This window comes from Klebsiella sp. GW_Kp181 (genome assembly GCF_040062315.1).
Classification (GTDB): domain Bacteria; phylum Pseudomonadota; class Gammaproteobacteria; order Enterobacterales; family Enterobacteriaceae; genus Klebsiella; species Klebsiella oxytoca.
Genome location: NZ_JBEAFR010000086.1, coordinates 1 through 114,551, shown reverse-complemented (window position 1 = coordinate 114,551; position 114,551 = coordinate 1). Strand labels below are relative to the sequence as shown.

At 54.5% G+C, this 114,551-nt stretch carries 105 protein-coding genes and 4 pseudogenes (1 of these 109 running past the window's edge); 62 read left to right on the top strand and 47 right to left on the bottom strand.

Annotated elements, in window-relative coordinates; translation table 11 throughout:
• The 3 genes in view from tssG to tssE are tightly spaced (each overlapping or abutting the next) and all read left to right on the top strand, a layout consistent with a single transcriptional unit that may run on beyond the window.
• Positions 1-873 carry the 3' portion of a type VI secretion system baseplate subunit TssG gene (tssG, locus tag ABLV11_RS26415; RefSeq protein WP_126489009.1) on the top strand. The gene continues 213 nt to the left of window position 1, outside the view, so 873 of the gene's 1,086 nt are visible here — the last part of the coding sequence; the start codon falls outside the window, past its left edge; its stop codon occupies positions 871-873.
• Positions 851-1,390 carry a type VI secretion system lipoprotein TssJ gene (tssJ, locus tag ABLV11_RS26410; RefSeq protein ID WP_023329601.1) on the top strand — a complete coding sequence of 180 codons (540 nt, stop codon included), beginning with the start codon at positions 851-853 and terminating at the stop codon, positions 1,388-1,390. The genes tssG and tssJ overlap by 23 nt, the downstream gene beginning before the upstream one ends.
• Complete coding sequence (gene tssE, locus ABLV11_RS26405; protein ID WP_126489010.1) at positions 1,390-1,881, top strand: type VI secretion system baseplate subunit TssE; 492 nt, start codon at positions 1,390-1,392, stop codon at positions 1,879-1,881. The genes tssJ and tssE overlap by 1 nt, the downstream gene beginning before the upstream one ends.
• 148 nt (positions 1,882-2,029) lie before the next feature.
• On the opposite strand, the gene ABLV11_RS26400 is transcribed toward tssE, so the two are convergent.
• Entirely contained in the window at positions 2,030-3,709 is a 1,680-nt protein-coding gene (locus ABLV11_RS26400; protein WP_126489011.1) for a glycoside hydrolase family 43 protein, read from the bottom strand.
• A gap of 55 nt (positions 3,710-3,764) precedes the next feature.
• Positions 3,765-5,204, bottom strand: a complete 1,440-nt coding sequence (locus ABLV11_RS26395) for an MFS transporter (protein WP_162098345.1) — start codon at positions 5,202-5,204, stop codon at positions 3,765-3,767.
• Between the two features lie 1,039 nt (positions 5,205-6,243).
• On the opposite strand from ABLV11_RS26395, the pseudogene ABLV11_RS26390 reads away from it, so the two are divergent.
• Positions 6,244-6,608 (top strand): annotated as a pseudogene (locus ABLV11_RS26390) (carbohydrate porin); the annotation flags it as partial.
• Positions 6,609-6,672: 64 nt separating this feature from the next.
• On the opposite strand, the gene ABLV11_RS26385 reads toward ABLV11_RS26390, so the two are convergent.
• The 11 genes from ABLV11_RS26385 to ABLV11_RS26335 form a co-directional block, all read right to left on the bottom strand.
• The gene (locus ABLV11_RS26385) at positions 6,673-7,632 is read right to left on the bottom strand and encodes a DUF523 and DUF1722 domain-containing protein (RefSeq protein ID WP_024274071.1); all 960 of its coding nucleotides are present in this window, start codon (positions 7,630-7,632) and stop codon (positions 6,673-6,675) included.
• A 14-nt stretch (positions 7,633-7,646) separates the two neighbouring features.
• Positions 7,647-8,180 carry a DUF3833 domain-containing protein gene (locus ABLV11_RS26380; RefSeq protein ID WP_024274072.1) on the bottom strand — a complete coding sequence of 178 codons (534 nt, stop codon included), beginning with the start codon at positions 8,178-8,180 and terminating at the stop codon, positions 7,647-7,649.
• Positions 8,177-9,400, bottom strand: a complete 1,224-nt coding sequence (locus ABLV11_RS26375; RefSeq protein WP_049127900.1) for a cyclopropane-fatty-acyl-phospholipid synthase family protein — start codon at positions 9,398-9,400, stop codon at positions 8,177-8,179. Before ABLV11_RS26375 ends, ABLV11_RS26380 begins: the two co-directional genes overlap by 4 nt.
• Positions 9,397-10,119, bottom strand: coding sequence for a DUF1365 domain-containing protein (locus ABLV11_RS26370; protein WP_004101529.1), 723 nt, complete (start codon positions 10,117-10,119; stop codon positions 9,397-9,399). Before ABLV11_RS26370 ends, ABLV11_RS26375 begins: the two co-directional genes overlap by 4 nt.
• A gap of 1 nt (position 10,120) precedes the next feature.
• Positions 10,121-11,380: an FAD-dependent oxidoreductase gene (locus ABLV11_RS26365; protein ID WP_126489012.1), complete on the bottom strand. Its 1,260-nt coding sequence runs from the start codon at positions 11,378-11,380 to the stop codon at positions 10,121-10,123.
• A complete protein-coding gene (locus tag ABLV11_RS26360; RefSeq protein WP_126489013.1) occupies positions 11,377-12,096 on the bottom strand; it encodes an SDR family NAD(P)-dependent oxidoreductase in 720 nt (239 codons plus the stop codon). The genes ABLV11_RS26365 and ABLV11_RS26360 overlap by 4 nt, the downstream gene beginning before the upstream one ends.
• Positions 12,093-12,527, bottom strand: coding sequence for a nuclear transport factor 2 family protein (locus ABLV11_RS26355; RefSeq protein WP_126489014.1), 435 nt, complete (start codon positions 12,525-12,527; stop codon positions 12,093-12,095). The genes ABLV11_RS26360 and ABLV11_RS26355 overlap by 4 nt, the downstream gene beginning before the upstream one ends.
• Before the next feature lie 267 nt (positions 12,528-12,794).
• Positions 12,795-13,523, bottom strand: a complete 729-nt coding sequence (locus ABLV11_RS26350; protein WP_004101537.1) for a MerR family transcriptional regulator — start codon at positions 13,521-13,523, stop codon at positions 12,795-12,797.
• 100 nt (positions 13,524-13,623) lie between these two features.
• A complete protein-coding gene (locus ABLV11_RS26345) occupies positions 13,624-13,968 on the bottom strand; it encodes a DUF1294 domain-containing protein (RefSeq protein WP_004112538.1) in 345 nt (114 codons plus the stop codon).
• Positions 13,969-14,066: 98 nt separating this feature from the next.
• On the bottom strand, positions 14,067-15,254 hold the full coding sequence (locus ABLV11_RS26340; RefSeq protein WP_023320840.1) for an MFS transporter: 1,188 nt from the start codon (positions 15,252-15,254) through the stop codon (positions 14,067-14,069).
• Between the two features lie 141 nt (positions 15,255-15,395).
• Positions 15,396-16,532 carry an alpha/beta hydrolase gene (locus ABLV11_RS26335; protein ID WP_126489015.1) on the bottom strand — a complete coding sequence of 379 codons (1,137 nt, stop codon included), beginning with the start codon at positions 16,530-16,532 and terminating at the stop codon, positions 15,396-15,398.
• A 171-nt stretch (positions 16,533-16,703) separates the two neighbouring features.
• Between ABLV11_RS26335 and ABLV11_RS26330 the strand changes: the two genes are divergently transcribed.
• Both ABLV11_RS26330 and ABLV11_RS26325 read left to right on the top strand, forming a co-directional pair.
• On the top strand, positions 16,704-17,588 hold the full coding sequence (locus tag ABLV11_RS26330; protein ID WP_004101545.1) for a LysR family transcriptional regulator: 885 nt from the start codon (positions 16,704-16,706) through the stop codon (positions 17,586-17,588).
• A 203-nt stretch (positions 17,589-17,791) separates the two neighbouring features.
• Positions 17,792-18,334, top strand: a complete 543-nt coding sequence (locus ABLV11_RS26325) for a GNAT family N-acetyltransferase (protein WP_004101547.1) — start codon at positions 17,792-17,794, stop codon at positions 18,332-18,334.
• A 131-nt stretch (positions 18,335-18,465) separates the two neighbouring features.
• Here the strand turns inward: ABLV11_RS26325 and ABLV11_RS26320 are convergent, their stop codons facing one another.
• The gene (locus tag ABLV11_RS26320; protein WP_024274075.1) at positions 18,466-19,350 is read right to left on the bottom strand and encodes a LysR family transcriptional regulator; all 885 of its coding nucleotides are present in this window, start codon (positions 19,348-19,350) and stop codon (positions 18,466-18,468) included.
• A 156-nt stretch (positions 19,351-19,506) separates the two neighbouring features.
• Between ABLV11_RS26320 and ABLV11_RS26315 the strand changes: the two genes are divergently transcribed.
• The gene (locus tag ABLV11_RS26315) at positions 19,507-20,487 is read left to right on the top strand and encodes a nitronate monooxygenase (protein ID WP_023320841.1); all 981 of its coding nucleotides are present in this window, start codon (positions 19,507-19,509) and stop codon (positions 20,485-20,487) included.
• Between the two features lie 57 nt (positions 20,488-20,544).
• Here ABLV11_RS26315 and ABLV11_RS26310 read toward each other — a convergent pair.
• Together ABLV11_RS26310 and ABLV11_RS26305 are read right to left on the bottom strand one after the other, a co-directional pair.
• Positions 20,545-20,667, bottom strand: a pseudogene (locus ABLV11_RS26310) (oxidoreductase); the annotation flags it as partial.
• Positions 20,657-21,589 (bottom strand): annotated as a pseudogene (locus tag ABLV11_RS26305) (aromatic alcohol reductase). The pseudogenes ABLV11_RS26305 and ABLV11_RS26310, both read right to left, overlap by 11 nt.
• 137 nt (positions 21,590-21,726) lie before the next feature.
• Between ABLV11_RS26305 and ABLV11_RS26300 the strand changes: the two are divergent.
• From ABLV11_RS26300 to ABLV11_RS26290, 3 genes are all read left to right on the top strand, one after another.
• Complete coding sequence (locus tag ABLV11_RS26300) at positions 21,727-22,632, top strand: LysR family transcriptional regulator (protein WP_126489017.1); 906 nt, start codon at positions 21,727-21,729, stop codon at positions 22,630-22,632.
• Positions 22,633-23,299: 667 nt separating this feature from the next.
• The gene (locus ABLV11_RS26295; protein WP_004101558.1) at positions 23,300-23,488 is read left to right on the top strand and encodes a hypothetical protein; all 189 of its coding nucleotides are present in this window, start codon (positions 23,300-23,302) and stop codon (positions 23,486-23,488) included.
• A 259-nt stretch (positions 23,489-23,747) separates the two neighbouring features.
• Positions 23,748-24,311: a DUF1440 domain-containing protein gene (locus ABLV11_RS26290; RefSeq protein WP_126489018.1), complete on the top strand. Its 564-nt coding sequence runs from the start codon at positions 23,748-23,750 to the stop codon at positions 24,309-24,311.
• Positions 24,312-24,365: 54 nt separating this feature from the next.
• On the opposite strand, the gene ABLV11_RS26285 is transcribed toward ABLV11_RS26290, so the two are convergent.
• Positions 24,366-24,680, bottom strand: a complete 315-nt coding sequence (locus ABLV11_RS26285) for a PTS cellobiose transporter subunit IIB (protein ID WP_004101562.1) — start codon at positions 24,678-24,680, stop codon at positions 24,366-24,368.
• A 523-nt stretch (positions 24,681-25,203) separates the two neighbouring features.
• Entirely contained in the window at positions 25,204-25,398 is a 195-nt protein-coding gene (locus ABLV11_RS26280) for a hypothetical protein (RefSeq protein WP_004101565.1), read from the bottom strand.
• Positions 25,399-25,682: 284 nt separating this feature from the next.
• Between ABLV11_RS26280 and umuD the strand changes: the two genes are divergently transcribed.
• Together umuD and umuC are read left to right on the top strand one after the other, a co-directional pair.
• Positions 25,683-26,105, top strand: a complete 423-nt coding sequence (gene umuD / locus ABLV11_RS26275; RefSeq protein WP_016807760.1) for a translesion error-prone DNA polymerase V autoproteolytic subunit — start codon at positions 25,683-25,685, stop codon at positions 26,103-26,105.
• Positions 26,105-27,370, top strand: coding sequence for a translesion error-prone DNA polymerase V subunit UmuC (gene umuC / locus ABLV11_RS26270; RefSeq protein WP_004112576.1), 1,266 nt, complete (start codon positions 26,105-26,107; stop codon positions 27,368-27,370). The genes umuD and umuC overlap by 1 nt, the downstream gene beginning before the upstream one ends.
• A gap of 163 nt (positions 27,371-27,533) precedes the next feature.
• On the opposite strand, the gene ABLV11_RS26265 is transcribed toward umuC, so the two are convergent.
• From ABLV11_RS26265 to ABLV11_RS26250, 4 genes are all read right to left on the bottom strand, one after another.
• Positions 27,534-28,601 carry an oxidoreductase gene (locus ABLV11_RS26265; RefSeq protein WP_049127566.1) on the bottom strand — a complete coding sequence of 356 codons (1,068 nt, stop codon included), beginning with the start codon at positions 28,599-28,601 and terminating at the stop codon, positions 27,534-27,536.
• A 13-nt stretch (positions 28,602-28,614) separates the two neighbouring features.
• Positions 28,615-29,361, bottom strand: coding sequence for a DeoR/GlpR family DNA-binding transcription regulator (locus tag ABLV11_RS26260; protein ID WP_064344601.1), 747 nt, complete (start codon positions 29,359-29,361; stop codon positions 28,615-28,617).
• A 169-nt stretch (positions 29,362-29,530) separates the two neighbouring features.
• Positions 29,531-30,163 carry a winged helix-turn-helix transcriptional regulator gene (locus ABLV11_RS26255; protein ID WP_126489020.1) on the bottom strand — a complete coding sequence of 211 codons (633 nt, stop codon included), beginning with the start codon at positions 30,161-30,163 and terminating at the stop codon, positions 29,531-29,533.
• An 83-nt stretch (positions 30,164-30,246) separates the two neighbouring features.
• Positions 30,247-30,876: a winged helix-turn-helix transcriptional regulator gene (locus ABLV11_RS26250; protein ID WP_126489712.1), complete on the bottom strand. Its 630-nt coding sequence runs from the start codon at positions 30,874-30,876 to the stop codon at positions 30,247-30,249.
• A 417-nt stretch (positions 30,877-31,293) separates the two neighbouring features.
• Between ABLV11_RS26250 and ABLV11_RS26245 the strand changes: the two genes are divergently transcribed.
• From ABLV11_RS26245 to dbpA, 9 genes and pseudogenes are all read left to right on the top strand, one after another.
• Positions 31,294-31,824, top strand: coding sequence for a fimbrial protein (locus ABLV11_RS26245; RefSeq protein WP_024274079.1), 531 nt, complete (start codon positions 31,294-31,296; stop codon positions 31,822-31,824).
• 55 nt (positions 31,825-31,879) lie between these two features.
• Positions 31,880-32,551, top strand: coding sequence for a molecular chaperone (locus tag ABLV11_RS26240; protein WP_049095232.1), 672 nt, complete (start codon positions 31,880-31,882; stop codon positions 32,549-32,551).
• 63 nt (positions 32,552-32,614) lie between these two features.
• On the top strand, positions 32,615-35,146 hold the full coding sequence (locus ABLV11_RS26235; protein WP_126489021.1) for a fimbria/pilus outer membrane usher protein: 2,532 nt from the start codon (positions 32,615-32,617) through the stop codon (positions 35,144-35,146).
• Between the two features lie 30 nt (positions 35,147-35,176).
• Positions 35,177-36,109 carry a fimbrial protein gene (locus tag ABLV11_RS26230; RefSeq protein WP_004101587.1) on the top strand — a complete coding sequence of 311 codons (933 nt, stop codon included), beginning with the start codon at positions 35,177-35,179 and terminating at the stop codon, positions 36,107-36,109.
• 8 nt (positions 36,110-36,117) lie between these two features.
• Entirely contained in the window at positions 36,118-36,636 is a 519-nt protein-coding gene (locus ABLV11_RS26225) for a fimbrial protein (protein WP_348856020.1), read from the top strand.
• A gap of 268 nt (positions 36,637-36,904) precedes the next feature.
• Positions 36,905-37,375: a helix-turn-helix transcriptional regulator gene (locus tag ABLV11_RS26220; RefSeq protein WP_224250508.1), complete on the top strand. Its 471-nt coding sequence runs from the start codon at positions 36,905-36,907 to the stop codon at positions 37,373-37,375.
• Between the two features lie 341 nt (positions 37,376-37,716).
• Positions 37,717-38,700, top strand: coding sequence for a zinc transporter ZntB (gene zntB / locus ABLV11_RS26215; protein ID WP_004101596.1), 984 nt, complete (start codon positions 37,717-37,719; stop codon positions 38,698-38,700).
• Positions 38,701-38,977: 277 nt separating this feature from the next.
• Positions 38,978-39,142 (top strand): annotated as a pseudogene (locus ABLV11_RS26210) (hypothetical protein); the annotation flags it as partial.
• Positions 39,143-39,182: 40 nt separating this feature from the next.
• The gene (dbpA, locus tag ABLV11_RS26205) at positions 39,183-40,556 is read left to right on the top strand and encodes an ATP-dependent RNA helicase DbpA (protein WP_023320856.1); all 1,374 of its coding nucleotides are present in this window, start codon (positions 39,183-39,185) and stop codon (positions 40,554-40,556) included.
• A gap of 44 nt (positions 40,557-40,600) precedes the next feature.
• Here dbpA and ttcA read toward each other — a convergent pair whose 3' ends face one another.
• Positions 40,601-41,536, bottom strand: coding sequence for a tRNA 2-thiocytidine(32) synthetase TtcA (gene ttcA, locus ABLV11_RS26200; RefSeq protein WP_004101599.1), 936 nt, complete (start codon positions 41,534-41,536; stop codon positions 40,601-40,603).
• A 951-nt stretch (positions 41,537-42,487) separates the two neighbouring features.
• Here ttcA and ABLV11_RS26195 point away from each other — a divergent pair.
• Positions 42,488-43,426: an omptin family outer membrane protease gene (locus ABLV11_RS26195; protein WP_023320857.1), complete on the top strand. Its 939-nt coding sequence runs from the start codon at positions 42,488-42,490 to the stop codon at positions 43,424-43,426.
• 206 nt (positions 43,427-43,632) lie between these two features.
• On the opposite strand, the gene ABLV11_RS26190 is transcribed toward ABLV11_RS26195, so the two are convergent.
• The 5 genes from ABLV11_RS26190 to nifJ all read right to left on the bottom strand — a co-directional run bounded on the left by ABLV11_RS26190 (position 43,633) and on the right by nifJ (position 49,976).
• The gene (locus tag ABLV11_RS26190; protein ID WP_126489047.1) at positions 43,633-43,923 is read right to left on the bottom strand and encodes a Bor family protein; all 291 of its coding nucleotides are present in this window, start codon (positions 43,921-43,923) and stop codon (positions 43,633-43,635) included.
• 185 nt (positions 43,924-44,108) lie between these two features.
• Complete coding sequence (gene uspF, locus ABLV11_RS26185) at positions 44,109-44,543, bottom strand: universal stress protein UspF (RefSeq protein ID WP_004101601.1); 435 nt, start codon at positions 44,541-44,543, stop codon at positions 44,109-44,111.
• Positions 44,544-44,625: 82 nt separating this feature from the next.
• On the bottom strand, positions 44,626-44,838 hold the full coding sequence (locus ABLV11_RS26180) for a KTSC domain-containing protein (RefSeq protein WP_004112591.1): 213 nt from the start codon (positions 44,836-44,838) through the stop codon (positions 44,626-44,628).
• Between the two features lie 149 nt (positions 44,839-44,987).
• Positions 44,988-46,094, bottom strand: coding sequence for a porin OmpC (ompC, locus tag ABLV11_RS26175; RefSeq protein ID WP_004101605.1), 1,107 nt, complete (start codon positions 46,092-46,094; stop codon positions 44,988-44,990).
• 354 nt (positions 46,095-46,448) lie between these two features.
• Entirely contained in the window at positions 46,449-49,976 is a 3,528-nt protein-coding gene (gene nifJ / locus ABLV11_RS26170) for a pyruvate:ferredoxin (flavodoxin) oxidoreductase (protein WP_126489048.1), read from the bottom strand.
• Positions 49,977-50,453: 477 nt separating this feature from the next.
• Between nifJ and ABLV11_RS26165 the strand changes: the two genes are divergently transcribed.
• From ABLV11_RS26165 to ABLV11_RS26135, 7 genes are all read left to right on the top strand, one after another.
• Complete coding sequence (locus ABLV11_RS26165; protein ID WP_004101609.1) at positions 50,454-51,155, top strand: S24 family peptidase; 702 nt, start codon at positions 50,454-50,456, stop codon at positions 51,153-51,155.
• 461 nt (positions 51,156-51,616) lie between these two features.
• The gene (locus ABLV11_RS26160; protein ID WP_070557690.1) at positions 51,617-51,979 is read left to right on the top strand and encodes an antitermination protein; all 363 of its coding nucleotides are present in this window, start codon (positions 51,617-51,619) and stop codon (positions 51,977-51,979) included.
• Between the two features lie 76 nt (positions 51,980-52,055).
• Positions 52,056-52,448 (top strand): phage holin family protein, encoded by a 393-nt coding sequence (locus ABLV11_RS26155; protein WP_126489049.1) that lies wholly within the window; start codon positions 52,056-52,058, stop codon positions 52,446-52,448.
• Entirely contained in the window at positions 52,438-52,710 is a 273-nt protein-coding gene (locus tag ABLV11_RS26150) for a phage holin family protein (protein WP_004101614.1), read from the top strand. Before ABLV11_RS26155 ends, ABLV11_RS26150 begins: the two co-directional genes overlap by 11 nt.
• Before the next feature lie 7 nt (positions 52,711-52,717).
• The gene (locus ABLV11_RS26145; RefSeq protein WP_126489050.1) at positions 52,718-53,260 is read left to right on the top strand and encodes a glycosyl hydrolase 108 family protein; all 543 of its coding nucleotides are present in this window, start codon (positions 52,718-52,720) and stop codon (positions 53,258-53,260) included.
• A 229-nt stretch (positions 53,261-53,489) separates the two neighbouring features.
• Entirely contained in the window at positions 53,490-53,855 is a 366-nt protein-coding gene (locus ABLV11_RS26140; RefSeq protein WP_017146002.1) for a hypothetical protein, read from the top strand.
• Positions 53,856-54,182: 327 nt separating this feature from the next.
• Positions 54,183-54,455, top strand: coding sequence for a DUF333 domain-containing protein (locus ABLV11_RS26135; RefSeq protein WP_004101621.1), 273 nt, complete (start codon positions 54,183-54,185; stop codon positions 54,453-54,455).
• Here ABLV11_RS26135 and hslJ read toward each other — a convergent pair.
• The 3 genes from hslJ to ABLV11_RS26120 all read right to left on the bottom strand — a co-directional run bounded on the left by hslJ (position 54,452) and on the right by ABLV11_RS26120 (position 56,654).
• On the bottom strand, positions 54,452-54,892 hold the full coding sequence (gene hslJ, locus ABLV11_RS26130) for a heat shock protein HslJ (protein ID WP_032744901.1): 441 nt from the start codon (positions 54,890-54,892) through the stop codon (positions 54,452-54,454). The genes ABLV11_RS26135 and hslJ overlap by 4 nt on opposite strands.
• Positions 54,893-55,017: 125 nt before the next feature.
• Complete coding sequence (locus tag ABLV11_RS26125; RefSeq protein ID WP_004112629.1) at positions 55,018-56,007, bottom strand: 2-hydroxyacid dehydrogenase; 990 nt, start codon at positions 56,005-56,007, stop codon at positions 55,018-55,020.
• 146 nt (positions 56,008-56,153) lie between these two features.
• Entirely contained in the window at positions 56,154-56,654 is a 501-nt protein-coding gene (locus ABLV11_RS26120; protein ID WP_004101627.1) for a DedA family protein, read from the bottom strand.
• 195 nt (positions 56,655-56,849) lie between these two features.
• Here ABLV11_RS26120 and ABLV11_RS26115 point away from each other — a divergent pair, with 195 nt between their 5' ends.
• From ABLV11_RS26115 to ABLV11_RS26105, 3 genes are read left to right on the top strand one after another with little or no spacing between them, the layout of a single operon-like run.
• Entirely contained in the window at positions 56,850-59,489 is a 2,640-nt protein-coding gene (locus ABLV11_RS26115) for a YdbH family protein (RefSeq protein WP_126489051.1), read from the top strand.
• Positions 59,489-59,674 carry a YnbE family lipoprotein gene (locus tag ABLV11_RS26110; protein ID WP_049128897.1) on the top strand — a complete coding sequence of 62 codons (186 nt, stop codon included), beginning with the start codon at positions 59,489-59,491 and terminating at the stop codon, positions 59,672-59,674. Before ABLV11_RS26115 ends, ABLV11_RS26110 begins: the two co-directional genes overlap by 1 nt.
• Before the next feature lie 7 nt (positions 59,675-59,681).
• On the top strand, positions 59,682-60,005 hold the full coding sequence (locus ABLV11_RS26105) for a YdbL family protein (protein ID WP_004112635.1): 324 nt from the start codon (positions 59,682-59,684) through the stop codon (positions 60,003-60,005).
• Here the strand turns inward: ABLV11_RS26105 and feaR are convergent, their stop codons facing one another.
• Complete coding sequence (gene feaR / locus ABLV11_RS26100; protein ID WP_017146000.1) at positions 60,006-60,914, bottom strand: transcriptional regulator FeaR; 909 nt, start codon at positions 60,912-60,914, stop codon at positions 60,006-60,008. It abuts the gene before it with no gap.
• A 235-nt stretch (positions 60,915-61,149) separates the two neighbouring features.
• Here feaR and ABLV11_RS26095 point away from each other — a divergent pair, with 235 nt between their 5' ends.
• A complete protein-coding gene (locus ABLV11_RS26095) occupies positions 61,150-62,649 on the top strand; it encodes an aldehyde dehydrogenase family protein (RefSeq protein WP_126489052.1) in 1,500 nt (499 codons plus the stop codon).
• A 304-nt stretch (positions 62,650-62,953) separates the two neighbouring features.
• On the opposite strand, the gene ABLV11_RS26090 is transcribed toward ABLV11_RS26095, so the two are convergent.
• On the bottom strand, positions 62,954-63,298 hold the full coding sequence (locus ABLV11_RS26090; RefSeq protein WP_004112641.1) for a helix-turn-helix domain-containing protein: 345 nt from the start codon (positions 63,296-63,298) through the stop codon (positions 62,954-62,956).
• 335 nt (positions 63,299-63,633) lie between these two features.
• Between ABLV11_RS26090 and ABLV11_RS26085 the strand changes: the two genes are divergently transcribed.
• Positions 63,634-64,809 (top strand): efflux RND transporter periplasmic adaptor subunit, encoded by a 1,176-nt coding sequence (locus ABLV11_RS26085; protein WP_126489053.1) that lies wholly within the window; start codon positions 63,634-63,636, stop codon positions 64,807-64,809.
• A gap of 23 nt (positions 64,810-64,832) precedes the next feature.
• The gene (gene oqxB, locus ABLV11_RS26080; protein ID WP_126489054.1) at positions 64,833-67,985 is read left to right on the top strand and encodes a multidrug efflux RND transporter permease subunit OqxB; all 3,153 of its coding nucleotides are present in this window, start codon (positions 64,833-64,835) and stop codon (positions 67,983-67,985) included.
• Positions 67,986-68,055: 70 nt separating this feature from the next.
• Here the strand turns inward: oqxB and ABLV11_RS26075 are convergent, their stop codons facing one another.
• Positions 68,056-68,535: an Rrf2 family transcriptional regulator gene (locus tag ABLV11_RS26075; protein WP_023329623.1), complete on the bottom strand. Its 480-nt coding sequence runs from the start codon at positions 68,533-68,535 to the stop codon at positions 68,056-68,058.
• A 797-nt stretch (positions 68,536-69,332) separates the two neighbouring features.
• Here ABLV11_RS26075 and ABLV11_RS26070 point away from each other — a divergent pair.
• On the top strand, positions 69,333-70,316 hold the full coding sequence (locus tag ABLV11_RS26070; RefSeq protein WP_070557537.1) for a hypothetical protein: 984 nt from the start codon (positions 69,333-69,335) through the stop codon (positions 70,314-70,316).
• A gap of 282 nt (positions 70,317-70,598) precedes the next feature.
• Here the strand turns inward: ABLV11_RS26070 and gap are convergent, their stop codons facing one another.
• Together gap and ABLV11_RS26060 are read right to left on the bottom strand one after the other, a co-directional pair.
• Positions 70,599-71,609 carry a type I glyceraldehyde-3-phosphate dehydrogenase gene (gene gap, locus ABLV11_RS26065; RefSeq protein WP_126489055.1) on the bottom strand — a complete coding sequence of 337 codons (1,011 nt, stop codon included), beginning with the start codon at positions 71,607-71,609 and terminating at the stop codon, positions 70,599-70,601.
• A gap of 78 nt (positions 71,610-71,687) precedes the next feature.
• Positions 71,688-72,668 carry a helix-turn-helix domain-containing protein gene (locus tag ABLV11_RS26060; protein ID WP_126489056.1) on the bottom strand — a complete coding sequence of 327 codons (981 nt, stop codon included), beginning with the start codon at positions 72,666-72,668 and terminating at the stop codon, positions 71,688-71,690.
• A gap of 478 nt (positions 72,669-73,146) precedes the next feature.
• Here ABLV11_RS26060 and ABLV11_RS26055 point away from each other — a divergent pair, with 478 nt between their 5' ends.
• Positions 73,147-73,857 carry an alpha/beta hydrolase gene (locus ABLV11_RS26055; RefSeq protein WP_105890326.1) on the top strand — a complete coding sequence of 237 codons (711 nt, stop codon included), beginning with the start codon at positions 73,147-73,149 and terminating at the stop codon, positions 73,855-73,857.
• 131 nt (positions 73,858-73,988) lie between these two features.
• On the opposite strand, the gene ABLV11_RS26050 is transcribed toward ABLV11_RS26055, so the two are convergent.
• Positions 73,989-74,609 (bottom strand): histidine phosphatase family protein, encoded by a 621-nt coding sequence (locus ABLV11_RS26050; protein ID WP_126489719.1) that lies wholly within the window; start codon positions 74,607-74,609, stop codon positions 73,989-73,991.
• A gap of 397 nt (positions 74,610-75,006) precedes the next feature.
• Between ABLV11_RS26050 and ABLV11_RS26045 the strand changes: the two genes are divergently transcribed.
• From ABLV11_RS26045 to ABLV11_RS26010, 8 genes are all read left to right on the top strand, one after another.
• Positions 75,007-75,753 (top strand): GntR family transcriptional regulator, encoded by a 747-nt coding sequence (locus ABLV11_RS26045; RefSeq protein WP_004101657.1) that lies wholly within the window; start codon positions 75,007-75,009, stop codon positions 75,751-75,753.
• Positions 75,754-75,766: 13 nt separating this feature from the next.
• On the top strand, positions 75,767-76,240 hold the full coding sequence (locus tag ABLV11_RS26040; RefSeq protein ID WP_004101659.1) for a PTS sugar transporter subunit IIA: 474 nt from the start codon (positions 75,767-75,769) through the stop codon (positions 76,238-76,240).
• On the top strand, positions 76,237-76,524 hold the full coding sequence (locus tag ABLV11_RS26035; protein WP_004101661.1) for a PTS sugar transporter subunit IIB: 288 nt from the start codon (positions 76,237-76,239) through the stop codon (positions 76,522-76,524). Before ABLV11_RS26040 ends, ABLV11_RS26035 begins: the two co-directional genes overlap by 4 nt.
• A 77-nt stretch (positions 76,525-76,601) precedes the next feature.
• Positions 76,602-77,960, top strand: coding sequence for a PTS galactitol transporter subunit IIC (locus ABLV11_RS26030; RefSeq protein ID WP_004101663.1), 1,359 nt, complete (start codon positions 76,602-76,604; stop codon positions 77,958-77,960).
• Positions 77,953-79,461 (top strand): FGGY-family carbohydrate kinase, encoded by a 1,509-nt coding sequence (locus ABLV11_RS26025; RefSeq protein WP_049593184.1) that lies wholly within the window; start codon positions 77,953-77,955, stop codon positions 79,459-79,461. The genes ABLV11_RS26030 and ABLV11_RS26025 overlap by 8 nt, the downstream gene beginning before the upstream one ends.
• 37 nt (positions 79,462-79,498) lie before the next feature.
• Positions 79,499-80,359, top strand: coding sequence for a class II aldolase (locus ABLV11_RS26020; RefSeq protein WP_049593183.1), 861 nt, complete (start codon positions 79,499-79,501; stop codon positions 80,357-80,359).
• A gap of 9 nt (positions 80,360-80,368) precedes the next feature.
• On the top strand, positions 80,369-80,638 hold the full coding sequence (locus ABLV11_RS26015; protein WP_126489057.1) for an HPr family phosphocarrier protein: 270 nt from the start codon (positions 80,369-80,371) through the stop codon (positions 80,636-80,638).
• A 294-nt stretch (positions 80,639-80,932) separates the two neighbouring features.
• Complete coding sequence (locus ABLV11_RS26010; RefSeq protein WP_004112669.1) at positions 80,933-81,358, top strand: VOC family protein; 426 nt, start codon at positions 80,933-80,935, stop codon at positions 81,356-81,358.
• 283 nt (positions 81,359-81,641) lie between these two features.
• Here the strand turns inward: ABLV11_RS26010 and tynA are convergent, their stop codons facing one another.
• Together tynA and paaZ are read right to left on the bottom strand one after the other, a co-directional pair.
• On the bottom strand, positions 81,642-83,900 hold the full coding sequence (gene tynA / locus ABLV11_RS26005; RefSeq protein WP_126489058.1) for a primary-amine oxidase: 2,259 nt from the start codon (positions 83,898-83,900) through the stop codon (positions 81,642-81,644).
• A gap of 190 nt (positions 83,901-84,090) precedes the next feature.
• On the bottom strand, positions 84,091-86,136 hold the full coding sequence (gene paaZ / locus ABLV11_RS26000; RefSeq protein WP_126489059.1) for a phenylacetic acid degradation bifunctional protein PaaZ: 2,046 nt from the start codon (positions 86,134-86,136) through the stop codon (positions 84,091-84,093).
• A 287-nt stretch (positions 86,137-86,423) separates the two neighbouring features.
• Between paaZ and paaA the strand changes: the two genes are divergently transcribed.
• From paaA to ABLV11_RS25930, 14 genes are all read left to right on the top strand, one after another.
• Positions 86,424-87,353: a 1,2-phenylacetyl-CoA epoxidase subunit PaaA gene (gene paaA / locus ABLV11_RS25995; RefSeq protein ID WP_064373523.1), complete on the top strand. Its 930-nt coding sequence runs from the start codon at positions 86,424-86,426 to the stop codon at positions 87,351-87,353.
• A gap of 11 nt (positions 87,354-87,364) precedes the next feature.
• Complete coding sequence (gene paaB, locus ABLV11_RS25990) at positions 87,365-87,652, top strand: 1,2-phenylacetyl-CoA epoxidase subunit PaaB (RefSeq protein ID WP_004101679.1); 288 nt, start codon at positions 87,365-87,367, stop codon at positions 87,650-87,652.
• A 7-nt stretch (positions 87,653-87,659) separates the two neighbouring features.
• The gene (gene paaC, locus ABLV11_RS25985) at positions 87,660-88,415 is read left to right on the top strand and encodes a 1,2-phenylacetyl-CoA epoxidase subunit PaaC (protein WP_053064837.1); all 756 of its coding nucleotides are present in this window, start codon (positions 87,660-87,662) and stop codon (positions 88,413-88,415) included.
• A 12-nt stretch (positions 88,416-88,427) separates the two neighbouring features.
• The gene (gene paaD, locus ABLV11_RS25980; protein ID WP_126489060.1) at positions 88,428-88,925 is read left to right on the top strand and encodes a 1,2-phenylacetyl-CoA epoxidase subunit PaaD; all 498 of its coding nucleotides are present in this window, start codon (positions 88,428-88,430) and stop codon (positions 88,923-88,925) included.
• Between the two features lie 7 nt (positions 88,926-88,932).
• Positions 88,933-90,003 (top strand): 1,2-phenylacetyl-CoA epoxidase subunit PaaE, encoded by a 1,071-nt coding sequence (paaE, locus tag ABLV11_RS25975; RefSeq protein ID WP_224250507.1) that lies wholly within the window; start codon positions 88,933-88,935, stop codon positions 90,001-90,003.
• The gene (paaF, locus tag ABLV11_RS25970; protein ID WP_004101684.1) at positions 90,000-90,767 is read left to right on the top strand and encodes a 2,3-dehydroadipyl-CoA hydratase PaaF; all 768 of its coding nucleotides are present in this window, start codon (positions 90,000-90,002) and stop codon (positions 90,765-90,767) included. The genes paaE and paaF overlap by 4 nt, the downstream gene beginning before the upstream one ends.
• Before the next feature lie 2 nt (positions 90,768-90,769).
• Complete coding sequence (gene paaG, locus ABLV11_RS25965; protein ID WP_024274096.1) at positions 90,770-91,558, top strand: 2-(1,2-epoxy-1,2-dihydrophenyl)acetyl-CoA isomerase PaaG; 789 nt, start codon at positions 90,770-90,772, stop codon at positions 91,556-91,558.
• A gap of 3 nt (positions 91,559-91,561) precedes the next feature.
• The gene (locus tag ABLV11_RS25960; RefSeq protein ID WP_126489062.1) at positions 91,562-92,983 is read left to right on the top strand and encodes a 3-hydroxyacyl-CoA dehydrogenase; all 1,422 of its coding nucleotides are present in this window, start codon (positions 91,562-91,564) and stop codon (positions 92,981-92,983) included.
• The gene (gene paaI / locus ABLV11_RS25955; RefSeq protein WP_004101689.1) at positions 92,973-93,395 is read left to right on the top strand and encodes a hydroxyphenylacetyl-CoA thioesterase PaaI; all 423 of its coding nucleotides are present in this window, start codon (positions 92,973-92,975) and stop codon (positions 93,393-93,395) included. Before ABLV11_RS25960 ends, paaI begins: the two co-directional genes overlap by 11 nt.
• The gene (pcaF, locus tag ABLV11_RS25950) at positions 93,395-94,600 is read left to right on the top strand and encodes a 3-oxoadipyl-CoA thiolase (protein WP_126489063.1); all 1,206 of its coding nucleotides are present in this window, start codon (positions 93,395-93,397) and stop codon (positions 94,598-94,600) included. The genes paaI and pcaF overlap by 1 nt, the downstream gene beginning before the upstream one ends.
• A gap of 28 nt (positions 94,601-94,628) precedes the next feature.
• On the top strand, positions 94,629-95,945 hold the full coding sequence (paaK, locus tag ABLV11_RS25945) for a phenylacetate--CoA ligase PaaK (RefSeq protein WP_126489064.1): 1,317 nt from the start codon (positions 94,629-94,631) through the stop codon (positions 95,943-95,945).
• Positions 95,946-96,351: 406 nt separating this feature from the next.
• Positions 96,352-97,278 (top strand): phenylacetic acid degradation operon negative regulatory protein PaaX, encoded by a 927-nt coding sequence (gene paaX, locus ABLV11_RS25940; RefSeq protein ID WP_024274100.1) that lies wholly within the window; start codon positions 96,352-96,354, stop codon positions 97,276-97,278.
• Between the two features lie 9 nt (positions 97,279-97,287).
• Positions 97,288-97,884: a phenylacetic acid degradation protein PaaY gene (paaY, locus tag ABLV11_RS25935; RefSeq protein ID WP_016807877.1), complete on the top strand. Its 597-nt coding sequence runs from the start codon at positions 97,288-97,290 to the stop codon at positions 97,882-97,884.
• A 9-nt stretch (positions 97,885-97,893) separates the two neighbouring features.
• Positions 97,894-98,301: a GFA family protein gene (locus tag ABLV11_RS25930; protein WP_126489065.1), complete on the top strand. Its 408-nt coding sequence runs from the start codon at positions 97,894-97,896 to the stop codon at positions 98,299-98,301.
• Positions 98,302-98,338: 37 nt separating this feature from the next.
• Here ABLV11_RS25930 and azoR read toward each other — a convergent pair whose 3' ends face one another.
• Complete coding sequence (gene azoR / locus ABLV11_RS25925; RefSeq protein ID WP_004101701.1) at positions 98,339-98,944, bottom strand: FMN-dependent NADH-azoreductase; 606 nt, start codon at positions 98,942-98,944, stop codon at positions 98,339-98,341.
• A 204-nt stretch (positions 98,945-99,148) separates the two neighbouring features.
• On the opposite strand from azoR, the gene hrpA reads away from it, so the two are divergent.
• Complete coding sequence (gene hrpA, locus ABLV11_RS25920) at positions 99,149-103,051, top strand: ATP-dependent RNA helicase HrpA (protein WP_126489066.1); 3,903 nt, start codon at positions 99,149-99,151, stop codon at positions 103,049-103,051.
• Positions 103,052-103,099: 48 nt separating this feature from the next.
• Here hrpA and ABLV11_RS25915 read toward each other — a convergent pair whose 3' ends face one another.
• The 7 genes from ABLV11_RS25915 to ABLV11_RS25885 all read right to left on the bottom strand — a co-directional run bounded on the left by ABLV11_RS25915 (position 103,100) and on the right by ABLV11_RS25885 (position 111,487).
• The gene (locus ABLV11_RS25915; RefSeq protein ID WP_126489067.1) at positions 103,100-103,759 is read right to left on the bottom strand and encodes an O-methyltransferase; all 660 of its coding nucleotides are present in this window, start codon (positions 103,757-103,759) and stop codon (positions 103,100-103,102) included.
• Positions 103,760-103,774: 15 nt separating this feature from the next.
• Complete coding sequence (locus ABLV11_RS25910; protein ID WP_348856006.1) at positions 103,775-105,154, bottom strand: efflux transporter outer membrane subunit; 1,380 nt, start codon at positions 105,152-105,154, stop codon at positions 103,775-103,777.
• Positions 105,151-106,236 (bottom strand): HlyD family secretion protein, encoded by a 1,086-nt coding sequence (locus ABLV11_RS25905; RefSeq protein WP_004101709.1) that lies wholly within the window; start codon positions 106,234-106,236, stop codon positions 105,151-105,153. The genes ABLV11_RS25910 and ABLV11_RS25905 overlap by 4 nt, the downstream gene beginning before the upstream one ends.
• A gap of 21 nt (positions 106,237-106,257) precedes the next feature.
• Complete coding sequence (locus ABLV11_RS25900; RefSeq protein ID WP_004112699.1) at positions 106,258-107,910, bottom strand: MFS transporter; 1,653 nt, start codon at positions 107,908-107,910, stop codon at positions 106,258-106,260.
• Positions 107,910-108,341 carry a MarR family transcriptional regulator gene (locus tag ABLV11_RS25895; protein ID WP_004101713.1) on the bottom strand — a complete coding sequence of 144 codons (432 nt, stop codon included), beginning with the start codon at positions 108,339-108,341 and terminating at the stop codon, positions 107,910-107,912. The genes ABLV11_RS25900 and ABLV11_RS25895 overlap by 1 nt, the downstream gene beginning before the upstream one ends.
• A gap of 177 nt (positions 108,342-108,518) precedes the next feature.
• A complete protein-coding gene (locus ABLV11_RS25890; RefSeq protein WP_064351524.1) occupies positions 108,519-109,793 on the bottom strand; it encodes a Glu/Leu/Phe/Val dehydrogenase in 1,275 nt (424 codons plus the stop codon).
• A gap of 368 nt (positions 109,794-110,161) precedes the next feature.
• Positions 110,162-111,487, bottom strand: a complete 1,326-nt coding sequence (locus ABLV11_RS25885; RefSeq protein ID WP_126489069.1) for an MFS transporter — start codon at positions 111,485-111,487, stop codon at positions 110,162-110,164.
• A 383-nt stretch (positions 111,488-111,870) separates the two neighbouring features.
• Here ABLV11_RS25885 and ABLV11_RS25880 point away from each other — a divergent pair, with 383 nt between their 5' ends.
• Positions 111,871-112,662, top strand: a complete 792-nt coding sequence (locus ABLV11_RS25880) for a YdcF family protein (RefSeq protein WP_126489070.1) — start codon at positions 111,871-111,873, stop codon at positions 112,660-112,662.
• Between the two features lie 266 nt (positions 112,663-112,928).
• The gene (aldA, locus tag ABLV11_RS25875) at positions 112,929-114,368 is read left to right on the top strand and encodes an aldehyde dehydrogenase (RefSeq protein WP_004101721.1); all 1,440 of its coding nucleotides are present in this window, start codon (positions 112,929-112,931) and stop codon (positions 114,366-114,368) included.
• The last annotated feature ends 183 nt before the right edge of the window (positions 114,369-114,551 follow it).

Below are 114,551 nucleotides of genomic sequence, written 5' to 3'. Positions count from 1 at the left end.
GAATATGATGAGTATCATCCTGATGCGCCGCCGACGGTGCGTACGACGTTTATGGGGCTCTACGGCGTCGACTCACCCCTGCCCACCGCATGGCTCGATGATATCGCCCGACAGCGGGAAGGGCACGAAGCGCAGGAGGCCTTTCTCGATATCTTTAACCAACGCATTCTGACGCAGTTCTATCGCATCTGGCGAAAATATTCGTACCCGGCGACGTTTGAAGCGGGCGGCAGGGACAGCACCTCGCAGAGTCTACTGGGACTTATCGGTCTGGGTATACCGGGTACCGCAAAGCATATCGCCACTCCGACGTCGCGTTTTCTGGCGCTGCTCGGCATCATGCGCCTGCCTGCGCGTACCGAAGAGGGCGTGCAGGCGCTGGTACGGCTGCTGGCTCCCCGCACGCAGGCCCGCGTCACGCCGCACTCTCCGCGCCCGTTTTCCATCAGCCATCCTCTGGGGTTTTACGACAATGACGATTTTCTGCTTGATGGCTATAACGTGCTGGGCGATGAAACGACAGAGGTCAGCAGCCAGCTGTTGATTGCGCTGTATACGGATGATATTGCCGAGACGCAGGGATGGTTACCGGAAGGGCAGCTATATCAGGACTTTGTGGTCCTGCTGCGGGTCTATCTCGGGTGGCGCTATAAGGCGCGGATACAGCTGACCGTTCCTGCTCAGCTACTGGCTGCGCCGGTGCTGGGCGACTCCCCTTTTATGCTCGGCATGACGGGGGTACTGGGTGTGGAGGGGGAAACGATCCCGCCCGATATCCCCGCCGCTTTTACTATTGAGCCAGGCAACTATAACGGAATGCCGTCTGCAACTTTACAACAAGGAAACCAACGTGTTGCGTATCACTTCGATTAAGCGATCTACCTTACTACTTATACCGTTAATGCTGACGGGTTGTGGCCTGACGCAGAAAATTAGCGACGGCACCTCATCGGTAGTGAAATCGGTCTTTTATAAACCGGTAAAAACCCTGCATCTGGACGTGACTGGCCGGGCAGAGCTGAACACCGATGAGCGGGAAAATGCCTCATTCTCCCAGCCGGTGATGGTATGGGTGTACCAGCTCCGGGACCGTAAGGCGTTTGATCAATTGCTCTATCAGCAGCTGGCTTCGGAAGGCGATAATGCAGCCGGAAACGAACTGCTTGCCAGCCATAGCCTGGTGGTGAAACCCGGCGCAGACGCCAGCCTCGACATGCCGATGGATGAAAGAACGCAGTTTATCGCGGTGGTGGGACTGTTTCGGGCGCCGGATATGGTGAGGAATGACTGGAAGCTGGTACTGAGACGCGACGACCTCGATCCGGACAAACCACGCGTTATTGAAGCCAGCCAACATCGTCTGACGCTGCAACCGAAGAAGGATGACTGATGATGGGGGGAACTTCTCTGTATGAAATGCTCTACGGCAATTTTGCCGGAGGGACTGCACTGGACCAGGTGAGCGAAGAAACCCAGGTGATTCTGTCGGTTCTGGATAATATGCAGCGCATTGTTAACTGTCGCGCCGGGACGCTGGCGCATCTTCCGGATTACGGCCTGCCGGATATGACTAAAATTCTGCAGGGTATGCCAGGGACGGCCCATGAACTGATGAGCATCTTGTCGACCGTGTTGCTTAAATATGAGCCCAGGCTAAAGAAAGTGAAGGTGGTTCTGCTGGCGCAGGCGATGGCGGGCGAGCTGCGCTATGGGCTTGATGCTGAGCTGAGGGGTATTGGCCTGGTACGTTATGGTACCGTATTTATGCCCGAGGGAAGGGTGCTTATTCGTCATCTGAAGCAGCAGCATTACCTGGAGGCCTGTTCCGCAATCCAGGCTTTGCAGGCTGGTATCATCAGTTCGTCCAACGCTGAAGCTTGATGAGAACCGGCGGCGGCCCGTGCCCGCCGGGGAATGATGCGCTTTAAAGATGAAAACGCGCCATCGACGCTCTTCTTGCGAGCTGGCGCGGTCCGCCGCGCCAGCTCCGCTTACAGAGACGTTTGGCTACCCCTAACCAGCGGGCCGTTTAATAACTACGTAACTCACTGGCTTCCCAGCTATAAACCTCATTACCAACTAACGAATCGCCAAGTTCCTGATAATCAAAATGATAAAACTCAGCGCTGGCGCCATAGCCGGAGTAGTCGACTGCCGCAAGGCCAACAAACGCTCCGGTAAAGAAACCGCCATAGCTCTGCAAGACATAGTCATCTGAAAGGATAGCGGCATCTAACCTGACCGGGATTTCAGTGAACGCGACGCCATCAAAGCTATATTCATAGCTATACGTTTCCTTCCTGACTTTGCTGCGCAACCAGACATATTCGACATGCTCTGGCACCTTAATGGCATTATCTTTCAGATAGGAAGTATATTTTCCGCGATTATTTTCCCCTATTTCAATGACCCTTCCATTAATTTCATTCCAGGTAACAAACACAAAGCTCCAGTGGCGATCGTTATAGTAATTCGTTAATCCTGCCATTTGCTGGTAGTTGAACGGATCAAATTTTACTTTTACCTGGGCATCAAAATAAAAGGCTTGCCAGCGGCGGGCAATCAGCGACAGATCGTGCGTATTGGCTAAAGAGCCCTGGCCGATTAAGGTGAGTTTTCCGTGTCCGGTAGTACCCATTTTCTCGCTAAAGGGCACCCGCAGCGTATTCCAGTTGGGATCGAGCGTCGGCGTGGTAAAGTCGTCGTGCTGGCTACGATCCTCTGCACTTTCGGTATAAATGGCGTCTTTCGGCCCCTCGACGAACGTTTTACCGCCGTGACCGCCCGCAATACGCGGCCAGCCATCTTCATCCCAGTACACTTTTTGGATCGACGTTTCTCTGCCGAGGGTTGACCAGCCGCGAGGATCGTAGACCGACTCGCCAGGGCGATTCCACGGACGAGCGCAGAGCGAGGCATAGTACCATTCGCCTCCTGGGGTAGAAACTAAGGCGCCATGCCCTTGCTTTTGGATATAGCTGTCTGGCGTATCAACATTCGTTAAGAAGACGTCTCCCGGTTCGGTGGTAAAACTGTTGGCTTCCAGCGTTTTTGAGCGGGCAACCACTTCCTGGTGGGTAAATACGGTCCCTCCCTGAGCGGCAAAAAGATAATAATATCCTTTGAGTTTATAGAGATGCGGCCCTTCAACGAGGCCAACGGCAGTCCCACGATAAATGGTACGCGCGGTTCCTGGCATTAATTTCAGGGTTTTGGTATCCAGTTCGGTTAACGTAATGCCGTCAAAAGGGTGGTGATATTCGCGATGATCCCAGGTTTGCTGCACGATATATTTTCGGCCATCATCATCGTGGAAAAGAGAGGCATCAAAACCCACGCCGTTAAGCTTGACAGGATCGCTCCAGGGGCCGCGAATATCGGTCGCGGTGGTCAGATAGTTAGTCATGTCTTTAAAGGCGCCTTCGGTGACTTTGACATCGGTATACACTAACCAGAATTGACCGTCGGCCCAGGAGAGCGCCGGCGCCCAAATACCGCCGGATGAGGGGTTGCCTTTCATATCCAGCAGGGTGGTCGTTGACAAAGGCGCAGGGAGAAGATTCCAGTGCTCAAGGTCTTTTGACTCATGTAAACGAACGCCAGGAAACCACTCAAATGTAGAATTGGCGATATAGTAAGTGTCCTCGACACGGATAATACTGGGGTCGGCATTAAATCCACGTAAAATAGGGTTTTGAATAAGAGACATATCATTACACCTTTTTTATTTAAAAGTTCCAACTGCGTCAGATTTATATTTTTAACTACACGCGTATCTCATCAAGCTGACGATTGATATCGGTCACGTTTTTGTCCGAGATGGGATAAACCTGGATAATGATCATTGAAATAATCGCCAAAGCAATCGGGATCCAAACTGCGGTCATTATAATCCCCTCGATTGCGCTGGCACTTTGCCGGGCGCCGGTTTCATTGAAGCCATAAACGGCCAGCAACCACAGAGGAATCGCGCCGCCGATAGTAAAGCCAATCTTAAAAAAGAGCCCCATAATAGCGTTAATGATGGCAGCGTTTCGTTTGCCCGACTTTAGTTCGCCATATGCAATCACTTCCGGCACCAGCGCCCACATGAAGCCGGTCGCTGACGTTAAGCCCCACTGTTTAATAAATGTCGCGATGTAAGCAAGCCACAGCGCATCGTGCATACCCTCGCGCGACCAAATATAGGTTAATAATTCACCGACAATGAACATGGCCAGAAAAAGATGGAAGAACCCTTTTTTGCCAAAAATTTTCTTGAGTCGCGGCCAGAAAATGGGGAAAGCAATGCCCGGAATAGAGGCGACCAGGCCAACTGCGCCCATCCATTCTGAATGGCCAACAACGTACTGATTGAAAAAGCCATTTACCGTGTTCATAAAAAACATGAACGTAAAGGCCAGCATAAAGAACAGTCCGAGAATAACCAGCGGGCGATTATGTTTGAGTTCAAGAAAAAGATCGGTGGTTTTGACGTTAGCCGTCTGTTCCGCTGTCGCCACCACACGTTCTTTGGTGAATTTATAGCAGATGAAAAGCGCCACCGCGCCAATCAACATATAAATTGAGTAAACGCCAAACCAGGCATAGTTCGCAGAAGGATCGGTATAGTTACCCAGATTGAGTTCAATACCAAAAAAACCGGTGTCCTTCAGGCTGCGATCTTTAGGCGAAGCCATTTGTACAAACATCGGGAACAGAGTATAGACAAGCAGGTTGGCGCTGTTGGCCAGCATCATTCGCGTACTGGTGAGCTTATCAATCGATTCCGGGTCGCGCGTCAGTGAAGCGTTAAGTGAACCATAAGGAATATTCACGAGCGAATAGACTAAATCCAGCGCCAGATAGATGATAAATGCAAAAGGGACTGAACCGCGGACGCCGGGGATCGGGGCAAAAAGTAAAGCGGAAAGGATCACCAGCGGCACGCCGGCTCTGAGCAGCCAGGGACGGTATTTCCCGGCGTTCGATGTTCTCTTATCAACGAAAGTTCCCACCATCGGATCCCAAAAGACATTGATGATGCGGACAAAAAGAAATATAAACCCTGCCGTTGCTGTACTGATGGTATTGACTGTCAGCATGTGCAGTGCAAGAAAACCGCCAATTGTGCCAAAAACCAGGTTTTGAGCAAAGTCGCCCATCCCATAACCAATACGTTCCCCGCGAGTTAATTTATGATATTCGTCATGGCGACTTTGCATTATGTTTTTACCCATGCTGAGCAGACTCCGGCTTGTTGTGTAGATGTGTAACACTTTCTGACATAAATGATCTCGAAGAATCTATTACGTTTTTAAATTAATTTATTATGTTTTTTTACTTTTGTGATCATCAAAGCAAAGGCAACTCCAGAGTATGTTGAGTCGCTACACAAAAATGCTATTCCGCCTGCGTTGGGATTTTCTAAAGCCACCATTTTATCCCTTACAACTTGCATTCCTGAATAAAATGTACGCCAGATATCTCCCCGAGTGTTAAATATATAAAGCTGTTATTTGCGAGATGGCTCACATTTGGGGCTTTTCTTGATCGCTGAGTGAAATAACGTAATTCAATGACCGGGCAGGAGAATAGAGGATGTGTCACAATTATTAATTTACTTTTCCCTTGATTTTGGCGTTTAGCATGCAACGGTATTTTGCGAAGGGCACGGTCAGCGTTTTTACCACCAGCGCGGCGCTGTCGCAGTCGAGTCGTTACGGTGTTCCGGGCGGTAGCGCAGGTTAATATGTCCATCTCTGCCGGCGGGTGGTTGGCCGATCCGCAAGCCTTGTGGACGCTTGCGCTGCAATAAAGGCATGCAGTCGAAAAGGAGAGGGCCGGGACAATAACGTTATTACCCATACTGTTTTGCATATATGAAGCCGATGAAGACTTGCCGGGTATATGCCACAATAATCGTAAGGATATATCTGCAGGGTTTTCCTGATACCCTATGAAAAATAGCTGGGGGCTGTTGGAATAAGGATATACGTTCCGTCGCAAATGCCAGAGCCGTTACTGAGTTCACTGCTGGTCCGCGAATTATCCTTAGGGTGGATTTATGCGGATTAGCGTTAATGATGACTCGTTTATTAGGGAGGTGCGACAACCCGAATAGTGAAAAAACCTCACTGGCCGGACAAAATAAAAATTAAATTGTTCTCATGATAGCGACATATTCTGCCTGCCCGGAATGGGATTGTTATTATCTGAATAAGATTAACCTGTCTTGAGATAAACATGACAATGATAAAAAACTTCCATCAACGATGGCGGTTATCGCCGCTGGCCTTCCGCGACTATGACAACGGCAAGGACACTAGCGACAACCGTAAAACGATGGTGCCATCGTGCGGCCAGTGTACTTCTGGAACGATGTGCATTCGGCCTGGCTGGAAGCAAGCTATCAGCGCGTCGAGTACGATCGGGGCGGCGATAACCAAGGCTGGAAGCTGTCGCTGTCGCAAAACATCGCCATTGGCACGGGGGCGGAGAGCCACCCGATGCTGCGATTCTACGTTCCCGGCGGCCGGGTGGACAATAAGCACATCGCCAAAGTGAACGACAGCAGCGTCGAACGGCTGCATTCGTTAAACGTCGGCGGGATGTTTGAGGCGTGGTTCCAGGTCTGTCGGCATCTACGCGAACAGGCTGGCCTGCGCCGGCCTGTTCGCGGGTTCTGTAGACTTAATTCACCGTCAGGCGCAGGGCCAGATCCTGCGGATAGGGATCAAAGTAGTTCTGCGTCTGCAGGTAACGATCCGGGTATTCCGCCAGATAGTGCTTAAGCAGCGTTAGCGGTGCGAGGATCGGCAGCAGTCCGGAGCGATAGTTAAGGATCACGTCGCGTAACTCGCCGCGCTGGCGGCTGTTCAGCTGGTTACGGAAGTAGCCCTGAATATGCATCAGTACGTTGGTGTGATTTTTACGCGAGGCGGGCTTTTTCAGGATCGCCATCAATTTGTCGCGGTACGCCACAAAGAAAGCCTCCAGATCCTCCCATTCATGCAGCGAGGCAACGAACGGGCCAATTTCCCGGTAACCCGCCTGATGGTGAGCCAGCAGCTGAAGCTTATAGCGGCTATGGAAATCCAGCAGCCCACGGCGCGTCAGGCCACTTTTGTGCAAGCAGTTGAGCTCGTGCAGGGCAAAAACTCTTTCGACAAAATTCTCACGCAGCGCCGGATCGTGCAGGCGGCCGTCCTCTTCTACCGGTAGCCAGGGATATTTCTCCAGCAGCGCGGCGGTAAATAACCCTGTGCCTTCTTTACGTCCGCGATTGCCCTTATCATCATACAGCCGCACGCGCTCCATACCGCAGCTAGGTGATTTGGCGCAGACGATAAATCCCGACAGTTCGCCCAGCGTCGTAAGGTGGGCGCTGGCAAAATCGGCCATTTTCTCCGTTACGTCGTCGTGCGGAGCATGGGTGAAGCGCATGCGGATATCCCCTTCGCGAGTTTGGACCAGCCGCAGCGCAGGCCGGGGAACGGGCAGGCCGATCGCCATCTCCGGACAGACGGGCTTAAACGCGACCCATTGCGCCAGCTCATCCATCACGAATCCCATTCGCTTATGCCCGCCGTCGAATCGCACGGCCGCACCGGTCAAACATCCGCTGATCCCAATCAAAGGTTGTGTGCTCATGGCATAATCCTCTTTTATTGTGCTGTCCGGGTGAAGAAAAGGGTGACGGTGGCGACGGTAACGCCAAATTTCTTCATCTCCGTTTTGTTGAACAGATGCACGCCGTCCTGCAGGAACATCCAGTCGTCGAAATCGAGTCGCCAGCGGCTACCCTCGGCTTTTACGTTCATGCTGTAGCGCCAGTGAAAAGCGTTGCCCGATGCCTGGCCAAGCGCCACGCCGGTAATATCGCCAGCGGTGCCTTGATAACGGTTGTCGCCGGTGCGGCGAATGCGCCATACCCGCTGCTGCTTTTCGCCATCATCGTAGACAAAGCGTTCATGTAGCGTCAGCGTGTCGCCAACAACCTCACCGTCAATCTCAACATGAAAGCGGCGTAGCTGCTTGCCATGGCGATCCTGCACCATCCCCCATGCTTCGGTTTTACCCTGAAAATAGTGGAAGATATCCAGCGCCGGCTGCTGCTGTCGATAATCGGTCACTTCGGCGCTGCAGCCCGCCAGCGCCAGCATCAGCAGCGCGAGGCCAAGGGTCAAAATGCGTTTCATGATGTTCGCTCCGCGGTGAGCTGCACGACGCTGATGGTGCGGGCGTTAAATCCGGCCTCACAGTAGCCGAAGTAATAAAGCCACATGCGGCGGAAACGTTCATCAAAGCCGAGCTTCTCGATATCCTGCCAGGCGTGGAGAAAACGCTGCCGCCAGTGGGCCAGGGTACGGGCGTAGTCCGGGCCCATATCGAACAGATCGCGCATCACAAAATCGGTATGGCGCGTCATCAGTTCGTTCATCACTGTAATGCTGGGCAAAAATCCGCCCGGAAAGATATAGCGCTGAATAAAATCCACGCTTTTGCTGTAGCCGCGATAGCGCTGGTCCTGGATGGTGATTGCCTGGATCGCCATCCTGCCGCCCGGACGCAAGCGCGCCTGACAGGTGCGGAAAAAAGCCGGCAGATAGCGTTGGCCCACGGCCTCAATCATCTCCACCGACAGCAGCTTGTCGTACTGGCCGGTAAGATCGCGATAATCGCAGAGCAGCACGTCGACGCGATCCTGAAGCCCGGCGCGGGCAATCCGCGCTTTGGCCCACTGAAACTGTTCCTGCGACAGGGTGGTGGTGGTGACCCGACAGCCGTAATGGCGAGCGGCGAATTCGGCCATTGCTCCCCAGCCGGTACCGATCTCCAGCAAATGATCGCCGGGCGTAAGCGCCAGACGCTCGCACAGGCGCGCCATTTTGGCCCGCTGGGCCTGGGTGAGATCCTGACCGTCATCGGTAAACAGCGCGCTGGAGTAGAGGAGCTCGTCGTCAAGAAAGCGGGTGTAAAAGTCGTTGCCCAGATCGTAATGGGCGGCGATATTCTCCTTCGCCTGCGCGCGCGAGTTGCGGCGCGTCCAGTGGCGCAGTCGTTCTACGGGCTTGCCCAGTAGCCGGAAGCCGCGCTCCAGCCGTCCCAGCACCTGGCCGTTGCGCGCCAGGATCTGCAGCAACTGCGTCAACTGCTGGCTCTCCCATTCTCCGTCCATCCAGGCCTCCGCCGCGGCAAGGCTGCCGCCAGTGAGTAAGCGCCAGTAGACGCCCGCGGAGAGGACCTGCGCGTCGGCGCGTAACGTCGCGGCGGGGTCGCCAAAGTGAAAGGTCTGCGCCCCTTCGCGAACGGTGAGCGAGCCTTCACGAATGCCGCTCAACAGACGAAAGAGCAACCAGCGCGCGATACGCACGTTGCGCGGGATATCGGGCTCAAGCGCAAAAACGGGATCGGTCATGAGCGTTCACTCCTGCTGACAGGATGATTGTACAGCGGCACGCGCTTGAGCCACAGCCGTAGCGCCTGCCAGTAAATCGCGAGAACGGTTTTCAGCGTCATCAGCGGAATGCGCAGCAGCAGCCCTCGCAGGTTGGCCCGGGTTAAGGGTTCACGGCTCAGGGCCAGCGTGGCATCGAAGACTTTTGCCGTCTGATGGTTCTCAATATGCATATGCAGCGTTTTACCGGGCCGGTTGAATCGCCAGTGATAGACCATGTCCATCGGGTTAAACGGCGAGACGTGAAATGCCTTATCCAGCGGACGCGTCCGTTGGCCGTCCACGGCGTAGTAATGCCGTTCATTCCACGGCGTGTTGCGCACTTCTGCCAGTACCCAGCGCAGGGCGCCTGCGCCGTCATAGCAGTAGTAAAAGTTGACCGGGTTAAAATGAAAGCCCAGATAGCGCAGCTGGGTCAGCAGCATAACGCGGCCATCCGGACGCGCGCCGGTCAGGCTTTCCAGCCGATTCAGAACCTGCGCTTTCAGCGGCGTACCCAGCGGGTAATCCGCATCGTAAAAAGAGGCGGCAGCAAAACTATTGCGGCGGATACCCACTTCACTGAGCAGGTCCAGTTCATCCAGATCGAGCCAGGCCATGAAGATGCGATAGCGAAAATGGTGTGCTTTCGGCTGGAGACGGCGGTGGCGTAATACCCCTTCATACAGGCAGCTGTTCATTTCAGCGATTCTCCGTCGCGGCGATGCCGTTGACCACATCGAGGGCGCTGCGCACGCCATCTTCATGGAAGCCGTTATACCAGTACGCGCCGCAGAACCAGCTCCGCTGGCGGCCGTTGATCTCCTCGCGCCGCAGCTGAGCCGACCCGCTTTGTGGATTAAACAACGGATGTTCATAGACCATACGTTTCCAGACGAAGCGCGGGTCCACCGGCGTCGGCGGATTGAGGGTGACGCAGAACAGTGGGGCGTCGGCAGGCAGGCCCTGAAGAATATTCATGTTGTAGGTGACGCAGGCGCTGGCCTGATCCTGCTCGCTCAGGCGATAGTTCCAGCTGGCCCAGGCGCGCTTACGCACCGGCAGCCAGCGGGGATCGCTGTGCAGAACCACCTCGTTGCGCTGCCAGCCGATATCGCCCAGAATCTCGCGTTCGGCGACGGTGGGTTCCGCCAGCATGGCCAGCGCATCGGCCGAATGGCAGGCGAAGATCGCCTGATCGAAATGCTCCTCTCCCGTTGCCAGTTGCAACGTCACGCCATCCTGACCGCGGATAACGTTTTGCACCGGCGTATTGAGGCGGAGGCTCAGGCGATCGCCAGACCGGACAAGCAGGGCGCGGACGTATTCGCGCGAGCCGCCGGGCACCACGTACCACTGCGGACGCTGGCGGATATCCAGCAGGCCGTGATTATCAAAGAAGCGTAAGAACAGCGCCAGCGGGAAGCGACGCATCTCCTGTAGCGACGAAGACCAGATAGCGGCCCCCATCGGCAGAATGTAGTGGCGCGCAAAAAAAGGGCTAAAGCGGTGGCGCTCGAGGAAGGTCTGTAGCGTGGCGGCCGGGTCGAACGCGCCTCCCAGAGCCTGCTTCGCCAGCCGATTAAAACGGACGATTTCTCTCAGCAGCCCCCAGAAGGCCGGCTTAAGCAGATTGCGTCGCTGGGCGAAAAGCGAACTCAGGCTATGACCGTTATACTCCAGGCTACTCTGCGGGTTATGGACCGAAAAGCTCATCTGCGTTTTTTGGCCGCGGATCCCCAGCTCGCTCAGCAGGCCGATAAAGTGCGGATAGGTGCGATCGTTATACACAATGAATCCGGTATCGATGGCCCACGTACCCTGCGGCGTGGCGATATCCACCGTGGCGGTGTGCCCTCCCGGCGTGGATGCAGCTTCGAACAGGGTTACCTGGTGTTGCGCGGCAAGACGCCATGCGCAGGTCAGCCCGGCAATCCCGCTACCAATAATCGCGATTTTCATGACCGTACCATCCTGCGTAACAGCTTGCGTTGAAGACTTTCAGGAAGCCCGGCCAGCAGGCGCAGAAGCAGACAAAAGCCAGTCGGGAAGGCGATACGATCGTGACCTTTCGCCAGGCCGCGGCGAATGGCTTTCACCGCCTGCTCCACGCTCACCTGTCCAGGCATTGAAAAATCGTTCTGACGCGTTAGTGGGGTATCAACAAACCCTGGCGAAACGACCGTGACGGCGATCCCTCGTGGCTCCCAGTCCAGGCGCAGACTGTTGGCAAACCAGGTCAGCGCCGCTTTCGATGCGCCATAGGCCTCGGCCCGTGGAAAGGGCAGCCAGTGCGCCATCGAGCTCACCAGCACCACGCGATTCCCGGCTGACAGCTGCGACTGAAGCGCTGCCAGGCAGTTCACCGGCCCGAGAAAATTGGTGGTGATGACTCTTTCAACCAGCCTTGCATCAACCATGCCGCGATCGAGGTATTCGCAGGTCCCGGCGCAGAGAATGACCCAATCGGCGCGGCAGTTAGCGAGCGTCTGGCGACAGGCATCCCTGTCCGTCATATCGAATGAGAGAATGCGGATGTTGGGGCTGTGCTGCTGTAGCGCCGCCAGACGAGACGGATCGCGGCCGCAGGCAATGACAAGATGACCATCCGCAGCAAAGGATCTGGCGAGCCCGGCGCCAATGCCGGAGCTGGCGCCGGTGATCAGAACAGTCATCATTTCCGCACCCTCCGCTTGACGCCGCGCACCGCCGATCCCAGCAGGGGAAGATGTTCATACAGCATCTCTCCGGCGTCGTAGTAGTCACGCTGATGAATAATGCGTTCGTCCTCAATGGTGACCGTTGAACATCCCGCAAGCTCTAGCGCCGCTCCGCCGGCAAGTCGCGGATGCGACCAGTGCATGGTCCAGGCGACGGCAAAGCGTTGACCGGCGCAGAGCGGGGCATCGAGGGTGAAATGGCAGTGATCCACGTTAGCCAGCAGGTGTGAAAGGTAATCCTGGATTGCGGCCAGTCCCTGATGTTGGCCAAAAGGATCGATCAGCACGGCATGGGCATGGTACAGCTCGGCCAGCGCTGAGGGCGGCTGGGTATCCAGCGTGGCATAGTACGCGCTAAAACGACTGATGGCGGACGACGAGGGACGCATAGGTCACTTCCTGAGTAAACAATGTAGCATAGTTAAAACTTACACAATTAATAATATTTGTCCAAGTTTTGGTGAAAATATTTTTTATTGTTGTTATTTATCATGTGGTTATTATTGAAACTTTGATGCGTGGTTCTGGAGGCGTTAGCGAGAAAAGAGGCGTCTGCGAGCGGGTGCGAAAAAGTTGCACGAAAAAGCAAAGGGGGATTTTTGTTGGGGCGATACTGAGGGACCTGTTCGCTGCGCCACGGGGTGTGGCGCATGCCATTACAGCGCGACAATCTCCAGCGAGACAACCTGCTGCTGCCAGCGTTCAATCTGCCTCTGCCGGGCAGGCGAGAGTTTACCGGTCGTCACCAGCAGCCATTTGCGTTCTGGCAGGATCTCCGGTGCAAGGGTTGCGGGAGGGGTGGGAAGGACGTCGATGCGGTGACCCTTGCCGGTGCGCTTGAGCGCTTCAAGCCAGATTTCGCAGGCGTCCGTCAGGTGCCAGCCGGTGATCAGATAGTTATCGCCGGGCGCTTTTTTGTCCCCTTCGAGGCAAAAGGAGGTATAGGCGATAATGATGCCATCGAGGATTTCGCGCAGCGTCATGATTGCCGGGACATTGGCGGAAACCTGGCTACGCAGCGGGCGCAGCACTTCGGTGACCAGCTCGGGGCGGGGATATTCACGACCGGCGTCGTAAATCAGCTGGCGCAGTGATTCGATTTTTCCCTCTTTCAGTCGCTGCAGCATGCTTTCCTGCAAGGTGAGCCAGTTATTTGTCCGTCGCGCGCCGGGACGGGCCAGCAGGGGCTTGACCTGGCTGACCGGCACCCCTTTTTTGACCCAGTCGAGAATTTTGAGCGCCTGCTGAATATCGTCATCGCTGTACAGACGATGGCCGCCATCGGTACGCTGTGGCTTAAGGAGGCCGTAGCGACGCTGCCAGGCGCGAAGCGTGGTCGCGTTAATGCCGCAAAGCTGCGCAAATTCACCGATGGAGTAGGTCATAAGGTACACCTGATAATCAACAATACTCTCAATAATATACTACGAATAGCGGCGGGTTGAATGGCTTGCCCCGTTTACCCGCCGCCAGCGTTGCCATCGCTCAGTGAGCGGAAAAAGCATACAACCCATAAATCGCCGCCATCCCTGCGATGCTGACCATCGTACTGATGACGAACCAGGTCCTGAACGGCTGCTTCTGCGTTTTATGGCGGAACAGCCTTTGGCCCGCTATGGCTCCAGCCCAGCCGCCCAACAGGCCAAATGACAGTAAAGTGGCCTCGGGCACTCTACGCCAGGCCCTGCGCGCCGCCATTTTATCCACGCCATAAATCACCAGCGTCAGTACGTTAATCAGCAGCAGCCAGACAGCAAAGGGCCAGGAGGTAAAAAAGCTACCGATCGCTGCGAAGATCAGTAGCAGCCAGCAACACCGGTTGAGATGCATAATATGAGCCGCGGTTATTTTTCAGCGTGAATGCAAGCCGCATTATACGCATTACCCGCGACGAGAAAACTCCGCTGCTCGTATCGGATTCCGTGAGCTTATTTCGCCGGTTGACGGCTGGTGAGCAAAGTCATACCGACCGCGGCAAGCAGCAAAATGCCGCTTAAGCCAAACGCGCTTTGCCACCCCAGGCGGTCGAATGCCCAACCTCCAGCAGTTGAACCCAGCGCGATCGACAGCTGAATGACGGCGACCATCAGGCCGCCACCCGCCTCGGCATCATTGGGCAGGGTCCGCGCTATCCAGGTCCACCAGCCGGTTGGCGCCGCCGTCGCCAGCATTCCCCATAAGCTTAACAGTACGGCAACGGGCCAGACGTGGTGGCCGACCAGAAGCAGCGTTGCGGCAATCGCCGCCATCAGCAACGGGAGGGTGATTAAGGTCTGATAAAACCGGGCGTTGAGGAGCGTCGAAACGCACAGAGTGCCGATAAAACCCGCGACGCCGATAGCGAGCAGAATCAGTGACAGACCTGAGGCGCTGATATGGGTTACCGTTTCCAAAAATGGCCGCACGTAGGTAAATAAGGCAAACTGGCCCATAAAGAAAAGTCCGCAGGCCAGCAGGCCGATGGCGACGATGGGGCGGCTGAACAGACGAAGCAAAGCACCGCGTGGCCGACTCGCTGTGGCGCTTTCCATCGCTGGCAGGCTGACGCACTGCCAGATGAATGCAGCTATCGCCAGCGGCACGAGGCAGAAAAAAGCGCCGCGCCAGCCGACGGTGGCTCCCAGGTAGCTGCCAAGCGGCGCCGCTACGACGGTTGCCAGCGCGTTACCGCCGTTGAAAATCGCCAGCGCACGGGGAACCTGGTGCGCCGGCACCAGTCTGATAGCGGTGGCCGCCGACATGGACCAGAAGCCACCGATAACGACGCCAATCAGGGCTCTTCCCGCCATATAAACCGCATAGTTGTGGGCGAGGGCAACAATCATTCCCGACGCCGCCATCAGCACCGTCAGCCCCAGCAGGAGATATTTACGATTCAGACTGCCGGCAAGGTCAGAGATGGTCAGGCTGGTCAGCACCGCCAGGGCGCCGGAAATCGCAATGCCCTGGCCTGCCAGCCCCTCGGTGATATTTAACTCTCTGGCAATCGGCGTCAGCAGGCTGACCGGCAGAAATTCGGAAGCGATAAGGACAAAAACGCACAGCGTCATGGCAAAGACGCCGCCCCAGTGGGCGGGGGGTTGAGGGTGTGGTGTATTACGACTCAATATGGACATGATGGACATCTCTGGATATTTTTTCGGCCAGATTCAGGCCCTGCCGCAAAGGACGCCTGGCATGGAATAGCGGCAAAAAAGGCGGTGAAAAGTCATGGGCGCGAGGGTCAGCCGCCCGCAAAGACGGGCGGCTCGGGGGCGTTATCTCAGGCTGGTTTTGAAGAACTGTTCAAATCTGGCAAACGGGATTTTACCGGCCGCATTATCATACAGATCGACATGGTTCGCGCCGGGGACAATGACCAGCTCTTTCTCTTTACTGCCGATAGCCTTGAAAGCGTCTTCGGCAAAATAGCGTGAGTGGGCATTTTCACCGGTTACGATCAGCGTCGGGATGGTGACTTCATTGGCATAGCTCAGCAGCGGCATATTCATAAACGACAGCGGCATGGTCGCGTTCCACGCGCCGGTTGAGTTGACGGAGCGGGCGTGGAAACCGCGCGGCATGCGGTAATAATCAAAGAACTCTTTCAATACCGGGTTCGGGTTGGCTGGCAGGGTTTCCGGCAGGATACGATCGCCCGCGCTGGCGTTGCCTTTCTCATCGACATAAATGTCATGTCCGCCCGGTGCGAAGGTACCGTTTTCCGCATCTTTCCAGCGCTGCGCGTTCAGATATTGCAGTACGGCGCGGCGATCGGCGGTGGTATAACGATCTTTACCGTCGCCAACGCCATGGCCCATCGCGCGGCTCATATCGTACATAACGCTGGTGGCCACCGCTTTGACGCGGGTATCCATCGCGGCATCGTTCAGCGCCATGCCGCCCCAGCCGCAGATGCCGAGCAGGCCGATTCGGTTGCGATCCACTTCGTTTTGCAATCCTAAAAAATCCACCGCCGCGCTGAAATCCTCAGTATTGATATCCGGCGAGGCGACGTTACGCGGATGACCGCCGCTTTCCCCCGTGTACGAAGGATCGAAGGCGAGGGTGACAAAGCCCTGTTCTGCCAGGGTCTGGGCATACAGCCCGCTGGACTGCTCTTTCACCGCGCCGAAGGGGCCGCTTACGGCAATCGCCGCCAGCTTGCGCTCGCCGCGATCTTTAGGGATGTAGAGATCGCCGACCTGGGTGATCCCGTAGCGGTTCTGGAAGGTCACCTTGCGGTGATCGACTTTCGCGCTTTTCGTAAAGGTTTTGTCCCAGGTTTCGATCAGCGAAACGGGCGCGTTCGGATTGGTTGTATCGGCATAGCTCATGGTTGTTACTCCACTTAATGATGCGCATAGCAGCATGGCTGGCATGACGGCCGTCAGTTTTCTGGTGAACGCTTTCATCAATATTTCCCCTAAAACAGGTTCCTGATACAGGTTTCATACGGACAACGCTGCTGTGCTTTGTTGCAGTGCGCTGATTATAGTTAGCAGTCAGAGTGCTGATTAGCGGGGGGAAAGTGCTAAGATTCATATCAAATTGTGATAAATAGCGAAACGGTAGCGGGGAGAATGATGGCGAGGCGGGAAAACTATAACGATCTTTACCTGTTCATGCTGGTGGTGCGGGAAGGGAGCTTTACCGCCGCCGCGCAGCGGCTTGGGCTGGCGCAATCCGGCGTCAGCCGCGCCGTACGCGAACTTGAAGAAAGGCTCGGCGTACAGCTTCTGGTGCGCACGACCCGTAAACTTTCACTTACCCAGGCCGGCGAGCAGCTCTATCGAACGGTAGAAGCGGGCTTTGATGCATTGGATTCGGGGCTTTCCACTCTGGCGTATTATCGCAACACGCCTTCCGGCACCGTCCGCATTAACGCCAGCCAGCACGCGATTGATAAAGTCCTTCTGCCGAAGCTGGCGGTGTTCAAGCAGCGCTATCCTGATATCCGGCTGGAACTTATTAGCGAAAGTCGGTTTGTCGATATTATTGCAGAGCGGTTTGATGCCGGGGTGCGTCTTGGGCCGGAGGTCGGCGGCGGCATGGTCGCAGTGCGCATTTCGCCCGATATGGAGATGGCCGTTGTCGGCACGCCCGAGCATTTTCGCCGCTACGGTTTCCCGCAAACGCCAGCTGATCTGGTCGTCCATCCCTGTATCGCTTACCAGTTTGGCGACGGTAGCCTTTACGCCTGGGAGCTGAATGAGCAGGGTAAAAAAATTACCCACCGGCCTCAGGGGCAGTGGGCTTTTGCCGACAGCTATATGGAAGCGAAAGCCGCCCGTCTGGGACTGGGCCTGGCCTATGTTCCGCAGGAGCTGGTCGCCGACGACCTGGAGCGGGGCGCGCTTATCAGAGTCCTGCAGCGTTACAGCCAGCGGCTGGAAGGCTCTTTTCTCTATTATCCTCATCGCAACGTCTCCCCCGCGCTGCGGGCGGTGATAGATACATTGCGAACTTGAGCAGGTACGAGGATGCCTGATACGGGAGACGGGCACGAGGAGAGGAGCGGTGCCCGTGGCGGTCAGTGACCGGCGCAGCGCCGAATGCGAAGTTATTAGAGAAATAAGGGTATGTGGTTTTGATGTTAAATGTTATGGTTGTATTTGTTAATTTTTGCGCCAGTTCCTATAATCATCGCCCAACATGTTAGTAGGGCTAAGCGATGAAGTTATTATCTACGGAGCGCACCGATATCTGTTTACTGGCGCCCGATCATGCACGGCATTTACAGGATTATTTGCTGGAAAACCGTTCTCACCTTGCGCCATTCGAACCCTTGCGAAATGACGACTATTTTACGTTAGACACTATTGCGCAAAGAATCAGCAGCGCGCGCAGAGAGTATGACGAAAAACGTAGCCTGATGCTGGTTTTCACCCTCAAAAATGAACCGCAAATCATCGGCAGTATCAACTTCACTAACTTTGTCTTCGGCGTTTTTCAGGCATGCTATCTGGGCTTTTCCCTCGATCGCGCCTGCCAGGGAAAGGGCCTGATGCGCGAAGCGTTAGAGCAGGCGATTCGGTACGTGCGTGAGAATTACGGGATACACAGGATCATGGCCAATCATCTGCCTGATAACGTGCGGAGCAGCAATACCCTTAAAAGTCTGGGTTTTGTGCAAGAGGGCTATGCGCACTCTTATCTGAAAATTAATGGTATCTGGCAGGATCACGTCCTGAACGCATTAATCTTTCCGGAATGAGTATCCGCTGTCGTGCCGCCGCCAGCCATCGCAGAGCCTATGGCCTGGCGAAGGTTTACTGACGGCACGCCTGTCCTGCTGTGAATTAATCCTGTTAATTTCACCCATGAGGACGGTATTAAATTTGTTTTTCACAATAAGCTCTCTAACCATTCGGTAAACACCCGAACTTTGCGGGAAAGATGGCGGTGCGGATACAAAAGTGACAGTTTGCGATCGGGGGTAGGATTGTCGGGTAAGACTTCCACTAACAGCCCCCGGTCGAGATAAGGCTGTAAAAACACGTTCATCCCCTGGACTAATCCCAGGCCTGCCAGCCCCGCAGATAAATAGGTTTCTGAGTTATCCACGACCAGCTTACCGGGAAGCGTCATTTCAACGGGGCCTTCTGGCGTGGTAAACGTCCACGGCATGCTTTGTCGGCTGTTGCTGTTAATCCAGTTGATCGCCTGATGCTGCTGTAAATCCTCCAGCGTGTTCGGCGCGCCGTAGCGGGCAATATAGGCCGGGCTGGCGCAGGTCGTCATTTTAATATTGCCCAGCTTACGGGCGATATAGTCTCCGTCATCCAGTTCCCCGACGCGGAGCAGGCAGTCAAGACCATCGCGCAGCATATCTCTCCGGCGATCTGAGCTACTAAGAATGATTTCGAGGTCAGGATGCTGGCGATAAAAATCAGGAAGCCTGGGGACAACCAGTAAAGTTGCAAAAGCGATGGGCATATCAACCCGCAGCTGGCCGCGCAGTACGCGATCGGCGCCAAAAGACTCCAGCAGCTCATCCGCCTGGGAGAGTAAAGGTTTACTCCGGTGATAAAACGTTTCCCCGTCAGGCGTCAGGCTAATGCGACGCGTGGTTCGCTGCAGCAAACGCGTACCGCAGTGCTGCTCAAGCAGCTGTAAGGCTTTCGTCACGGCGGGGCGATGAACTTGCAGGTTTTCTGCTGCCTGAGTAAAGCTGCCTGATTCGACAATTTCAATAAAAATTCTTATGGATTCAAAGAGATTTAATTGCATTACTGGGTTCTTTTGCCTGATGCCAGAGAAGATATTGTTATCAATTTTATAATAGTGATGAACTTTTTTAGCTATTTTTCCAAATAATCTAACGTCATACACTCCTTCCAGCAAAAACGACCCGCGCCGAAGCGCCACTGCGAAGGATAATCCATTATGAAAACTAACCGTATCTGTCAGATCCTGCATATTGAAAAACCGGTGATTCAGGGCCCTCTCTCCTGGTTGACCGATGCCCGTTTAGTCGCCGCAGTCAGCAATGCCGGGGGACTTGGCGTACTTGGCCCTAATGCCGGATTAACCGCCGCGACTGCGGTATCAACGCCCGAAGAAACCGCTGAAAAAATGCGCGAAGAGATTCGTAAAACTAAGCAACTGACCGAAAAGCCTTTTGGTGTGAACCTGATCCCCTCTCCAGACAATGACATCTGGACTCCACCCATTCTGCAGGTAATTAAAGAAGAGGGCGTCAGCGCTGTGGTTTATACCGGCTACGGTGAAGGGGCGATCATACCGTCGTTATTTAATGAACTTAAACAGGCGGGCATTGCTATTATTTATCGCGATATCAATCCAACGCCTGAAAATACTCGTCTTGCTGAAGAGGCCGGCGCCGATATCATTGTCGCGACCGGTTTTGATGAAGGGGGAACCTTGCCGGGCACCGCGCTGGGTACTTTTTCAATCGTGCCGCTGATTGCCGATGCGGTGAAAAATATTCCGCTAATGGCTGCGGGTGGTATTACTGATAACCGCACCGCCAGAGCGGCGCACGCATTAGGCGCCGAAGGGGTATTTGCCGGTTCGGTGTTCATCGGAACGGAAGAGAGCAGGGTACCGCTGTCGATTAAAAACAGAATTATTGCCGCCAACGGTCTTGATTTGCTGCTGTTCCGCACGCAGCCGCACTACTATCGCTCCCTGCCGGGCAGGCTCGCTGAAACTTTGGTCGCAATGGATAAGGCCGGCGCAAGTCATGAAGAGCTCGGCAGAGCAATGGGGGGATTGCGTGGCTTGCGTATTGGCATGCTGGAGGGGAATGCTGATGAAGGCTATATCTCACTCGGTACGGGGATCGGCACTATCCGCAGCATCAAAAGCGCCGCCAGTGTTGTGAACGAGTTAGCCGTAGGCTGAAAACCGACGTAACAAAATCATGACGGGATCTCGCGGTTGCCAAACCCCGTCATGGCATCACGCACCAAACGCGCCGTCAATGGTCTGCATGGCTCCTGTTACGAACGAGGCTTTCGGGCCTGCCAGCCCCGCGACCATTGTTGCGACTTCTTCGGGACGACCGTGGCGTTTAATAAATACTACTTTTGAGCCATGAGGCAATATCCTGGGTAGGTATATTATTTTGTGCATTCCACGTTTTATTCATTGGCCACCACATACCGTCTCCCCTGGCAAAAGCTGCGCGATAGCGAAGCATTCCATCGTCCGGGTTTGAACGTAGTTGTTCCAGTAGAGTGGGCAACGTGAGTACCTTTTTTGAAAAGCATTTTTGAGTTACCCGCTCAACGGTGTCCGCCAGTTTTCTATAGGAAGTGGTTTCTCCGGCGATAAAGATAACGTCATTTCTCACCCGCGGTTGTTGCAAATAAATCGCGGTGGTCAGACGGCCAATATCCACAGGTGTTGTTACGGTAACCTGGGTATCCCAGCTGCCGAGGGCATTAATCGTATTTTGCGATAAATTCACCACGTCGAAGGCAGGCTCGAAAAGAAAACTGGTAAACATACCGGTCGAAATAATCACCTATTCTGTGGCGATTTGTTCCCGTAATAATGTTCTGACATCATACTGTTCGTCCCAGACGGGTTGACCGCTGCCTTTTCCGACTACATCGTAATTTACGCCAAACTGCCAGGGAAAATAGCGCTTCACTCCGGCCTCCAGTACCGCACGGGTAATCTTTATCTGAGTTCCTGTGCCAGCAATAAAGCCCATGCAGTTGATGATGGTATCAAACCCTGCAAACTGGCCCGTCAACGATGCAACCGTACCAGCGGCTACGTCGCAGGCAATAAATTCTGCCCCCGCCGCCGCCAGTTGTTGATGGCTAGCAGAAAGCAACTCCCCCCGATCGCCCCACGATCCTGGCGACACGATAACCGCGACTGTACCATTTTGCCGCCTGACCGCCGGGATTAATGAGCTGAGTACGGCTGCGCCCAACTGTCCCGCTCCCAGCACTAATACCTTTTCACCTGCATGAATATGAGATTCTCTCATTCTGACTCCTTACTGATCAGATCACACTATCGATTGGGTTTAGGGAAGTTTAGGTCGATCAGCTACATTCGATAAGGACTCAACATTGGGTTAAACTGTTCGCAAATATGGAACAATCGCGTGGGTGAAGGGGCAAAATGGATAAGCTGGAATCAATGCAGGTCTATGTTTGCGTGGTGGATTCACACGGGTTCGCCAGAGCGGCTGAAGTGCTGGGGCTGCCGCGCTCAACGGTATCGCGGGTGATTAAAGAGCTTGAAGCATACCTGGGAATTCAGCTTTTACAGCGTACCACCCGTAAGCTTAGCGTGACGGTAGACGGCCGCAGTTATTATACAGAGTGCAAAAGGCTTCTGGCTGAGATCGCCACCCTGGAGTCCTCTTTCCCCGGTAGATTTGCGCAGCCCAGAGGACGCTTTAAAGTGGGTATGCCGCAGTCCCTTGCCCGACATTGTATTATCCCAGGGCTGCCGGAATTTCTGCAGCAGTATCCCGGTCTGGATATCACGATTTGCTCAAGTGATGACGTAGAAGATATTATTCAGGAAGGGTATGACTGCGCGATACGAACGGGCAGAATCGACGATTCGACCACTTTGGTTGCCCGAGAGCTTGCAAGCTTTCGCTGGGCGATTCTCGCTTCTCCAGACTATATTGCCGCTCATGGTCGGCCGGAAACTCTTGACCAACTGGAACAGCATCGCGCCGTTGGCTACCTGAACCACCGTACCGGTCGGAGTATCGAGTGGCATTTTTCGCTTGCTGAGGGGGATTATGCCCTTCGCATGAAAGAGACGCTGGTCGTCGACGATACGGATGCCTACATTCAGGCCGGAATACAAGGGCTTGGGCTCATTCGGGTTGCCAGCTATCTGGCTATGCCGTACCTGCGCAGCGGCGCGCTGGTCTCCTGTCTGGAGAACTTCTCTTCCGCTTTGCCCCTTTCGCTGGTTTATCCGCAAAACAGATACCTTCCTCCTTCGGTACGGGTCTTCTATGCGTGGAGCAAAGCGCTGTTACAGCAGGCGGTCACTGACGAATAATCGCTATCCAGGGTGTTAATATCCGGGCCATTAAGCCGCGATTATGTGAGCGCCGTAACCTTGCTTCCGCCACGCGAGCAAAATAAAACTTGCTATCAAACTACTTTTGTGCGATCAATAGATAGTTGATTTACTCCACAGATCCAGTAATGAAACGAGTAGTAAAGCAGTTCTCATCTCAAGCGTTATCCATCGATAATCCTTCTTTAGAGTCTCCTTTTCGTTATTAATTAATTCTGTGAAGCCAATAGTGTTAAGTTTTTTGAACCTGCGACAACGATGACGGTCTAAGCCCGAGTAGACAAGTTCAGAAGCTGACGCGAACGGTGATAGCAAAAGTGGTAGTTTTAGTATCGCCGTTTAGCGTGAAAAAGTGCAAAAGAGATATCGCTATCCTGAAAGCACGCAACTTTTTATTGAAATTTACCGAACATTACGTGCCCTGAGGGCAAATTAAGCAAACAACAACATTAAAAAATCGCTGGTGCAGTAATAGAGCTCAATCTGGACTAAGCTTCAGAGGCATCTATCAGAAGTAATGACAATGAGTCATTGTTATTCTCAACCATTCAGAGCAGCGCGTTGACGCTGTAACAGAAAGCCGGGAAGGTGATTTCTGTGAATGTTCCTGCGGTAGAGAATGTTGTAGCAAAAAGAGGCTAACATCATGATTGACCACATTCATTTCAGGTGCCCATGCTGTCATGGGTCACAGTACAGAACATCGACTTACGATGTGTCTGAAAAAAATCCGTTTGGCGCGAAATGCATTTTTTGTAAATCGGCAATGATTACATTCGATAATATCGCCCCGCATATTGCCAGAAACTCGGCATCGCTCGAGTTACGCAAGTAACCTGGCGGCCCTGAAAGGGGCCATTAATCTTAAATTATTCAATATTGTCACCCTTTTGTCACTAAGCTGCCTGCGGGCGGCTTTTTTGTGTAAAAAAATCGCTTACGATTCGCAGGCGAAAGCATTATGGCCATAATTACAGTACATAACTGGTAGCACCGGCATCCGGAAAAGTGTGATCTTGATCAATGTTGCCTGCCCGTAATGCCATTAAAAATGAGATAACAAAAATAAATGTAATGGATTAATGGTGATTAATATGGCGATTAAAGAGTTTTTTATTCAGACACAACCGGAAAGGCGCCGTTATGGCGTAGCGCTATTTGTCGGGGTGGTTGCAGGGATTATGTCTGCGTTCGTTAAATGGGGTGCGGAAGTTCCTTTACCCCCTCGAACCTTTTCCGGTGGCAGGGATGAGTTTAATCCGCCGTATCTTTTCTTGCGCGACTATCTGGGAATTGACCCCACGCATACGGTATATACTTTTTCCGAGCATGTCATTAATCCGGTTATGGTGACGCATATTATATTCTCTCTGGTGTTTGCGGTGGGATATTGCGTTTTTGCTGAAATCTTTCCGAAAGTCAAATTATGGCAGGGGGCGTGGGCAGGGATTGTTGCTACCATTGCCGTTCACTGGATCTCATTTCCGTTACTGGGCCTGACGCCTTCCTTATTGAATATTCCTGCAGATGAGTATATTTCGGAGTTAGTGGGGCATATTTTTTGGTTCTGGGCGATTGAGATGATTCGTCGCGACCTTCGCAACCGCATTACTCACCAGCCTGACGCCGAAGTGCCTCTGGATGCGCCCTTCAGATAATTGGCTCCGCAGGAACCCGTGTTTCCACGGGTTCTTGTGGCCAGGACTTTCAGACTAAACCAGAGCACGCGGCATTGTATTCAGCGCGAAATTGAGGATCTTTTCGCCATCAAATGTAGCGTAGGGCAAGCTTTCAATAACAGCAATTTCTTGAGGTAAATGCAACGCAGCAATAAATTCGGCAATTTTATACTGAATATGTGGCGCGATCAGAACGCCATCAAAGGCGGGGGCGATGCTAAAGAAGTTTTCAACCCCAACGGCGCTGATTAAGAGATCGCATTGTCGGTCATCAGCTATTTTTTGCATCCTTCGGGCAATAATACCTGCCGTTTCGCCGAACAGACAGCAGATTAGTAGTTTTTTCACGTTTTAACCCTCGGTGAGTAACCGTAGCTACCTTATTCCTCTCTGATTATCGAAAATGCGCGCTGCATCAATTTTTCACGGCAATTTATGCAGATATTTCTTGTGTCTGAGAGCATCACAGATACGTCAATCGACGGCCTCTGTGACGCTGTGAATGGCAGGAGGTTAACGCGCAGACTACTTTATTTTCCGTGAAATTACGAAGCGATCGCCAACTCGCGTAAGCTTTGCTCCATGTGTACAGTATTCAATAGCAAAATTGAAGAACTCATCGGAGTCGAGCTCGAAATCCAGTTCTATTTTAACGGTATCGTCGGACTGCAGTAGCTGCTTTGCCTGTTCCAGATTGCTGGCTTTTAACATGGCCATCTCTTCACCTCGTTTTAGCGCTGGTGGGATCCGGGGTTTAGCTTACAGCCTTTATTTTACGTTACCGTGACATGACTATTGCCTGAACTTCTGCCGTTTGCCCACGGAAATCATCGCTATGGCTGAGCCGATAGCGATGATATTAAGTACATTCTCAATCAACGTTATTGAAGTAGTCCCGCGCCGCCGCCTCAACGTTCTTTGCATCAATGCCCGTTTTCTCGGTGATAGAAGCAACAAACGGCTTGAACTTCTCCGTCATCACATGGCCGCCATCCCAGTGGGCAACATAAAAGCGGCACTGATAACGATAAAAGTGGAGAGTCTTATCTCCTAACGTGTAATACATATGAATCTCCAGTTCAGTATGTCGGGTGGACAACAGCAGGTTATGTGCAAAGAGCGCATCTACGGATTCTATCCTCCTCCCAAATTGAGGAAATTTCCAGCGCGCAGTGCAAAACCATCTGGAATACGTAGGTCCGGAAGTGGCCTGCCTGCGACAGTCATGGTCTCAGGCAGAATTTTACGTCTTTTTATGTTTTCGCCTCAATGTTTGCCGGGCGGCTTGATAAACTCGGCTGAAAAATTAATACTGTATATAAATACAGTATTGGTGTGAGAGGATCTATTATGATGTTCAGTAAACCGGCTGAAATGCGTGAAATCTTGTCGATTCCGATGTTTAGCGACCTTGTGTCGTGCGGCTTTCCCAGCCCGGCGCAGGATTACATCGAGAAGGGGATAGACCTCAATGAGCTTTGTATCAGCCATCCTGCGGCAACCTATTTTGTTCTGGCGACCGGCATGTCGATGGTAGATGCCGGCATTTATGAAGGTACGTTGCTGGTGGTGGATCGCGGCCTGAAGGCGAAGCATGGTGATATCATCATTGCCGCTATCGGCGGCGAATACACGGTTAAACGCCTGTGTACGCACCCTACGATGCAACTGCTGCCGATGAATCCGGATTTTCCGCCGATTGTGCTGCACAACGACGGTGAAGAGCTGGAGATTTTTGGCGTAGTCACTTTCAGTATCAACAGGCTGCGCTGATGTTTGCTCTGGTCGATGTGAATTCATTTTATGCCAGCTGTGAAATGGTCTTTCGTCCTGATTTACGTGGGCGCCCCGTGGTGGTGTTAAGCAATAACGACGGCTGCGTAATCGCGAGGAATCACGAGGCTAAACTGCTGGAGATCCCGATGGGCGCGCCGTATTTCAAAATGAAATCACAGTTTGAGCGTCATCAGGTGGCGGTATTTAGCAGCAACTATGCGCTTTATGGGGATATGTCCCAGCGCGTTATGACCCTTCTTGAGGAGCTGTCTCCCGCGGTGTATCAATATTCCATTGATGAAGCGTTTGTGAATCTCAGCGGCATCCATCGCACTGAGGAGCTTGAAGCATTCGGGCGCCACGTGCGAAGTACGCTGCTGCAGTGTACAGGATTGACGGTCGGGGTCGGGATCGGGCCGACGAAAACGCTGGCCAAGCTGGCTAATTATGCGGCCAAAAGATGGCCAAAATTCGAGGGTGTTGTCGATCTCTCTTTACAAGCCAGGCAGAGGAAACTGTTGGCGAAGGTTGCCGTCGGCGAAATCTGGGGGGTGGGGCGGCGCATGGCGAAAAAGCTGAATGATATGGGAATTACCACGGCCCTTGAACTTGCCGAAATGCCCGCTTCCCTCATCAGAAAACATTTCAGCGTGGTGATGGAACGCACCGTGCGTGAGCTACGAGGTGAGTCCTGCCTTGAACCTGAAGAGTATATGCCCACGAAACAGCAAATCATTAGTTCGCGTTCATTCAGTCAGAAGGTAAGCGAATATGGGCCGATGCGCGAAGCCATATGCAGCCATGCGGTACGCGCGGCGGAAAGGCTGCGCGCGCAGCATCAGTATTGCCGCTATGTTTCGGTATTCCTGAAAACCAGTCCTTTCGCCGGCAATGACGTCTATTACGGTAACGATGCCGGGACAGAAATTCACATTCCGACTCAGGATAGCCGGGATATCGTCGCCGCGGCGGTAAAATGCCTGGAGACTATCTGGCGGGAGGGACACCGATATCAAAAGTGCGGTGTGATGCTGGGTGATTTCTTTAGCCGGGGCGTGGCCCAGTTAGGCCTGTTTGATGACTATCGCCCGCGCGCCAACAGCGAACAGCTGATGGAGGTGCTTGATTTTGTGAATCGGCGTGAAAAAGGTCGGCTCTGGTTTGCCGGGCAGGGGATTACGCGTAGCTGGGAGATGAAACGGCACAGGCTGTCTCCAGCCTACACCACCCGGTTCAGCGACCTGCTGCGGGTCAAACTGTAAGCCAGTATGAACGGGCGCTTTATTCGCTGCCGCACGCTGTCGCCAACAAGCCCTCTCGGATACCCCGGTCAGCGTAACGCCGGGAGCGAGCGAAGAGAACTTTCCCGGAACCGATGCAGGCGCACCGACCCGGGAATCCGCCATCAGACAGCTAGCGCAGCGCTTACTTCAGACCTGCCAGTTCCTCTGCGGTCAGCGCTAAGGTTTGCGTCGTTCCGCTCTCGGCCGATTTTACCGCGGCTTCCAGCACAGCCATTACCGCCAGCGCCTCTAACGGCGATACCGGATTGTTGATTTTGCCGGTCAGCGCGTCGCGGACGTGAATATAGTACTGGCGCTGATCCCCTTGCGGGGCGCTGATTTCACGTGACTGCAGGTCAGCATCGTACAGGACCAGACTATCGTCGTCTTGACCCCAGTCCTGGCTCCCCGGCGTCACCCCCGCCAGCAGTTGGCTCTCCTGCCGATCAGCGCGCTGTTTAACGACGCTGCCTTTATCGCCATGAACGGTAAAGCGCGCCACCCCACCTGCCACCAGCATGCTGCAGTGCAGAACGACTTTATGCTGCGGATAGTTGAGGACCACATGCGCCCAGTCGTTGATTTCCGCGCCTTCACGCAGGGTAGCGATATTTCCCTGGACCGACTGCGGCAGACCGAATAGCTGTAGCGTCTGGTCGATCAGGTGCGGACCTAAGTCAAACCACAGGCCGCTTCCCGGTACGTTCTGCTCCCGCCAGCGGACACGTACTTCCGGGCGGAATCGGTCGAAATGGGACTCAAAATGTTTCACTTTGCCGATAAGCCCTTGTTCGATAACCTGCTTCACTCCCAGATAGTCGCTATCCCAGCGACGGTTATGGAACACCGACAGCACCCGCTGTTTCTCCTCCGCCAGCGCAATCAGTTCGCGGGCCTCCTGCATATCCAGGGTAAACGGTTTATCGACGACGACATGTTTACCGGAATTTAAAGCCAGACGGGCAAGGGGAGCGTGCGTCGCGTTAGGCGAGGCGATGACGACCAGATCGACATCCGGATGCTGAATCGCCGCTTCAGGCGATGCGATGACGGTGACGTCCGGCAGGTCGCGTTTGACTTTCTCTTCATCGCGCGAGGCGACAATCGCCAGATTCAGGCCTTCGATGGACTGAATCAGCGGCGCATGGAAAGTCTTGCCGACGAAGCCGTAGCCAATCAGGGCAATATTAATAGTCTTAGCGTTACTCATAAGCATCTCCGCGTTATTTAGTCTCAGCGATATTAAGTTGTGTTGAGCCGTTGTCCTGCAATTCTTCCCATGGCCGGTCGAGAAAGAGCTGATGGATGTCGGCGAGCCCGGCAACCAGCCAGGGCTCGCAGTGATTCAGTTTCAGATGATCGGCGACCAGCCAGTGTTCTGCGCTGGCCGCCAGCATGGCGCGCTTGACTTCAGCATCCGCTTCCTGACTGGCGCTAAGGCCGAGGTCGGCGTGGAGTGCGCAGGCGCCGAGGATCGCGATATCCGCCCGATAGCGTTCCAGCAGAGATACCGTCGCGCTTCCGGCAAACAGGCGCTGCTGTCGGTCCCATTTTCCACCCAGTAAAATCAGCTCAATATCCGCGCGATCGCTGAAGTGTTGTGCAATATCCAATGAGGTGGTGATGACCGTCATCGGGCCCTGTATCCAGGCGGCGACGGCCAGCACGGTGCTACCCGCATCAAGAAACAGCGTCGATCCGCCGGGGATCTTCTCCGCCACCATTTTCCCGATCCGCTGCTTGGTATCCGCCAGCAGCGTATTGCGGTTCTGGCGATTCATTATCGAGAGATTAAGCGCGATAGCGCCGCCGTGGTTTTTCTGTGCAAGCCCCTGTTTTTCAAGGTCGCTAAGATCGCGGCGCAGCGTATCCGCAGATACCTGCAGTTTATCAACCAGTTCGCTGATGGTGACCTGGCCTTTTTCACTAAGGATATCAATGAGGTATTTTTGTCTGGCCGTTTTATGCACTATTATGACCCCGCAAAATGCTGCAATAACTCGCATAATACAGCATTTTGCGCAAAAAGAAATCGGCAGCATCGGCGGTCTGGCGCTAACGACGCAGCTGCCGCGTTTTGTCCCGGCGAATAATAATCCTTCGCGTAGTCCAGATCGGGCTGGGTAACGGCTGCGGTATTTAAAATCGGGTAGGTAGGTGGTGTATGGCCAGGAGTTTGCCATTTTCCAGCTGGATATAGTGACCTTTTTTTAATTCGGCGAGCATTTTCATAATACTGCTGCGTGATAACCGAGTACGGTCAAGAATATACTGATAGGCGGCTGTACTGGCGCGGATTTCGTCGGGTTCCTGAATCAGCATCAGCAACTGATAACGCAAAATATCAAAGCTGGTGGGCGCCGTCAGCATCTCGTTATAAATGAAAATTTTATTTGTCACAAACATAACGTGTTTAGCAACCAGGTCCCAAATCTGCTTTTCTTCGACTATCGCCATCACCTGTTCATAGGGAAGCGTAGCGATTTCAGATTCAGCCATCGTACGCAAATGAAGGTGTTCCGACAGTGGAACGGTAAAACCCAACGCCAGCGGGGCGGAAAGAATGCCGAGGGAGAAGGCATCTTCATTGCGCACGATCAGCACACTGCCTTTACGCACGAAGTGGCATAAAGGTTGCGATCCACGGCGGTAAAAAAGTTTGCTGCTTTTTTTCCATAGGCGGTAATCCTCATCGTGGGTTATCGCGGCAAGCAGAGGCGTCAGATGAGGTGACGGTACTTTGATATCGATATGACGACCGCGCGCAGCCATAGAACATTCTGTTTAATCTGCCATGACATTAAATCTAGCAGAAGATAGTCGTTGGGCAACAGGACACAAGTTTGGCGTAACTTTCAGTATTTCAACGGGATTCCCTGTTTGATCTGCAACAAAATCCCGCGTTCGGTGGTGATATAACTGCCTTTTTTTAGTTCGGCAAGGATTTTCATAATGCTGCTGCGAGAGAGAAATGTCCGCGACTGGATATAGTTTGCCGCAGTAATGCTCTGCCGAATCTCAGCGGACTCCTGCATCAGCTCATATAATTGTGAACGGATAATCGCGTATGAGCTTGGTGCGGAAATGCGGGTACAGTGATCGTAAACGCGTCCGGCAGTATAAATAAGTAAATGCGCGAGGCTTTCCCACAGGTCTTTTTCGGCAATAATGGTATTGGCGGTAAATAAAGACAGGCTGGCGATACGAGAAGGCCCCATCGTTTGCATATAAAGATAGTCGGCTGCGGCCAGCTGATTGCTTAGGCCAAAAACGTAAGGCGCGGACTCTGAGTTCATCATAAAACCATCCCGGGTGCGAAAAAGCGCAATACTGCCGGAGAGCAGTAAGTAACATTTACGAGAACTATCATTCTCGTAGTTAATTTTTTGTCTGGGATGTGTTTCAAATATGTTAGACCCGGGCTTGAGGTGAGTAATAAGATTTTCAATATGCGACGTTGGTTTGTAAGATAAAGCCCCATACATACTTGTTTTCACTGTGTTTATACTATCAGACACGTTTTTATATCTCCAAAAGAATAGCCTGGCATCAATGTGCTGATTCAACTGAGAGTGAAATTATGAGCCAACCGCTAGCGGAGAGTGAATATCTCAGGCGGTGTAAAATTACACCGAAAAATCACTTGAGATAATGGGTGGGTTTATATCAAAATTTAAATCAGGAGCAATGAGGTTGGTTTTTTAATATCACTATTTGTACAGGGCAATATCGCCTGAATGCAGATTTTAATACAAGTATGTTCTTGTGCATTGCCTCCGGCAGGATAATTTATTGTCTAAACAAATGATGAAGCAATGGAACGTCTGCGAAATGATGACGGGCGAATTTGATGCCATGTTTTTATCCGCGGAACGAGAGTAAATTAATTAAGGAGTATCAAAATGAATAATAAAATAATCATGGCGACATTTGCTATCAGTGCCGCTCTGTCGGCGGCAGGCGCTCACGCTGCTGATGGCACCATTAACTTTACCGGTGAAATTCTTGACCAGGCCTGCACCGTAGATATCGGCAGTAATAATACGATGACGGTCGATTTGGGCCGCGTGGCGCGCTCCTCATTCCAGAGTACAGGAGATGAGTCTGACGCAACTAAATTCACGATTAAGCTGATTAACTGCCCGGCGAGCGTTAACTCAGCGAAGGTGAAATTTGATGGTGCCAATGACTTAAACAATAGCGATCTTTTAGCTATTACCCAGGGGCCGGCTGCGGCAAGCGGCGTCGCTATTAAGCTGATGACGGCGGATAAAAGTTTGCAAGGGCTAAATCAGGTCAATAGCTATAGCTACCCGTTGGTCACCACGGCTGATAACAATCTTGATTTTTATGCCTCTTATCAGGCGACTCAGGCAGTTGTTACTGCCGGTCCGGCAAATGCGGTTGCCAACTTTACCGTTAACTACAACTAATTTTTGAACGTTAATCAGGGCCACTGCTCGGCCCTGATTATCGCTGGAGTGTGCAATGAAGTTTTTTACCGCAATGGCGACGATGGCGCTTTTAACCCTTACTTCAACATCTTACGCGGGGGTGATTATCGGCGGGACGCGGGTGATCTATGCGGGTGATAAAAAAGAGGCTTCATTGAGCGTGACCAATCCCGACGGCCTGGCTTATCTCATCCAGTCCTGGGTCGAACCTTCAATACCGGGTGGGAATAAAGCCCCTTTTATTATTACGCCGCCGCTTTATCGGCTGGATAAAAATCAGCAGAACGTGATGCGTATTATTCTGGCCGGACAGTTATCTCAAGATCGCGAATCAATGTACTGGCTAAACATTAAATCTATTCCGTCGGTGACGCCTCGGGATAATACTTTACAGGTGGCCGTGAAAACACGAATAAAGCTGATTTATCGTCCCGCGGCGCTGAAACAAAGTAGTCCTGAAGAACAGGCGGATAAACTCAGATGGCAGCGAACGGGCGATCGACTTCAGGTCACCAATCCCACTCCGTACTATATGAATTTTAATGAAATAAAAGTGGGAACAGTAAAGATAGACGATGTGACATTCGTCGCGCCAGGTGCAACCCGTTCATACGCTATTCCCTCAGGCGGAACCTCTACGCCAGTTGCATTTAAGCTCATTAATGACTATGGCGGAATTGGCGTAATACATAACGTCATGCCGTAAACAAAGGATTAAGGCGATAGCGACAGAATAACAATAAAAACTATCGTAATGGAGTGAATGCTTATGAAAGCACAAAAGCGAAAGCCGGAGCATTATCCAGCATACCTGGTGGTTGGTGTCACGCTGTTATTCTCCGTTATGGGAAATGACGCGCAGGGCCGTGATTTTTTTAACCCGGCGCTGCTTGAAATTGATAACCCCGAAATGAAAGGGGCCGACCTTTCAGCTTTTGAAAACGGCGCTCAGGCACCGGGTACTTATCATGTCGATGTGATTATAAATGACAAGGTGGTTGATGCGCGGGATATCGTCTTTTATGCCGTTGAGCGCCAGGGCGGAGTGCCAGAACTAAAACCTTGCCTGAAGGTGGACCTGCTACAGAGCTATGGGGTGAAAACGGCGCAATTTGCCGCCTTATCCGGCACCGGGAAATGTGCGGATCTCTCCGCTATCCCGCAGGCAACGTCCGAATTTCTGTTTAGCACGCAAAAATTGCGATTAAGTATTCCGCAAGCTGCGCTTTCACCGGTAGCACGAGGTTATGTCCCCCCGGAACGTTGGGACGAAGGTATTAACGCTGTCATGCTGAACTATATGCTTAGCGGAGCCAACGATTGGGGGCGCCATCAGGATGAAAAGAGCAGCAGTCAATATGCCAACCTGCGTCCGGGCATAAATTTGGGACCGTGGCGGCTGCGTCACTACTCCACCTGGAATCATGACAGCCAGGGGGAAGAGAAGTGGGAGACGATTTACAGCTACGCGCAGCGCAATATTATTGCGTTAAAAGCTCAGCTGACGCTGGGCGACAGTACGGCGCCAGCGGATATTTTCGATAGTATGCCTTTTCGCGGCGGCCAGCTTGCGTCTGATGATGACATGCTGCCGGAGTCGATGCGCGGCTATGCCCCGGTGGTTCGCGGGATAGCAAGATCGCATGCGCAGATCGTTATTCGCCAGAATGGTTATGTTATATACCAGGACTACGTGGCTCCCGGCGCATTTGAAATTAATGATATGTATCCCACCGGCGGTTCCGGGGATCTGAACGTGATCATTAAAGAAGCCGATGGCAGCGAGCAAAATTTTATTGTTCCCTATGCTTCGTTACCGATTCTACAACGCGAAGGACGATTAAAATATGCCCTGACGGCCGGCCAGTACCGCTCCTGGGACCGCCGCGTCGATAAAACTCCCTTTGGCCAGATGACGGGTATTTTGGGGGCAGGCGGTGGGTTCACGCTATATGGCGGCTTTCAGGAATCAGCCAAATATCAGTCAATTGCCGGAGGCTTAGGAAGAAACCTCGGCGATATCGGCGCGCTCTCCAGCGATGTGACGCAGGCCTGGTCGCATCCTCAGGGGGAGAAGAAACAGACCGGACAATCGTGGCGCATACGCTACAGCAAAAATATGCTCGCCACCGGCACCAATTTCGCTATTGCGGGATATCGCTACTCTACCGGCGGTTACTACGCTATGCAGGAAACGCTGGACTCGTGGGGGAATCCCGGCGCGGTGAACGAACATCGGCGCAACAGAATGGAGATGACGCTGAGTCAGGCGCTGGGTGAGCGCGCAGGGTCATTAATGATGAGTGCGATCCGTGAAGATTACTGGCATGCCAGTCGCTCAGCCTCATCGCTGAGCGCCGGTTATAACAACGCCTGGCAAGGGATTAGCTACGGCATTAACTGGACGCGAAGTCAAAATGGCGGAGCATCGGGTGGACAAAACCGCAGTACAGGGAGCGCCGAACAGCTTATTTCACTGAATATCAGCGTTCCGTTGCCGCGTCTGGCCAGCAATACCTGGGCAAATTATGCCCTGAATAGCAGCAAGAGCGGCGGTGCGACCCATTCCGTCGGAATAAACGGCATTGCCCTGGAAGGCAATTCGCTGAACTGGAGCGTTCAGCAGGGGTATGGTTCCGGAGGCGACGGATACAGCGGCAGCGCGAATGCAGATTATCGAGGCACCTATGGTGAACTGACGAGCGGCTACAGTTATGACAGAAATAGCGAGCGGCTGAGCTATGGCCTGGCGGGCGGGGTTCTGGCGCATGCCGACGGCATCACGTTCTCGCAACCGTTGGGTGAAACGAATGTGCTGGTAAAAGCTCCTGGCGCCTCCGGCGTCGACATTAATAATCAGAATGGCGCGAAGACCGATTTTCGCGGCTATACCGTAACGAATAATGTATCACCCTATCGTAAAAACGATATTGGCCTGAATACGACGACCTTACCGGAGAATGTCGATTTGGCGATTACCAATAAAACGGTTATTCCGACGCGGGGAGCGGTGGTCCGCGCCGATTATATTGCTAATGTGGGTTTGCGGGCGCTGTTAACGCTAAAACAGAATAATCAACAGCCGGTGCCATTTGGCGCGCTGGTTAATCTGATGGGTAATGAAGGGCGCAGCGCTATCGTCGATGAGGCAGGTCAGGTCTATTTAACCGGCATGCCGCCGCAGGGAACCTTAGACGTTGCCTGGGGCCAGAAAAACTCGCAGCGCTGTCAGGTGGATTATTCTCTGGCTGCAGATAATAGCATTAGCGGAATTAGCATGGCGCAGTTTACCTGTCGCTAGCGTTATTTTTTCAAGCACAAGAGTACTTCTATGAGAAAGTTTATATCTCTCATTATTTTAATGTTGAGTTTAACGGCTGGCTGCTGTTCCGCGGTGACCTGTGAGGTATTACTGGCGCAGATCAATACCGTTGGTTTTGGTACGGTGAATGTTCAACGCGATATCCCGGTAGGGGCGACTATCGCTTCTACCGTCTCCCCGGGCTATGCGCAAGCTGCCATTACTTCGGATAATGGAGAGTCTTGCCCCGGAAATTATTCCATGGTGTATTTGTCGGGTATTGAATCGCCAGTCAGCGGCGTTTATCAAACCAACCTTGAAGGGGTAGGGATCAAAGTAAATGGCATGCCCGGAGATTTTAGCTTACCTCCGGTAACCGCAAACTACATTTTTTACCTGGGATATTATACGGTGTCGCTGGTGAAAACCGGAAATATCACCTCCGGACAATTAACGCCAGGGTTAATTGCTCAGGCGTGGTTTGGTTCTCCTGGCAATTATTTTACCAAAATCTCCCTGGACGCCAGTTCACAGGTAAATGTGCTTAGCTGCTCTATTTCGAGCCAGGTATTGAGTTTTGATCTCGGCAGCGTAAGCGCGGCCGAGTTTGGGTCTGCTGCGGGTTTTTCGCCTCCGCACACGGACACGCAGAATTTGGGACTTAATTGCAACGCCGGAGCAAATATCCATATACAACTCCAGGGGACGCAGAATCCGGACGCCAGCGGCGACCGCAGCGTGCTGGCGTTAACCGGCCAGGGCAGCGAGACCGTTGCGGATGGCGTTGGCGTTCAGCTGCTTTATAACAATGCGCCAGTGCAGCTGAATAATCGCCTGATGCTAAAGCAATCCTCGGGCGGCCTGGAAAGTTTGCCGATTACGGCTCGTTATTATCAGACCAAGCCGGTGGTTAAAGCCGGCGAAGCTAACGCGACCGCAACTCTGGATATGACTTATCAATAGGAGAGGCAATGATCGCCAAATTACATGATTTATGTCTGGTTCTGGTATTGTTTTCCGCTCCGCTACTGGCCGGCGATGTGGTTTCGTTGAATATCAAGGGTAAAATAGTTGCCGCCCCCTGCCAGATCAGCAGCGATAGTGTTGCAAGAACAATTTCCTTGACCGATTCGCAGGGTATCCGGGCGTCTTCTCTCTATACGCCTGGCTCCGCGACGGAGTGGGTACCCTTTGATTTTAATATTGAACGCTGTCCCGCGGGAACGACAACGGCCACGATGCAGTTTTCCGGTAATGCTGATAACGCTGGCCCGGACGATCTTTATCAGAATAGCGGTAGCGCAGGCAATATTGCCATACAGCTACAAACGGCAGAAGGGCAGCCTTTAGGTAAGGATAAAACGGTAAGCGGGACGATTGTGAATAATCAATATCGCTACCGCCTGCGCGCGCGGGCATTCAGCCCGCGAGGTGGTGTTACGCCCGGTACGATTAATGCAGTTATCACCGTGACCTTTACCTGGCAATAAAAGGAAGTACCATGCTTTTCTGTACGCTATTTTGTAAATCGGCGATCGCCGTAATTTTGCTGGCGACTATCGTCTGGCTGATGCTTGATATACTATCACCGGGTATCCAGGGGCTATCGTGACCATGCTGAATGTCATTTATAAAAATGATAATAATTTTTTTAAATTAGGTTTTAACGCTCTGCTGGAGAGTTTATTCCCTGCGGCTATGTTTAGCTCATTGGCAGTGAATAAAATATATAAGGGGAAAGATACCGCAACCGATATTATGGTGCTGAGTTTATGCCGCGGGGAGGAGTACATTTGTCATCCCGAGTTACAGCATCGCCGGGGAGGCATCCTTATTGGCCTGGTAGGTAAGCAGTTCCGCTGGCGCGGAGGGATCTTGCCCTCATGCCTGAAGGAGATGATATTTATTCAGCAGGATGAGAAAATTTACCGGATGATTGCGCAAATTAAGCGGGCCCGGATGCAGGAGGCGACTCCCTCGATGAATCAATCCGATATTCGCTGTCATGATTGTCGTCATCGCAAGCTCTCAAGACAGCAGGAAAAAGTGGCCGCAGCACTACTGGCGGGGCTTTCGGTCAGAGAGATTGCCGGCAAGCTGGCGCTGAGCGAAAAAACGGTTTTCTCCCATAAGCGCATCATCATGTCAAAATTCAAGTTACGCCATGATGTCGACCTCGTGCTGCTGTTAAATTATTTGCGCAGAAGCTCAGCGGGCCATAATGACTAACTTGCAAAAAGCTATTTCTCATCTATGTTTATTCTGCTTGTAACAATGGAGGATAAAAGCATGTGTACCCATTTGCATGATAACGCGCGTCAATACGCCGAAGAGAAAAAATGAACGACTCCCGTTAACCTGTCTTGCCGCCGGCATACGTTCTGGCGACGGACGATCGCGCAGGTTAACCGCTGTATCGCAAAGTTTATCCACGACCCGCCGCCGGCGGGTTCTTCGTTTTTGCGTCCCCACTTTTCGCCAGTGAATTCAGCAGGATGGGCTTATTAACTCTTGCGTAACCGTCGCGTAAGGCTAGACTACGAAAATGTGCATGAGTTAACGGAGGTCCAGTGGACGCCATAAAAGGATCGGAACTGAACGTGCCGGATGCCGTTTTTGCATGGGTGTTCGACGGGCAGGGCGGCGTAAAGCCGCTGGTCGACAGCGATACCATTGATAAAGAGCATCCTTGTTGGCTGCATCTCAATTATACCCATGTAGATAGCGCGGAATGGCTGGCATCGACGCCGCTGCTGCCTAATAACGTACGCGATGCGCTGGGTGGGGAGAGCACTCGTCCCAGAGTGACGAGGATTGGCGATGGGGCATTAATTACGCTGCGCTGTATTAACGGCAGCACCGATGAGCGCCCGGACCAATTGGTTGCGATGCGTCTCTATATGGACGAGCGGTTAATTGTTTCTACCCGGCAGCGCAAAGTGCTGGCGCTGGACGATGTGCTCGGCGATTTGCGTGAGGGCAACGGGCCGGTTGACGGCGGCGGCTGGCTGGTGGAAGTCTGCGATGCGCTGACCGATCACGCCAGCGAATTTATTGAGCAGCTCCATGACCGGATTATCGATCTGGAAGATGATTTACTCGATCAGCAGGTGCCGCCGCGCGGCTTTCTGGCGCTGTTGCGTAAACAGCTTATCGTCATGCGCCGTTATATGGCGCCGCAGCGTGATGTCTATGCAAGGCTGGCCAGCGAGCGGCTGCCGTGGATGACCGATGACCATCGGCGGCGGATGCAGGATATTGCTGAGCGTCTTGGCCGCGGTCTGGATGAAATTGATAGCTGCATCGCCAGAACGGCGATTATGAGCGATGAGATCGCGCAGATTATGCAGGAGTCGTTATCGCGAAGAACCTACACGATGTCGCTCATGGCGATGGTTTTTCTGCCCAGTACCTTTTTAACCGGGCTGTTCGGGGTTAACCTCGGCGGCATTCCCGGCAATAGCTGGCATATGGGTTTTTCTATTTTCTGCATAATGTTAGTCGTTCTCATTGGGGGTGTTACATGGTGGTTGCATCGTAGTAAATGGTTGTAAAGAATCGTCTTTTGTCGCGATGGCGATGATGAAAACCCGGCAATGTTTGAGCGAAATCAATAAACCATCTACCCATTCAGGGCAATATCTCTCTCGCAGGTGAATGCAACGTCAAGCGATGGGCGTTGCGCTCCATATTGTCTTACTTCCTTTTTTGAATTACTGCATAGCACAATTGATTCGTACGACGCCGACTTTAATGAGTCGGCTTTTTTTTGCGCTCTGTTTCCCAGCTTCTACGCTTAATTGGTGTACCCGTCCATCACCGGGAGTCAATATGCGTTATCAACCGCTGAACTCAATACCCATACCGCCGGAACCCAACGATCCTGTGCCGGTCCACGATCCCAAGCCACGTCCGCGCCCGTTGCCCGATCCGCCGCCTGACGATGAGCCGATTAAATTGTCGCATCGGGAGCGGAGATCTGCGAGGATACGCGCCAGCAGATTGTCCGCCCCTCAATGTAATGCGAGAAATTATTGTGACCGCTTTTTCAACTCTGAATGTTTTGCCCGCCGCCCAGCTCACTAATCTGAATGAACTGGGGTATCTTTCGATGACCCCGGTTCAGGCAGCGGCTTTACCCGCGATTCTTGCGGGCAAAGATGTCCGCGTGCAGGCAAAAACCGGCAGCGGTAAAACGGCGGCATTCGGCCTCGGGCTACTCCAGCACGTTGACGCCTCGCTGTTCCAGACCCAGTCTCTGGTGCTGTGTCCGACCCGCGAGCTGGCGGATCAGGTGGCCGGTGAACTGCGTCGCCTGGCGCGTTTCCTGGCGAATATCAAAATATTAACCCTCTGCGGCGGCCAGCCTTTTGGCGCTCAGCGCGACTCGCTGCAGCACGCGCCGCATATTATCGTCGCCACGCCGGGACGCTTGCTCGATCACCTGCAGAAGGGCACCGTGTCGCTGGACGCTCTGCAAACGCTGGTGATGGACGAAGCGGATCGCATGCTGGATATGGGTTTTAGCGATGCCATTGATGACGTGATCCGCTTTGCGCCGGCGTCGCGCCAGACGCTGCTGTTTTCCGCCACCTGGCCGGAAGCAATAGCGGCAATCAGCGGCCGCGTGCAGAATAATCCGCAGACTATTGAAATTGATGCCGTTGATGCGCTACCGGCTATCGAACAGCAGTTTTTTGAAACTTCGCAAAAGGGTAAAATCGCGCTGCTGCAAAAGCTACTAAGCCAGCATCAGCCCGCCTCCTGCGTGGTGTTCTGTAACACCAAAAAGGATTGCCAGGCCGTTTGCGATTCGCTCAACGCCGCCGGGCAGAGCGCGCTATCGCTGCATGGCGATCTTGAACAGCGCGACCGCGACCAGACGCTGGTGCGTTTTGCCAACGGGAGCGCGCGCGTGCTGGTGGCGACCGATGTCGCTGCCCGCGGCCTGGATATAAAATCGCTCGAACTGGTGGTGAACTATGAGCTGGCCTGGGACCCGGAGGTACACGTGCATCGCATTGGCCGTACCGCTCGCGCCGGTGAAAGCGGTCTGGCGATTAGCCTCTGCGCGCCGGAAGAGGCGCAGCGTGCGAACATTCTTGCCGAAATGCTGCAAATGAAGCTCAACTGGATGGACGGGCCGATGAATAGCTCGATTACGCCGCTGCAGGCAGAGATGGCCACGCTGTGCATTGACGGCGGTAAAAAGGCTAAAATGCGTCCGGGCGATGTGCTGGGAGCGTTGACCGGTGATATCGGTCTTGATGGTGCTGACATCGGAAAGATCGCCGTTCATCCGGCACATGTCTACGTTGCCCTGCGTCAGAGCGTAGCGCATAAGGCATTCAGGCAGCTTCAAAACGGCAAAATTAAAGGCAAGGCCTGCCGGGTACGTTTGCTGAAATAGACCCGGCAGCGGCGTCTCAGGCGATTGCCTGAGACGCAGGAGGATTATTTCACTTCCACCACGTTCAGACGCAGAGCGTCCAGCTGCGCATCATCTTCTTCCGGTTGCCAGCCGGCCGGCTGCGTCGGGAGCTCTTCGCGATCGAACGCCAGGTCGCCGCCGTCAACGACCGCAGAGCCGTGATGAATGCCTTTGAAGTCGAACAGATTAACGTCGCTGAGATGAGAAGGCACCACGTTCTGCATCGCGCTAAACATGGTTTCGATGCGTCCGGGATAGCGTTTGTCCCAATCGCGCAGCATATCGGCAATCACCTGACGCTGTAGGTTCGGCTGTGAACCGCACAGGTTGCACGGAATAATCGGGAAACCTTTCGCCTGAGAGAAACGTTCAATATCTTTTTCCCGGCAGTAGGCCAGCGGGCGAATAACGATATGTTTACCGTCGTCGCTCATCAGCTTCGGCGGCATCCCTTTCATCTTACCGCCATAGAACATATTCAGAAACAGAGTCTGCAGGATGTCGTCGCGGTGGTGGCCAAGGGCGATTTTGGTGGCGCCCAGCTCAGTCGCGGTGCGGTAAAGAATGCCGCGGCGCAGGCGCGAACAGAGAGAGCAGGTGGTTTTGCCTTCCGGAATTTTTTCTTTAACGATGCCGTAGGTATTTTCTTCAACAATCTTATATTCAACGCCCAACTGCTCAAGGTATTCCGGCAGGATATGTTCCGGGAAGCCCGGCTGTTTTTGGTCGAGGTTCACCGCCACCAGTGAGAAGGATATCGGCGCGCTTTTTTGCAGATTGCGCAAAATCTCCAGCATGGTGTAGCTGTCTTTACCGCCGGAGAGGCAAACCATGATGCGGTCACCTTCTTCAATCATATTAAAATCAGCGATCGCCTCGCCGACGTTACGGCGCAAGCGCTTCTGCAATTTGTCGATATTGTATTTTTCTTTCTTTGTAACTTGCTGATTATCAAGCATTATAAACGTTCTCTGAAACAAAAGGCATGTAAGGGGCAAAGTTAACATTACGGTGCAAGTCTGGCGTCAGGCATTTAAAGCCGATCGCCGTTGATTTCTTCCATCCCTGTATTGTCGACGTTGAACACCATTTTTTACGTTTTCATGCCCCATCTGGTTAGCAATGGGTTAGCTCCGGCTTACCGCAGCCGGCAGGCAAAAGTATGTCGCGTATGGTACGGATTCCGACGACGAATACCAGCGCGTTTTACGGCAGCTTTCCATCTGCTGACGATTAGTGTCGTGAGTTTTGGTCTCCCTGCACCTGGCATGAAGAAAAAAACGTCGTTTTCATGCTCGCCACGCCCATACGCCTGGTGATGGACGGAATCAGGTAGAAGAGGCGAGAACTTACTCTTCGCGATAATCAGTTAGCGTTGGCAATGTGTCTCACTTTTAAAGCAGGTACCAGGTAATCATAGGTACAGCCTGCTCCAGCTGGCTTCTGCAACCACTGAAGAGAAACGGGGTAAGATTTCTTCCCTCCCCGTGACACGGTGAATGGGCGGGTTCAGCCAGGCGCAAGGTAATATAGATTTTTTGCTTTCACACTTATTGTTCAGCCTTTACCCTAAGCCACCCGGATCGCGATATAATCATTTGCCTCCTGATAATTATACCGCGAAGATATTTTTTTAAGTACTTAACAGGTGTGTATATTGAGAATAATAACCCAGCCCATGCTGATTCTCTGCAACTTCGCTGGGGTAAGATTTATTCCTAATAATAATCTGAGTATATCCCTGTACAATGAGTTTTTTCCTTGCAAAACGAAGTGCTTATCATATCCCCATTCCTTTTCCCTTGCTTAGGAATAAGAACATTACAAAAATTGACAGTTGCCTAATATTTTTATGAGATTTAAACTTTCACTGCAACTCATGGATTAACTTTGGTTATGGGAATAAAAAAATGAAAAAAAGTACCGTTGCAGTAATGATGATAGCGGCCCTTTCAGGAACAACTTATGCCGAATCAATACAGCTAAGCCCAAACTTTTCTGCAGAAAGTTTTACTGTATCAACGTCTGCAGGGATGCTGAGTGGGAAATCACAGGAGAGAGTTTATGACGCGGATACAGGGCGAAAAGTCAGTCAACTTGACTGGAAAATAAAGAATGTCGCCATTGTGAAAGGCGATATCTCATGGGATGCCTACTCCTTTTTGACGCTGACCGCCAGAGGCTGGACGTCAATGGCTTCAGGCTCAGGACATATGGATGACTACGACTGGATGAACGATAACCAGTCCGGTTGGACAGATCATTCATCGCATCCCAGCACTAATGTCAATTATGCCAATGAATACGATCTCAGCGTACAAGGATGGATTTTCCAGGACGAAAATTATAAAGCAGGCGTCATTGCGGGTTATCAGGAAACACGTTTCAGCTGGACAGCTACCGGTGGTTCTTACAATTATGATAACGGTGCGACGACTGGCAATTTTCCAACCGGCGAGCGAGGTATTGGGTACAGCCAGCGATTCTCCATGCCCTACATTGGTCTGGCGGGTCAGTATCGTATCAACGACTTTGAATTTAATGCCTTGTTTAAGTTCAGTGATTGGGTCAGAGCTCATGATAATGACGAACACTATATGCGTGAGCTGACTTTCCGCGAGAAATCAACTAATTCGCGTTATTACGGTACAACGGTTGATGCCGGATATTACATCACGCCTCATGCCAAAGTTTTTGCTGAATTCACCTACAGCAAATATGAAGAGGGCAAAGGAGGCACTCAAATTATTGATACCTATAGCGGTGAATCAGCTTCTATTGGAGGAGATGCGGCTGGCATTGCAAATAAAAACTATACCATTACAGCCGGTCTACAATATCGATTCTAAATCATCACCTCCCGCGGATATAGCAAGAAAAACTCGCTAATCCCTCGGTGTGCAATCATAAGTGTGTAGTGTCTCCCTGTCCGGGAGACACTACATTTTTTGCCGCGACATCCCCGAATGCTTAAGAGGATATCGCAACAAGCGCTAATCGCTCAAGGATCGCTTAAAACCTGAAGCAGGAGGAACTTATCCTCATGCGCCGGTAATTATTTAGCGCAATACACGCGCGCTTCACGCGGAGTATAAATACCCAGGGTCACAAAACCCAGCAGGCCGTTGACAAAAGTCTGCTGCACTTCCGTACGAACCACTTTATCCGCGCCGCCGCAGACGTTAGCCGCATCAATCTGTTTCGACTGGCCAATGCCGCTGACAAAGAAGTGGTGAGTGGTCACCTGCTGAGGTTGAACGGTGACGCCAGGATTTACCGAGAAGCTCTGCTGGGCGCAACCAGAAATAGCGGCCACGGCGAAAACTACCATAATTAACTTTTTCATTTCATCCCTATAATTTTCTAAAACATCCCCACATTCGGGCAAGGGTTTTATACAGCAAAATGAAAAAGACACAACGTACTAATTTTTAAAGTACCAGATGAATGATCGCCTTATCTGCGACGCTTCGGGTACGATCCAAGTTTCAGATTGCGGAAAAAGCCCGCACGGCGGCGGGCAGGATAGGTTTATCGTACGACCAGTACCGAGCATTCCGCATGGCGGACAACGGCGGCGGCGTTAGAACCCAGCAGATAGGTGGTGATATCGGGACGGTGCGAAGAAATGATCACCAGATCGGCGGGAAGGGATTTCGCCATAGCGAGAATTTTATCTTTCGGCGAACCCTCGGAAACGTGTAAATGGACACGGTCTTCCGGAATAGTAAATTTTTTCACAATCTCTTTCAGCCGCGACTCCGATTCGGCTTTGAGGTCGTCCATCGCCGGCAGCTCTGCAGTATAGGCCATTCCCAGCGAAGCGTAATAGGGAAGGGAGGGAATGACGGTCAGGAAATGCACCTCGGCATCATCGATTCTGGCTTCAGCCTCAACGTGCTTGATAACACGGTCAGTTAATTCTGTATCGGAAATATCGATGGGCACAAGAATCATTCTGTTCATATAACCTCCTGTTTAAGTAACCACTTAAAGTGTAGGCCATCCGGACGAATATTGTATATTGAACCCAATCACACTTTCGCTATCAGGCGCGGCGGCGTTCGGTAAATTTGCCTTTAATCACACCGTCGTAAAAACGGCCCTTAGAAACAACCTGGAGAAAATCGCGAAAAATGCGTGGCGGGACGCCGAGATACTGTAGCGTTTGGTTATCGCGGAAACGGATTTCAAGAATGCCAGAGGATTCGTCATAGGCGATGGAGTGGATGCGGGATGATTTTACGCAATGATGGTGCATGGCAGGCGTCCTCTACGGCTACGGCAGTTCCTGTCAGTAATATATCATTCATCGGACGATTATTTTAAAGCAATTGATATATTGTTTTGCTTTGAATGCAGCTTCAGAGGCAAGGGAAGAGAGCCCGCCGTTGCCAGCGGGCCCGCAGCTTAGAACTGGTAAACCAGGCCTAAAGCAACCACGTCATCGGTAGAGATGCCGTTGTTGGAATAGAAGCTGTCGTCTTCGTCAAGCAGGTTGATTTTGTAATCGACATAGGTAGACATATTGCGGTTGAAGTAATAAGTCGCGCCGATGTCAGCATATTTCACCAGGTCTTTGTCGCCATCGGTATTGGTCAGATCTTTGCCTTTAGACATCAGGAAAGAGACCGCCGGGCGCAGGCCGAAGTCGAACTGATACTGAGCAGTCACTTCAAAGTTCTGAGTTTTGTTGGCTACGCCGTTACCGTTGCCGTAAGGCGTCATATTGCGGGTTTCGGAATACATGGTCGCCAGATAGATGTTATTGGCGTCATATTTCAGACCGGTGGTCCAGGCTTCCGCTTTATCGCCCTGCGCGGTGGTCTGGGTCATCTGATCGTTGGTACGGTCAGAGGAGGTGTAGGCGGCAGCGGCGCTGATACCCATACCGAAATCGTAAGAAGTAGATAGACCAAAACCATCGCCGTTAGCGTTACGTACGCTGCGATCGCCATTGTTGGTGCCTTCTCCGCTGCCGGCATTTTCGTTTTTACCCTGGTACTGCAGGGCAAAGTTCAGGCCATTAACCAGACCGAAGAAGTCGGTATTGCGGTAGGTTGCTACGCCGTTGGCGCGGCCGGTCATAAAGTTATCCGCCTGGGTATAAGAGTCGCCGCCGAATTCTGGCAGCATATCGGTCCAGCCTTCTACATCGTACAGCACGCCGTAGTTACGGCCATAATCGAATGAACCGTAATCAGCGAACTTGAGGCCAGCGAACGCCAGACGGGTCCAGGACTGGTTGTCCGCGCCTTCGGTGTTGTTCGCCTGGACGTTATATTCCCACTGACCGTAGCCGGTCAGCTGATCGTTAATCTGAGTTTCGCCTTTGAAGCCAAGACGGACGTATGACTGATCGCCATCTTTTGATGCATCGTCAGAGAAATAATGCAGACCGTCCACCTTGCCATAAAGGTCCAGTTTATTTCCGTCTTTATTATAAATCTCAGCGGAGTGTGCAGCGCCAGCAGCTAATAATGCCGGGATAACGAGGGCCAGTACTTTTCTTTTCATTTAGACAATCCTTTAACTGTTTTTGTTTTTGCTTCCTCCAGGGAAGTAAACTCATGCTAAAGGAGCAGATTGAGATCTGGTAAATATCAATTGTTACGATATAAGTAAAATCTAAAATAAATAATTCGAATGAAATGATGATAATTGTAATGAATGAATTCGCGTAATGCATATAAAATAAAAATTATACATATCGGTGTTAATGCCGTATTATCCGCCCGTTATATGCCTTTTATTGTCATCCAAATTTTTATGTTGCCGCCCGTTCCTGAGAATGGTTTTATTGATCGGTAAAATGACAAGCCCGAATTCATATTCGGGCTTTTTTTATGGGCTGAAAAAAACGTCAGTAGATTAGCTTTCGGTAGTCGGTTTTTCTGCCTTACCGGCCAGCTGCGCGAGGAAGTCGTAGCGTTTTTGCAGGTCTGCCGTTGCATCCTTCCACAGTTGTTCCGCGACTTCCGGCTGTTGAGCGTTCAGGCGACGGAAGCGCTGCTCGTTCAACAGTGTCTCAGCCAGGGCATCTGACGGCGGGCGGGAGTCAAGCGCCAGCGGGAGTTTGCCCTCATCGGCACGACGCGGGTCAAAGCGATACAGCGGCCAGAAACCGGTGGCGGTCAGCTGACGCATCTGATCGTGGCTCAGCGCCAAATCGTAACCGTGCTCTTCGCAAGGGCTATAGGCGATAATCAGCGACGGACCCGGGTAAGCTTCCGCTTCCTGAATGGCTTTTACCGTCTGATTCAACTGGGCGCCAAGCGAAATCTGCGCCACATAAACATGACCGTACATCATCATGCTCACGCCGAGATCTTTACGCGCCTTGCGCTTGCCGTGCTCGCCAAACTTCGTAACGGCTCCCAGCGGCGTAGCCTTCGATGCCTGACCGCCGGTATTGGAGTAGCACTGGGTATCGAGCACCAGAATATTAACGTTTTCGGTCAGACTCAGCACGTGGTCGAGACCACCGAAGCCAATATCATAGGCCCAGCCGTCGCCGCCAATCAGCCAGATCGATTTTTCCACCAGCGCGTCGGCGTCGGTTAACAGCTCCTTCGCGCCTTCTTCATTTGCCAGTACCTTGCGCAGCTCGGCTACCTGCTCGCGGCGCACCTCAGGCGTTGCTTCTGCGTGCAGCGCATCGTTAAGCTCGGGCGGAAGTTTATCGGCGAACTGCGCCAACAGACGCATGACGCGCTGCCGATGCTGATCGACGGTAAGTCGGAAGCCAAGCCCAAATTCGGCGTTATCCTCAAACAGCGAGTTGGCCCAGGCCGGCCCGCGACCATTGGCATCGGTGGTGTAGGGCGTGGAAGGGAGGTTGCCGCCGTAAATCGATGAACAGCCGGTGGCGTTGGCAATCAGCATTCGATCGCCGTAGAGCTGAGTCAGCAGTTTGATATATGGCGTTTCGCCGCAGCCGGAGCAGGCGCCGGAGTATTCAAACAGCGGGCTGATCAGCTGTGAGGTGCGGATATCGATACGTTCCAGCTTGCTGCGGTCCATTTCCGGCAGGTTGAGAAAGTAGTCATAATTCACTTTCTCTTCTTCAACATGCTCAAGGCGCGACATCATATTGATGGCCTTGATTTCCGGGTTCTGCCTGTCTTTTGCCGGACAAACTTCGACGCAGAGATTACAGCCGGTACAATCTTCAGGCGCGACCTGCAGGACGTATTTCTGACCGCGCATATCGCGGGATTTGACGTCCAGGGAATGCAGGCTGTCCGGCGCATTTTCCATTGCCTCCGGGGAGACCACTTTCGCACGGATTGCCGAGTGCGGGCAGGCGGCCACGCAGTGGTTACACTGGGTGCAAAGTTCTTCCTTCCAAATCGGGATCTCTTCGGCGATGTTGCGTTTTTCCCAGCGGGTAGTGCCCATTGGCCAGGTACCATCCGGCGGCAGAGCGGATACCGGTAGCGCATCGCCGAGCCCGGCCAGCATCGCGGCGGTGACGGTTTTTACGAAATCCGGCGCGGCGTCGGAGACGACCGGTGGGCGATTCGGGCTGTTGCCGTCAACCGGCCGTAGCGGCACTTCCGCCAGCGACTCACGGGCCATCGCCAGCGCCTGCCAGTTACGCTCCACCAGCTCCTGGCCTTTGCTGCTGTAGCTTTTGGCAATGGCCCCCTGTAGCTCCGCCAGCGCGTTATCGCCCGGCAGGATCCGCGTCAGGTGGAAAAAGGCCATCTGCATAACGGTGTTGATACGCGCCCCCAGACTGCATTCACGGGCGATTTTTGCCGCGTTGACGATATAAAAACGCGCTTTTTTCTGATTGAGGGTGGCCTGGACTTCTTGTGGCAAACGGGACCAGACTTCATCGGCGCTGTAGGGCGTATTAAGCAGGAAAATACCGCCGGGCTTCAGACGTTCCGCCATCTGATATTTATCGATAAACTGCAGCTGGTGACAGCCGACAAAGTCGGCCTGCGAAATCAGATAAGAAGAACGAATCGGCTTCTCGCTGACGCGCAGATGTGAAACCGTCAGCCCGCCGGCCTTTTTCGAGTCATAGACGAAATAACCCTGCGAGAACCACGGCGTAGAGTTACCGATAATCTTGATATTATTTTTCGTAGCCGAGACGCTACCGTCGCTGCCGAGCCCGTAGAAGAGGGCTTCCAGTTTCGCTTCCGAGGGGAGCGTATTTTCGACCAGCGGCAGGGAAAGATTAGTGACGTCATCGTAGATGCCGACGGTAAAGCGCGGCTTGGGTTTAGCGGCGCTCAGCTCCTTGAAGATGGCCAGGACACACTCCGGACCGAACTCTTTTGAAGAGAGGCCATAGCGTCCGCCAATGGTGCGCGGCAGTGTTTCTCGCTCGCCGCGGTTAAAGGCTTCGGCCAGGGCGGTCATGACGTCGAGATAGAGCGGCTCGGCCTGGGACCCCGGTTCTTTGGTGCGGTCCAGCACCGCCACGGCTTGGGTGCTCGGCGGTAAGGCTTCAAGCAGGTGCGCGGCAGAGAAGGGGCGGTAAAGACGAACTTTTAGCACGCCGACTTTTTCACCGCGGCTCAGCAGCTCATCGACCACTTCTTCACAGGTACCGATGGCGGAGCCCATAATGACGATTACGCGCTCAGCCTGCGGATGACCGTAAAACTCAAAGGGTTTGTACTGACGTCCGGTGGCGGCGGCAAAATCATCCATTGCCGTTTCGACACACTCATAGACCGCGTTGTACCACGGATTCGTCGCTTCACGTGACTGGAAATACGTATCCGGATTAGCTGAGGTGCCGCGGATAACCGGATGTTCCGGGTTCAGGGCGCGCTGGCGATGTTCATCAATTCTATCCTGCGGCAGCAGGCTACGAATGGTATCGTCTGCCAGTGGAGCGATTTTGTTGATTTCGTGCGAGGTACGGAAGCCATCAAAGAAATGAATGAATGGCACGCGACTTTGCAGCGTGGCGATATGTGAAATCAGCGCAAAATCCTGAGCTTCCTGAACGCTGCTGGCGCAGAGCATCGCGCAGCCTGTCTGACGTACGGCCATCACGTCGGAGTGATCGCCGAAGATAGAGAGCGCGTGCGTGGCCACGGTACGGGCGGCGACGTGCAGCACAAACGGCATCAGCTGGCCCGCCAGTTTGTACAGCGTCGGGATCATCAGCAGTAAACCCTGCGATGATGTAAAAGAGGTTGAGAGCGCACCGGTCTGCAGCGCACCGTGTACGGCGCCGATCGCCCCGGCCTCCGACTGCATCTCGACGACGCGGGGGACATCGCCCCAGACGTTTTTCAGCCCGTTGCCAGCCCAGGCATCCGCCTGCTCCGCCATTGTGGAGCTGGGCGTGATCGGGTAGATGGCGATAACTTCACTGGTGCGAAACGCGACTGAAGCAACCGCGCCATTACCGTCAATAGTGATCATATCAATACTCACATTGCTAAATATTTGAAAAAAACTTTTTATGCCCAGTGAGGCAACCTGGGCACTCGCTTATCTCTGCTTTAAAACCGCTTTCGGCGCGATCCTGTCGCTGGCTAAAAATGCATCTCTGATCAGCCTGAGCGCGCTCAAAACGCGACCCGCTTCAGTTCGCGCAGGGCGTAGGGTTTGCGATACCGTGTTTAAGTATAGACCCCTGAGCAACAGGCTTTTTTGATCTCCGGTAGCGATAAAATCCATAACTTAGATAAATTAATTCAACTTATTACAGCGTTGTTTGCTTATAAACGACAGCCTACACCAAAATCACAGGCACCATTTTTCCATAAGTAGCAGTGTTGACGGTGGGGGGAGCAAAGCGTTGAGAACGATAATTTCGCGTACATTACCTATAGGTAATTTAATGGCACTTTGCTATATTTTAGATACCTGCTGGTAACTGGTGTTAGACAGATTACGATGGATAAATACGAAATCAGACGTCAGCGCTTGATCTATATCCGTGATAATTTATGCGGCGGTAAAGCTGTTGATGTAGCCCGAACCCTTGGGCGGGAGCCTTCTTACGTTTCCAGGATGCTCTACCCGGAAGGCAAGAAACAAAAGAAAAGGATAGCTGACGAGATGGTCGATCTTATTGAATCTTCTTTCAATTTGCCCCGCGGCTGGATGGACGGCATTAGCGGAAGTATTGATATCGAACGAGAACCGGTGGAAGACACACCTCAGATGCAGTACGTCATTGAGGTTCTGGACGCTCAGGCCAGCGCGGGACCAGGATGTATTGTCTCAAGCGAGGTTGATGAAACGGTCAACAGTATCACCTATGACACTGCCGGCGCGCTGAGGCTTTTTGGTAACCGGCCCGCAGAGCATATCAAGGTGATTACGGTTTCCGGCGATAGCATGTCCGGCACCATCGAGACCGGTGATTACATCTTTGTTGATGTCTCAAAAGATTACTTTGAAGGTGACGGTATCTATGTCTTTTCGTTCAAAGGGGCGGTGTTGGTGAAGCGTCTTCAATTCACGGCGGATGGCCTGCTTGTGCATTCAGATAACCGCAAATATGCCGACTGGACGATCGGCGAAAGCCATGAACAGTATCTGAAAATTATTGGCCGCGTGATCTACAGCCATAGCGTTAAACGGTTTGTTTAACGCTTTACTAGCGTTCAAACCCTCCTCCCGTTCCAGCCTTAAGTATCGAGTCCAGCAGGTAAAATTTCCCGGCAGGCTTTTTAAGCACCGGGTTTACCTGCGCTGGATGCGAGAAATCATGTCCAGCAGCCCTTTTTATGTTGGCAATCTGGCGCATCGCCCGCCTGCATCGTTTCCCTCCCGGCAAAACCCTGCCTTGTAACTAAATTTTGAATATTTTCAGAGGGTTATTCTAATTGCATCATAAAATATACCTGAAGGTATTTATTTTTAATTAACCCTTGGGTATTCTTTCTTCATCGACTTGAAACACATCGCGTTATCGTCGGTGAAATACAACGATTCGAAAATGAATCTACGTGGCTGAAAAGCCAGCACCATAACGCAATGCGCTTTGGGGTGAAGCCAGCGGGAGAGGATTCATCGCCGACGCACCGTCAAAGCTCATTAAGGAGACCGCAATGTCCCGTAAAACCGCGTTTCATGGTTCCGCTGCCGGTCGTCGCCGTGCGCAGCGCTCGCACTTACAAAATCCACAAGCCCTCAGTTCAGAACGCCTCCACCGGCCTACGCCTTCTCGCGCTCAGATTCAGGCTAAGGGAAAGCACCATACGCCAGCGCGTATCGAGGACGCATTGCCCATTAACTTTGTTGCCCAGGATATTTTTTGGCAGCTTGAGGAATATAAACGGCAAATTGCGCGTGCCACCGTTGTTTATCAGCAAGAATTTTCACACCACTATGCGCAACCAGGGGCCTGGCTCTGTCACAGGGCCATCTATGCGCTGGGTTTGCAAAAAAGAAAAAAGGTTACGGCAAAGTAAAAGCATTAGCATGATGCTGCTTTCCTTCGCCATTTGTTATGACCATCAGGAATGTCAGTGAAAGAAGGGAGGGTGAATGTCCGATCCTGTTTCCGGTACGTCGGCAATTGTTACTGGAGGATTAATGGCAGCGAGTCTACTTGGCCTGATCGCAGGTATTGATTATGGCGTTGTGTTCGGCGCATTTGCTGGCGCCGTGTTTTATGTGGCGACCGCAGTAAATATTTCACGTTTCAGACTGGCTGCCTATTTTATGACTTCCTTTATTGTCGGCGTATTGGGCGCCGGGTTAATTGGTACGAAGCTGGCAATCTGGACCGGATACAGTGAACGGTCTTTAGACGCGTTAGGCGCCGTACTGCTATCCGCGCTGATTATTAAGATTCTCACATTTCTGAATAATCAAGATCTCACCGAATTGTACAAAATACTCACTCGCAACAATAGTGAACGGCCCAATGGAAAATGAACTGCCGGCGCTGATTAACGCAATTGTCTGCGCTTTGATCACTCTGAACTTGATGTTTTATCGCCGCGCGTGCTACCGAAGACATCGGCCATGGATATCATACACGGCATATTTACTGGTACTTACCTATGCCAGCATACCGTTTCGCTATCTTTTTGGCCTGTATGAATCGACCCATTGGTTAGTCGTCAGCGTCAATTTTTTTATACTTATTACCGTATTCCTCGTCAGGGGGAATATCGCGCATTTAATCGATAAATGAGGGATGTATGAATAAAGATGAGATTTTTAACGCCATTTTGGATAAGGAGGGCGGTTATGTAAATCATCCGGACGATCGAGGTGGCCCAACAAATTGGGGGATTACTCAGGCCACTGCCCGCGCGCATGGTTATGATGGATCTATGCAAAAACTGACGCGCCAGCAGGCGCTGGATATTCTCACCGCGGACTACTGGATTGCGCCCCGGTTCGACCATGTTGCTGAGATATCTACCCCGCTTGCTGAAAAACTGTGTGATGCCGGGGTCAATATGGGCACTATTCTGCCGGGTAAGTGGCTTCAGCGATGGCTAAATGCCTTTAATCATCGCGGAGTGCTGTATCCGGACCTCATGGTCGATGGTGTTATCGGCCCCAGAACGATTAACGCCTTAAGCCAGTATCTTATTCGCAGAGGCAGTGAAGGTGAGACGGTACTATTACGAGCATTAAACTGTAGTCAAGGGCAATATTATCTGGAGCTGGCTGAAAGAAACGATGCTAATGAATCCTTTATCTATGGTTGGCTCAGGGCTCGAGTAATGAGTTGACCGGCAATAAAATCTGCTAATCCAAAGCAGAATATCACCTTTACAGGAATCCCCTGAAAGGACAAAGTTTATACTACAGCAAATGGAGGGTATGCCATGCTAATTTCATTTTTTTAATAGCAGATGAGCCGATAATGTATCGCAACGTTATGATATAACCCAAGGTTAATCTGTCGATGATTAATCTATCAAGAAAACCAGATTACTAAATTTTATTAAGGATGAAAATATGCAATTCATAGCACTGCCGTGGGCAACTTTGCAGGCTATCTACAGAGCAAAAAATGGTGAGGTTGTTGAAGGGAAATATGTCCGTGTGGCAGGGAACTTCATTAACCTTTGGGACCCCTCTAATGAAAGTGCAGATCGCGTCAATATTACGCCGGTCTTTCAGATGGTTTTTCGCAATCTTGATGATGGTATTCTTTATTTTTCCGGGCGTGTGATGTTTTTTGATAAAGCTAAATCAGAGCACGATGCCTATTTCCGTCATCCGTTTGATGATGTCGATTCAAGCGTGATGACGCAAGCCTATGCGGTAACCAATACGCAATATCTGGCTGGAACATTCTATTCTGGAGTTGTGCCAAATTAATGACCCTACGCCCGGTTAAATCGGCATAGCCCTTAGCCGGGCATTTTTATTGAATGACAGGATGAGAAAACTGCTCTGCTGTAGAAGATATGTTTGCAGAACAAAGAATGATATCTTTACGTGCAACGACCCAATCGCATCATGACGATGTGTCACACTCACACTGAGAGATTAATGCGCTCATGCAGACAAACTGCTACCGCGGAAAAATTGCTAAAAAATGTTAACACAACGCATAAATACGTACTTCGCCTCTCGACGCGGCGCGCTGAGCTGCCTATTATTCTTGAGCTTGTTCATTTTAAGATGTATCTGAGGGGAGAGAAGATGCGAGCTGCGTTTTTAGTGGGATGTGCTGCGCTGTTACTGTCGGCGTGTAGTAGCAATGATGAACCTGTTCAGCAGGCAACGGCGGCGCACGTGTCGCCAGGGATGCGTGCCGCGATGAGCAGCAGCGGGCAGGCGAACTGCGCCATGGTCGGCGGCTCGTTATCCGTAGCCCGCCAGCTTGATGGCTCCGCTATCGGCATGTGCGCATTACCGAACGGCAAGCGCTGCAGCGAGCAGGCGCTGGCAGGCGGAAGCTGCGGTAACTATTAATTCATCAGATCGGCGAGCTTATACACCAGCGTCTGGTCGGCGGTTGCCAACGTCAGCTGCGTTTCCGTCAGGTCGACCTGCGCACCGTCGCGCAGCATTTTGCTCAGCGTGGCGTCCAGCGCGCTCAGCTGTGAGTCCGTGCAGAGCATGCGGGTCATCGCCAGCTCTTCAACCTTCAGCTCGCCGTCAGAGACTTTACCCGTGCCGCTAAAGCGGTTGCACATATTGCCTGAAACGTACATTTTGCCTGTTATTGGCATCTTTTCGCCAAAGCTCAGCTCCAGAGGCTTATCGGCGGCTTTCAGCGGTTGACCGTTGACGCTGGTCAGCACAAAACGGTGGTGCTGAAGCTGTTCCGCTCTGGTCGACACTTTGCTGTTATAAACGCAGCCCGATAGCAACATTCCCGCCGCCAGCAGCGCAGCAATCTTGTTCATTTAATCTCCATAAATATTTATCACATCAATAAATGAAGGGGATTGTAACTTTATCGCAGGGGATTTCTGTGGGGATTATCTGAATGTGCCCCCCGCGGAAGGGGAGCACAAAAGGGCAAGGAAAATCAGACCAGTGCGTTAGGGCAGGTTTCGCCAGCATCCACCTGACGCAGGTTGTCGAGGGTGGTCTGCGAGATACTGATCAACGCCTCTGCGGTCAAAAACGCCTGGTGACCGGTAAACAGAACGTTATGGCAGGCGGAAAGACGGCGGAAGACATCGTCCTGAATAACGTCGTTAGACTTATCTTCAAAGAACAGATCGCGTTCGTTCTCATACACGTCCATCCCCAGCGCGCCAATTTTCTGGTGCTTCAGGGCATCGATCGCTGCCTGCGAATCGATAAGCGCGCCGCGACTGGTGTTGATGATCATCACCCCATCTTTCATCCGATCGAACGCGGCATGGTTCAGCAAATGATAGTTCTCATCGGTCAGCGGGCAGTGCAGGGAGATAACATCGGACTCCCGGTATAGCGTTTCCAGATCGACATACTCCACGCCCATATCCAGCGCGGCGGCGCTTGGATAGGGATCAAACGCCAGCAGGCGCATACCGAAACCTTTAAGGATGCGCAGCGCGGCAACGCCAATCTTACCGGTGCCGATAACGCCGGCGGTTTTACCGTGCATAGTGAAGCCGGTCAGCCCCTCAAGGGAGAAGTTAGCATCGCGAGTGCGCTGATAGGCGCGATGAATGCGGCGGTTCAGCGACATCATCATGCCGATTGCGTGCTCAGCGACCGCTTCCGGCGAGTAGGCCGGGACGCGTACTACCCGCAGGCCCAGCTCTTTCGCGGCGTCGAGGTCAACGTTGTTGAACCCGGCGCAGCGCAGCGCGATGTACTTCACGCCGTGGGCTTTCAGTTCTTCAAGTACCGGGCGGCTACCGTCATCGTTAACGAAAATGCATACCGCTTCACAGCCGTTGGCGGTTTTGGCGGTCTTTTCGGTGAGCAGGAAGTCAAAAAATTCCAGTTCAAAGCCGTATGCATCATTGACATGCTGCAGATACTTCTTGTCGTACTGTTTCGTACTGTACACAGCGATTTTCATAAGACTTTTCTCCAGTGATAATACCGTCACGGTAGCATAATTAAAATAATCTTACAATTATTAAAAAATAGTTTAATTACCAGGCTATAGTAATAATTCTAGAGCATATCGCTGAGTTAAGAAATCTCTTTAAAAGACAATACGTTTCACCAAAAATTGAGGCTTAAAGCGCCTGGCGCCAGCAGGATTAACGGCCACAGCAAGCCGGAACTGACGTTGGCCAGCTGGAAACGGCGGAAGGACGTCCCGCTGGCGCCGGTTACCAGCGGCACGGTGGCGCGCAGGGGGGAAAGAAAGCGGCCAAAAAAAACCGCCCATGCGCCGTGGCGGCGCAGGAACAGCTGGCCGCGCGCGAGACGCTCGGCGTTAAGCCAGCGAATACGATACAGATGATGCTGGTAATGACGGCCGGTTAGCCATGACAGCCAGAATCCGCCGATTGCGCCGAAGCTGGCGCTCATCCACATTAACAAGAAATGCCCGGCGCTGGCCGAAGCCAGGGTGCCGAACAGCAGCAGACCGGAAGTTCCCGGAATCAGCAGCGAGATAACGGCGCAGGATTTGGTGAACGTCAGCAGGAAAACCATCAGTAATACCAATGAATAGTGGCCCTGAGCGTACGCCATCAGCGAGATAATTAAGTCCACAGCAGCATCCGTTTACGTTCCCAGTGGGTGACCAGTGTCGCAGGAGAAAACTAAACCCCGGCTAAATGGCCTGCTGGTGAATCACAGGGCGGCGACTACGCTTAAACGGGATGGGAACTTTAACTCGCAGGTCGAACGTGCCACAATGACGGCCTCTCGGCTTTTACTTATTTCGAATCAGGATATTAGCTGCCCATGAAGGGTAAATATAAAGCCGCCATCGCGCTATTATTAGCACTCGTGCTGCTACCGCTGGCTTTGCTGTTGACGCTCACCCACTGGGTGCCCACGCTGGCTGGCATCTGGCTACCTGCGGGCACCCGAATCTCTCTCAGCGAGAGCCCGCGCCTGACGCGCTCTTCCCTGCGTATTCCGGATTTACGCTACCTGGTAGGCGACTGCGAAATCGCGCGTGTCACTAACGCCGAGCTCTCCCGCCCCAGCCGCTGGCGTTTACATATCACTGAGCTGGATGTTAACAGCGCCTGCCTGAATAAATTACCACAAAGCGAAGCCGCGCCGGGGGCGCCGAAAACCCTTGCCGAGTGGCAATCGATGCTGCCATACAGCTGGCTGACGATTGAAAAACTGCGTCTGTCGCCGTGGGAGAAATGGCAGGGGCGTCTGGGGATGTCGTTGACCCCGCAGCAGCAGGATATCGGTTACGCCGGAGAAGAGGTCTCTCTCCAGGCGCGCCTGCGCGGCCAGGCGCTGACGGTCAGCGACTTTTCCGCGCGTCTGGTAGAAGGCCAGGCGCCGGTGAAACTGGTGGGCGAGTTTCAGATGCCGCTGGTGCCGGACGGTTTGCCGGTTGATGGTCATCTGTTTAGCACTTTTGAATTTCCTCAGACACCCGGCCTTGTCGACGCCGAACTGGAGTGGCATGAGAATCGCGGGCAGCTGTTGGTCACGCCGCGTGGTGAAGTGGAGCCGATTCTCGACCTGCCGTGGGAAATCACCCCGGATCGTATCGCTATCAGCGATGGCCGCTGGCACACCGAGTATGCGGGCAATGCGTTAAGCGGTCGCGTTGCGCTTTCGGTGGGTAACTGGCAACAGGGCACCGAACAGATGCAGGTCAGCGGGCGGTTGAACGTGCTTACCCAGGGTCAGGCTGGTAAGGGTAATGCCGTGCTCAATATTGGCCCCGGTAAGCTGAGTATGGACAGCAGCGACATGCCGCTACAGCTGACCGGCGAGGCCAAACTTGGCGATCTGATTTTTTACGCGAGACTGCCCGCACAGCTGAGCGGTCCGCTTATCGCGCCGGTACTCAACTTTCATCCCGGGGCGCTGCTGCGTTCGCGCGGGCGGGTCATCGACTCACTGAACATCGATGAAATTCGCTGGCCGCTGGCGGGCGTCACCGTGACGCAGCAGGGCGTGGATGGCCGCCTGCAGGCCATTCTCCGCGCCCATGAGCAGGAGATGGGGGATTTTACCCTGCATCTCGACGGCCAGGCCGACAATTTTATGCCCGACCGCGGCCGCTGGCAGTGGCGCTACTGGGGCGATGGCCATTTTACCCCGATGCAGGCGCGCTGGGACGTTAAAGGCGCGGGTGAATGGGTTGATAGCGCCATCGTGCTCAATAGCCTGTCGACCGGTTTCGATAAGCTGCAGTATGGTTCCATGCTGGTGAGCACGCCGCGCCTCACCCTGGATAAACCGATTCACTGGCTGCGCGATGAGCAGCATCCGCGACTGACCGGCGCGCTGTCGCTGGATGCCGGAAAAACCACCTTCAGCGGCGGCAGCGAACTGCCGCCGTCAACGCTGAAATTTAACGTTGAGGGTCGCGATCCAACCTGGTTCCAGTTCAATGGTTCCCTGCATGCGCAAAAAATTGGCCCCGTCCGCGTCACCGGACGCTGGGACGGCGAGCGCCTGCGCGGGCAGGCGTGGTGGCCGAAACAGTCATTAACCGTTTTCCAGCCGCTGGTGCCGCCGGAATGGAAGATGAACCTGCGCGAAGGTTCACTGTACGCCCAGGTCGCGTTCTCTGCCGCCGCCGATCAGGGCTTTGAGGCGGGGGGGCACGGGGTGCTCAAAGGCGGCAGCGCCTGGATGCCGGATAACCAGATCAACGGCGTCGATTTCGTGCTGCCGTTCCGCTTTAGCGAAGGCACCTGGCAGCTTGGCACCCGCCATCCGGTTTCGCTGCGCATTGGCGAAGTCGTCAACCAGTTTACGGCGCGCAATCTGACGGCAGATCTTCAGGGAGCCTGGCCCTGGAGCGAAGACGCTCCTTTACAGTTGAGCAACGTCAGCGTCGATATTCTCGGCGGCAAGCTGACCATGCAACAGCTGCGGATGCCGCAGCACGATCCGGCGCTGCTGCGCCTGCAGAACATCTCCAGCAGCGAATTAATTAGCGCCATTAAAGTTAAGCAGTTCGCCGTTTCCGGCCCGTTCAACGGCGCGCTGCCGCTGTGGCTGGATAACGATAAATGGATCATTAAGGACGGCTGGTTCAGCAATCCGGGGCCGATGACGATGCGCCTGGATAAAGACACCGCTGACGCGCTGGTGGCCGACAACGTCTCCGCCGGGGCGGCCATTAACTGGCTGCGCTATATGGAAGTGGCCACCTCGTGGACGCGGATCAATCTCGATAACCTCGGCGTACTGACGCTGAAGGCGACCATCAGCGGCACCAGTCGGGTAGAGGGCAAAAGCAACACGGTGCACTTAAACTACTCCCATGAAGAGAATATTTTTGACCTGTGGCGCAGCTTGCGTTTCGGCGACAATCTGCAGGCGTGGCTGGAGCAGAACGCCAGACTGCCCGCCCAGCGCTGCCAGGACAGTCATACCTGTAAGGAACAACAATAATGATCAAACTATTCACCGCTTTTCTGGCAACCATTCTGCTGGCGGGCTGTACGCCGCGTATTGAAATTGCGGCGTCGAAAGAGCCGATCACCATCAATATGAACGTCAAAATTGAACATGAGATTCATATCAAAGTGGATAAAGACGTTGAGAATCTGCTGAAAACCCGTAGCGATCTGTTCTGAGGCGATGATGAGAAAACGATGGTTAATCGCGACGCTGGCGCTGGCGTTGTTGAGTACTCAGGCGCTGGCGTTAACCCTAAGCGAAGCGCGTCAGCAGGGGCGAGTCGGCGAAACGCTGAACGGCTATCTTCAACCGCTGCGCCAGGATAAAGAAACCCTGGCGCTGGTTAAACAGATCAACGCCGCCCGCAGCGACAGCTATCAGCAACTGGCGGACGACAACAACCTGCCGGTGGATCAGGTGGCGAAAATGGCCGGGCAGAAGCTCGTCGCCAGGGCGCAGCCTGGCGAGTATGTGCAGGGCCTTAACGGCAAATGGCTGAAAAAATAGCTATCGGCAGCGCTTGCGATACTCCCCCGGCGAGACGCCGAAGCGCTGCTTAAAGGCGGTGGAAAAATGGCTATGATCGCTGAAACCCCAGCTGTAGCCGATCCCTGCCAGCTTTTCATCATCATGGGCGCTTTCCAGCGCGCGGGCGCAGAGATCGAGCCGACGATTCTTGATATATTGCGCCACCACCAGCCCCTTTTCCGCAAACAGGCGGTAAAGACTGCGCACCGACATACCGGTTTCGCTGGCCAGCCACTCCGGGCGCAGATGTTCCGCCTGAATCGACTCATCGATTAACGCCATGATTTTCTGAAACTGTTTATCGCGCCGGGTGGGCTGGGCCTCCTGATGGTGCAGCATGGGGCGCAGCAGGCAAACAATCGCCTCCAGCGCCGCTTTGCTTTCGCTGGCCGATAGCTCGGGGCTGTTCATGCTCTCATGCAGCAGCCGCTGACTGAGCTGGACCATCGGCAGGGTTTTTGCCAGCCGGGTGGCAATGCTGATTTCACTGCCGCGCAGCTGCTGTTCCAGCAGCGACCTTGGCAGCAGCAGCGAAGCCTGACGCGAGGTTTGCTGCCAGATTATTGAACAGGGGCGAGAAGCATCAATCAGGGTGATATCGCCGCTCTCCAGCATCGCCTGGCGACCGTCCTGCTCGATTGTCGCCTGACCTGAGAGCTGGAAGACGGTATAAAACCAGGCGTCGTTATCGCGCTGGATCTCCTGCCGGGTACGGTAGAGGTTGATGCCGCGAGCGGTTACCGTGCTGACTTTCAGGTCGCCCGCATAGCTGGCGTCTATCTCACCGTGAAAATTATCATCCAGCGGGCGAGCGGCGAACTGGCCGCACACTTGATTGATTTTGGCTAACCAATGCTGGTAATCCTGTCCACGATTTGCCGTACTCATCGCGCATCCCTTGTAATGGTAATGTTTATGCATTGTTGCATTTATGATGCCGGAGACAAGGGTAAAAGGCGGAGTATATGAAAGAACTATTACCTGCTGCACATTTTTTGTCCGCGAAATCCCCTTAATTGCGGCGCCTGTCACAGCGGCAAAAGCGAATGTCACAGAGAAAAAAGCGTGAATCGCGCCCCCGGCATAGACTGAAACCACTATCCGCGAACAATAAGGAAGGGGTATGTCCACATCAGAGGTCGCGCTACTCGCCAGCGTAGAGCAGTTTTTAGACAGGCAGCATGGTTTATATCTCGACGGCGCACAGCAGGCGGCAGAGAGTGAAAAGCGCTTAACCGTCTGGAACCCGGCAACCGGCCAGGCTATCGCCAGCACCGCGGACGCCAGTGCCGCCGATGTCGATCGGGCAGTGATGTCTGCCTGGCGCGCCTTCGTTTCCCGCAGCTGGGCAGGGCGAACGCCCGCCGATCGCGAACGTATTCTGCTGCGCTTCGCCGATCTGGTTGAGCAGCATGGCGAAGAGCTGGCGCAGCTGGAGACGCTTGAACAGGGGAAATCGATAAACATTTCCCGTGCCTTCGAAGTGGGCTGTACCCTGAACTGGATGCGCTATACCGCCGGGCTGACCACTAAAATCAGCGGACGGACCCTGGACGTGTCGATTCCCTTCCCGTCGGGTGCGCGCTATCAGGCGTGGACCAAAAAAGAACCGGTGGGGGTTGTCGCCGGGATCGTACCGTGGAACTTCCCGCTGATGATCGGCATGTGGAAAGTGATGCCCGCGCTGGCTGCAGGCTGTTCTATCGTCATTAAGCCGTCGGAAACCACGCCACTGACCCTGCTGCGGGTGGCGGAGCTGGCAACCGAAGCCGGCGTGCCGGACGGCGTCTTTAACGTGGTGACCGGTAGCGGGACCGGGTGCGGTGCGGCGCTGACCTCTCACCCACACGTCGCTAAAGTCAGCTTTACGGGATCAACGGCGACAGGCAAACAAATTGCCCGCGTCGCCGCCGACCGTCTGACCCGGGTCACGCTGGAGCTGGGCGGTAAGAACCCGGCTGTCGTGCTGAAAGATGCCGATCCGCAATGGGTTATTGAGGGACTCATGACCGGTAGCTTTCTCAATCAGGGGCAGGTATGTGCCGCCAGTTCGCGAATTTATATCGAAGCGCCGCTGTTCGATACGCTGGTGAGCGGCTTCGAGCAGGCAGTGAAGTCGCTACAGGTGGGGCCAGGCATGCTGGAGAGCAGCCAGATTAACCCGGTAGTGTCTCAGGCGCATTGCGCCAAAGTGGCGGCCTATCTTGATGAAGCCCGTCAGCAGAAGGCAGAACTGATTAGCGGTAATATAGGGCCAGATGCGCAGGGATACTATATTCCCCCCACGCTGGTGATTAATCCCGACGCCGGGCTGCGCCTCAGCCGGGAAGAGGTTTTCGGCCCGGTGGTAAACCTGGTGCGCGTGGCCGACGGCGAAGAGGCGCTGCGCCTGGCCAACGACAGCGATTTTGGCCTGACCGCCAGCGTCTGGACCCGCGACCTGAGCCAGGCGCTGAGCTATACCGATCGCCTGCAGGCGGGAACGGTGTGGGTTAACAGCCATACCCTGATCGACGCTAACCTGCCGTTCGGCGGCATGAAGCAGTCCGGCACCGGCCGTGATTTCGGTCCCGACTGGCTGGACGACTGGTGCGAAACGAAGTCGGTCTGCGTGCGCTACTAGCGGCCTGTCTTCCCCCGGTGGCGGCTGGCGCCCAACCGGGGCTACAGCCGCATGTATCCGGGGGAAAGTCGTTAGCACAGCACCGACGGGTCGGTGGAGGGTTCAATCTTTCGGATGGAGTTCAGTACGGCGGTTTCGCGATGCCGTCATGTCGTTGCCTTTGCCAGTCGTGCGGCACAGCCAATAAAGAACATTCCTGCCAGCGCATTACGCTGCGCCTGCATACATCTGGCCTAAGCTACCTTTGCCGCAGGTTTACGCTGTAAGCGTAAATTTATACCGAGAAGGGCGATGATGGCTGGCATCATCGCTGTGTCTCCGCGCTGCCGATGCTTCGTCGCCATGCGCCGGGCGCCTGGCCGAACTGACGCTTGAAGCTGCGGTTGAAGGACTGCTGGGAGTCAAAGCCGAGGGCGATCGCCACGTTCAAAATCGGTTCATCACTGTGGGCTAAGCGCTCGACCGATTTTTGCAGCTTTTGCGCGCGAATATACTCGCCGAGAGGATAACCGGTATGCTCTTTGAATATCCGCTGCAGGTGCCATTTCGAATAACCGGCGCGCCTGGCGACGGTCTCAATATCCAGGCGGCTATCAAGATTGTTGTCGATCCAGTCGAGTAAATCGTGAATGAATGCGCCAGTGTTCATCCGGTTCCCCTCGCACAGCTTAGCAAAAAGTATTTGTGTTTGTTGCATTTAAAAATGGAACGCTTTTAGACTAATTGCAAGTTTTATTGTTGCATTTAAAACCCTGTCAGTATTGCGCCATTTCTCAAAGTCGGGAATAGCACATAAAGTGCAACAATTATTCTTGCACTAAATTAAGCGCCTTCCTACAATCGCCGCGAATAGTGTATTCGCAACTGTTACATTTTTGTGGCGATGACCGACACAAATAGCCTAAAGCCTGTCCGGACAAAGGAAGTGGCGCGGCGTCTCCCGCTGCGTCTTGCCCGGCGGCTACCCATATCGGAATAAAAATAATGAGCCTGCAAAAAAACTGGGGTAACGTTCATCTGACTGCGCTGGGCGCGATACTCCTCTCCGCGCTCCTTGTCGGGTGCGATGAGGGGGCCGCGCAAAACGCCGCGCCGCAAGCGCCTGTGGTGAGCGCCGCTGACGTGGTTGTGAAATCCATTAGCCAGTGGGACAGCTTTAATGGGCGGATTGAAGCGGTGGAAAGCGTCCAGCTTCGCCCCCGCGTTTCCGGCTACATTGATAAAGTGAACTACGTCGATGGCCAGGAAGTGAAAAAGGGGGAGGTGCTGTTCACCATTGATGACCGTACCTATCGCGCCGCGCTGGAGCAAGCGCAGGCGACGCTGGCGAGAGCCAAAACGCAGGCTAGCCTGGCGCGAAGCGAGGCTAACCGCACCGATAAATTAATCAATACCAACCTGGTCTCCCGCGAAGAGTGGGAGCAGCGCCGTGCGGCGGCCACCCAGGCGCAGGCTGATATTCGCGCGGCGCAGGCGGCGGTTGACGCCGCGCAGCTTAATCTGGACTTTACTAAAGTGACCGCGCCTATCGATGGCCGCGCCAGCCGCGCGTTGATCACCAGCGGGAACCTGGTCACCGCCGGCGACAGCGCCAGCGTACTTACCACGCTGGTATCGCAGAAGACGGTTTACGTCTACTTTGACGTGGATGAGTCCACTTACCTTCACTATCAACATCTCGCCCGCAGCGGGCAGGGCGCGTCCAGTAATCATCTGGCGCTACCGGTAGAAATTGGCCTGGTTGGCGAAGAGGGATATCCCCATCAGGGCAAAGTGGATTTTCTGGATAATCAGTTAACGCCGAGCACCGGCACGATCCGTATGCGTGCGCTGCTGGATAATGCCCAGCGTCAGTTCACGCCTGGACTGTTTGCCCGCGTCCGCCTGCCGGGCAGCGCCGAATTTAACGCCACGCTAATCGACGATAAAGCGGTGCTGACCGATCAGGATCGCAAATATGTTTATGTGGTTGATAAAGATGGGAAAGCGCAGCGTCGCGACATCACGCCGGGACGCCTGGCCGCCGGTTTACGCATCGTGCAGAAAGGCCTGAATCCGGGCGATAGAGTCATCGTCGATGGGTTACAAAAAGTGTTTATGCCGGGGATGCCGGTTAACGCGAAAACCGTCGCCATGACCACCCGCGCCGCCCTTAACTGATCCCCTATCTGAGAATCCGACCCATGGACTTTTCCCGCTTTTTTATCGACAGGCCGATCTTCGCCGCGGTGCTGTCGATTCTGATTTTTATCACCGGATTAATCGCCATTCCGCTGCTGCCGATCAGCGAATATCCTGACGTCGTACCGCCCAGCGTGCAGGTGCGCGCGGAGTATCCCGGCGCCAACCCGAAAGTGATTGCTGAGACCGTGGCGACGCCGCTGGAAGAGGCGATCAACGGCGTTGAAAACATGATGTACATGAAATCCGTCGCCGGCTCTGACGGCGTACTGGTGACTACCGTTACCTTCCGCCCGGGTACCGATCCCGATCAGGCGCAGGTTCAGGTGCAAAACCGGGTCTCGCAGGCCGAGGCTCGTCTGCCGGAAGATGTGCGGCGTTTAGGCATCACCACGCAGAAACAGTCGCCGACCCTGACGCTGGTGGTACATCTGTTTTCGCCCGGCGGTAAATACGATTCCTTGTATATGCGCAACTATGCCACGCTTAAAGTGAAGGATGAGCTGGCGCGACTGCCCGGCGTCGGGCAGATTCAGATTTTTGGCTCGGGCGAATACGCGATGCGCGTCTGGCTCGATCCCGACAAGGTAGCGGCGCGCGGGTTGACCGCCTCGGATGTGGTGACGGCGATGCAGGAGCAAAACGTCCAGGTTTCCGCCGGGCAATTGGGCGCCGAGCCGCTGCCGCAAGAGAGCGACTTCTTAATCTCCATTAACGCCCAGGGGCGCCTGCATACCGAAGAAGAGTTTGGCAATATTATCCTGAAAACGGCGCAGGACGGCTCGCTGGTCCGCCTGCGCGATGTGGCGCGTATTGAAATGGGCTCCGGTAGCTATGCGCTGCGCTCCCAGCTGAATAATAAAGACGCGGTTGGGATTGGTATCTTCCAGTCTCCGGGGGCCAACGCTATCGATCTGTCCAACGCGGTGCGCGCTAAAATGGACGAGCTGGCGAAGCGTTTTCCGCAGGATATGCAATGGGCGGCCCCTTACGATCCGACGGTTTTCGTTCGCGATTCCATTCGCGCGGTCGTGCAAACGCTGCTGGAAGCGGTGGTGCTGGTCGTGCTGGTGGTGATCCTGTTCCTGCAAACCTGGCGCGCGTCGATTATTCCGCTGATCGCGGTGCCGGTCTCGGTGGTGGGGACGTTCAGCATCCTCTATCTGTTAGGCTTTTCGCTAAATACCCTCAGTTTGTTCGGTTTGGTGCTGGCTATTGGGATCGTGGTGGATGACGCCATCGTGGTGGTGGAAAACGTTGAGCGAAATATCGAAGAAGGATTGGCTCCGCTTGCCGCAGCGCATCAGGCGATGCGTGAAGTTTCCGGGCCGATTATCGCTATTGCGCTGGTGCTGTGCGCGGTGTTCGTGCCGATGGCGTTCCTCTCCGGGGTCACCGGTCAGTTCTACAAACAGTTTGCGGTGACGATTGCGATTTCCACGGTGATCTCCGCCATCAACTCGCTGACCCTCTCTCCGGCGCTGGCCGCTCTGCTGCTTAAGCCGCACGGAGCGCCGAAAGACTTCCCGACCCGGCTTATCGATCGTCTGTTCGGCTGGATTTTCCGTCCATTTAACCGCTTTTTCCACCGCAGTTCGAACGGCTATCAAGGGCTGGTGGGGAAAACGCTCGGGCGCCGCGGGGCGGTTTTTGTGGTCTATCTGCTGTTGCTTTGCGCCGCCGGCGTCATGTTTAAAGCCGTCCCTGGCGGGTTTATTCCCACCCAGGATAAGCTCTATTTGATTGGCGGCGTGAAAATGCCGGAAGGCTCTTCGCTGGCGCGCACCGATGCGGTGATCCGCAAAATGAGCGAAATCGGAATGAATACCGAAGGCGTGGATTATGCGGTGGCGTTTCCCGGTCTTAACGCGCTGCAGTTCACTAATACGCCGAATACCGGGACGGTCTTTTTTGGCCTGAAGCCGTTCGACCAGCGTCAACATACGGCGGCGGAAATTAACGCTGAGATCAACGCAAAAATTGCGCAAATCCAGCAGGGCTTTGGCTTCTCTATTTTACCGCCGCCGATTTTAGGACTGGGCCAGGGGTCCGGCTATTCGCTCTATATTCAGGACCGCGCCGGTCTTGGCTATGGCGCGCTGCAAAACGCGGTGAACGCGATGTCCGGTACCATTATGCAGACGCCGGGGATGCATTTCCCCATCTCAACCTACCAGGCTAACGTTCCGCAGCTGGATGTGCAGGTCGATCGCGATAAGGCCAAAGCCCAGGGCGTGTCGCTGACCGATCTGTTCGGTACGCTACAAACCTATCTGGGATCGTCTTACGTCAATGATTTTAACCAGTTCGGGCGGACCTGGCGGGTGATGGCGCAAGCCGACGGGCCGTTCCGCGAAAGCGTGGAAGATATTGCCAATTTGCGTACCCGGAATAGTCAGGGCGAAATGGTACCGATCGGCAGTATGGTGAATATCCGTACCACCTATGGGCCGGACCCGGTGATTCGCTACAATGGCTATCCGGCGGCGGATCTGATTGGCGATGCCGATCCGCGCGTACTCTCATCCTCGCAGGCGATGGCGCAGCTGGAGGCGATGTCGCAGCAGATACTGCCGAACGGCATGAATATCGAATGGACGGATCTGAGCTTCCAGCAGGCGACTCAAGGCAATACGGCGTTGATCGTCTTCCCTGTGGCGGTGCTGCTGGCTTTCCTCGTGCTGGCGGCGCTGTATGAAAGCTGGACGCTACCGCTGGCGGTGATCCTTATCGTACCGATGACCTTACTCTCTGCGCTGTTTGGCGTCTGGCTGACCGGCGGCGATAATAACGTATTCGTGCAGGTGGGGCTGGTGGTGCTGATGGGGCTGGCCTGTAAAAATGCGATTCTGATCGTCGAGTTTGCCCGCGAGCTGGAGCTCCAGGGAAAAGGGATTATGGAAGCGGCGCTGGAAGCATGTCGCCTGCGTTTGCGCCCGATCGTGATGACCTCCATCGCCTTTATTGCCGGGACGATTCCGCTGATACTCGGCCACGGCGCAGGCGCGGAAGTGCGCGGCGTCACCGGGATCACGGTGTTTTCCGGTATGCTGGGGGTCACGCTGTTTGGCCTGTTTCTGACGCCGGTGTTTTACGTGACGCTGCGTCTATTCGTGACGCGCGGTAAAGCGGTGAAGGACGTGATGCCTGCGTAGGACAGGCTGCCGCAGTGATGAATAAAAACCGCTTTCCCTGTGAAGGCGGTTTTTTGCCATAAGAAACGGATTAGTGCGATTTATTGTGCTGGGTACAGATTTCAGGAACCGGATCGCAGCCGCTGGTGTCGGCTTTTTTGACTTCTTCCAGCGCACTGGCCACGGTATGGCGAGCTAAAACCTCTAACGAAGCCTGCTCTGCTTCATCGGCGATAGATTTGAAGTACCAGCACGCGTTGGCGCTCACCACGCAGCGGGCAGGGATGTCGGGACGTGACGCCCACAGCTTTTTATCTTCGATGACGGATACGTAGATATCGCGCAGGGTAATCTCTTCCGCCGGGCGACCAAGATGGATAGAGCCGTTGCGGCCAAGCGTTGAGACGATGATACCGTCACGCGTGAGCGGAACCATCAATTTGCGGATAAAGCTCGGATTGGCTTTCAGACCGTAGGCCAGAATTGCACTCGTCGAGCGTTCGCCCGATTGCTCCGCCATCGCTACGCTGAGGACCATCTGCAAAGCTGTCGGGAAGCGGTAATCTAACATTTTCTTGTCCTGGGTTGCGGTGAATCTTGTTCTTTTTGGCACCGCAGAGGTGAGTAATCAATAAACAACAATATACCAAATACGGTATTTTTTTTGAAGTCATCAACGATTGACCTGGCGCGTAAAAAAGAGTTTCCGGTATCCCTGTGCTTTACCGCAAAGTTATGCCAGAGCGCGTAAAAATGTATCGGTGAAGGGCAGGATGATCAGTTTAGGGGAGGGGGCAAGGTTTAGCATGGGAGCAAAGATGCCGCAGGTAATAAGCGAAAAACGAATAGTCCCCGGTGGTCCCCTGGCCCGCAAACAGCGCAGCAGTCAGGTAATTTATACGGTTTGAACGCTGACGTATAAAATATTCGATATTGCAAACTTTAAATCTACGGCACTTCTAATACACATCAGTATTCAGTCAATGACTGTAGCAAAAATAAGATTATTCTAGCGAGGCTGGGCACTATGTACCCATCAAGGATATTTCCACCAATAATGCATCTGCATTAATATTCTCATTATTTACAGGTGGTTACGCTTGCCCGCTAATATTTTTGGCGAGAAAAAATGGTTAAAATGGAATCCTCTACTAAAATCAAATTGTTGATTAAATTCATACACTGTTCATTCGTATTAATTTAGATGATTGGCTTTTGTCTATCGCCCGAAATTGCAGCGGTGAATGATAGCTGCTGACGATAATTACTCAGTTCGATATTGCCATAAGTCTGGCAGGTAAACTTCTGCCCTGGACGTTTGTGCATAACGAGTTCGGGGTTAAAAAGTTATTTCAAAGGACAACGTAAATGACGCATATCTACGAATCTACCAATATTAGTAATCAGGAAACAGCCAGACCTTTGCCTGTCGGCGGGGTAAATAGCGCGAGCGCGGTATCATGGGGAGCTATATTTGCAGGCGCAGCCGCAGCGGCTTCGCTGGCGTTGATGCTGCTTATGCTTGGCGCAGGCTTAGGCCTGACGTCCATTTCTCCTTGGGAAAATCACGGTCTGGCAGCAGGTACCGTGGGTATTGTCGCCATTGCCTGGCTGACGTTTACCCAAATTGTGGCGTCAGGAATGGGGGGATATCTGGCCGGGCGTTTGCGCACCAAATGGGTTGATACTCATACCAATGAAATCTATTTTCGCGATACAGCGCATGGTTTTCTGACCTGGGCCGTTGCATTGCTGGTATCGGCTGTGCTTTTGACCACCACTGTCAGCTCACTCATCGGCGGCAGCGCAAAAGTGATTGGCTCCGTTGCCGGGGGCGCGACGGCAACCGCGATGAGTAACGCGGGAGACGAATCTTCCGTGCTGTCGAAGTCATCGATGGAATATTTTACCCGCTCGCTGTTCCGGTCGACCGCTTCCGCTCCGGCAGATAACGGCGGACTTCCGGCTAATACATCAGGCAATGACGCGATGGCAATGAATCAGCCCGTACCGCCAAAGGCCGAATCTCCAGCGCAATTAGCAGAGGTTACGGGTATTTTTGCTAACAGCATTTATACTGGCGCGCTTCCGCAGGAAGATCTGACTTATGTAGCGCAGTTAGTTTCGCAGAATACCGGCATCAGTCAGCAAGAGGCCGAGCAGCGGGTTCAGGCTGTTTATGATAAAGCGCAGGCCAATTTGAAAGAGGCAAAAAATAAAGCACAGCAGGCCGCAGATGCTGCCAGAAAAGCCACGAGCTACGTTACCCTGTGGTCATTTATTTCTCTGTTAATCGGCGCATTCGTTGCCAGCCTCTGTGCAACCTATGGCGGCCGTCAGCGTGACTTATAATTTCTAACACTCATTATTCAGGAGGAACCTATGCGTTCAATATTGCTTTTCTTTCTGGGCGTGCCTATCCCAATCATTATTTTGATCGCGTTATTTGTGCACTAACGATTTTCCGGCCCCGCAGGAATAGTTGTTAAGAAAATACTGACCTTGCGCACATTACCGCTAAAGCATAAATGCCCTTTGAGGGCATTTATGCTTTTTATCAGGCGCTCAGCGGAGCCTGCTGCGCGTCACCTGAATCTCTCCATGATGTTCACTATCAATCACACCCGCAGTGAATTAGCGTTCACGCCCTGCCATCATCAGCGCCAGGTCGACGAGGCGATTAGAGAATCCCCATTCGTTGTCGTACCACGCCAGAATTTTGACCATATTGCCGCCAATCACCAGCGTTGACAGACCGTCGATAATCGACGAGCGCGGGTCGCCCCGGTAGTCGCTGGAGACCAGCGGTTCATCGCTATAGCCGAGGATACCTTTCAGTGGCCCCGTCGCGGCGGCTTCGCGAAAGGCATTATTCACCTCTTCGCTTGTCACATCTCGCTCAAGCGTGACGGTCAGGTCGACAATGGATACCACCGGAACGGGGACGCGCAGCGAATATCCCGTCAGGCGGCCCTCCAGCGCAGGAATAACTTTGCCCAGCGCCTTCGCGGCACCGCTGGAGTACGGTACGATCGACAGCGCAGCGGCGCGGGCGCCACGCAGATCTTTTTCCGGCTGGTCGTGCAGCGCCTGGCTGTTGGTATAAGCGTGGGTCGTGTTCATCAGGCCATGCTTGATCCCAAAATGCTGGTGCAGAACCTGGGCGGCAGGCGCCAGACCGTTGGTGGTGCAGCTACCGTTACTGACCACGTAGTGCTTATCCGGGGAGTAGAGGCCATCGTTAACGCCCATCACGATGGTTAAATCATCGTTTTTACCGGGGGCGGAGATAATCACGCGCTTCGCGCCACCGCTGTGGATATGCACCGCCGCCTTGTCGCGCTCGGTGAAGAAGCCTGTGGCTTCAATCACGATATCGACTTCACGCTGACGCCACGGGATATTTGCCGGATCGCGTTCGCTGAACACGGTAATGGGCTTACCATCAACAACAAGCTGCCCCTCGCTGGCGGTGACGTCGGCGTCGAATTTACCGAGCAGCGAGTCGTATTTCAGTAGATGCGCCAGCGTCTTACTGTCTGTCAGATCGTTAATTGCCACAATTTCAATATCCGGATTGCCCAGTGCAGCACGCAGTACGTTGCGTCCGATACGACCAAAACCGTTAATACCGACCTTAACCATAATCCACTCCTTATTGATTGGCTCTGGAGTCAATGTAGGCCGGGCGTTTGATGGCGTAAATGACAAAAAAGGATCACTTTACGCCATTCTGCGGCTGTGAAACCGCTGGCGATATTCGCCGGGCGTGAGATGAAGCTGTTTTTCAAACAGCCGTCGAAGGTTAATGCTACTGCCAAATCCCGTTTGTTCGGCGATACGCTCCAGCGTGTCGCTGGTCTGCTCCAGACGCTGCCGGGCAGCGGCCAGACGAGCTTCCGCGACGTAACGCGCCGGCGAAGCGCCGGTTTCCCGGGTAAACACGCGGGTGAAATTTCGCGGACTCATGGCGACTTTTTCCGCCAGCTTATCCACGCTGAGGTCGGCGGAGAGATTTTCGAGCAACCATGCCAGCAAATCGTTAATCGGGCCCAGGGTGGTAGTCTGCTGAAGGTTGTAGCGGCTAAACTGCAGCTGGCCTCCGGGGCGACGCAGATACATGACGAAGTCCTGGGCGATATCGCGCGCCAGGCTGAAGCCGTAATCTTCTTCAACCAGCGCCAGCGTAAGATCAAAGCCGGAACTGACCCCGCCAGAGGTCCAGATATGTTCGTCCTGAATATAGAGCGGACCGCCCTCGACGCGGACCAGCGGGAATTCCGCCTGCATGGTTTCCAGCAGCTTCCAGTGGGTAGTGGCCCGTCTGCCGTCCAGCAGCCCGGTTTGCGCCAGCAGCATCGCACCGCCGCAAATGGAGGCAATGCGGCGGGCATGGGGAGCGGCAAGGCGCAGCCAGTCAACCACCGCAATCCCTTCCTGCGGGTTTTGACCTCTACCGGTAATGATGATCGTATCGAGGGGCTCGCGAGGGTCTATCTCATGCAGGCGATGATCGGCCAGCAAATTTAAACCGGACTGACCATGGATCACCTGATGCGGTTGAGTCGTCGCTAGCCGTACCTGGTAACCGATCTCACTGGCGCCTTCCGGATGCAGGCGGTTAGCCTGCATCAGAATGTCGGCAATACCGGCGGATTCAAATAGCATGCCGCCATCGGGGACAATAATGAGTATTTTCTTCATGTCCTGAAAAGTAATCTTTTTACAGAATAAGTCAACAGGATGGATGGGGAAGGGGGCAATCTTACGTGCCTGAAAGACGGTATTTTCAGCCAGATGATGGTTGACGTTGCCTGAGCGGCGTCGCCTGCTGAGGTAGGTCTGGCACACGCAGGACTGGAAAAGAGGGCAGAATGTTCTCTATGAGCGAGGAGCGGACATAAGGCTCTTATTAAGTTGGTGGTTGTTCGGGCCAGAAGTACCCAACTGAAATTAAATGTTGATGCCGGAACGTTATCATAAAAGCCCTTGCCACTAACTGGAGCCTACCTTCTGGGATAAAGGTAAACGTCCGCTTCAGGCTCAGTGCGACCAGTCCAGTTGGCTGTCTGGTCTGCTAAAAGCAAGGAACGGACTTTGGCGAGATGATAATTTATTCATGATCCGAAATGGGCTATGTTTATCGATTCAGAAACCATAGCAATGGAGCCACAGTCAGGAAATGAGCTCATCGAAGAACGCAGAGAACCTTCCTGTTGTACTTATTCCAGGATTTATGCTTGATGAAACGTTGTGGGACGATTTTATCGCGGCATTTCCCGACAGCAGGCCCTTTATACCTGCTAGCCTGAATGAGGGAACAACAATCCAGGATATAGCCGCCAGTATAGCCCAGAAACTACCTGAGCGTTTTGTCCTGGTCGGTTTTTCACTGGGTGGCTACGTAGCCAGAGCTATTTATGAAGCTATTCCGGAACGGACAGCGGCTATGATCCTTATTGCCACTTCTCTCAGAGAAGATTCGGCAGAACAAAACAAAACACGTGTAGTGGCTGCGAGTACTCCTTCCTCCAGAGAATTCCGTGGACTGAGCACAATAGCAATTAAGAAATCGATTCATGAGGATCTCGCCGATAATATCACCATCATTGAGAAAATCCGGAACATGGGAAAGAGGCTGGGAGCAAATGCGTTCAGAGTCCAGTCAGGGCTAAACCGTGAGCGAATAACGTTAAAACCAGTTTCATGCCCTGCATACGTTATTGCTGCTAAACATGACCGGCTGCGTTCAAAAGATGAGGCAGAAGAGTTGGCCAGGCTAACCGGCACCTGTGCGGATTATGTTGACGGCTGTGGGCATATGATTCCTCTGGAAAAACCGGATGAACTGGCCCAACTTGTATTCACATGGCTCACTAAAAAAGGCCTTTAAAACGGTGAGCAACGCGGTTTACGGAGCTCTTTTTCGCTTTTCTTTGATGCCCGCTTCTGGCACAGAGCGGATGTTGTGATTAAATCATGATGGCGCTGGCAGGATAGCTGTGAATGATTGAAAGATAAAAACTAATCCAGTAGCCGTAAATGCGTTGCAATTCCCCATCTAAGGGCGGCACATCGTCCATCAATCAGGTCGAAAACCGAGTAACTCGCGTTGGGTTGCGCATACCGCGGGAAATCATCGACAGTTCCACTTTGGAGAATCGAAAGAACGCCCTGAATGACATGTCCGTGCGACACAATGCATATCGTTTGATGATGGCGATTTTTTTCCAGAGCGTATAAAAAATGCATCATACGCTGAGAGGCATATGAGAGAGACTCGCCTCCGGGCGGACAATACTCGGCATCAAGTTTGAATAACGCTTCTGCAGCGTCCGGGCTGTGCTTCAGGAGCTGCGCTGTTGCCATGCCTTCGAATTGACCAAATGCTTGTTCTTTCAGGGCAGGCTCAGCTATCAGTGAGCAACAAAAGCTTTCAGCCAGGCTCTGTCCCATTTGCCAGGCACGACCAAGCGGAGAAGCGTAGACACATTCTACCCGGTAATCACACGCTGCAAACGCCGCGAGTAAAGCTGATGTCTGGCGTTTCCCCCGGGAGGTCAATGCGCTATCGCTCTGTCCTTGTAGAATCTCTCTCACATTCCACTCGGTTTCCGCGTGTCGAACAAGTATCACTTGCATCATTAAAGGGCCATGTGTGTTATTGATGAAAATGCTAAAGACCAAACCTATCCCTTTAATAGAGTAGGATGTTTCTGCTCTGGACGATAAACAGCAATAAGTGTAGCTGACCAGGATGTTCAGTCTCAGAATTGATGCATTGAACATCGTTAACCTCCACTCCTGGTCCGCAGCAGCTTTCACCACCCTGGACTTAAATTTACCCAGCGATCGCTAACGCATTATCGACTTCAATGGCCAGATAACGGACTTTATGTGATGTTCATCACATAAAAATGATCCTGATTAGAGCTCCAAAATTGTGACTCTCTGCCATACCTCCCATCTAAAAAATCCCTATCATAAACTCGAAGTTGTCCATGATTGTCCATGGACAACTCTAAATGTTCAGGTGCGCACCATGAAAACATTAATAAAAAGTTCACAAATTCCGCTTTATCAGCAGGTTGTGGAGTGGATAAGAGAAAGTATCTATAGCGGGGAACTTGTTGAGGATGACCGCATACCTTCAGAGTTTCAAATCATGGATATGCTTGAGGTGAGTCGCGGTACCGTTAAGAAAGCGGTGGACCAACTGGTAAGAGAAGGTGTCCTTGTGCAAGTTCAGGGTAAAGGCACCTTTGTGAAAAAGGAAAATGTTGCTTATCCGCTGGGTGAAGGTTTGCTCTCTTTTGCAGAAGCCCTGGCAAGCCAGAAAATAAACTTCACCACCAGCGTTATTACTTCCCGGCTGGAACCAGCCAATCGTTTCGTGGCTGAAAAGCTCGGAATTCACCCGGGGCAGGATATTCTGTTTCTTGAACGCCTTCGCTCTATTGGTGATGAAAAAGTGATGTTGATTGAAAATCGTATCAACATTGAGCTTTGTCCCGGTATTGTGGATGTGGATTTTACCAGGGAAAATTTATTTCCAACGATTGAGCGATTATCTCAAAAGAAAATAAGTTTCTCTGAAAGTCGTTACGCTGCCAGACTCATTGGTAATGAACGAGGACATTTTCTGGATATTGGTGAAGATGCGCCTGTTTTACATTTAGAACAGTTAGTGTTTTTCTCCAGAGGATTGCCCGTTGAGTTTGGAAACGTCTGGCTAAAAGGCAATAAATATTATCTTGGCACCATATTGCAGCGCCGGGATGCTAACTAGTAAAGAGGGAATTATGCAGGATATTAATTTTCGTCGTCATTACGTGCGACACCTTCCAAAGGAGGTCAGCCAACAGGACATTATCAGGACTCTCGCCAGTCCACTCATTAACGATGGTATGGTCGTGTCTGATTTTGCCGATCACGTTATTGAGCGGGAAAAAAGTTTTCCAACAGGTCTGGCTGTTGAACCTGTGGGTGTCGCTATTCCCCATACCGATCACCAACATGTTCGTCAGAATGCGATCAGTATTGGGATATTGGCAGAATGCGTCAATTTCGAAGATATGGGCGGAGAGCCAGAACCTGTTCCAGTCAGGGTAGTATTCATGCTTGCATTAGGTGAAAGCAACAAGCAGCTCAATATCCTGGGCTGGATTATGGATGTCATCCAGGATGGGGATTTTATGCAGCAGTTGCTGGTCATGAATGATGATGAAATTTATCAATCAATTTACATACGATTATCTGAAAGAGGTGAGTTATGAGTCAAATGATACTGTTTGTTTGTGCAACGGGTGTTGCTACTTCCACAGCCGTGGCAGAAAAGGTAATGGAATATTGTAAAGAGAATGGGCTTGATGTTAATTACTCACAAACTAATGTCGCCTCTCTCCCAAATAATACTGATGGTGCAGCTTTAGTGGTATCAACAACAAAAGTGCCTTATGAACTGGATATCCCGGTTGTTAGTGGTCTGCCAATTATTACCGGAATAGGTGAGGATAAAGTGCTGGAAAAAATAATTTCAATTCTTAAAGGCCAGGCCTGATTTCATAAATATAAAACAAGATAAATTATCCAGGCGCTAACGCGAGGTCTGGTTACATCTGAATCAAGAGGTCGGATATGAATGATATAGCACACACCCTCTATACCGTTGTGCAATATGTCCTGGGGTTTGGCCCTACGGTTTTATTACCGCTGGTGCTGTTCTTCCTGGCATTGTTCTTTAAGGTAAAACCAGCAAAAGCACTTCGTTCATCGTTAATTGTCGGAATTGGTTTTGTCGGGATTTATGCCATCTTTGACATTCTCACCAGCAATGTGGGTCCGGCTGCGCAGGCAATGGTTGAGCGTACCGGTATCAGTCTTCCAGTGGTCGATTTAGGCTGGCCACCGCTGGCTGCGATTACATGGGGTTCGCCGATCGCTCCCTTTGTTATCCCGCTGACTATGCTCATTAACGTCGCCATGTTGGCTCTGAACAAGACACGCACTGTCGATGTTGACATGTGGAACTACTGGCATTTTGCTCTTGCCGGAACGCTGGTTTACTACAGCACGGGGAGTTTTGTGTTAGGGCTCTCTGCCGCTGCTATTGCTGCGATAGTCGTGCTCAAAGTTGCGGACTGGTCAGCGCCATTAGTCGCTAAGTACTTTGGTCTGGAAGGCATTTCGCTTCCCACTCTGTCATCTGTCGTCTTCTTCCCGATTGGGCTATTGTTTGACAAAATTATCGACAAAATCCCTGGTCTTAACCGTATTCATATCGATCCGGAAAGTGTGCAGAAAAGGCTCGGAATCTTTGGTGAACCGATGATGGTGGGGACAATTCTGGGTATCTTGCTGGGTATTATTGCCGGTTACGATTTTAAACATATCCTGCTGCTGGGTATCAGCATTGGTGGCGTTATGTTTATTCTCCCGCGCATGGTCCGTATCTTGATGGAAGGTTTATTACCGCTGTCAGAGGCTATCAAGAAATATCTGAATGCAAAATACCCCGGTCGCGATGATCTCTTTATTGGTCTGGATATCGCAGTAGCAGTCGGTAATCCAGCTATTATCTCCACGGCCCTGATCCTGACCCCCATCTCTGTCTTTATTGCATTTCTCCTTCCCGGCAATAAAGTCTTGCCGCTTGGCGATCTGGCAAATCTGGCTGTCATGGCTTCAATGATTGTCCTGGCTTGTCGAGGTAATATTTTCCGGGCAGTGATTACCGCGATTCCGGTGATCATCGCCGACCTGTGGATTGCGACTAAAATTGCGCCATTTATTACCGGTATGGCTAAAGACGTTAATTTCAAAATGGCCGAAGGCTCAAGTGGTCAGGTATCAAGCTTCCTGGATGGTGGCAACCCTTTCCGTTACTGGCTGCTTGAGATATTTAACGGAAATATGATTGCTATTGGGCTGGTCCCGGTAATTGCTCTGATTATTTACGCTATCTTTCGTCTGACAAAAGGAACTGTCTATGCCTGATTACCGCGCCGCGCTTGTCATCGATATTGGCACAACTAACTGCAAAGTCAGCTGTTATTCCTGTCATGACGCGTCAGTTTTGGATGTCCGCAAATTTCCTACACCTACCAGGGCGTCGGAGAAAGGCGGGGTAGATTTCGATATCGAAGCGCTGTGGCAGGCCCTGCGGCAGGTAATGGCTGAACTGGTAGCTTCTGCACCTTTACCGGTGAAAGATATCAGTATTGCGAGTTTCGGTGAGTCTGGTGTTTTCGTTGATGAGCACGGTGACATTCTTACCCCGATGCTGGCCTGGTACGATCGTCGTGGTGAATCTTATCTGTCTTCGTTAAGCAAATCAGAGGCTGAAGAGCTGTACGCTATTACAGGACTTCCGCCTCACAGCAATTATTCAGCCTTCAAAATGAAATGGTTGCTTGATAACTACTCATTACATGAACGAAGAGATATTTGCTGGTTACATGCACCTGAAGTACTGCTGTGGAGAATGACGGGTGAGAAAAAGACGGAAGTCTCAATGGCTAGCAGAACGTTGTGCCTGGATGTCAGTCGACAGACCTGGTCTCGTAAAGCTGCCGGGATCCTCGGTATACCATTTGATGCGCTGGCACCATTGATAAAGCCGGGTGAAGTCGCGGGTTGGATGACCGCCACGCTCAGACAAGAGCTTGGGTTCTCTCATGAAGTCAAAATCACGATTGCGGGACACGATCATATGGTCGGAGCCCGGGCATTACAGATGCAACCCGGTGAGGTGTTGAATTCAACCGGGACGACAGAGGGTATTTTGCTGCTGGATACTCAGCCAACACTCAGTGACCAGTCACGGAGGGATAAACTGGCAAACGGCTGTTATTCCGATGCTGAATTTTTCACGCTTTTTGCATCACTTCCTGTTGGCGGTTATGCGCTTGAATGGGTGAGAAAAACGTTTCGTTTGACGGATGAGGAAATTCAAACAGGTCTGGAAAAAGCACGCGAGCGCTATGTCCAGCCTTCCTGGTCTGCCGAAGACATTCCCGTGTTCATTCCTCATTTGCGGGGGTCTGGTTCGCCAAATAAAAATCGGCACACGCGCGGTCTGATTTTTGGTCTGACGGATTCACTTTCGCCAGCGACTCTGCTTGAGAGTGTCTTTATCGGTCTGACGATGGAGTTTTCTCTCTGTTATGAGTGCTTTAACATCCAGGCTGGCAGGAGTGTAAAAGTAATAGGCCCTGCGGTGAGAAACCCGTACTGGCTCCAGTTGAAGGCTGACATCCTTCAATGCCCCATTGAGGCCATTGCTTTTGATGAAGCCGTATCCGTTGGGGCATTATTGATAGCCTGCCCGGAGATTGACCCTCCCTCTGTTCCTGTGGCCGGGCGCTATATTCCTGACGTAATACGGTCGGAGAAGTTGCAAAAATATCAGCAGCAATGGCTAGCCTTTTACCGATTTAAATTAATGCAGGAAGGAGTATTTATTGGTGAGGAGGGTAATAGCTCAGTAGTTCGATAATTTCTTTACACTTTCAATATAGATATCTGGAGTTAATATGCCTTTAGTTAATGGTAGGATCCTGCTCAATTGCATTCAGGAAAAGCATGTGCTGGCTGGTGCATTTAATACAACAAACCTGGAGACGACAATTTCTATTCTTAATGCAATAGAACGCTCGGGGTTACCTAATTTTATTCAGATTGCGCCAACTAATGCGCAGCTTTCCGGTTACGATTACATTTACGAAATTGTTAAACGGTATGCTGACAAAATGGATGTCCCGGTGAGCCTGCATCTGGACCATGGTAAAACCCTGGCAGATGTTAAGCAGGCGGTAAGAGCCGGGTTTACCTCAGTAATGATTGATGGCGCGGCTTTACCGTTTGAAGAAAATATTGCTTTTACAAGAGAGGCGGTTGATTTCTGTAAATCATTTGGCGTACCCGTTGAAGCGGAACTTGGCGCTATTCTGGGTAAAGAAGACGATCACGTTAGCGAGGCTGACTGCAAAACCGAACCCGAGAAAGTCCAGCGCTTCGTTGAAGAAACAGGGTGTGACATGCTGGCAGTGTCAATCGGCAATGTCCACGGACTGGAAGATATCCCACGCATCGATATCCCGCTACTGCAACGCATTGCTTCCGTTTGCCCGGTCCCCCTGGTTATCCACGGCGGCTCTGGTATTGATGAAGAGATTCTTCGTAGCTTTGTTAATTATAAAGTGGCAAAGGTTAATATTGCGAGTGATTTGCGCAAAGCCTTTATTACTACAGTCGGAAAAGCCTGGGTGAACAATAATAACGAGGCTAATCTTGCTCGCGTAATGGCAAATGCAAAACAGGCGGTTGAAGATGATGTGTATTCTAAAATTCAGATGATGAATAAACTGCACCCTGCATTTCACAAGGCGTGTTAAGGATCGGACATGATTAGACAAAAAGTACGCGTCATGAACAGTACCGGATTACATGCCCGACCCGCCGCAAGCCTGGCCCGGATCGTCAAAAAGTACCAGTCTTCATTGATACTGGTTAATAATGACAAAGAAATCCCCATTAAAGGAATGATGAGCATTCTGGGTGCCGGTGTAAAAGGAAATACGATGATTGACCTCATTTGTGATGGACAGGATGAACTGGCCTGCATGGATGAATTAAAATCTGCCTTTGCTGCTGGTTTTGGTGAGTCCGAATAGTGTCATTCCCTTAAGAGGCGCGTGAAGTTGTGACGACTTGATGCGCCTCTTATGATCTTTTGAATCACAATCACTTAACTTATTGAATGCAGGCTTTTTTCATTAATAGAATCGACCTTCTTACTCTCTTAATGTCTCTCCACAGCGTTTAGCTTTCAGAGTATAAACTTCGGCTTCTGGCACCAGGCCGCCCACCAGCATCCATGAACTCCCGCGTTATGGTTGTGCGGGTAAAATGTATTCTTAATGTGCTGTACTATATGTTCGGGAAAAGGGCAAAGAGGATGCAATAAGATGCTGGCTTATATCACTATAGGTACAAATAACTTTCAGCGCGCCGTGGACTTTTATGACGCTATTTTTAAGGTTCTTGGCTACTCGCGATTGCCTGCCTGGACAGAAAGCTGGGCAATGTGGGGAGATGAAAATAATCCGGATGAGGTATTCAACTTCTGCATCTGTCCTCCTTTTGACCGCCATCCCGCAACGGCGGGAAACGGGACAATGTTCGCATTTCATGCAGATAATGCTGACATTGTCAGACGATTCCATGCAGCAGGTCTCCTTGCGGGAGGGGAGAGTGAAGGCGAGCCAGGTACACGTCCCGCATACGGACCCGACTTTTATGTTGCTTATCTGCGCGATCCTGACGGGCATAAGCTGGCATGCGTTTATCAGCGCTATTCTCCTGAAGCCGATAAGTTCGTAAATGAACCTTAGGGACTTCACTTAACCCATTTAACGGTTTGAGCATTGATAAAGCCTGGCGATGAAATGCGGCGTTTGCGGCGAACTCGCTCAATATCGTTTACGGCTGCTACCGTTCGCCCCGGCCCTTAGCCGCCCGGGCTAATTCACTCCCGCATTAAAGCTGCCGGGCTGATTATGGTGCCGTCCCTTAATGAGCTCAGGAGAGCGGAGCGGCAGGGCATTCTTCTGAATAAGCTGAGAACGGCGATAGCCCCAGACCCTGGTTTTATCGCCGTTTAGCGTCTAAGCCACCTTACTCCTTCTTCTCGCCAAGCGTCGGCGTCTCGTCAAAGAAGTTCCACGGTTTCAGCAGCGCATGCGCCCACTCGGTCGGCATAATCGGCCACTCCTCGGCGCGGGCCACGTGGGTGGTACCGGTGGTGATCCACACGACATCATCGTGGTTGTCCAGGGATTCATCATCTTTCGCGTACTGGCCGAGGCCGGTGTCGTGAATTGAACGGTTAGGGTACTTACCTTCCGGGAAGCGTTCGGTCGGATGATAGCGGGTGACCCACAGCTGTTTATCCATAAAGCTCAGGCGATGGTAAATCCACTCATCAGGGGCAAATTTTGCCCCGGTAGCGACCGGATGCGTGCCGCCCGCGTAAGGGATAATCTGATACGACACCGGATTACCCATCCGGTTTTCCCTGGTGGTATTGCTTAGCAGACGGATGGTGCCCGGGTCAAATTTCTGCGCCGCTTTCTGCTCGCTATCAATCGTGTACTGATTGATCTGCATGGTGCTGCTGCGCGGGCCGCCGGCGGTATTCGGCTTCACTTCCGGGTCCATGGCCACCAGCGTGTTGTTCTCTCCGTCAACGTCAAGATCGAGGCGGAAGTTATAAATATGCTGGTGGGTGGTGCCGACAATATTATGGTCAATCAGCGTGCCGTAGCGGGTGTCCTCTTTGGCGCTCGGGTCATGCATAGTCTTCGCTTTCACGCCTTTAACCGCTTCGATGCCGGTGGCTCCGGCGTCAATGCCGATTGTGCCGTTTTCGTGGAATACCCAGTCAAAGATATAGTCGTAGTTGCCGACGGTACTGATCCAGCGCACCACCAGTTCGCGGCGCTCGGTACTGACGTTCGGCTTGCCCATCTCTTGATGTTTATACTCCGGCCCGGCGTAGCGTTCGAAAATAGCGATCGCGCGCGGAATGGTAGTGGGTGTGCCGGTATAGTCGGCGATGGTTTCATCCAGCAGGACCGCGTTGGACGGCGCGTCTTTACCGCGGACGATAGGTGAGGTCAGGGTGCCCATGCCGTAGTCGCCGGAATCGAGATAGGCCTTAAAGTACCAGCCCACGTCCGGGTCGCCGTAGGGCACGATCATTCCACCGAGCGATCCTTCGTACATCACCTGACGTTTCTTGCCGTTATCGTTATATGTCACGGTGGAGAGAATCGGCCCAACGCGGGAGTTCATGCGCAGGTGGAAATCCCAGTTTTGCCAGTGGATCACATCGCCGGTAATGGTGTAGTTTTTGCCTTCCGGCTCGATGATATCGAGGGGTTTAACCTTCGGTGCCACGCGGTCGCGCCCGTCATAGGGGCGGGCTGCCATCGGTACCGGGATCGTCGGACCTTCTTCAATTTTAATAATCTTCTTCTGTTCGAGGTCGACTACCGCGACCAGATTTTCAATCGGATGCGCCCAGTAGTTACCGTCGCCAACGTCAAGATAGCTGACCACTTTCAGCAGCCGCGCATCCTGCTTGAGGCCATCTTTGCCGTCGAAGTAGCCGACGGTTAGCGGGGTGGTAATCACCTTGCTCGGGTCGTCGATGCCGTGTTTTTTTAACACTTCGGCAAATTCGCTGCTGGCGTTGATGATGTTCTGCACGCTGGCGAAATCATCCAGCAGCACCATGCCGTGGGCGTCTTTAATCGGCGTCCATGAAAGCACCTTTTTATTCTGTAAATCCACCACTGCCTCAATAACGTGCTTGCCGTCGAGCATAATCACGTCGGCAGCGCGAGGGGCGTCGACCGGTGTGCCCTGAAGAGCAAAGGCCCAGACGGCGGCTTTATCGGGCTCGCGCAGGGAGACTTCGCTAAAGCGAGTATTAGGTTTGAAATCCGCAGCGGCTTTAACGATAGCGACCGCTGCGCTGATTTCCGCCGCTGACAGCGAATTCAGCGGATGCGGGCTTTTTTCCACCTGAAAGGTCTGATCGAGACCGGACTGGAAGACATCGTTGATGAAGGCGTCAGAAACCCACGCTTTACCCTCTTTGATCACCACCGGCACCAGCAAATCGAGGGTTTTGCCGTTGACGATGGCCGTTTTCGCCCCCGGTTTAACCTTCACGTAAGCGCCGTCTTTGATCAGGGTATACATCTGCGCGTAGTCATCCCACTGAACGTCTGCGCCGAAATCCTGCAGGGTTTTATCCATCGGGACCATATGCGCTTCGCCTCCGTGGGCGAACGCCGGGCTTTGCCAGGCGCAAAACAGGGCGACAGCCAGCGCCATAGCCGTCTTGCGGGGGGAAAGAATCGCCATTGTGACCTCACCTTATTGTTGTGTTGTGCAGTGCCGCTGCGAATGTCGGCTTGTCTATCGTTAAGCTAACAGCGGTCAGCGCCGGGGCGTTTGCCTGCTTTTGCCAGGTTGTTTGTCAGTTTTGCCAGTTATAAAAAATGCCTCCGCAGAGGCATGAAGATGGCGATAAAGATGGGAGAATTTCTAATATTTACCCGGCAAAATCCCCCTGCTGGCGGGCCACCAGGGTCAGAATGGAGTAGAGGGCGACCGCCTGCTGGTGCTGATTAAAAATCTCTACCGCCCACTCAACGACGCCGGTCGCTTTCTCTTCAGCGTTGCGCTGACGTTTCACCGTTTTACGCTTGCAGGTCAGGCGTACCTGGATGGTATCGCCCGGCTTCACCGGCTCGATGAAGCGCAGATTCTCCATCCCGTAGTTGGCGATCACCGGGCCGACCCCGGCGTCAACAAACAGCCCGGCAGCGGCGGAAATCAGGAAGTAGCCGTGCACCACGCGTTCGCCGAAAATCGACTCCGCCGCGGCAATCTTATCCATATGGGCGTAAAAGTGATCGCCGCTCAGGCAGGCGAAGTTGACGATATCCGCCTCGGTCAGCGTGCGGCGCGGAGTCAACAGGCTGTCGCCCGGCTGGATCTCCTCGAAATATTTGCGGAACGGGTGAATGCGGTCTTCCACCACCTGCGCGCCGCGCACCCACTGCTGGCCGATGGCGGCGAGCATCGTCGGGCTACCCTGAATCGCGGTGCGCTGCATATAGTGCTTCACCGCCCGCAGGCCGCCCAGCTCTTCACCGCCGCCGGCGCGCCCCGGACCGCCGTGTACCAGCTGCGGCAGCGGGGAGCCGTGGCCGGTGGACTCTGCGGAAGACTCTTCGTTCAGTACCTGAATACGCCCGTGGGCGCGGGCGGCGCCGAGAATAAACGCGCGCGCCAGTTTTCCGCTGGCGGTGACCAGCGTGCCTGCCAGGCTACCTTCACCGGCCCGCGCCAGGGCCATCGCATGCTCGACGCTCTGATAGGGCATCAGAGTAGCCACGGGGCCGAACGCTTCAATGGCGTGTACCGCCGGGGTCTCATCCGGCTGCGGGCAGAACAGCAGCGTCGGCGGGAAGAATGCGCCCGCGGCGTTGAGATCCGCGCGACCACCCAGCAACACTTCACATCCCGCTTCGATCAGACGGTTTACATTATCCTGTACGTCCTGACGCTGTTCGTGGTTGACCAACGCGCCCATCTTAACGCCTTCCTGCGCCGGGTCACCGAACGCCACTTTTTGCAGGCGCGTAACCAGCGCGTCGCTCACCGCTTTAACCTGTGCCTGCGGCACGATAATACGGCGGATGGCGGTGCACTTTTGCCCGGCCTTCGCCGTCATTTCTCGTACCACTTCGCGAATGAACAGCGCGAACTCCGGCTGCTCCGGCGTGACGTCGTCACCGAGTACGCAACAGTTTAGCGAATCCGCTTCCATGGTGAAGGGAATGGACTTCGCGACCAGGTTGGGATGCACCCGCAGCTGCTGTCCGGTATGGGCCGAGCCGGTAAAGGTGACAACATCCTGGCTATCGAGATGGTCGAGCAGATCGCCCGCGCCACCGCAGATCAGGCTGATTGCGCCCACCGGCACCAGTCCGCTATCGACAATCATTTTAACCATCGCCTGAGTCAGCTGCGCGGTAGCGGTAGCCGGTTTGATGATGGCGGGCATCCCGGCAAGCCAGGTGGGCGCCAGCTTTTCCAGCATGCCCCAGCAGGGAAAGTTAAAAGCGTTGATATGCACTGCCACGCCGGACTTCGAGGTCAGCACGTGGCGGGCGGCGAAGCCTCCCTGTTTTGATAGCGGAATCAGCTCATCTTCCGGCCACAGGGTATCGTCCGGCAGCTCGCGGCTGCCAAGGCTGGCGTAGGTGAAAAGGGTGCCAATGCCCCCTTCGATATCCACCCAGCTGTCGGCACGGGTAGCGCCGGTTTCGGCAGAGATTGTATACAACGCCGCCTTCTGCTCCAGCAAATATCTGGCGACCGCCTTCAGCATTGCGCTGCGCTCAATAAAGGTCATCGCCTCCAGCGCTTTGCCGCCGCGCTCAATCGCGAAGCGTCGCGCCTGCGCCATATCCAGACCCTCGCTGGTGACTTCCCATAGCGCTTCGCCGCTGATGGCGTGATGGATAGTGCGCGCGTGGCCCCGGCCGGTCTGCCACGTGCCGGACAAGTAGCTGGCTAACTGCTGCATGTTTCATCTCCAGATGTGTTACGTGAAATATCTATAAATAGTTCTTTGGTGAATCATAAAAAGCAAGCCTGTATTTAATAATTTATTAACATTGTGATCGGTGGCGATCTGCGTTTAGCACTTAATCTATTGTTAGTTATGTGGTTTACAAAAGCTTTTGCGGTAGCTATCACAAAAAGAACAAACAAAATTTGTGGTTTTATTTAACCTGAATGTAACTTTTATAAAACAAAGTGATTCGAAAATTATTTATAGTCGAGTTTATTGGAATCATAAAAGGTGATGACGTGACAGAAGAACAACGCTTTGACCAGCGCATCGCGCAGGAGACGGCCATCGAACCGCAGGACTGGATGCCGGAAGCCTACCGCAAAACGCTGATCCGCCAGATTGGTCAGCACGCGCATTCGGAAATCGTCGGCATGCTGCCGGAGGGCAACTGGATAACTCGCGCGCCAACCCTGCGCCGCAAAGCGATTCTGCTGGCGAAAGTGCAGGATGAAGCCGGGCACGGTCTGTATCTCTACAGCGCCGCGGAAACCCTCGGCTGCGCCCGCGAAGATCTGTATCAGAAGATGCTCGACGGCAAGATGAAGTACTCCTCTATCTTCAACTACCCGACTCTGAGCTGGGCGGACATCGGCGTAATCGGCTGGCTGGTGGACGGCGCGGCCATCGTCAATCAGGTGGCGCTGTGCCGTACCTCCTACGGACCCTATGCCCGGGCGATGGTCAAGATCTGCAAAGAGGAGAGCTTTCATCAGCGCCAGGGATTCGAAGCCTGCATGGCGCTGGCGCAGGGTAGCGACGCGCAGCGGCAGATGCTGCAGGACGCCATCAACCGTTTCTGGTGGCCGGCGCTGATGATGTTCGGTCCGAACGATGATAACTCGCCAAACAGCGCCCGCAGCATGGCGTGGAAAATCAAGCGTCACTCCAACGATGAGCTGCGCCAGCGCTTTGTCGATAACACCATTCCGCAGGTGGAAATCCTCGGCATGACCGTACCCGACCCGGATTTACAGCGGGATGAAGCCACCGGCCACTACCGCTTTGGCGCCATCGACTGGCAGGAATTTAACGAGGTCATTGCCGGACGCGGGATCTGCAACCACGAACGTCTGGCCGCTAAACGCAAGGCGTGGGAAGAGGGCGCATGGGTGCGGGAAGCCGCGCTGGCGCATACGCAAAAACAGCAGGCTCGCGACGCCGCATAAGGAGAAGAAAGATGAGCAATAACTATTGGCCTTTATATGAAGTGTTCGTTCGCAGCAAACAGGGACTGTCACACCGCCACGTCGGCAGTCTGCACGCCGCCGATGATCAGATGGCGCTGGAAAATGCCCGCGATGCCTATACCCGCCGCAGCGAAGGCTGTTCGATTTGGGTGGTGAAGGCCAGCGAAATCGTTGCCTCGCAGCCTGAAGAGCGCGGTGAATTTTTCGATCCGGCGGAGAGCAAAGTCTATCGCCATCCCACCTTCTACACCGTGCCCGACGGCATGGAACATATGTGAGGCGACGATGAAAAACGATAACTCCGTTGCAGCTTATGCTCTGCGCCTCGGCGATAACGGCCTGGTGCTGGCCCAGCGTCTGGGCGAGTGGTGCGGCCACGCGCCGGAGCTGGAGATCGATCTGGCGCTGGCCAATATCGGTCTCGACCTGCTGGGGCAGGCGCGCAATTTCCTCAGCTATGCCGCTGAACTGGCTGGCAGCGGCGATGAAGACACCCTGGCCTTTGGCCGCGACGAGCGTCAGTTTCGCAATTTGCTGCTGGCGGAGCAGCCCAACGGCAACTTTGCCGACACCCTTGCTCGCCAGTTTTTTATCGATGTCTGGCACGTAGCGCTGTTCAGCCGCCTGGTCGGCAGTCGCGATACGCAGCTCGCCGCCATCGCCGCCAAAGCGTTAAAAGAAGTGCGCTACCACCAGCGCTTTAGCCGTGGCTGGCTGGAGCGCCTGGGCAACGGCACGGCGCTTTCGGCGCAGAGAATGCAAAGTGCAGTCGATAATCTGTGGCGCTTTACCGGCGAGCTGTTCCAGGCCGATGAGCTGGAGATTGAGCTGAGCGCGCAGGGCATCGCCGTCGACCCACGCGAACTGCAGGGCGAATGGCAGAGTGCGGTACATACGGCGCTGATCGACTCCGGTTTACAGATCCCGCAAGAAGCGGCCTTCCGCAGCGGCGGTAAACAGGGGCTGCACAGCGAGCATCTCGGGCCGCTGCTGGCGGAGATGCAGTATTTACAGCGCGCGTATCCCGGCCAGCAGTGGTAGCAGGAGGTGGTTATGCAACGTCTGGTTGATATCGCTCCCCCGGAGATCCACGCCGTCTGGGAGGTATTAAGCGCCATTCCCGACCCGGAAGTTCCGGTGTTGACGATTACCGACCTCGGCATGGTGCGCAGCGTGGATCGCCGCGGCGATGGCTGGGTGATTGGCTTTACGCCAACCTACTCGGGCTGCCCGGCGACCGAACATCTGTTGGGAGAAATCCGCGCGGCAATGACGGAAAACGGCTACGCGCCGGTGCATATCGTGCTGCAGCTGGACCCGCCGTGGACTACTGACTGGATGGGGCTGGAGGCGCGTGAACGTCTGCGCCAGTACGGCATCAGTCCGCCGCAGGGTCATGCCTGCCATGCCCATATGCCGGAGGAGGTGGTCTGCCCGCGCTGCGCCAGCCGCCATACCTCGCTGATTAGCGAATTCGGTTCCACGGCTTGCAAAGCGCTATATCGCTGCGACAGCTGCCGGGAACCCTTTGATTACTTTAAATGTATTTGAGGTTGCGATGACGACATTTCATTCGCTTACCGTGGCGAAAGTGGAGCCGGAAACCCGCGATGCGGTCACCATCACCTTTGCCATTCCCGACGCGCTGCGAAACGCATACGCCTTCCGTCCGGGCCAGCATCTGACATTAAAAGCCCGCCTTGGCGGGGAAGAACTGCGTCGCTGCTACTCCATTTGCCGCAGCCGCACGCCGGGGGAAATCAGCGTGGCGGTCAAGGCCATCGACGGCGGACGCTTCTCACGCTATGCCCAGAACGACATTCAACAAGGGATGGCGTTGGAGGTGATGGTGCCGCAGGGCCACTTTGGCTACCAGCCGCAGGCCGGGCGCAGCGCGGACTACCTGGCGATTGCCGCTGGCTCAGGTATTACGCCGATGATGGCGATTATCGACGCCACCCTCGCCACCGAACTCGACAGCCGTTTCACCCTGATTTATGGCAACCGCAGCAGCCACAGCATGATGTTCCGCCAGGCGCTGGCCGACCTGAAAGACCGCTATCCGCAACGCCTGCAGGTGGTGCATCTGTTCAGCCAGGAGGCGATGGACAGCGATCTGCTGCAGGGGCGCATCAATGGCGACAAGCTACGCGCGCTGGCCGCCCGTCTGCTGGATTTCAGCCGCTTTGAGCGCGCCTTTATCTGCGGGCCGGCGGCGATGATGGATGAAGCGGAGATGACCCTGCGCGAACTGGGCATACCGGAGAAAGCGATTCATCTGGAGCGCTTTAATACCCCGGGCAGCAGCGTCAAGCGGGCCACCGGCGTCCAGGCAGAGGGGCGCACGGTCACAATCCGTCAGGACGGCCGCGACAGAACCATCGCCCTCAGCGCAGAGGATGACAGCATCCTTGACGCCGCGCTACGCCAGGGGGCGGATCTGCCGTTTGCCTGCAAAGGCGGAGTCTGCGCCACCTGTAAATGCAAAGTCCTGCGCGGCGAGGTAGCGATGGCTGCTAACTACGGCCTCGAAGCCGACGAAGTAGCGGCAGGTTACGTGCTGAGCTGCCAGTCGCTGCCCACCAGCAGCGATGTGATCGTCGATTTCGACGCGCGGGGGATGGCATGAGCGAACTGTTAATTGCTCGCCACGCGCGCGTCCTCCAGCTGACGCTTAATCGCCCGCAGGCGCGCAACGCGCTGAATAACGCGCTGCTGACGCAAATTGCCGACGTGCTCGACGCGGCGGCGCTGGACCCGACGGTCGGCGTCTGCGTTATTAGCGGTAATCAACGCTTTTTTGCCGCAGGGGCTGACCTGAACGAAATGGCGGAAAAAGATCTGCCTGCCACCCTCGATGATATTCGACCGCGGCTGTGGGCGCGTATCGACGCCTTCACCAAACCGCTGATCGCCTCGGTAAACGGCTATGCCCTCGGCGCCGGATGCGAACTGGCGCTGCTCTGCGACCTGATAGTCGCCGGCGATAACGCCCGTTTTGGCCTGCCGGAAATCACCCTCGGTATTATGCCGGGCGCGGGCGGGACCCAGCGCCTGATCCGCAGCGTCGGTAAAGCGCTGGCCAGCCGGATGATATTGAGCGGCGAAAGCATCGATGCCAGGCAGGCGCTGCGGGCGGGGCTGGTAAGCGAGGTTTATCCGCCAGCGCTCACCGATGAATATGCACTCGCTTTGGCAGCAACCGTGGCCCGCCACTCGCCGCTGGCGCTGCGCGCGGCTAAACAGGCCTTACGGTTGTCGCAGGAGGTCAGCCTGCAGGCCGGGATTCAGCAGGAACGCCAGTTATTTACTTTGCTGAGCGCGACTGAAGACCGTCGCGAAGGCATCGACGCCTTTCTCCATAAACGTACTGCGGAATTTAAAGGACGCTAATCGTGGAAGCTTTCATTCTCAGCGAAACAGAACAGGGCGTGATGACGATTACCCTTAATCGCCCGGACCGACTGAACAGTTTTAACGACCTGATGCACCAGCAGCTGGCGGCGTGCCTGAAACAGGCCGAACGCGACGACAGCATACGCTGCCTGCTGGTGACCGGTGCGGGGCGCGGTTTTTGCGCCGGGCAGGATTTAAATGACCGTAACGTCGACCCCAGCGGGCCGGCGCCGGATCTCGGGCTCTCGGTTGAGCGTTTCTATAACCCGCTGGTGCGCCGTCTGGCGGCGCTGCCGAAGCCGGTGATTTGTGCGGTGAACGGGGTCGCGGCGGGTGCGGGAGCTACGCTGGCGCTGGGCTGCGATATCGTGCTGGCGGCGCGTTCGGCGAAATTCGTGATGGCGTTCAGCAAGCTTGGTCTGGTGCCGGACTGCGGCGGCAGCTGGTTTCTGCCGCGCGTGGCGGGACGGGCGAGGGCGATGGGGCTGGCGCTGCTGGGCGATAGCCTGAGCGCAGAGCAGGCCGCTCAGTGGGGGATGATCTGGCAGGTGGTGGACGATGCCGAGCTGAAAGAGACCGGCCAGGCGCTGGCCCGTCATCTGGCCGCCCAGCCAACTTATGGCCTCGGTCTGATTAAGAAGGCGCTTCAGCTTGCGGAAACCCAGACTCTGGATCAGCAGCTCGATCTTGAGCGCGATTATCAGCGCCTGGCCGGACGCAGCGCCGACTATCGCGAAGGCGTCAGCGCCTTCCTCGCGAAGCGTCCACCTCAATTCAGCGGGAAATAGCCGATGAGCAAAACGTTACCTACCGTTGCGGTAATAGGCAGCGGCACCATGGGCGCCGGCATTGCCGAGGTGGCCGCCGCCGCCGGGCATCCGGTACTGATTTTCGACATCGATCCTGAGGCGGTGGTTCGCGCCATCGACGGTATTGGTCAACGTCTGGCCTCCCGCGTCAGCCGCGGCAAGCTGGCGGCTGGCCAGGCTGAGGCGCTGCTGACGCGTCTGTCTCCGGCTGAGGATCTGAGCGCTTTAGCCCGCGCGGAGCTGGTTATTGAAGCTGCCTCCGAGCGCCTGGACGTGAAAAAAGCGCTGTTCAAACAGCTGGCTGAAATCTGCTCCCCGTCAACGCTGCTAGTCAGCAACACGTCGTCGATATCGATCACCGCTATCGCCGCTGGAGTCGCGCACCCGGAGCGGATTGCCGGGCTGCACTTCTTTAACCCGGCCCCGGTGATGAAGCTGGTCGAAGTGGTCAGCGGCCTGGCGACCTCGGCGGAAGTCGTTGAACAGCTCTGCCAGCGGGTCTGCGCCTGGGGAAAACAGCCGGTTCGCTGCCGTTCGACGCCCGGTTTTATCGTCAACCGCGTGGCGCGTCCTTTTTATGCCGAAGCGTGGCGAGCGCTGGAGGAGCAGGTTGCCGCGCCGGAGGTGATTGACGCCGCTCTGCGCGACGGCGGCGGTTTTCCCATGGGGCCGCTGGCGTTGACCGACCTGATAGGCCAGGACGTTAACTTTGCGGTGACCTGTTCGGTGTTTAACGCCTTCTGGCAGGACCGCCGCTATCTGCCATCGCTGCTGCAGCAGGAGCTGGTTCTGGCCGGACGGCTGGGCAAAAAGAGCGGGCAGGGGGTCTACTGCTGGCCTGGCGAAGCGCAGCCTGAGCTGGCGCTGGCCACCGTATCAGCAGAACGCGCAGCAAAGTGCATTAAAAGTGACGTTGTCACCGAGCTGGACGAGGTGCTGCTGCTGGAAACGACCGGTGAAACCGCCCTGGCATTGAGCATCCAGCACGGCCGTCCGGTGGTGGTCTACGACCATAGCGCGGGCGAAACGGTGGTGCTGGCCAGCGCGGAAACGGCCTCACAGGCGGCGACCGACAAAGCCATTTTCTATTTTCAGCAGCAGGGCAAAAAAGTGCTGCAGATCGCCGACTATCCAGGGCTGCTGGTGTGGCGGACGGTGGTGATGCTGGTTAACGAAGCGCTGGATGCGCTGCAAAAAGGCGTTGCCGGCGCCGAGGATATCGATACCGCCATGCGCCTGGGCGTTAACTACCCGCGCGGTCCGCTGGCGTGGGGGGAATCACTTGGCTGGGGCCGGGTACTGCGGCTGCTGGAGAACCTACAACAGCACTACGGCGAGGAGCGCTATCGGCCCTGTTCCCTGCTGCGTCAGAAGGCGCTGATGGAGAAACATCATGAGCAATGAAGCCTGGCGTAACGCCCGCGCGATGTATGAGAACGATAACTGCGCGCAAGCGCTGGGGATCAAGATTATCGAGATGGATGACGGCTACGCGCAGATGTCCATGGCGGTTACCGCGAACATGCTCAATGGCCATCATACCTGCCACGGCGGGCAGCTGTTTTCGCTCGCCGATACCGCCTTCGCTTACGCCTGCAACAGCCAGGGGCTGGCGGCGGTCGCGTCGGCGGCGAGCATCGATTTTCTGCGCCCGGCCTTTGTCGGTGAGCTGCTGACCGCGACGGCGAGAGTCAAGCATCAGGGCAAGCTGACCGGGGTCTATGACATCGAAATTGTCAATCAACAGCAAAAAGTTGTTGCCTTGTTTCGCGGTAAATCGCACCGCATCGGCGGCACAATCACAGGAGAAGTCTGATGCGCGACGCTTATATTTGTGACGGGATCCGCACGCCGATTGGCCGCTACGGCGGGGCGCTGGCCAGCGTGCGCGCCGATGACCTGGCCGCCATCCCGCTGCGCGAGCTACTGAGCCGTAACCCTAAGTTCGACCCGGCATCGATTGATGATGTGATTCTCGGCTGCGCCAACCAGGCCGGTGAAGACAACCGTAACGTGGCCCATATGGCGACGCTATTGGCGGGCTATCCCCACAGCGTACCCGGTACCACCATTAACCGCCTGTGCGGCTCCGGTCTGGACGCCATCGGCTTCGCGGCCCGCGCCATCAAAGCCGGAGAGGCGGATGTGATGATCGCCGGCGGCGTTGAGTCCATGTCGCGGGCGCCGTTCGTGATGGGGAAGGCCAGCGCCCCGTATCAGCGCCAGGCCGAGCTGTTTGATACCACCATCGGCTGGCGTTTTGTGAACCCGCTCATGCAGCGGCAATTTGGCACTGACAGCATGCCGGAAACGGCGGAGAATGTAGCTGAATTGTTAAATATCAGCCGCGCCGATCAGGACGCTTTCGCTTTCCGCAGCCAGCAGCGGACGGCGCAGGCTCAGAGCGACGGTATTCTGGCGCAGGAGATCGTGCCGGTCGACATTATCGGCCGGAAAGGGGCGGTAAACGTCGTGCGTGACGACGAGCATCCGCGAGCGGACACCACCATTGAACAGCTTTCGCGGCTAAAAACGCCGTTCCGCCAGGGCGGCGTAGTGACCGCGGGAAATGCCTCCGGCGTCAACGACGGCGCCGCGGCGCTGATTATCGCAAGCTCGCAGCAGGCCATCGTCCAGGGGCTGACGCCCCGGGCGCGCATTGTGGCCATGGCGACGGCGGGCGTCGAGCCGAAATTTATGGGGCTGGGGCCGGTTCCGGCGGTACGTAAAGCGCTGGAACGCGCCGGGCTGAACATTAACGACATGGACTTGATTGAGCTGAATGAAGCCTTTGCCGCTCAGGCGTTGGGCGTGCTCAGAGAGCTGGGGCTGGCGGACGATGCCCCCCATGTTAATCCCAACGGCGGCGCCATCGCCTTAGGCCATCCGTTGGGAATGAGCGGCGCCCGGCTGGCATTAAGCGCCAGCCTGGAGCTGCAGCGCCGCAGCGGGCGCTATGCGCTGTGTACGATGTGTATTGGCGTGGGTCAGGGCATTGCCATGATCCTTGAGCGAGTGTGAGCGAATCTACCTGCGAGTACCCTACAAAATGACAACGATAACTCAATTAGACCCGATTGAAACCGCATCGCGCGACGAGCTACAGGCCCTGCAAACCCAGCGTCTGAAGTGGACCCTTAAGCATGCGTATGAGAACGTGCCGATGTATCGCCGTAAATTTGATGCGGCGGGCGTTCATCCTGACGATTTTCACGAACTGAGCGATCTGAGTAAGTTTCCCTGTACCACCAAACAGGATCTGCGCGACAACTATCCGTTTGATACTTTTGCGGTGCCGATGGAGCAGGTGGTGCGCATCCATGCGTCTTCGGGCACCACCGGCAAGCCGACGGTGGTGGGCTATACGCAAAACGATATTGATAACTGGGCCAATATTGTCGCACGCTCCCTGCGCGCGGCGGGCGGGACGGCGAAAGACAAAATTCATGTTGCCTATGGTTACGGGCTGTTTACCGGCGGTCTCGGCGCTCACTACGGCGCGGAGCGTTTAGGCGCGACGGTCATTCCCATGTCCGGCGGGCAGACCGAAAAACAAGCTCAGCTAATCCGCGATTTTCAGCCGGATATGATCATGGTCACTCCGTCCTATTGTCTGAACCTGATTGAAGAGCTGGAACGCCAGATGGGCGGCGACGCCAGCGGCTGCTCCCTGCGGGTGGGCGTGTTCGGCGCGGAGCCGTGGACCCATGCGATGCGGGCGGAAATCGAGCGCCGACTGGGTATTTCGGCGCTGGATATCTACGGTCTGTCGGAGGTGATGGGGCCGGGGGTGGCGATGGAGTGTCTGGAGACCGCCGACGGTCCGACGATCTGGGAAGACCATTTCTACCCTGAAGTGGTGAATCCGGACAACGGTACGCCGCTGAGGGACGGTGAACACGGCGAGCTGCTGTTCACCACCCTGACCAAAGAAGCGCTACCGGTGATCCGCTATCGCACCCGCGACCTGACGCGTCTGCTGCCGGGCACCGCCCGTATCATGCGTCGGATGGATCGCATTAGCGGACGCAGCGACGATATGCTGATTATTCGCGGCGTAAACGTCTTCCCGTCGCAGCTGGAAGAGGAGATCCTCAAGTTCGAACATCTGGCGCCGCACTATCAGCTGGAAGTTAATCGCCGGGGCCATCTTGATTCACTTTCGGTGCGCGTGGAGCTAAAAGAGAGCGGTCTGGCGCTGAACCACGAGCAGCGCTGTCAGATTTGCCATCAGTTGCGTCATCGGATCAAGTCGATGGTGGGGATCTCGACCGATATCAGCATCGTCAACTGCGGTAGCATCCCGCGTTCCGAGGGCAAGGCCTGTCGCGTGTTCGACCTGCGCAAGGTTGCCGCTAACGGATAACGTTTTCTCCCGGAGGCGGCGCATTGCGCCTGTCCGGGCTACACGACGACACAACTCCCTGGCCCGGACAGGGGTAGCCCGGGTAAGGCGTTTACGCCGCGACCCGGAGAGTGTGCCGGGATTGATGTATCAGCTCGGCCTCTTCCCGGCTTGCGCTGCGCTTAGCCGGGCTACGTGTTTATCGCCGTCTGCGGGCCGGTAGCCCGGACAGGTGCGCCAGCACCGCCTCCGGGAAGCCGTATCCAACATGGCTTCAGATGCTCTCCCCGGCTTGCGCTGCGCTTAGCCGGGCTACGTGTTCATCGCCGTCTGTGGGCCGGTAGCCCGGACAGGTGCGCCAGCACCGCCTCCGGGATTTCCTGTGCTATGATTCAAAAAGGACAAAAATAACAACAGAATGAATCAGATGAGTAAACTCGATACCTTTATTCAACAGGCCACGGAAACGATGCCCATCAGTGGAACCTCGCTTATTGCTTCTTTATACGGCGACGCCTTGCTCCAACGCGGTGGGGAGGTCTGGCTCGGCAGCGTAGCGGCGCTGCTGGAAGGACTGGGCTTCGGCGAACGATTCGTGCGTACTGCGCTGTTCCGCCTGAATAAAGAAGAGTGGCTTGACGTGGTGCGCATTGGCCGCCGAAGCTTCTACCGTCTCAGCGACAAAGGTCTGCGCTTGACTCGCCGCGCCGAACATAAAATCTATCGCGCCAGCGCCCCGGAATGGGACGGCACCTGGCTACTGCTACTGTCGGAAGGGCTTGAGAAGAGCACGCTGGCGGAGGTCAAAAAACAGCTGCTATGGCAGGGATTTGGCGCGCTGGCGCCGAGCCTGCTGGCTTCACCGTCGCAAAAGCTGGCGGATGTGCAATCTCTGCTGCACGACGCGGGCGTGGCGGAAAATGTCATCTGCTTCGAAGCCCACTCCCCGCTGGCGCTCTCCCGGGCGGCGCTGCGCGCCCGCGTTGAAGAGTGCTGGCATCTCACCGAACAGAACGCGATGTATGAGACGTTTATCAATTTGTTTCGTCCTCTGCTGCCGCTGCTTCGCGACTGCGAGCCCGCAGAACTGACGCCCGAACGCTGCTTTCACATTCAACTACTGCTGATTCACTTCTACCGCCGGGTGGTGCTTAAGGATCCGCTGCTGCCCGAAGAACTGCTCCCTGCACACTGGGCCGGGCAAACCGCGCGCCAGCTGTGCATCAATATTTATCAACGCGTTGCGCCCGGCGCGCTGGCCTTCGTCGGCGAGAAGGGCGAAAGCTCGGTGGGGGAACTTCCCGCGCCGGGGCCGCTCTATTTCCAGCGTTTCGGCGGACTGTCGGGCGTATAAGGAGGCACCATGCCCATTTATCAGATTGACGGTATGACGCCGGTTGTACCGGACGAGAGCTATGTTCATCCCACCGCCGTGCTGATTGGCGACGTGATCCTCGGCAAAGGGGTCTACGTCGGGCCTAACGCCAGCCTGCGCGGCGATTTTGGCCGTATCGTGGTGAAAGATGGCGCTAACATCCAGGACAATTGCGTGATGCACGGCTTTCCCGGCCAGGATACGGTCGTGGAGGAGGAGGGACATATCGGCCACGGCGCGATTCTGCACGGCTGTACCATCGGCCGCAACGCGCTGGTGGGCATGAGCGCGGTGATTATTGACGGGGCCAGGATTGGGGAAAACAGCATTGTCGGCGCCTCGGCCTTTGTGAAAGCCAATGCTGAAATGCCCGCCAACCATCTGATTGTCGGCAGTCCGGCCAAAGCCATCCGCGCGTTAAGCGAACAGGAGCTGGCCTGGAAAAAGCAGGGAACGCGGGAGTATCAGATGCTGGTGGAGCGCTGCAAGCAGACGCTGCATCAGGTGGAACCGCTAAAAGAAGCCGAGCCGGACAGAAAGCGGCTGATCTTTGACGAGAATTTACGGCCAAAGTCATCGTCCTGAGGGGAAAACATGGCAGAAAAATTATCCGCTCAATGCCACTGCGGCGAGGTGGCGTTTACCGTTGAACTCAGCGATGGCTTCAACACCGCTCGACGCTGCAACTGTTCATTTTGCCGGATGCGGGGAGCGGTTGCGGTCTCCGCGCCGCTTTCAGGAATCGATATCTTACGCGGGCGGGAGAAGCTCACGGAGTATCGCTTTAACACCGGTGAAGCCGTGCACTTTTTCTGCTCGGTATGCGGGATTTACACTTTCCATCAGCGGCGTTCAAATCCGCAGCAGTACGGGGTGAATGTGGCCTGCATTGCAGGCGTGTCGCCCTTCGATTTTCCCTGCTTAGAGGTCAACGATGGCGTGAATCATCCGAAAGATGGCGGCGGGGGCGTGGTGGGGTATTTGCGCTACGAGAAAAAGTGAAACTCTCCTCCCGCCGGGAAGCAGGAGGAGGCACATCTTATGCGGCAACGACGCTGTCGATAGCGGCTTTCGCATCAGACTGCGCTTTCGCTGCGACTTCCGGACCGTAAGCGATGCCTTCAGCGAAGACGAAGTTCACGTCGGTGATGCCGATAAAACCGAGGAAAGTAGAGAGATACGGGGTCACCAGATCGGTCGGGGTATCTTTATGGATACCGCCGCGGCTGGTGACGACCACCGCACGTTTTCCTTTTACCAGACCTTCTGGCCCTTTCTCGGTATAGCGGAAGGTGACGCCAGCGCGAGCCACCAGGTCGAAGTAATTTTTCAGCTGAGTCGGAATGTTGAAGTTATACATCGGCGCCGCAATAACAATCACATCGTTCGCCTGCAGTTCAGCGATCAGTTCGTCGGACAGCGCCAGCGCTTCCTGCTGACGCGGCGTCAGCGGCGCATCGCTCGGACGCAGGGCGCCAACCAGCTCGCCGTCCAGTACCGGGATCGGATTTGCAGCCAGGTCGCGCACGGTAATAACGTCTTGCGCGTGTTTTTCACGCCATTGTTCAACAAAATAGTCGGACAGCTGACCAGATTGCGAGTACCCTGCCAGAATACTGGATTTGAGAACTAATACTTTGCTCATGGGTGTTTCCTTTTTTAATGTGATTGACGGGCCTGTGCCCTGGTGCTTGATGACACTGTATTCACAATCATGTCACAGAGAAAGCGCAATAAATCGAACTCTGTATTCAGTTTTTTTGAACAAGGCACGAAATGCGCGGATGTGGTACTCTAGCGCAATATTTCATAAGAGATTTTTCCCGGCAGTGCACTGCCCGATAACGCTATGACAGAACAACAAAAATTCACCTTCTCACAGCTCTTTACGCAGCTGGATGGCCTGATGCTGCGCGATAAGTCGCGCTTAGCCCGTCGCCTGCACGGCGTGAAGAAGGTTAAAAATCCTGATGCCCAACAGGCCATTCTGCAGGAGATGGCGCAAGAAATTGAACAGGCGGCAGGGAGAGTCCTGCTGCGCGAAGCCGCGCGGCCAGCGATTTCCTATCCGGATAACCTGCCGGTTAGCCAGAAAAAACAAGCGATCCTCGAAGCCGTGCGCGATCACCAGGTGGTGATTGTGGCGGGGGAAACCGGGTCGGGGAAAACCACCCAGTTGCCGAAAATTTGCATGGAGCTGGGACGCGGCGTTAAAGGCTTAATCGGCCATACCCAGCCGCGTCGTCTGGCCGCGCGTACCGTTGCCAACCGTATTGCTGAGGAGCTGCAAACGGAACCAGGCGGCTGCATCGGTTACAAAGTTCGCTTCAGCGATCACGTCAGCGACAATACGATGGTTAAGCTGATGACCGACGGTATTCTGCTGGCGGAAATCCAGCAGGATCGGCTACTGATGCAGTACGACACCATCATCATCGATGAAGCGCACGAACGCAGCCTGAATATCGACTTCCTGCTCGGCTATTTGCGGGAACTGCTGCCGCGTCGCCCGGATCTGAAAATCATCATTACCTCAGCGACCATCGACCCGGAACGCTTCTCGCGCCACTTTAACAACGCGCCGATTATCGAAGTGTCCGGACGAACCTTCCCGGTTGAGGTGCGCTATCGGCCCATCGTTGAGGACGCCGATGACACCGAGCGCGATCAGCTGCAGGCGATCTTTGACGCCGTTGACGAGCTGGGACGTGAAAGCGCTGGCGATATCCTCATTTTTATGAGCGGCGAGCGGGAAATTCGCGATACCGCCGATGCGCTTAACAAGCTGAATCTGCGCCACACCGAGGTGCTGCCGCTGTATGCGCGGCTCTCCAATAGCGAACAGAACCGCGTGTTCCAGGCCCATAACGGGCGGCGAATTGTGCTGGCGACCAACGTCGCGGAAACCTCGCTGACCGTACCGGGCATTAAGTACGTTATCGACCCCGGTACCGCGCGCATCAGCCGCTACAGCTTCCGGACCAAAGTGCAGCGTCTGCCTATTGAGCCGGTTTCTCAGGCGTCGGCCAACCAGCGTAAAGGCCGCTGCGGCCGCGTATCTGACGGGATCTGCATTCGCCTTTATTCAGAAGACGACTTCCTGTCGCGCCCGGAATTTACCGATCCGGAGATTCTGCGCACCAACCTGGCGTCGGTTATCCTGCAAATGACCGCGCTCGGACTCGGCGATATTGCCGCTTTCCCGTTCGTTGAAGCGCCGGATAAACGCAATATTCAGGACGGCGTGCGTCTGCTGGAAGAGCTGGGGGCGATTACCACTGACGAACAGCAGACCGCCTATAAGCTGACGCCGATGGGGCGCCAGCTCAGCCAGCTGCCGGTGGACCCGCGTCTGGCGCGAATGGTGCTGGAGGCGCAAAAACACGGCTGCGTGCGCGAGGCGATGATTATCACCTCGGCGCTCTCTATTCAGGACCCGCGCGAGCGGCCAATGGATAAGCAGCAGGCTTCCGATGAGAAGCATCGCCGCTTCCACGATAAAGAGTCCGACTTCATGGCGTTCGTCAACCTGTGGAACTACCTGGGCGAGCAGCAAAAAGCGCTCTCCTCGAACCAGTTCCGCCGCCAGTGTCGGGTCGATTTTCTCAACTACCTGCGCGTGCGCGAGTGGCAGGATATCTACACTCAGCTGCGTCAGGTCGTTAAAGAGCTCGGCCTGCCGGTGAATAGCGAACCGGCAGAGTATCGCGAAATTCACACCGCGCTGCTGACCGGTTTGCTGTCGCACATTGGTATGAAAGATACCGATAAGCAGGAATACACCGGCGCGCGCAACGCTCGCTTCTCTATCTTCCCCGGCTCCGGGCTGTTTAAAAAGCCGCCGAAATGGACGATGGTCGCCGAGCTGGTGGAAACCAGCCGCCTGTGGGGGCGTATCGCCGCACGCATAGAGCCGGAATGGGTCGAGCCGGTCGCTCAGCACTTGCTCAAACGTTCTTACAGCGAACCGCACTGGGAGCGCGCGCAGGGCGCGGTGATGGCGACGGAGAAGGTCACCGTTTACGGTCTGCCTATCGTCGCGGCCCGTAAGGTCAACTACAGCCAGATTGACCCGGCGCTGTGCCGCGAACTGTTTATCCGCCATGCGCTGGTGGAGGGCGACTGGCAGACCCGCCACGCCTTCTTCCGTGACAACCTGAAGCTGCGCAACGAGATTGAAGAGCTGGAGCATAAGTCGCGCCGCCGCGACATTCTTGTCGACGACGAAACGCTGTTTGAGTTCTACGACCAGCGCATCAGCCATGACGTCATCTCCGCGCGCCACTTCGATAAATGGTGGAAACAGGCCAGTCGCGAGACGCCGGATCTGCTTAACTTTGAAAAAAGTATGCTGATTAAAGAAGGCGCGGAGCAGGTCAGTAAGCTGGACTATCCGAACTTCTGGCACCAGGGCAATCTGAAGCTGCGTTTGACCTATCAGTTCGAGCCGGGCGCAGATGCCGACGGCGTGACGGTGCATATTCCGCTGCCGCTGCTCAACCAGGTGGAAGAGGCCGGGTTTGAGTGGCAGATCCCCGGTCTGCGCCGGGAGCTGATTATCGCCCTGATTAAATCGCTGCCGAAGCCGGTGCGCCGCAATTTTGTCCCGGCGCCAAACTACGCGGAAGCGTTTCTCGGCCGCGCGACGCCGCTGGAGCTGCCGCTGCTGGATTCCCTTGAGCGCGAACTGCGGCGGATGACCGGCGTGACTATTGACCGCGAGGCCTGGCAGTGGGATCAGGTGCCCGATCACCTGAAAATCACTTTCCGGGTGGTGGACGACAAAAACAAGAAGCTCCAGGAAGGGCGCTCGCTGCAGGATCTGAAAGATGCCCTGAAAGGCAAGGTACAGGAGACGCTGTCCGCAGTCGCCGATGACGGTATCGAGCAGAGCGGGCTACATATCTGGAGCTTTGGCCGCCTGCCGGAGAGCTACGAGCAGAAGCGCGGCAACTATAAAGTTAAGGCCTGGCCGGCGCTGGTGGACGAACGCGACAGCGTGGCCATCAAGCTGTTTGATAATCCGCTCGAGCAGCAGCAGGAGATGTGGCGCGGCCTGCGCCGCCTGCTGCTGTTGAATATCCCATCGCCGATTAAATATCTGCATGAGAAGCTGCCGAATAAAGCCAAGCTGGGGCTCTATTTCAACCCCTACGGCAAGGTGCTGGATCTGATCGATGACTGTATCTCCTGCGGCGTCGATAAGCTGATCGATGAAGCGGGTGGCCCGGTGTGGAGCGAGGAGGGCTTTGCCGCGCTGCATGAAAAAGTGCGCGCTGAGCTCAACGAGACGGTGGTGGAAATCGCCAAACAGGTTGAGCAGATCCTGACCGCGGTGTTCAACATCAATAAACGCCTGAAAGGTCGCGTCGATATGACCATGGCGCTGGGGCTGTCGGATATTAAATCGCAGATGAGTGGGCTGGTGTATCGCGGCTTCGTCACCGGCAACGGCTTCCGCCGCCTGGGCGATACGCTGCGCTATCTGCAGGCGATTGAAAAACGGCTGGAGAAAATGGCGATCGACCCGCACCGCGACCGCGTGCAGATGCTGAAGGTGGAGAGCGTGCAGCAGGCGTGGCAGCAGTGGCTGAATAAGCTACCGCCCAATCGTCGCCAGGATGAGGACGTGCAGGAGATTCGCTGGATGATTGAAGAGCTGCGCGTCAGCCTGTTCGCCCAGCAGCTCGGCACGCCTTATCCGATTTCCGACAAGCGGGTGCTGCAGGCAATGGAGCAGATTACGGCCTGAGCCGCTGCATTCCCCGGTGGCGCAGGCTGCCGGGGAAAGCTGTTGGCGTCAGGCGTTCACCCACGCGAGGGTGAACCCGTCCCAACCTTTGCTGCCCACGGTTTGCAGGGCCGTTACCGTCAGGCGCGGGTCGCTGCCCATCATCGCAATAAACTCCCTGACGCCCTGAACGCGGTCATCTGCGCTATGCGGATCGGTCACTTCGCCGTCGCGCACCACGTTATCGCCAATGATCAGCGTCCCCGGGCGAGAGTAGCGCAAAGCCCAGCGCAGATAGTTTGGGTTATTCGGCTTATCCGCATCGATAAAGATCAGATCAAACGGCGGATGGTCGCCCAGCTTCTCCAGCGTGGCCAGCGCCGGGCCTTCCCGCACCTCAACGAGCTTATCCACGCCCGCCATGCGCAGGTTCTCGCGCGCCACGGCGGCATGGTGCGCATCGGCCTCCAGAGTGACTAATTCGCCATCCGCAGGCAATTCCCGGGCCATCCAGATGGTGCTGTAGCCGCCGAGCGTGCCAATCTCGAGGATGCGTCTGGCGCCCGTCATGCGCACCAGCAGGGCCAGAAACTGCCCCTGATTGGCGGCAACATCGATGGCCGGAAGCCCGGCGTGCTGGTTATTTTCCAGAACCTGGTTGAGCAAGGGATCGTTGGGGATTAACGCTTCCACCAGATAATTATCTACTGCCGACCACTGTTGTTGCATGTCAGATTTCCCGTATTACATCCCTGATGAATCAGACCAGCCGCCTCCCAGCGACCGGTACAAATCGACTTGCGCCAGCAACAGATTGTTTTTCACCTGCACCACGCTGAGCTGGGTGGAAAACAGCGTACGCTGGGCGTCCAGGACGTCAAGATAGGATGAGTAGCCGTTGCGATAACGGTTTTGGGCAATGAGCAGCGTCTCCCGGGCTACGTCCTCCTGGGCCTGCAGCTCCGTCAGCTGCTCCCCGTAGCGGCCAATAGCATCAAGGCTGTCATTGACCTCCTTAAACGCGCCGCGCACCGTTTTTTCGTAGCTATACAACGCCTGATTGTGCTGGGCCATCGACACGTCTACCTGGGCATTCAGCGCCTGGCGGTTGAGCAGCGGCGCCAGGATGCTGCCGCCAAGGCTCCATAAGCGTAGCGGATTATCCAGCAGGTCGGGCAGAGTGCGATCCTGCATGCTGCCGGTGGCGGTAAGGTTGATGGACGGCAGCAGCTGCGCCTGCGATGACGCCAGCGTGGCGTCGGCGGCCACCAGCTGACGCTGAGCCTGAACGATATCCGGGCGGCGATTGAGCAGGGTTGACGGCAACTGGGACGGTAGCGACAGCGGCGTCAGCTGGGCAAAGGCGTTGCGCTTAACGGCCCCAGGATTAGCGCCGAGCAGCAGGCTGAGCGCGTTTTCCTGCTGGGCGATTTGGTGTTGCAGCGACGGAATTTGCGCCCGCGTCGAGCGCAGTTCGGAATCCGCCTGCATCAGTTCGAGGCGCGATGTATAGCCGGTCTCGAACTGACGTTTCGCCAGATTAAAGGCATCTTCCCGCGCTTTGAGCGTTTGTTGCGTTACCCGCAGCTGTTCATCCAGTGAGAGCAGAGTGACGTAGCCTGTCGCCACCGAAGAGGCGACGGTCAGGTTCGCCGCCGCGGCGGCGGCTTTTTGCGCAGCCAGACTGGCCTCCGCCGCGCTGGCTGCGCTGCGGTTAGCGCCCCAGATATCAACATCGTAGCTGGCGGTTAGCGCGCCTTTATACACCGTACTGTGGATCGGCAGACCGGTGGCGGCCGACTGCGACCGCGCGCGTGTACCGGTCAGTCCGGCGTCTAGTGAAGGAAAGAGGCTGCTGTCGGCGGCGTAGACCCGCGCCTGGTACTCGTTGAACCGTTCGCGGGCAATCAGCACGTCGCTGTTGTAGCGTAGCGCCTGGTCGACGTATTGATTAAGCGTACTGTCGTGAAAATTGCGCCACCACACGCCCTCGACCGGGCTGGTGGGGCCGATATCCGCGCGCCAGGCGGCGGGAATATGCAGCGTCGGCGCGGCCTGTGGGATATCAGCTGACTGGCAGCCAACCAGCGCAAGAATAACGGCGAGGGTGAGCGGACGAATCATCGTGTCTCCTCCCCGCGGGTGTCGATGGTGACCTGCACCGACATCCCCGGCCGCAGGCGCTGGCTGTTTTTCTGCCCCTCATCCACGGCGATGCGTACCGGAATGCGCTGGGCAATTTTGACGAAGTTGCCGGTGGCGTTGTCCGGCGAAATGGCGCTGAACTCAACCCCGGTGGCCGGGGAGATGCTCTGCACCGTACCGGTGAATTTCTCGCTGTTCAGCGCATCAACGGTAAAGGTTACCGGCTGCCCGACGCGGACCTCCGCCAGCTGCGTCTCTTTGAGGTTAGCGATCAGCCAGTGCTGTGGCGGTACCAGCGAGGTCAAATGCGTCCCGGCGGTCACGTAGGCGCCAAGGCGCACTGATATTTGCCCCAGCTGACCATCGGCGGGGGCGATAATGCGGGTATTCTGGAGGTCGATCTGCGCCAGTTCCAGCGCGGCCCTCGCACTGGCGACGTCGGCCAGCAGCGAATCCCGATTAACAATTGTCGATTGCAGATCCTGGCGCGACATTTCCAGCGTCGCTTTGGCCTGCTCGATATCCGCAGTCCCCTGCGCCGCGCTGGCGCGGGCGGAATCGCGTTCGCGGATCGAGAGCGAACCGTCGGCGGTCAGCTCCTGAACGCGTTTTAAATCCGCCTGGGTTTTCAGACTTTGCGCGCGGGCGTTTTGCAGCGCCGCTTCGTTACGTACGATGACCGCCTCGGCGCTTTTGCGCTGCTGCAGATTGTTCTTGAGCGCCGCCTCTTTCATCGCCAGCGTGGCTTCCGCCTGATGTACGCGCTGTTTATAGATGCGATCGTCGATCTGAAACAGCACATCGCCGGCTTTCACCTGATTAAAATCCTGAACCTTGACCTCGGTAATATAGCCGTTGACCTGCGGGCTGATAAACGTGGTTTGCCCGCGAACGTAGGCGTTATCGGTAAACTGGCTTTGCCGGGTAAACGGCGGCAGCTGCCAGGCGTAAAGAATAACCAGAACGCCGACAATACCAATTGCCGCGGCGGTAAAAATAGAGACCACGCGAATATTATTACGGGTGTTGGCCTGTTGTTTGGCCGCATCCTGCTGACTCATAATGACTCCAGAGTAAAAATTTTATTTGCTTCCCGTCGCGCGCTTTAACGCAACGCGGGCGGTAATACGTAATCTTATTAAGCGCCAGAAAACCCACACCAGCGTGGCGGCTGAAATCGCCGCCGTCAGCAGATAGGTATCATTGTAAGCGAGAATATTGGCCTGCAGCGTGGCGGCGTTTTGTAGCAGCGTGGTGGCCTGAACGTTGAGCAGGGTGCTGTCGCCAATCTGGCTTTGATACATTTGGCTGTACTGCTGCAAACGTTCAGTAATCAGCGGATTGAGGGTGGTCAACTGGTCGGCGAGCTGGCTGGAGTGAAACTTCTCCCGCCATGTCTGAAAGGTGCCGAGAATGGCCGACCCCAGCAGACCGCCGATATTCTGACTCATGCCGAACAGTACCGAGAAGCTTACCAGATTGCGCTGGTCGGCAATCACGCCGCCAATCCCTGCCAGCATTGCCGGAGCAAGGAAAAAGGCGCTGCCGAAGCCCAGCAGGAACTGGCTGAACATTAGCTGTTCCGGGCGGGTCAGGATGGTCGACTGGCTGTCGAGCAGCGAGGCAATCATGATCAGCGCCAGCGCCGTAGCGGTGGGCCAGTAGAGACGCTGCGGGTTGAGCGTCAGACAGCTGGCGACGATGCCGCAGATGATGCCGGCGAAAATCGACCACGCCAGATTGGTCATCTGTTCATTCTGCAGGCCGACGTACTGCAGCCAGCCGATGACCCCGGTATTTTGCTCCGCCAGCACGATGCGGATCAGCAGCATAATCAGCCCGAGGCGCAGAATGCTGCCGCTGGAGAGCCATTTAATATTGAGTAACGGGTTGCTGCGGTTATGTTCAAAGGCAATCGCGGAGACGATGAGCACCACCGCTCCCGCCAGCGCCCAGCCGATCCACGGCGCTTCAAACCACCAGTCCAGACGCCCCAGCGACAGCACCGCGGTAACCAGCGCCATTCCCGGCGCCAGCAGGAAGAAGGTGATAAAGTCTTTCTTCTCAAAAACTTTTTTACGATCGCTTGGGGGAAGCTTCAGGGCGATCACGCAGGCCAGCGATACCAGCGCCAGCCCCAGTTCAAAGAAGTACAGTCCGCGCCACTCGTCAATTTGCAGCAGTTCGGTGGAAAACAGGCGCGCCAGCGGGATCGCCAGCGATGAGCCGGTAATACCGATAGTCAACGCTTTTAGCCGATGGCGGGCGGGCCAGGCCTGCACCTGATAGTAAATGCCTAACGAGCTCAGCGCCGCAGCGACCATCCCGTGGGCGGCGCGTACCATCAGCGCGGAGCTAAGGTCGTTGACGAACAGGTGAAAGAAGGTCACCAGCACATAGAGGACGAGAAAGCCTTCGGTGAAGGCGCGCAGGCCATACTGCTGACGGAATTTTACCAGCAGCAGGTTGATGGAGACGTTCGTCATCACGTAGACCGCCGGAAGCCAGGCTATCTCGGTGGACCAGGCGGCAAAGGTTCCCTGCAACAGTTGCAGGTTAGCGGTGACCACCGCGTTGCCCAGCGCGCCGGTCAGGCAGACCAGCAGTCCAACGATCCCGTAGGCAATGCGCCTGGGCGTGCTGTGAATCGGGGTGGAAGGCGAGCCGAGGATCGCCGGTTTTTCGTGCGGAGCCCAGTCGTGGGGCACATAGGGGTTATCTTTACGGCGAGGCATTATTTTTTCTCTACCTCGCGCAGCAGTTTCTCCAGCACGCGCTGAGTCTGCTGCTGTTCGTCGGGCGTGATAGCGGTGAGGATCTCCTCACGCAGTTCATCGGCTACCGTTTTTACCTGCTGATACACCTCAAGGCCTTTAGCGGTGGCGATCAGCAGCCGTTTACGTTTGTCGCGTTCGGTTTTCACCCGCTCAACCAGCCCCAAATCCACCAGCCGATTAAGCAACGGGACGAGGGTCGCGCTTTCGACGCCCAGCTCCTGGGCCAGCTCGCTTTGCGATAGCGGCTGCGCGTTGCGCGCGATAGCGGAAACGGCGACCCAGCTGGCCTGGCTCATGCCGAGGTCTTTGAGGCGACGGTTGACCGCCAGCCGCCAATGATGGGCGGTCAAATACAAAAGATGGGAGAAATTTAGCTGTCGGTTATCCATAGTTCGGTCTGCAATATCGTTAGAGCTCTAATGATTTTATGTCTGGCAAAAACGAGAATTCAAGTCCGATTGATAAAAACAGGTTAACGGTATGTGCGTTTATTGTGGAAGAAGCTTTGGGAGGGAGGAAGGAGAGTTCTGGTCTCAGCCCGGCTTTAACCGGGCTGAGAAGGGGGATTATCCCGGATAAATACCGCGATCTTTACGCGCCATCAGAATTCGCTCACAGGCCACGATATAGGCGGCAGTACGTAAAGAGCACGCTTTTTCCACCGCTTTATCGTAAACGTGAACGATCGCATCGGTCATAATGCGGTCCATTTTGGCGTTGATCTCTTCTTCGCTCCAGAAGAAGCTGGCCATATCCTGCACCCATTCAAAGTAGCTCACGGTGACGCCGCCAGCATTACAAATGACGTCCGGCACCACCACGATGCCGCGTTCGGCCAGCACGTCGTCCGCTTCCGGATAGGTCGGGCCGTTAGCGCCTTCAAGCACCAGTTTGCAGCTGAGGGTTTCCGCGCGCTCGCGCGTAATCTGACCTTCCAGCGCCGCCGGGATCAGAATATCCATCGGCGTCGTCCAGAACGTTTCTTTGTCAATTTCGCGGGCGCCCGGGAAGCCGGCAATTTGCTTGTTCTCGGCCTGCCAGGCGGTCAGCGCGGCCATATCGATACCGCCTTCGTTATACAGCGTGGCGGTATGGTCCTGAATGACCACAATGCGCGCACCGACGCCAGCGAACAGGCGGGCCGCTTCACTGCCTACGTTACCAAACCCTTGCAGCGCGACCTTCGCGCCTTCGATTTCGATACCGCTGCGGCGGGCCACTTCGCGACCAGTGACGAAGACGCCGCGTCCCGTGGCCTTTTCGCGGCCCAGCGAACCGCCGAGATGAATCGGTTTACCGGTGACCACGCCGGTGATAGTGGTGCCGTGGTTCATCGAATAGGTGTCCATCATCCAGGCCATCACTTTACCGTTGGTGCCGACGTCCGGCGCCGGAATATCTTTTTGCGGCCCGATAATAATGCCGATCTCGCTGGTGTAGCGACGGGTCAGACGTTCCAGTTCACCTTCTGATAAAGAGAACGGATCGACGCGGATACCGCCTTTGGCGCCGCCGTAGGGAATATTGACTGCCGCACACTTGATGGTCATCCAGGCTGAGAGGGCCATGACTTCATTCAGGTCCACATCCGGATGGTAACGCACGCCGCCTTTACCCGGACCGCGTGAGAGGTTGTGCTGGACGCGGTAGCCTTCGAAGTGGCGAATGGTTCCGTCGTCCATTTGTACCGGGATATCAACGATCAGCGCGCGTTTCGGATGGCGCAGCGTTTCGATCCAGTAGGCCAGATCGCCGAGGTAGGGGGCGACGCGATCGATTTGACGCAGGTAGGTGGTCCATGGAGATGTACTACTTTCAGAAGCGTAAGATAACTTTTCCATAAGAGTCCTGTTTTGCAGTGATAATTATTTTGTTAACCGTGGAAAGATACAGCCATAAAATCTGTAACGAGAATGTTATCACCAATTTAATGGGACGGTATTTGGCAAAAATGCAGAATATGCTGCCGTTATCGGTGGGGTTGAAGTTTTTGTGAATAAAAAAACGCAAAACAGCGTCGACTACGGATGAATATGCATCTTTGTGCATTAAAGCCGTAGTTTGGGCCCTTTATCCCTATTTATCAGAATCTTGACTTCCTTCAAAAAGTGAACAAAACGCTATATTTGTGTGTTGACTTTGTTGCATTGCAGTGAGCATCCTTCGGCTGCTGCCGGCAGGGCGAATGGGTTGCCGGCAGCGAATGGCTTTATAACATCTCGCTCCTGGTGGCGACAGCGCCGGGAGCCTGCTTTAAGCGGCTGGCGCAGAAAATCGCGATAAGTGAAATCACCACCGTTCCCGCCAGATACAATGCGACCGGTATCCAGTCACCGTCATATTTTGCCAGCAGTCCGGTGGCGATCAGCGGAGCGGTACCCCCGGCGAGCGCGGCGCCAAGCTGGTAGCCAAGGGTGATGCCGGTGTAGCGAACGTTAGCGCTGAAGATCTCGGAGCAGAGCGTCCCCAATACCGCGGTAACCGGTGCCCACAGAATACCGAAGGCGATCACCGTGGCGAGCGCAATGCCCCACGTGCTGCGGGTATCCAACAGCAGAAACCACGGTACGATAAACAATCCAAGCAGCACCACGCTGAGAGTGTACATTTTCTGGCGTCCGATTCTGTCTGAAAGCAGTCCCATCAGCGGGATCATAACCGTAGCAACCAGCGCACCGAGGGTGACGGCTTCAAGCGCCTGGGATTTTTGATAGCTCAGCGTGGTGGTGGCATAGCTGACCACGAAAGTCGAAAAAATATAGAATGGCGCGGTTTCCACTACTTTGAGGCCCGCAGCAATTAACACTTCGCGCCAGTGATACTTGAGCGTATCGCGCAGCGGCGCCTTTGCTACCTGGCCTGACTGCTTCACCTGTTTAAATTCCGGCGTTTCATCAATATCTTTGCGGATCCACAGACCAATAAGAACCAGCACCGAGCTGAGCAGGAAAGGGATGCGCCAGCCCCAGGAGAGAAACTGCTCTTCGCTGAAAAGGGTCATTAGCGAGACGATAAAAGTGGCCATCAGCATGCCAATGGTCACGCCCGCCTGCGGAATGCTGCCGAAAAAACCTTTGCGCTTTTCCGGTGCGTATTCGTAGGCCAGCAATAGCGCACCACCCCATTCGCCGCCGATGCCCATTCCCTGAACGATACGTAAGGTTATCAGCAGCGCTGGCGCCCATAAACCGATCATCTCATAGGTGGGAAGCAGACCGATGGCGACCGTTGCGCCGCCCATCAGGGAGAGCGTCAGGACCAGCGTTTTCTTACGCCCGATTCGGTCGCCAATATGTGCGAAGACCACCCCGCCAATCGGGCGAATGAAAAAGGTCAACGAGAACGAGAGCCAGGAGAGGATTAAACCGATGACCGGATCGACCATCGGAAAGAAAATCTTGTTGAATACCAGCGCCGCCGCCGTACCGTAAAGGAAATAATCGAACCATTCAATGGCGCTGCCGGTGAGGCTGGCAATGAGCACCTTTTTGTTTTTCTTGAGAATTGATGTGGTGCTGCTCTCGTGCAAGGTCATCTTTTAGCTACTCCCCCAGAGTCATCACAACCCGGTGACACCTGATGATTTTCAGGTGCAACCTGGCGAGCGATGAGGTTATTTAATTGTTAAGGAAGCTAGGGTTGTATGTTGCATTTGGCAAGTCTGGTCGCCGCGTCAGGGAGCCGTTTTTGCCATTTTTACCGGCGAATCGCGCCGTTATTTAGCCGTTTATTTGAACTTATTCGCTAAAAATCGGGCGTATGGTGGTGAGTTATTGAGGTGCAACCGTTCTGTTTTTGGACGTTTCTTGTTATTTCAATCTTGTTACCGCTCAGGCTTTATTAACCCTTAAAGGCGGCTCCGGTTTATCATGGTGTCCACAATCCCGTGAAGGGTGACATTGGCGCAAAGGAGAGAACATGTCGGAGCATTTTCCATCGCTGCCGGAGGCGACGCTAGCCGCGGCGAACCGGCTGGGGGCCTGGCTGGCGCAGCATGATTTGCCGCAGCAGCCATCAATCGATGTCGTGGTGCTGGCGGGCAATGCGGTGATCCCAACCATTGATTTCGCCTGCCAGCTGGCGGCGCATCACGCCGTTCCGCTACTGATCAGCGGTGGTATCGGACATTCCACTTCGTTTTTATACCACGCGGTGTTGAACGATCCGCGCTATTGCACCATCCCGGTAGCCGATCGCGCCGAGGCGCACATTCTGGCCGATATTGCCCACCGGTTCTGGGCTATTCCTCGCGAATACATTGTCGTGGAAGACCGCTCCACCAACTGTGGAGAAAATGCGCGTTTTACCCGGCAAATGCTGGAACAGAGAGGTATTACGCACCGAACGGGCGTGGTGATCCAGGACCCGACCATGCAGCGGCGAACGATGGCGACCTTTGCCCGCGTCTGGCAAGACGCAGCGCATGTGCCGATGTGGTACAGCGCGCCGGGGTGTTCGCCGGTGTTGTGCAATGGCGATAACGGCGTCACCTTTAGCGGCGATAGCAGCGGCCTGTGGCCGGTGGAACGCTATCTGGCGCTGATCCTCGGCGAGCCGCCTCGGCTGGCGGACAATCCGCAGGGTTATGGCCCGTTGGGTAAGGGATTTATCGCTCATGTGGATATTCCGCCGCAGATTACTGAAGCGTGGCAGACGCTGCGCAAGGACCGTCTGCTGTCCGATACATTGAGCGCGCGCCAGCTGGCTTAGCTATTAGCCTTAACGCTGTCAGTCAGCCGCTGTATTTGGCAAGCGCAGGGATGGTCCGGACGTATCCGCCGCATTGCCCGTTTGCGTTGGCGATATCGCAAACGGGCAGGTAGTGTTACTGAATTGTGATTTTTTCAGCGCCGGCTTGGTCTGTTTTTATGAAATATCTCACAAAAACAAACGTCCGGCCTGTCTCTTTGCCCTTTGGACGATAATTTTTAACATCTATTTCACCTGTTAAAAACAATAATCCTGAGGAGCAGACCATGACAGCACCCGTTCAACACCCTATGTATATTGACGGTCAGTTTGAAGCCGGCCGCGGTGATGCATGGATTGAGGTGATCAATCCGGCCACGGAAGCGCTCATATCGCGTATTCCTGACGGCAGCGCGGAAGATGCGCAGCGCGCGATTCTCGCTGCTGAGCGCGCTCAGCCGGGCTGGGAAGCCTTACCTGCGATCGAGCGAGCGGGGTGGCTGCGTAAAATCGCTGCCGGTATCCGCGAACGGGCCGACGAGATCGCCGCGCTGATTGTCGCCGAAGGCGGGAAGATCCAGCAGCTGGCGGCGGTAGAGGTCTCCTTTACCGCGGATTACCTGGATTATATGGCCGAATGGGCGCGTCGTTATGAGGGCGAAATTGTGCAAAGCGACCGCCCGGGAGAAAACATTCTGGTATTCAAACGCGCGCTGGGCGTGACCACAGGCATCCTGCCGTGGAATTTCCCGTTCTTCCTGATTGCCCGCAAGCTGGCGCCAGCGCTGATTACCGGCAATACCATCGTAATTAAACCGAGTGAGTTTACGCCGAATAACGCCATCGCTTTTGCGCAAATCGTTCATGATATCGGCCTGCCGAAAGGGGTCTTTAATCTGGTGCTGGGCCGCGGCGAAACCGTGGGTCAGGAGCTAGCCGGCAATCCAAAGGTCGCGATGGTCAGCATGACCGGCAGCGTCACCGCAGGGGAGAAGATCATGGCCGCGGCGGCGAAAAACATCACCAAAGTATGCCTGGAGCTGGGCGGGAAAGCGCCGGCTATCGTGATGGATGATGCGGATCTTGAGCTGGCGGTAAAAGCGGTGGTCGATTCTCGCGTGATTAATAGCGGGCAGGTGTGTAACTGCGTTGAGCGCGTGTATGTGCAAAAAGGGCTATACGATCGCTTCGTTAACCGTTTGGGCGAAGCGCTGAAAGCGGTGCAGTTTGGCGATCCGGCAGCGCGCGACGATATTGCCATGGGGCCGTTGATCAATGCCGCAGCGCTGGAGCGGGTTGAGCAGAAGGTAGCGAAAGCGGTGGCTCAGGGCGCACGTATCGCTCTGGGTGGGAAAGCGGTGGAGGGTAAAGGCTATTTCTATCCGCCGACGCTGCTGCTGGACGTGCGCCAGGAGATGGATATCGTTCATGAAGAGACGTTCGGTCCGGTACTGCCGGTCGTGGCGTTTGATACCCTGGAAGAGGCGCTGGCGATGGCCAACGACAGCGATTACGGGCTGACGTCATCAATCTATACCCGCGATTTAAACGTCGCGATGAAGGCGATTAAGGGGCTGAAGTTTGGTGAAACCTATATTAACCGCGAGAACTTTGAGGCGATGCAGGGTTTCCATGCCGGATGGCGTAAATCAGGGATTGGCGGCGCCGACGGGCGTCACGGCCTGAATGAGTATCTGCAAACCCAGGTGGTCTATCTGCAGGCCTGATTTAGCAGAGGAGCGGCGCGTTCCCCGGAGGCGATGCTGCGCATCTGTCCGGGCTACAGGTTACCAGCCATCTGCGGTCTCGTAGCCCGGGCAAGGCGCGTTGCGCCGCCCCCGGGAGAAACGTGCAAAACGTGGCAGACATTCCCGGAGGCGATGCTGCGCATCTGTCCGGGCTGGAGGTTA

Bases quoted from the DNA above. Each gene is read 5' to 3' on its own strand.
- tssE (WP_126489010.1), top strand. From the start codon at position 1,390: ATGATGGGGGGAACTTCTCTGTATGAAATGCTCTACGGCAATTTTGCC.
- ABLV11_RS26400 (WP_126489011.1), bottom strand. From the start codon at position 3,709: ATGTCTCTTATTCAAAACCCTATTTTACGTGGATTTAATGCCGACCCC.
- ABLV11_RS26395 (WP_162098345.1), bottom strand. From the start codon at position 5,204: ATGCAAAGTCGCCATGACGAATATCATAAATTAACTCGCGGGGAACGT.
- ABLV11_RS26385 (WP_024274071.1), bottom strand. From the start codon at position 7,632: ATGAGCACACAACCTTTGATTGGGATCAGCGGATGTTTGACCGGTGCG.
- ABLV11_RS26380 (WP_024274072.1), bottom strand. From the start codon at position 8,180: ATGAAACGCATTTTGACCCTTGGCCTCGCGCTGCTGATGCTGGCGCTG.
- ABLV11_RS26375 (WP_049127900.1), bottom strand. From the start codon at position 9,400: ATGACCGATCCCGTTTTTGCGCTTGAGCCCGATATCCCGCGCAACGTG.
- ABLV11_RS26370 (WP_004101529.1), bottom strand. From the start codon at position 10,119: ATGAACAGCTGCCTGTATGAAGGGGTATTACGCCACCGCCGTCTCCAG.
- ABLV11_RS26365 (WP_126489012.1), bottom strand. From the start codon at position 11,380: ATGAAAATCGCGATTATTGGTAGCGGGATTGCCGGGCTGACCTGCGCA.
- ABLV11_RS26360 (WP_126489013.1), bottom strand. From the start codon at position 12,096: ATGATGACTGTTCTGATCACCGGCGCCAGCTCCGGCATTGGCGCCGGG.
- ABLV11_RS26355 (WP_126489014.1), bottom strand. From the start codon at position 12,527: ATGCGTCCCTCGTCGTCCGCCATCAGTCGTTTTAGCGCGTACTATGCC.
- ABLV11_RS26350 (WP_004101537.1), bottom strand. From the start codon at position 13,523: ATGACCTACTCCATCGGTGAATTTGCGCAGCTTTGCGGCATTAACGCG.
- ABLV11_RS26345 (WP_004112538.1), bottom strand. From the start codon at position 13,968: ATGCATCTCAACCGGTGTTGCTGGCTGCTACTGATCTTCGCAGCGATC.
- ABLV11_RS26340 (WP_023320840.1), bottom strand. From the start codon at position 15,254: ATGTCCATATTGAGTCGTAATACACCACACCCTCAACCCCCCGCCCAC.
- ABLV11_RS26335 (WP_126489015.1), bottom strand. From the start codon at position 16,532: ATGAAAGCGTTCACCAGAAAACTGACGGCCGTCATGCCAGCCATGCTG.
- ABLV11_RS26330 (WP_004101545.1), top strand. From the start codon at position 16,704: ATGGCGAGGCGGGAAAACTATAACGATCTTTACCTGTTCATGCTGGTG.
- ABLV11_RS26325 (WP_004101547.1), top strand. From the start codon at position 17,792: ATGAAGTTATTATCTACGGAGCGCACCGATATCTGTTTACTGGCGCCC.
- ABLV11_RS26320 (WP_024274075.1), bottom strand. From the start codon at position 19,350: ATGCAATTAAATCTCTTTGAATCCATAAGAATTTTTATTGAAATTGTC.
- ABLV11_RS26315 (WP_023320841.1), top strand. From the start codon at position 19,507: ATGAAAACTAACCGTATCTGTCAGATCCTGCATATTGAAAAACCGGTG.
- ABLV11_RS26300 (WP_126489017.1), top strand. From the start codon at position 21,727: ATGGATAAGCTGGAATCAATGCAGGTCTATGTTTGCGTGGTGGATTCA.
- ABLV11_RS26295 (WP_004101558.1), top strand. From the start codon at position 23,300: ATGATTGACCACATTCATTTCAGGTGCCCATGCTGTCATGGGTCACAG.
- ABLV11_RS26290 (WP_126489018.1), top strand. From the start codon at position 23,748: ATGGCGATTAAAGAGTTTTTTATTCAGACACAACCGGAAAGGCGCCGT.
- ABLV11_RS26280 (WP_004101565.1), bottom strand. From the start codon at position 25,398: ATGTATTACACGTTAGGAGATAAGACTCTCCACTTTTATCGTTATCAG.
- umuD (WP_016807760.1), top strand. From the start codon at position 25,683: ATGATGTTCAGTAAACCGGCTGAAATGCGTGAAATCTTGTCGATTCCG.
- umuC (WP_004112576.1), top strand. From the start codon at position 26,105: ATGTTTGCTCTGGTCGATGTGAATTCATTTTATGCCAGCTGTGAAATG.
- ABLV11_RS26265 (WP_049127566.1), bottom strand. From the start codon at position 28,601: ATGAGTAACGCTAAGACTATTAATATTGCCCTGATTGGCTACGGCTTC.
- ABLV11_RS26255 (WP_126489020.1), bottom strand. From the start codon at position 30,163: ATGGCTGCGCGCGGTCGTCATATCGATATCAAAGTACCGTCACCTCAT.
- ABLV11_RS26250 (WP_126489712.1), bottom strand. From the start codon at position 30,876: ATGTATGGGGCTTTATCTTACAAACCAACGTCGCATATTGAAAATCTT.
- ABLV11_RS26245 (WP_024274079.1), top strand. From the start codon at position 31,294: ATGAATAATAAAATAATCATGGCGACATTTGCTATCAGTGCCGCTCTG.
- ABLV11_RS26240 (WP_049095232.1), top strand. From the start codon at position 31,880: ATGAAGTTTTTTACCGCAATGGCGACGATGGCGCTTTTAACCCTTACT.
- ABLV11_RS26235 (WP_126489021.1), top strand. From the start codon at position 32,615: ATGAAAGCACAAAAGCGAAAGCCGGAGCATTATCCAGCATACCTGGTG.
- ABLV11_RS26230 (WP_004101587.1), top strand. From the start codon at position 35,177: ATGAGAAAGTTTATATCTCTCATTATTTTAATGTTGAGTTTAACGGCT.
- ABLV11_RS26225 (WP_348856020.1), top strand. From the start codon at position 36,118: ATGATCGCCAAATTACATGATTTATGTCTGGTTCTGGTATTGTTTTCC.
- ABLV11_RS26220 (WP_224250508.1), top strand. From the start codon at position 36,905: ATGGTGCTGAGTTTATGCCGCGGGGAGGAGTACATTTGTCATCCCGAG.
- ttcA (WP_004101599.1), bottom strand. From the start codon at position 41,536: ATGCTTGATAATCAGCAAGTTACAAAGAAAGAAAAATACAATATCGAC.
- ABLV11_RS26195 (WP_023320857.1), top strand. From the start codon at position 42,488: ATGAAAAAAAGTACCGTTGCAGTAATGATGATAGCGGCCCTTTCAGGA.
- ABLV11_RS26190 (WP_126489047.1), bottom strand. From the start codon at position 43,923: ATGAAAAAGTTAATTATGGTAGTTTTCGCCGTGGCCGCTATTTCTGGT.
- uspF (WP_004101601.1), bottom strand. From the start codon at position 44,543: ATGAACAGAATGATTCTTGTGCCCATCGATATTTCCGATACAGAATTA.
- ABLV11_RS26180 (WP_004112591.1), bottom strand. From the start codon at position 44,838: ATGCACCATCATTGCGTAAAATCATCCCGCATCCACTCCATCGCCTAT.
- ompC (WP_004101605.1), bottom strand. From the start codon at position 46,094: ATGAAAAGAAAAGTACTGGCCCTCGTTATCCCGGCATTATTAGCTGCT.
- nifJ (WP_126489048.1), bottom strand. From the start codon at position 49,976: ATGATCACTATTGACGGTAATGGCGCGGTTGCTTCAGTCGCGTTTCGC.
- ABLV11_RS26165 (WP_004101609.1), top strand. From the start codon at position 50,454: ATGGATAAATACGAAATCAGACGTCAGCGCTTGATCTATATCCGTGAT.
- ABLV11_RS26160 (WP_070557690.1), top strand. From the start codon at position 51,617: ATGTCCCGTAAAACCGCGTTTCATGGTTCCGCTGCCGGTCGTCGCCGT.
- ABLV11_RS26155 (WP_126489049.1), top strand. From the start codon at position 52,056: ATGTCCGATCCTGTTTCCGGTACGTCGGCAATTGTTACTGGAGGATTA.
- ABLV11_RS26150 (WP_004101614.1), top strand. From the start codon at position 52,438: ATGGAAAATGAACTGCCGGCGCTGATTAACGCAATTGTCTGCGCTTTG.
- ABLV11_RS26145 (WP_126489050.1), top strand. From the start codon at position 52,718: ATGAATAAAGATGAGATTTTTAACGCCATTTTGGATAAGGAGGGCGGT.
- ABLV11_RS26140 (WP_017146002.1), top strand. From the start codon at position 53,490: ATGCAATTCATAGCACTGCCGTGGGCAACTTTGCAGGCTATCTACAGA.
- ABLV11_RS26135 (WP_004101621.1), top strand. From the start codon at position 54,183: ATGCGAGCTGCGTTTTTAGTGGGATGTGCTGCGCTGTTACTGTCGGCG.
- hslJ (WP_032744901.1), bottom strand. From the start codon at position 54,892: ATGAACAAGATTGCTGCGCTGCTGGCGGCGGGAATGTTGCTATCGGGC.
- ABLV11_RS26125 (WP_004112629.1), bottom strand. From the start codon at position 56,007: ATGAAAATCGCTGTGTACAGTACGAAACAGTACGACAAGAAGTATCTG.
- ABLV11_RS26115 (WP_126489051.1), top strand. From the start codon at position 56,850: ATGAAGGGTAAATATAAAGCCGCCATCGCGCTATTATTAGCACTCGTG.
- ABLV11_RS26110 (WP_049128897.1), top strand. From the start codon at position 59,489: ATGATCAAACTATTCACCGCTTTTCTGGCAACCATTCTGCTGGCGGGC.
- ABLV11_RS26105 (WP_004112635.1), top strand. From the start codon at position 59,682: ATGAGAAAACGATGGTTAATCGCGACGCTGGCGCTGGCGTTGTTGAGT.
- feaR (WP_017146000.1), bottom strand. From the start codon at position 60,914: ATGAGTACGGCAAATCGTGGACAGGATTACCAGCATTGGTTAGCCAAA.
- ABLV11_RS26095 (WP_126489052.1), top strand. From the start codon at position 61,150: ATGTCCACATCAGAGGTCGCGCTACTCGCCAGCGTAGAGCAGTTTTTA.
- ABLV11_RS26090 (WP_004112641.1), bottom strand. From the start codon at position 63,298: ATGAACACTGGCGCATTCATTCACGATTTACTCGACTGGATCGACAAC.
- ABLV11_RS26085 (WP_126489053.1), top strand. From the start codon at position 63,634: ATGAGCCTGCAAAAAAACTGGGGTAACGTTCATCTGACTGCGCTGGGC.
- oqxB (WP_126489054.1), top strand. From the start codon at position 64,833: ATGGACTTTTCCCGCTTTTTTATCGACAGGCCGATCTTCGCCGCGGTG.
- ABLV11_RS26075 (WP_023329623.1), bottom strand. From the start codon at position 68,535: ATGTTAGATTACCGCTTCCCGACAGCTTTGCAGATGGTCCTCAGCGTA.
- ABLV11_RS26070 (WP_070557537.1), top strand. From the start codon at position 69,333: ATGACGCATATCTACGAATCTACCAATATTAGTAATCAGGAAACAGCC.
- gap (WP_126489055.1), bottom strand. From the start codon at position 71,609: ATGGTTAAGGTCGGTATTAACGGTTTTGGTCGTATCGGACGCAACGTA.
- ABLV11_RS26060 (WP_126489056.1), bottom strand. From the start codon at position 72,668: ATGAAGAAAATACTCATTATTGTCCCCGATGGCGGCATGCTATTTGAA.
- ABLV11_RS26055 (WP_105890326.1), top strand. From the start codon at position 73,147: ATGAGCTCATCGAAGAACGCAGAGAACCTTCCTGTTGTACTTATTCCA.
- ABLV11_RS26050 (WP_126489719.1), bottom strand. From the start codon at position 74,609: ATGATGCAAGTGATACTTGTTCGACACGCGGAAACCGAGTGGAATGTG.
- ABLV11_RS26045 (WP_004101657.1), top strand. From the start codon at position 75,007: ATGAAAACATTAATAAAAAGTTCACAAATTCCGCTTTATCAGCAGGTT.
- ABLV11_RS26040 (WP_004101659.1), top strand. From the start codon at position 75,767: ATGCAGGATATTAATTTTCGTCGTCATTACGTGCGACACCTTCCAAAG.
- ABLV11_RS26035 (WP_004101661.1), top strand. From the start codon at position 76,237: ATGAGTCAAATGATACTGTTTGTTTGTGCAACGGGTGTTGCTACTTCC.
- ABLV11_RS26030 (WP_004101663.1), top strand. From the start codon at position 76,602: ATGAATGATATAGCACACACCCTCTATACCGTTGTGCAATATGTCCTG.
- ABLV11_RS26025 (WP_049593184.1), top strand. From the start codon at position 77,953: ATGCCTGATTACCGCGCCGCGCTTGTCATCGATATTGGCACAACTAAC.
- ABLV11_RS26020 (WP_049593183.1), top strand. From the start codon at position 79,499: ATGCCTTTAGTTAATGGTAGGATCCTGCTCAATTGCATTCAGGAAAAG.
- ABLV11_RS26015 (WP_126489057.1), top strand. From the start codon at position 80,369: ATGATTAGACAAAAAGTACGCGTCATGAACAGTACCGGATTACATGCC.
- ABLV11_RS26010 (WP_004112669.1), top strand. From the start codon at position 80,933: ATGCTGGCTTATATCACTATAGGTACAAATAACTTTCAGCGCGCCGTG.
- tynA (WP_126489058.1), bottom strand. From the start codon at position 83,900: ATGGCGATTCTTTCCCCCCGCAAGACGGCTATGGCGCTGGCTGTCGCC.
- paaZ (WP_126489059.1), bottom strand. From the start codon at position 86,136: ATGCAGCAGTTAGCCAGCTACTTGTCCGGCACGTGGCAGACCGGCCGG.
- paaB (WP_004101679.1), top strand. From the start codon at position 87,365: ATGAGCAATAACTATTGGCCTTTATATGAAGTGTTCGTTCGCAGCAAA.
- paaC (WP_053064837.1), top strand. From the start codon at position 87,660: ATGAAAAACGATAACTCCGTTGCAGCTTATGCTCTGCGCCTCGGCGAT.
- paaD (WP_126489060.1), top strand. From the start codon at position 88,428: ATGCAACGTCTGGTTGATATCGCTCCCCCGGAGATCCACGCCGTCTGG.
- paaE (WP_224250507.1), top strand. From the start codon at position 88,933: ATGACGACATTTCATTCGCTTACCGTGGCGAAAGTGGAGCCGGAAACC.
- paaF (WP_004101684.1), top strand. From the start codon at position 90,000: ATGAGCGAACTGTTAATTGCTCGCCACGCGCGCGTCCTCCAGCTGACG.
- ABLV11_RS25960 (WP_126489062.1), top strand. From the start codon at position 91,562: ATGAGCAAAACGTTACCTACCGTTGCGGTAATAGGCAGCGGCACCATG.
- paaI (WP_004101689.1), top strand. From the start codon at position 92,973: ATGAGCAATGAAGCCTGGCGTAACGCCCGCGCGATGTATGAGAACGAT.
- pcaF (WP_126489063.1), top strand. From the start codon at position 93,395: ATGCGCGACGCTTATATTTGTGACGGGATCCGCACGCCGATTGGCCGC.
- paaK (WP_126489064.1), top strand. From the start codon at position 94,629: ATGACAACGATAACTCAATTAGACCCGATTGAAACCGCATCGCGCGAC.
- paaX (WP_024274100.1), top strand. From the start codon at position 96,352: ATGAGTAAACTCGATACCTTTATTCAACAGGCCACGGAAACGATGCCC.
- paaY (WP_016807877.1), top strand. From the start codon at position 97,288: ATGCCCATTTATCAGATTGACGGTATGACGCCGGTTGTACCGGACGAG.
- ABLV11_RS25930 (WP_126489065.1), top strand. From the start codon at position 97,894: ATGGCAGAAAAATTATCCGCTCAATGCCACTGCGGCGAGGTGGCGTTT.
- azoR (WP_004101701.1), bottom strand. From the start codon at position 98,944: ATGAGCAAAGTATTAGTTCTCAAATCCAGTATTCTGGCAGGGTACTCG.
- hrpA (WP_126489066.1), top strand. From the start codon at position 99,149: ATGACAGAACAACAAAAATTCACCTTCTCACAGCTCTTTACGCAGCTG.
- ABLV11_RS25915 (WP_126489067.1), bottom strand. From the start codon at position 103,759: ATGCAACAACAGTGGTCGGCAGTAGATAATTATCTGGTGGAAGCGTTA.
- ABLV11_RS25910 (WP_348856006.1), bottom strand. From the start codon at position 105,154: ATGATTCGTCCGCTCACCCTCGCCGTTATTCTTGCGCTGGTTGGCTGC.
- ABLV11_RS25905 (WP_004101709.1), bottom strand. From the start codon at position 106,236: ATGAGTCAGCAGGATGCGGCCAAACAACAGGCCAACACCCGTAATAAT.
- ABLV11_RS25900 (WP_004112699.1), bottom strand. From the start codon at position 107,910: ATGCCTCGCCGTAAAGATAACCCCTATGTGCCCCACGACTGGGCTCCG.
- ABLV11_RS25895 (WP_004101713.1), bottom strand. From the start codon at position 108,341: ATGGATAACCGACAGCTAAATTTCTCCCATCTTTTGTATTTGACCGCC.
- ABLV11_RS25890 (WP_064351524.1), bottom strand. From the start codon at position 109,793: ATGGAAAAGTTATCTTACGCTTCTGAAAGTAGTACATCTCCATGGACC.
- ABLV11_RS25885 (WP_126489069.1), bottom strand. From the start codon at position 111,487: ATGACCTTGCACGAGAGCAGCACCACATCAATTCTCAAGAAAAACAAA.
- ABLV11_RS25880 (WP_126489070.1), top strand. From the start codon at position 111,871: ATGTCGGAGCATTTTCCATCGCTGCCGGAGGCGACGCTAGCCGCGGCG.
- aldA (WP_004101721.1), top strand. From the start codon at position 112,929: ATGACAGCACCCGTTCAACACCCTATGTATATTGACGGTCAGTTTGAA.